Source organism: Burkholderia sp. MSMB617WGS (genome assembly GCF_001532025.2).
GTDB lineage: Bacteria > Pseudomonadota > Gammaproteobacteria > Burkholderiales > Burkholderiaceae > Burkholderia > Burkholderia savannae.
Genome location: NZ_CP013458.1, coordinates 800,313 through 913,530 on the forward strand (window position 1 = coordinate 800,313; position 113,218 = coordinate 913,530).

The window sequence follows — 113,218 nt, forward strand, 5'->3', positions numbered from 1 at the left end:
CCCGCGACGGCCGGCTGCACATCTGCACCGCGTGGCGCTGCAATCGCGCCGAGACGGGCGGCACGCTTTGCTCGAGCCAGCCGCGCAGATTGTGCCCGGCCCGGGCCTGAAGCTGCCGCTCGCGCAGATAATGGGTGCCCGTCGCGCGGGCGGCCCATTCGGGTTCTTCGGCGCGAAGCAGCGCGGCTTGCGAGTCGGTGGCCGCTCGCCGATCGAGCCAGCCTTTGACCGCCCACTCCGTCTTGCCGTCGACGAGATCGAGAACGCGGCTGATGTGCGCGTGAGCGCTTTGCATCGATGCGATGACCCGGTCGGCACTGGAAAACAGCGCGCCGAACTGGGCCGGAAAGACCGGCGAATATCGCATCGTCCACTCGATCACCGCGGCATGAATGGCCACGCGGCCGGCGATCCAGGCCGGGTCCGTCAGCCGCCGCTCGGCGTCGGCTCCGGCAAACTCGCTGCGCGACGCGTCGCAGAGCACCGCGGCCAGATCCCCGTCGCGCAGCAGTTGCAGCCGCGGCTCGCCAGGCGGCCTCGTCGCCCATGCCGGGGCGAGGCGCTCGGCGCGCGCGAAGCAAAACAGATAAAGGGCGGCGTTCATTGCGTTTGCTTGCGCCGCTGGCTTGCTTCCTGGATCGCATCGTCCAGGTCCGCGGCGCTCAGGTGCAGCCGCGCCGGATCGCGGATGTCCGCGGCGAGCGCGCGCCGCACCGCCGACAGCGCCGCGCGGCGGCATACCGACGCGATCTCGGCCGCGGAGAACCCGCTGCTCGCCTCCGCCAGCCAGTCGCCGGTCACGTCGGCGGCGAGCGGCTTGCGGCGCAGGTGCACGTCGAAAATCTCGCGGCGCGCGGCCGGGTCGGGCAGCGCGATCTCGACGATCTCGTCGAAGCGGCCGGGCCGCAGCACGGCCGGATCGAGCATATCGATGCGGTTCGTGGCGGCGAGCACCATCACGCCTTTGAGCTCCTCGATGCCGTCGAATTCGGCCAGAAACTGCGACAACAGGCGCTCCGGCACGTGCGCGCCGCTGGCGCCTTCGCCGCGTCGGGGCGCGAGCGCATCGATTTCGTCGAAAAACAGCAAGCAGGGCGCCGCGTGCCGCGCTTTGCGGAACACGTCGCGCACGCCTTTTTCCGATTCGCCGATGTATTTCGACATCAACTCCGGCCCTTTGACCGGAATGAAATTGACGCCGCACTCGTTGGCCGCGGCTTTCGCGAGCCAGGTCTTGCCGCAACCGGGCGGGCCGACGAGCAAGATGCCCTTGGAGGGCTTGGCGCCCGCGCGAGTCAGCAGCTCCGGATACCTGAGCGGCCACTCCAGCGCCTCGATCAACTGCGCCTTCGCGTTGCCGAGGCCGCCGACGTCCTCCCAGCGCACGTTGGGAACCTCGACGAAGACTTCGCGAATCGCCGACGGGTCGATCTCGGCCAGCGCGGACAGGAAATCGTCCATGTTCACGACGAGGCGATCGAGCTGCTCGTAGGAAATCGTGCGCAGGCCGAGATCGAGTGTCGACATGAGCCGGCGCAGGCAAAGCATGGCCGCCTCCTTGCACAGCGCCTCGAGATCCGCGCCGACGAAACCGTGCGTGATGTCGGCGAGACGATCCAGGTCGACGTCGGCCGCGAGCGGCATGCCGCGACTGTGGATTTCGAGCACTTCGAGACGGCCGTTGCGATCGGGAATCGGAATCGCGATCTCGCGATCGAAACGGCCCGGCCGGCGCAACGCCGGATCGAGCGCGTTCGGCAGATTGGTGGCGGCGATCACGATGACTTGCTGGCGGCCGTTCAGCCCGTCCATCAACGCCAGCAGCTGCGCGACCACGCGCTTTTCCACCTCGCCGACGACCGTTTCGCGCTTGGGCGCGATCGCGTCGATTTCGTCCAGAAAAACGATGGCGGGCGCCTTGCGCGCGGCTTCCTCGAAGATCTTGCGCAGGTGCGCCTCCGATTCGCCGTAGAACTTGTGGATGACTTCGGGGCCCGACACCGAGAAGAAGGCGGCGTCGCATTCGTGCGCGATGGCCCGTGCGATCAGCGTCTTGCCGCAGCCCGGCGGGCCGTACAGCAACACCCCTTTGGGCGCGTCGACGCCGAGCCGCTCGAAGACTTCGGGATAGCGCAGCGGCAGCTCGATCATTTCGCGGATGCGCATCAATTGCGGCTTGAGGCCGCCGACATCCTCGTACGACAGCGACGGGGCGACCACCGCGGGTTCGCCTTTCGCGGGCCGCCCGATCGACAGCTCGGTGTTCGGGCCGATCAGCACCGGTCCGCGCGGCGTGCAGCTCGTCACCTTGAAATCCGCGTTGCGGCTGCCGAACAGCGTCGCGCGGATGCGGTCGCCCTCGATCACCGGCAGGCCGTCGAGCAGGCCCGCGATGTAGTCGAGATCGCCCGGCGCGGGGGCGGCGTTGATGGGGGTCAGCTGCACCAGGTTCGCCGCACGCGCGGCCACCTTTTTCAGCGTGACGGTCTCGTCGATGGCGGCGCCCGCGTTGCCGCGCACGACGCCGTCCAACTGCACGCGCGACTGGGCGCGCAGCTCCTTGTGCGCGAGCATCGCCTTGCATACGGTGGCGCGCTTGCCGCGCACCTCGACCAGGTCGCCCACGGCCGCGTCCAGCAGGATGAGGTCCTCCGGCCCCATGCGCGCGAGCGCGCGCCCGACGTCGCGGGCGTTGCCCTCCGTCACGCGGAGCTCGAGCCCGGTCTGTTCCGCTTTGTCCATGGTCGCCTCAGTCCGTGCACCGGATTTCGAGAATCCCGTTGTTGCACCCGAACTGCATCTGGTCGCGCGTGTACGGGCGCGGCAACTGCACTTCCTTGATGTATTTTTTGGGGCGGTGCTCGGCGACGATCGTGAGCACGTCGTCCTGGACATCGAGTCTCACGTCTTCCAGGCTCACGCCCGGCATCTCGGCCACCACGAGCGTATGGTCGCTCTCCTCGAACACGTCCACGATCGGCTCGATGACTTCCTGCACCACCGCGTGGCCGGATTTGTCCTTGCGGATGTTGCCGAACGGCTCGACCGAGACTCGGTCCTTGTCCTGTCCCAAGCCGACCTTGATGTTGATGCCGTAGACACCGCGGATGCCCGCATCGGTCGCGCGCTCCTTCAGCAACTGAAGTTCATTGCCGGTCTGGGCCAGTTCGTTGAGCTTCTCCACCAGGTTCACGATGCCCGACATGATGCCTTCGAAGCCACTGGCCGATTCTTTCGCTCCGTCACGCTTGGTCTTCATCGTCGACTCCTCGGAATTCGATGCGGTATTCCTTGACCTTCGAATGGATGGTCTTGTAGTCGACTTGCAAGACTCGTGCCGCTTGGGCCTTGTTGCCGTGCGTCGCCTGCAACACCTGTTCGATGACCCGCCGCTCGATGTCGGCGATATTGCGTCGTACCACCTCCTTCAGGGACAGTCCTTCCCAGCCGAATTCCGTCAGCGGCGCCGCGTGCTTGCCGGACGATGCGATATTGAGGTGAGCCGGCTGCACGACATCGCCGGCGACGAGAACGGCTTGCCGGATCGAGTTGCGCAACTGCCGGACGTTGCCCGGCCACGGGTGATTCAGCAAGAGCTCGCAGGTGGCGTCGGCGAACGTGACGGCGGGCTTGTCCAGTTCCGCGCAGGTTTGCGCGGCGAAGTGCTGCGCGAGGTAGAGGATGTCGTCGCGCCGTTCGCGCAGCGGCGGGACGTGAATCACGAATTCGGACAGCCTGAAGAAGAGGTCGCTGCGGAAGCCGCCTTCGAGCGCCTTTTGCTCGACGTCTTCGTTGGCGGCGGCGACGATGCGCACGTCCAGCGGCAACGGCGTGTTGCCGCCCACACGATACAGCGTGCGCTCCTGGATCACGCGCAGCAGCTTCGCTTGCGACGCGAGCGGCAGGTTGGCGATCTCGTCGAGAAACAGCGTGCCGCGGTTCGCCGCCGAGAACTTGCCGGGCTTGGCGATGGCCGCGCCGGTGAACGCGCCTTTTTCGTAGCCGTAGAGTTCCGATTCGAGCAGCTGCTCCGGTATCGCGCCGCAGTCGATCGCGACGAACGGCGCCGCGCGCCGTCCGCTGCCGCGGTGGATCGCGCGTGCAACCAGTTCCTTGCCCGCGCCGCTTTCGCCGAGGATCAGCACTGAAAACGTGCTTTTCGCCACGAGCCCGATCCGTGCGATCAGGCGGGCGACGGCTTCGCTCGGCCCCATGCTCTCGCACAGGCTGGCGGCCACCGAAGGCTCGCTGCTCCGGCCGCCGCCGTTCGTGAGCGCCGTTCGGATCGCGCTCATCAGGACGTCGTCGTCGACCGACTTCGACACGCAGTCCTGGACGCCCTCGCGCATTGCGCCGATCGCGCCCTGCACGTCCGGCTGGTCGGTGAGCACCACCGCCGGCATCTGCGGCGTCTGCCGCCGGATCGCGTGCAGCAGGTCGAGCCCGCTCATGTCCAGCAGGCGGTCGTCGAGCACCACCGCATCGGAGCGCTGTTGCTCCAGGGTTCGGAGCGCCGCGTAGCCGGTTTGCGCGGACACGGCGTCGAGGCCCGCGCCGCGCAGCAGCTGCGTCAGCCGCGAGCCGAAAATCGGCTCGTTGACGATCAGCACGCGCGCCGGCAGCGCACTTGGAACCGAGTTCATGACGTTCGTCGCGTCAGATCGCCGGGCTGCCGAGCGGATAGCTCACAGCCAGATCGGGCGGCAGCAGGGGGGCCACGCGGTGCAGCGCGCCGACGAACAGCATGCCGGTGCCGCCCGCCGGCAGCGTCTCGTCGATTCGATGCGCGATGAACCGGTCGCGTCGCTGCAGCATGTCGGACGCGAGCCGGTTCTCGACGTCGGTTCGCTGCCCGTCCGCGGAAGCGGCGTTGAGCAGCCGCCATGCGAGCTCGTATTCCTCCACCAGCAATTCCGGCGCTTCGGTGCCGACGATCGTCGCGCCTTCGCGACTCAGCGTCTGCAGCAAGCGATGATTGCGGCTGCCGGCCTTCGCGAGGTCGTCGACGATCTCGAGCTCGTGGCCGCATACCGGCAAGCCGTCCTGATAGATGTGCAGGGATTTCAGATCGAGGCCGAGCCGAGGAATGGCCGCTTCGATGCCGTCCCACATGTGCTCGATATCGAGTGCGCGGCGTCGCCACGCGTTCGCGCCGAGTGTGGTTTGCGCGGCGTCGGCGAGAAGCGGTGCGGCTTGCCCCATGTCGATGCCGGTATGGAGAATCGGGATATAAATCAATGTGCGGCTGCTGTCGGACATGGCCGCTCCCCTTTGCGATTTTCCGTTTCTTTGCATGGCGTCCAACCCATGCTGCAATTGTCATCATAGGAAATAAGCCGGCCGTCTGCGGCAGCATTTGCGCGGCGCGTGGGTCTCGCTTCGAGGGCGGTATGGATAGCATTCCATGGAACGCTTTCCATACCGCGACGCCGCTTCCATATGCCGGATATGCGCGTTTGCGCAAACGGCGCTTCAATCGATTTCGATATTGATCGAAATACAAAAATGAAAAATCGCGATGCCGGCGCATTGTCTCGAACGGCGGATTTGGCGGCGATTTTTCCTGCATCGCGATTCCAGGCTGTCGGCCATTGGCGCCGCGCGCCCGGCGAAGGCTCGCGCGACGACATTCGCGCGCGAAGCGGCACGCTCCGGCATGGGGGTTGCTTTGAGGGCGTAGCCTGCTCCTGCAGCGCAAAGGTCTTTTCCTATCAACGCATCGCAAGGAGGCCATCATGGCCAAAGTGCAGAAATCGACTGACTCGTCGAGCCTGGCCGAAGTTGTCGATCGCATTCTCGACAAGGGCATCGTCATCGACGTGTGGGCGAAGGTGTCGCTCGTCGGCATCGAGCTGCTTTCGATCGAAGCCCGCGTCGTCATTGCATCGGTCGAAACCTATCTCAAGTATGCCGAAGCAATCGGTCTGACCGCGACTGCCGCAGCGCCAGCAGCGTGACCGACGTTGCCGCCGCATGGCGGGCAACTTGGTTTCCGGCCGCGGTAAAGCGGTCGGCCTCGAAAGGAACAGCCATGAACAGCTTGACGCAAGACATGGCCCGCCTGCATCAGGAAGTCACGGCGGGCCACAGGGAGCGGCAGAGACTGCTGCAGAAGCTGGCGGATTCGCGCGAGGACCTGCGAACGGAAGTCGCCCAACTGCTGCGGCAACTGCATCTGGCCAATGCCGGCATGTTCAGCCAAGCGCGCGACGCCCGAACTGCATTCGTGACGGACCTGGTCGAGCGCGTGCGTGATCTCCGACGCTCGTTCGACGCCGATCTGAGGGGAGCCCACCGCGCCTGGCGAGGCTAGGGCCGTTTGCGACCGGGCGCGGCGGCCCGCCGATACGATGCGCTTGGCCGACCGCTGCGCCTGCCGATGCTTTCCGATAACTGGAGGGAATCATGACCGATCTCGCCCCACCGCCGGAACTGGTTGCAGCGGCGCGCGGCGCGAATGGCGATGGCGGCACTCGAGACAGGGTGCGATTGGAAGCGAGTGCCGAGTTCGTGCAGACGCCCGCCGTTCGCAATCTCACCGAACGTGCGCTGACGTATCTCGGCGCGGGCTACGGAGTGCATCTCGCGGGGCCGTCGGGCACCGGCAAGACCACGCTCGCGTTCCACATCGCCGCTCAGCTCGGTCGGCAAGTCGTGCTGATGCACGGCGACGACGAACTCGGCAGTGCCGACCTCGTTGGCCGCGGCGCCGGATACCGCCGCTCGCGGGTGGTTGACAACTTCATCCATTCGGTGGTCAAGACCGAGGAGGAAATGACCACGACCTGGATCGACAATCGCCTGACGACGGCTTGCCAGCACGGCCTCACGCTCATTTACGACGAATTCAACCGATCCCGGCCGGAAGCGAACAACGCGCTGCTGCCGGTATTGTCGGAAGGCATCCTGAACTTGCCCAATCGCATGACGGGCGCCGGTTATCTGACGGTGCATCCGGGCTTTCGCGCGATCTTCACGTCGAATCCGGAAGAGTATGTGGGCGTGCACAAGACGCAGAACGCGTTGATGGGCCGGCTGATCACGATCCAGGTGGGGCACTACGACCGCGAGACGGAGGTCGAGATCGTCCGGGCCCGCTCCGAAATCGCGCGCGCGGACGCGGAGCGCATCGTCGATCTCACCCGCCGGCTGCGCGACGCCGACGAGAGCGGCCACCATCCCAGCCTCCGGGCGGCCATCGCGCTCGCACGTGCGCTCGCGTATTGCGGCGGCGAGGCGACGCGCGAGAACGCCGGCTACCTATGGGCCTGCAGGGACATCCTCGGGGTGGACCTGGAGCCCGTCCCGCAGGCCACCCGTCAAGCAGGCCGGCGCACGAAAGCGCGGAGATGAATCATGCCGATTCCGAGAAAAGGGGTGCACGACATTCGTGCTCGACATACGCCCGGCATGACGCCGATGCCGGTGCACAGCATGTACATGAGGATTTCGTGCATCGAAATGGAGAAAAGCCGGCGGAACATCGAGCGGCAAGCCGCGCTGCGGCGCATCGCCGCCGTCGATGGCCGGATCGCCGATCTGGACCGGGAAAAGGCCAGGCTGCATGCGGCGATCGAAAACGAAGCGCCTCAGACGGGCGACATCCGCGGATCGTTCCAGATCCGATATTGAGAGGGACATCATGCATATCAACTGCATTTCCTGCGGGCACCAGATTGAGGTCGACGACGATTCCTACGCCCGATACCACGGCGCGCTGCGTTGCTGGGTTTGCCATTCGCTGCTGATGGTGGACATCGTCGAAGGCTGCGTCGAGTCCGTCCGTCTCCAGGAAGCCTCCGTGATCGTGCCTCACGGCGCGCAGCCCGCCATGCGCAAGCCGGCCTCGCGCGAGGTGCAGCATGACCAGCCATAGCGGCGCCCGCTATCTGTACGGCGTCCAGCATGCGCGGGACGTGCCGCCGAGCCTTCCGCCCGGGATCGGCGGAACGGCCGTCCATGCACTGACCGACGGCGATGTCGCGGTGATCGTCAGCGATACGGGGCTCGCGAAGGTCCGTCCCGAGCGGCGCCACTTGCTCGCTCATCACACGGTGATCCAGAGCCTCGCGGCCGCCGGCACCGTGCTGCCGGTGGCGTTCGGCACGATCGCGACGAGCGAAGTCGCGCTGCGCAGGATGCTCAAGAAGCACCGGACGGCGCTCGCCCGCGAACTCGCGCGGCTCGTGGGCCACGTGGAAATGAGCGTGCGCCTGAACTGGGACGTGCCGGATCTCTTTCGCCATCTGATCGACGTTCGCCCCGATCTGAAGGCCGCGCGCGACGCCATGCTGGCGCTCGGCGGCGCGGCCACGCGCGACGACAAGATCGAGTTGGGCAGCCGCTTCGAGCGCGTGCTGAACGAAGAGCGGGCGCGCCATGCGGCACGCGTGGACGAGGCGCTCGACGCGTGCTGCAAGGAGATCCGGCGCGATCCGCTGCGGCACGAGACGGAAATCCTGCGCTTGACCTGCCTCGTGCGAAACGCCGAGCTCGGCCGGTTCGAGTCGGGCGTGGCCGCCGCGTCGCGCGTTCTCGACGATTCGCTGACGCTGAAATACAGCGGACCGTGCCCGCCTCACCATTTCGTCAATCTCAACATGAGTCTGTGAAGGGTGCCATGTTCATTCTCGATAACCTGCTCGCCGCGCCGATCAAGGGCATGTTCTGGATTTTCGAGGAGATCGCGCAGGCCGCCGAGGACGAGACGATCGCCGACATCGAGACGACCAAGGCGGCGCTCGTCGAGCTCTATCGCGAACTCGAATCCGGCCAGATCGACGAGGCCGAATTCGAGTCGCGCGAGCGGGCGTTGCTCGATCGCCTGGACAGCCTGGAAACGCCGTGACATCGCCTTGCTCGCCGCCGTTTCATGCCGTGCGCAGCGCGGACGGCGAACCCGTGCCGGCCGAGCTCGCGCAGCGGCTGTCGCTGTGCGAGTCGCTGGACCGGATTCTCAACAAGGGCGCGGTGATTTCCGCGCAGGTGGTCGTGTCGGTAGCCGACGTCGATCTGCTCTATTTGCATCTGCGCCTCCTTCTGACTTCGGTGGAAACCGCGTTGGCCGGCCGCGCGATGTCACGCGAAGAGGAATGCCGATGAATGCGCCGCACGCGGCTGCGGTATCGAACGCCGCCGCACTCGCCGCCGCGCTGGAACAAGCGCTGGCTCAGCAACAGGCGCCGCCGCCACGCGCGACGCAACGCGTCGACGTCGCGGCCGCTTCCGCGGGCAACGGCCTCGCGAAGCTCGTTCTGGCGCTGATGAAGCTCTTGCACGAACTGCTCGAACGGCAGGCGTTGCGGCGAATCGAGGCCGGCAGCCTGAACGATGACGAAATCGAGCGGTTGGGGCTCGCGCTGATGCGGCAGGCCGAGGAGATCGAGCGGCTCGCCGGGCAGTTCGGCTTCACCGATGCCGATCTGAATCTCGATCTCGGCCCGCTCGGCCGTCTTTTTTGAGAGCCCATCCAATGAGCCAGCCACGCACCGCTTCGCCGCCGCACAGCGTTTCCAGTACGACCGTGGCCGATCTGCTCGAGCGCGTGCTCGACAAGGGCGTCGTCATTACCGGAGACATCCGCATCAATCTGGTCGACGTCGAGCTTCTGACGATCCGCATCCGGCTGCTGGTCTGCTCCGTCGATAAGGCGAGGGAACTCGGCGTCGACTGGTGGAACGCCGATTCGTTCTTTCTGGGGCCGGACAGAGCGCGATCCGCGCTGCCGGGCCGGACCGCCGCCGTCGACGTTGCTGCGGGGGCCGCCGCGCACGCCGACGCAGGGCGTCGGTGACGCGTGCGCCGCGCGGCGCACGCGACATCGGAGCGGATCGAAGGGCGGGCGTGAGCGCGCCGGATTTTTCCGGCGCCGCGAGCGGACGGCGTTCGTCCGTGCGCGGCGAAGCGCTCTTCGCGCCGTTCGCGCCGCAACGCTGACGCGCCGGATGGTCGGTGGCCGGCATCGCTGCCGTGCCCGGCCGGTCGCATCGCCGGATCATGGCGCGCCGCGCGCGTCGGCCACGCGCCATGCGTCTTTCCAATGGCGCTTTCTTCGACGCCGGCCCGGTTTCGCCCGCCGCGCGCCACGTCGCACGGGCTCGCGCCGGCGCTGTCCGCTTCCCCGAAATCCTTGCTACGCCACCGCCGATATCGATATCGAAATTGCTTGGTTAGCCTTTGCGAGTCGAAACGCTAAGGTGACGGACATGGCAGCGGGATGACATCGCGACGAGCGCGCGCCGGGCGACACGGGTGCGCGTCCGAACGCGACGAACACGCCGCTGCCCTTGTTCCGCAGAACGAACGGGCGCGCCGAAGGCGGCGAGCCGTCATGCCGGCGGCGCCGGCCGCGCGCGACCGTTCGCCTCCGACGATCTCGCCATGACCGACAGCATTATCGACACCGCGCCGCACGACGCGCGCGCGAAGCCACTGATCGACGCGCTGATCGACGAATACGCGGCGCGCTACCGCGCGTATCGGCCCGACAGCCTCGCGTCCGCGGAAGCGGAGCTCGCGCGCTATCCGGCCGAGCTGTTCGCGCCGCCCGAAGGCGCGTTCATCCTGCTGATCCGCGACGGCGAGACGATCGGCGGCGGCGCCTTCAAGCGCTACGACGCGCAGACGGCGGAGCTCAAGCGGATCTGGACGCGCGCCGATCTGCGGCGCCAGGGGCTCGCGCGGCGCGTGGTTCGCGAACTCGAGCTGCGCGCGGCGCGGCAAGGCTATCGGCGCGTCTATCTGACGACGGGCTTCCGGCAGCCGGAGGCATGGGCGCTGTATCTCGACGCCGGGTACGCGGCGCTGTTCGATCGCGACGTCGACCCCGAGATCTACGTGCATCTGCCGTTCGGCAAGGATCTGATCGAGCCGCGCCGCGCCGACACGCTCGGCGACCTGCGCGCGCCCGTGCCGGCCGCGCCGGTCGAATGACGCGATGCGCGGCCCGCGGCTCACGCCGGCATGTCGCATCGAAAACGACACCACATTCGCCACCAACAGGAATCGTCGATGACATTGCAATACACGAAGCCATTCGTCCGATCCGCCGCGCGCGCGGTGGCCGCCGCCGTGCTGATCGGCGCGAGCGCGGCGGCGTTCGCCGTCACGTTCGATTTGAGCCCCGGGCAGCCGGGCCGCGTGCGCGGCGCGCGCGACGAGACCGTGATCCGCGCGCTGCCCGCAGCGTTCAAGTTCGCCGAGCCCGACGCGCTGACCATCGGCATCGCGCCGAGCCAGCCGCCCATCAGTTCGTACGCGACCGATGCGCGCACCGTCGTCGGCTTCGACGCCGATCTCGCGCAACTGCTCGCCGACAGCCTCGGCCGCAAGCTGAAGATCGTCGCGCTCGCGTGGGCCGACTGGCCGCTCGCGCTCGAATCGGGCCGCGTCGACGCGGTGCTGTCGAACGTGACCGTGACCGAGGAGCGCAAGGCGAAGTTCGATTTCTCGACGTATCGCAAGGATCAGGTCGGCTTCTACGTGAAGTCCGACAGCAAGATCGCGTCGATCAAGGAGCCGAAGGACGTCGCGGGCCTGCGCGTGATCACCGACGCCGGCACCAACCAGGAAAAGATCCTGCTCGAATGGGATCGCGAGAACGTCGCGCACGGGCTCAAGCCCGTCACGGTCCAGTATTACGACGATCACGCGGTGAAGAACGTCGCGCTGCAGGCGGGCCGCGCGGACGCGATCTTCAGCGTGAACTCGGTGCTCGCGTACCAGGCCGCGCAGCAGCACCGGACGAAGCTCGTCGGCGCCGTGAGCGGCGGCTGGCCGCGCACGGCGGACATCGCGGTCACGACGCGCAGGGGCAGCGGCCTCGCCGAGCCGTTCACGATCGCGATCAACGATTTCATCAGGAACGGCGCGTACCGCCGCGTGCTCGACCGCTGGAGTCTCGGTTCCGAGGCGATCGACGCGTCTCGGACGAATCCGCCGGGCTTGCCGAAGACGTGATGCGCGATGCCTGCGCGACGGCCATTCGCGAAGCTCGACGAACACGCGCGACGCCAGCGACACGCGCGACGCCGGCGCGACGCGAACAGAACGGCCTCCGCCACGCGAAGCCGCTTCATCGTGTCGCGCCGTGGCGTTGATTGACGAAGTCGCGCGGTGAAGCCGTCCGGCAAGGCGGTTCGGCGCAGCCGTCCATGCGAAATCCGGCGCAGCCGTCCATGCGAAACCGTTCGGCGAAGCCGTCCGATCGCGCGGGCGCGCCGGGCCGCAGAGCCGGACGCTTGCATCGCGTCACCGCATCGTCCGTTTTCCCGATTCATTTTCCATAGCCAGCATTCGCACCCGCCATGTCTTATTCGTTATCGCTGCTGGACAAGAGCCCGATCGCCGAAGGCGCGACGGCGGCCGACGCGCTGCGTTTCACGGTCGCGCTCGCGCAGCGCGCCGAGGCGCTCGGCTATCGGCGCATCTGGATCGCCGAGCACCACGGCGCGCCGGGGCTCGCGAGCTCCGCGCCCGAGATCGTCGTGTCGCACGTGCTCGCGCACACGTCGCGCATTCGCGTCGGCTCCGGCGGCGTGATGCTTCAGCACTACAGCCCGTTCAAGGTTGCCGAGACGTTCAAGCTGCTCGCGTCGCTCGCGCCGGGGCGCGTCGATCTCGGCGTCGGCAAGGCGCCGGGCGGCCTGCCGCTGACGACGCGCGCGCTGCAGTCGCTGCACGACAAGCCGCACAAGCCCGCGTTCGCCGATCAGCTCGCCGAGCTCGACGCGTTCCTGCGCTGGGGCGTCGCCGAGGATCATCCGCTGGCCGGCGCGGTCGCGCTGCCGGTGCCGCCCGTGGCGCCCGAGCGCGTGCTGCTCGGCGGCTCGCCCGAGAGCGCCGCGCTCGCCGCGCGGCTCGGCTGGCAGTTCTGCTACGCCGGGCACTTCAACGGCGACGAGGCCAACGTCGAGCGTTCGCTCGACGCGTACCGCAGCGCGAGCGGGCGCGCGCCGCTCCTCGCGCTGTACGCGGTCGCGGCGCCGACGAAGGGCGAGGCGGAGCGGCTCATCGGCGCGCTGCGGATCTTCAAGCTGAAGCTCGCGGGCGGCCAGAGCGTCAATCTCGGCAGCGCGCAGGCGGCGGCCGAGTTCGCGCGCCAGAGCGGCGCGACCGATTACCGGATCGACGAGCTGCGTCCGCACGTGATCGCGGGCGCGCCGCACGACGTGCACCGCGAGCTCGACGCGCTCGCGCGCCGCTACGGCGTCGGCGAGTTCGTCGTCGATTCGCCGGTCACGCACTATCCGGCGCGGCTCGCGTCCGTCGAGCTGCTCGCGCGCGACCGCCAGTCCGCGCGGACCTGAGCATTCGAGCGGCGCGCCGCGGCTGCGCGCCTTTGTGCGATTCCAACGACACCGATCCTCGCCATGACCCAGTCCTCGATTCCCTTCGGCATCATGCTGCAAGGCGCCGGCAGCCACATGAACGCGTGGCGGCATCCGAGCAATCCGCCCGACGCGAGCGTCAATCTCGATTTCATGCTGCGCGTCGCGCGCAAGGCGGAGGCGAACGGCATCGCGTTCGCGTTCGTGGCCGACGGCCTCTACATCAACGAGAAGTCGATCCCGCATTTCCTGAACCGCTTCGAGCCGATCTCGCTCTTGTCCGCGCTCGCGGCCGCGACGTCGAAGATCGGCCTCGCGGGCACCGTGTCGACGTCGTACAGCGAGCCGTTCACGGTCGCGCGGCAGTTCGCGTCGCTCGATCTGCTGAGCGGCGGCCGCGCCGGCTGGAATGTCGTGACGACGCCGCTCGAAGGCACCGCGAAGAACTACGGCACGAAGCATCCGGAGCACGAGCTGCGCTACGAGATCGCCGACGAATACCTGAGCGTCGCGCAGGGCCTGTGGGACAGCTGGGGCGACGACGCGTTCGTGCGCGACCGCGCGAGCGGCCGCTTCTTCGACCGGGACAAGCTGCACGCGCTCGATCACGCGGGCCGGTTCTTCCAGGTCGCCGGGCCGCTGAACATCCAGCGCTCGCCGCAGGGGCAGCCGGTGATCTTTCAGGCGGGCTCGTCGGACGCGGGGATCGCGCTCGCGGGCAAGTACGCGGACGCGGTGTTCACGCATTCGCCGTCGCTCGACGAGACGCGCGCGTTCACGCAGCGCGTGAAGGACAGCGCGCTCGCGCACGGCCGCCGTGCCGGCGACGTGAAGATCTTCCCCGGCATCGGGCCGATCGTCGGGCGCACGGCGGCCGAAGCGGAGGACAAGTACCGCGCGATCCGCGATCTGCTGACGATCGACGACGCGCTCGCGTACCTCGGCCGCTACTTCGACCATCACGATTTCACGCAGTACCCGCTCGACGCGCCGTTCCCGGCGCTCGGCGACATCGGCCGCAACAGCTTTCGCTCGACGACCGATCGCATCAAGGCCGACGCGCGCGCGAAGGGGCTCACGCTGCGCGAGACGGCGCTTGCCGTCGCGACGCCGCGTCCGCAGTTCATCGGCGCGGCGCAAGACGTCGCCGACGCGCTGATCCGCTGGATCGACGCGGGCGCGGCCGACGGCTTCATCCTCGGCTTCGCGGTGCAGGCGCAGGGGCTCGACGATTTCGTCGAGCTCGTGATTCCGGCGCTCGAGGCGCGCGGCCGCTACCGGCGCACGCTCGCCGGCAGCACGCTGCGCGATCACCTCGGCCTGCCGCGCAAGGAAAGCCGCCACGCGGCGGCGGAAGTCGCATGACGGCGGCTGTGCGGCGCGCCGCCGCGAGCCGCGCGCGTTTCTCGCCGCGTGCGCGCGGCGCCGCGCCGGGCATCCGCGCGGCACGCCATCGATTCAGCAAGGAACCACGACCATGAGCGACATCACTCACGCCGTCGGCGGCGCGCTGCCGACGCCAGGCATCCCTGCGGCGCGCGGCGCCGCGCCGCGTTTCCGGATCGTGCCGGCCCGCTATCGCGCGCGCACGGCGGGCACCGTGCTCGCCGTCGTGCTGATCGCGCTCATGCTGAATTCGGTGCTCGGCAATCCGCAATGGGGCTGGCCGGTTTTCGCCGAATGGTTCCTGTCCGAGCCGGTGCTGTCGGGGCTTGCGCGCACGCTGCTGCTGACCGCCCTCGGCGCGCTGTTCGGCTTCGCGCTCGGCGTGCCGCTCGCGCTCGCACGCGTGTCGCGCTCGCCGCTTCTCGCCGCGTGCGCGTGGGCGTTCATCTGGCTGTTCCGCTCGATTCCGCTCATCGTGCTGCTGCTGATCCTCAACAATCTCGGCTATCTGTACGACCACGTGCGGTTCGGCGTGCCGTTCACCGGAATCACGTTCGCGGACGTCGCGACCACCGACCTGATCAGCCCGTTTTGCGCGGCGGTGCTCGGCCTGACGCTCAATCACGCGGCGTTCGCGGCCGAGGGGATTCGCGGCGGCATCCTGTCGGTCGATCAGGGCCAGCTCGAGGCGGCCGCCGCGCTCGGCCTGCCGCGCGCGCGGCAGGCGACGCGCATCGTGCTGCCGCAGGCGATGCGCGCGTTCCTGCCCGTCGCGTTCAACGATCTGATCTCGCTCGCGAAGGGCACGTCGATGGTGTACGTGCTCGCGATGCCGGAGCTTTTCTACACGGTGCAGGTGATCTATCGGCGCAACCTCGACGTGATTCCGCTGCTGATGGTCGCGACGGTCTGGTATCTGATCATCCTGACCGTGTTGTCGATCGTGCAGGTGCAGGTCGAGCGTCGCTATGCGCGCGGCGCCGTGCGCAATCCGGGGCGCTCGCCGCTGGCGGCGTTCGTCGCGAGGCTGGCGGATGCGCGGCGGCGGTGGCGCGGGCGCGCGGCGGACGCGGCGGCGGCGGCAGCGGCAACGGACGGTGTGGACAGCGCGGACAGCGCGGACGGCGCGGGCGCGGCGAGAGGCGCGAGATCGGCGAAATGGGCGAAATGGGCGAGATCGGCGAGATGGGCGCGGCGCGGCGCGGAGGACGGCGCGCACTCGGCCGGCGACGCGTCGGCTTTCGGCGCGGGATTCGCGCACGGCGAAAAGGCGTCGGCCGGATCGGCGGGCGGGGCGAGGGCGGCGGCGCTCGGCGCGTCGGGCGTTTCGGAAGTTTCCGCTACGTTCGGCGGGGGGGGATCGTCCGAGTCCGCTGCTTGGCCGGCTACGAAAGCGCCGAATGCTTCAAATGTTCCGGACGCCCCGGACGCGTTGACGCTTGCCGCGCCGAACGCCTGGGCTTCGCCCGCCGCATCGCCTGCACGCGCCGAGGCAAGCTCGCCGGCCGCCGCGCGCGCATGGGCGAGCGGGCGGCGCGGCGGCGAGGTCGCCGTCCATCGCGTATCGAAGAGCTTCGGCCAGCACAAGGTGCTCGACGACGTGTCGTTCGTCGCGCCGGCGGGCAGCGTCACCGTGATCCTCGGCCAGTCCGGTTCCGGCAAATCGACGCTGCTGCGCACGATCAACCACCTGGAGCGCGTCGACGGCGGCTTCATCGACATCGACGGCGAGCTGATCGGCTATCGCCGCGACGGCGACACGCTGTACCAGCTGAAGGAGAAGGACGTGCTGCGCCGGCGCGTCGACGTCGGCATGGTGTTTCAGAACTTCAATCTGTTCCCGCACCTCACCGTGCTCGAGAACGTCGTCGAGGCGCCCGTCGCGTCGGGGCGCGCGACGCGCGCCGAAGCCGAGCGCGTCGCGCGCGAGCTGCTCGCGCGCGTCGGCCTCGCGGCGAAGGCCGACGCGTATCCGCGCCGGCTGTCGGGCGGCCAGCAGCAGCGCGTCGCGATCGCGCGGGCGCTCGCGCTGCGGCCGAAGGTGCTGCTGTTCGACGAGCCGACGTCCGCGCTCGATCCGGAGCTCGTCAACGAAGTGCTCGACGTGATCAAGGAGCTCGCGCGCTCGGGGACGACGCTCGTCATCGTCACGCACGAGATCGGCTTCGCGCGCGAGGTCGCGGACACGGTCCTGTTCATGGAGCGCGGCCGGATCATCGAAGCGGGGCCGCCCGCGCAGGTACTCGGCGCGCCGGCGCATCCGCGCACGCGCGCGTTCCTGTCGAAGGTGCTGTGATGACGGCGCGGCGGCGGGCGGGCGCGGGGCTCGGCAGCGACGGCGATTGCGCAGGCCGTCGTCGTGCCGGCGTTGCGCGAAGCGACGCCGGTGCTCCACGCCGCGTGACGCGGCGCGGCGATGCGGATCGCGGCGGCGATGGCGTTGCGGGCGGCGTTGAAGGCAGCGTTGCGGGCGGCGGCCGGCCGACCGGGCTCGCGGCGCGGTCTGCGGCGGCCGAGAATGCGGGGCCGCGTCGCGCCGAGGTCGGCGGCCGCGGTCGCGGCGACGTCGCCAAGCGCGGCCGCATCGCGTGGCCGAGCGCGCGCGCGTCGTGCCGCGCTGAGCCGAACGCATCGCAGGCGCGGGCGCGATGATCGACCGACGCACGTTCATCGGCGGCGCGGCGACGCTCGCGGCCGCCTTCGCCGCGGCGCCGTTCGGCGCGCGCGCGGCCGGCATCGCGGTCGATCTCGATCCGCGCCAGGCGGGCCGCGTGCGCACGGCGCGCGATCCGGCGGCGGCCGACGCGGCGCGACGCTACCGCTGGGTCGCCGACGGCGCGTTCACCGTCGCGATCGCGCCGCACGCGCCGCCCGTCGCGACATTTGCGACCGACGCGCGCACGGTCGTCGGCGCGGACCCGGACTACGCGCAACTGATCGCCGACGCGCTCGGCCGGCGGCTCGCGCTTCTGCCCGTCGCGTGGGCCGACTGGCCGCTCGGGCTGAGCGCCGGCAAGTACGATGCGGTGATTTCGAACGTCGGCGTCACCGAGAAGCGCAAGGAGAAGTTCGATTTCACGACCTACCGGCTCGGCCTGCACGGCTTCTATGTGAGGGCCGCGAGCCCGATCGCGCGGATCGCCGAGCCGAAGGACGTCGCGGGATTGCGGATCATCACCGGATCGGGGACGAGCCAGGAGCGCATCCTGCTCGAATGGAACCGGCGCAACGTCGCGCGGGGGCTCCGGCCGGCCGACGTGCTGTACTTCGACGACGACGGCGCGTCGCGCGTCGCGCTGCTGTCCGGGCGCGCGGACGCCGAGCTGAATCCGAACGCGACGCTCGCGTACCAGGCGGCGCGCGACGGCAAGATCCGCTGCGTCGGCAACGTGAACGCGGGCTGGCCGGTCAAGGCGGACGTCGCGATCGCGACGCGCAAGGGCAGCGGCCTCGCCGACGCGCTCACGCTCGCGACCAACGATCTGATCCGCAGCGGCAAGTACCGGCAGGCGCTCGCGCGATGGGGGCTGCTGTCGGAGGCGGTCGACGAGTCGGAAACGAATCCGCCGGGGTTGCCGTCGTTTTGAGCGCGCGCGGCGCGTGCGGCGCTGGCCTCGTGGGTTCGCCCGTCGCATAATCGTGACCCTCTTCGTCGCTCGAGCGCCGCCATGCCCCGCTTCTCCCGATCAACGATTCGCCCGGCAGCCCGGCCCGCCGCGCCTCGCCGCCCGCGCCCGTGGCCACGCTCGCCCGTTGCCGCCTTCGCCCCGGCGGCCGTCGCATGACGCTCGCGCTGCTGACGGCCGTCGCCGTCGCCGCCGCGCTGTTGCGGCTCGCGAAGCGTCGCCGTGCGAGCCGGGCGCTGTTCGCCGCGTCCGTCGCCGCGTTCTTCGCGATCGGCTGCGGCCCCGCGCCCGCGTGGTTGCTGCGCCACCTGCAAGCGCCGTACGCGGCGCGCCCGGCGATCGAATGGGGCGAGCGCAACGCGATCGTGATGCTCGGCCTCGGCACCGAGAAGATCGCCGCGACGGGCGCGGTCGAGCCCGGCACGTTTTCGTATTCGCGGGTGGTCGAGGCGGCGAGCCTTTATCGCGGCTGCCGCAAGGCGCGCGCGGGCGCCGATTGCAAGGTCGTCGTGAGCGGCGGCGACGCGCGCGGCAACGGCGTGCCGGAGGCGAGCGTCTATCGCGACGCGCTGATCGGGCTCGGCATCGATGCCGCCGACGTGCTGGCCGAGCCGCGCAGCATGAACACGTGGCAGAACGCGCAATTCACGCGCGCCGTGCTGGCCGGCTATCGCGCGGACCGCGTGCTGCTCGTGACGTCGGGCGTCCACTTGCGGCGCAGCGCGCTGTATTTCGCGCACTTCGGCGTGGCCGCGATTGGCGTGCGCGCCGAGTACCTGCAAGCGGTGTCGTTCCCGCTGCCGCTCGCCTACAACTTCTCGCTCGCCGATCTCGCGCTGCACGAATATCTCGGCATCGCGCGCTACCGGCTCTACGACGCGCTCGGCTGGAACCCCGCGAGAACGCAGCCGGGCGACGCGTGACGCGCCGCCCGTTCGCGCGCCGCCGCGACGCGGCGCGTCACTGCGGATAGGCGGGCGTGAACGTCAGCTTGATCGAGTCGATCAGCATGTCGTTGTCGCGCTGATCGGCCGTTTCGCGCCACACGTGCGTTTCTCCCGCATGCGTCGCGTTCCGGTGGTCGACGGGCTCGACGACGGTCGCCGCGCCCGGCACGCGGTCGTTTCTCGGCACGACGCCGCCGCGCGCCTCGCAATACTCGGGCACCGCGATCGCGATGTCCGAGCCCGACGGCCGCGTGACGCTCGTCGCGACGGTTTGCGACGTGCAGCGGCGGTCGGTCCTCGAGGTCGGGCCGACGTCGGCCGTCGACGACCAGCCGTGGTTGTTGGCCCGGTTGTCCGGGCCGTAGCCGATGAAGTGCGGAGCGTAGCCGGCGTAGCCCGCGCCCTGTCCGGCGACGTTTCCCCAGACGCGCACCTGTGTCGCGCCGCCCTGGGGGATGTTGTTGACGAAATTGACGCGACCGTCAATATTTCGTGCCGGATGCCGTAAACGTGCCGGAGTGGCGTGCCGAGAGGGCGCTCGCCGTGCCGGCCGAAGGCCGTAACCGGTAGCCAGGCATTCCGGCATTTCGGCAAGCCCGAGAAATCCGGCCGCGACGATCTCCCGGCACGCGGGCGCGCCGCTCGCGGCACGGCCCACGGCGCCGGCTCGAGCGGCGCGGCCGCTGTGCCGGTGCGCGCGATCCCCGCGTGACACGCCGCGGTTTCGCGTGATCTGATAACCTTGCGCCGTGTAAGAAATGGTTTTCCCTTATTGGTGACGGTTCCGCTATCCGATTCTGTCACGTTGTCATATAAAGGAAAGACGATAGATAGACAGTGCGGTCCGTCGCCGCCGCACCGCGCACCGCGCACCGCGCCGCCCGCAATCACGCATTCGTAACCCCAGCAACGCAACGACGTCCAATCAAACCGTTCCCCTTCAATACAACCCGCCCGAGACCACCATGCTCCAACTGTCCCGGCGCCAGTTCCTGAAGCTGTCCGCGACGACGCTCGCCGGCTCGAGTCTAGCCCTGATGGGCTTCTCACCGGCCGAAGCGCTCGCCGAGGTCCGCCAATACAAGCTGGCGCGCACTGTCGAAACCCGCAACACCTGCCCCTACTGCTCGGTCGGTTGCGGGATACTGATGTACAGCCTCGGCGACGGCGCGAAAAACGCCACGTCGAGCATCATCCACATCGAGGGCGATCCCGACCATCCGGTCAACCGCGGCACGCTGTGCCCGAAGGGCGCGAGCCTCATCGACTTCATCCATAGCCCGAGCCGCCTCACGCAGCCCGAGTATCGCGCGGCCGGCTCCGACAAGTGGGCGCCGATCTCGTGGAGCGACGCGCTCGACCGGATCGCGAAGCTGATGAAGGCGGACCGCGACGCGAACTTCGTCGAGACGACGGACGACGGCATGAAGGTCAACCGCTGGCTCACGACGGGCATGCTGGCCGCTTCGGCGGGCAGCAACGAGGTCGGCTATCTGACGCACAAGACCGTGCGCAGCATGGGGATGCTCGCGTTCGACAACCAGGCTCGTGTCTGACATGGCCCGACGGTGGCAGGTCTTGCCCCGACGTTTGGCCGTGGCGCGATGACGAACCATTGGGTCGACATCAAGAACGCGGACGTGATTCTCGTGATGGGCGGCAACGCCGCCGAGGCGCACCCGTGCGGATTCAAATGGGTCACGGAAGCGAAGGCGCATCGCAACGCGCGCCTCGTCGTCGTCGATCCGCGCTTCACGCGCACCGCATCGGTCGCCGACTATTACGCGCCGATTCGAACCGGCACGGACATCGCATTCCTCGGCGGGATCATCAACTACCTGCTGACGAACGACAAGATCCAGCACGAGTACGTCAAGCACTACACGGATTTCTCGTTCATCGTTCGCGAGGACTTCGCGTTCGACGACGGCATCTATTCCGGCTACGACGCGGACAAGCACGCGTACCCGGACAAGTCGACGTGGGACTACGAGCGCGGCGACGACGGCTTCGTGAAGGTCGACGACACGCTTGCGCACCCGCGCTGCGTCTACAACCTGCTCAAGCAGCACTACTCGCGCTACACGCCGGAGATGGTCGAGAAGATCTGCGGCACGCCGAAGGACAAGTTCCTCAAGGTGTGCGAGATGCTCGCGACGACGGCCGTGCCCGGCCGCGCCGGCACGATCCTGTACGCGCTCGGCTGGACGCATCACTCGGTCGGCGCGCAGATGATCCGCACGGGCGCGATGGTGCAGCTGCTGCTCGGCAACATCGGCATCGCGGGCGGCGGCATGAACGCGCTGCGCGGCCACTCGAACATCCAGGGGCTCACCGACCTCGGGCTGATGTCGAACCTGCTGCCGGGCTACATGACGCTGCCGATGCAGGCCGAGCAGGATTTCGACGCGTACATCCAGAAGCGCGCGCAGCAGCCGCTGCGGCCTAACCAGCTGAGCTACTGGAAGAACTACCGCGCGTTCCACGTGAGCTTCATGAAAGCCTGGTGGGGCGATGCGGTCGGCGCCGAGAACAACTGGGGCTACGACTATCTGCCGAAGCTCGACAAGCAGTACGACCTGCTGCAGACGATCGAGCTGATGCACGCGGGCAAGATGAACGGCTACATCTGCCAGGGCTTCAATCCGCTCGCGGCGGCGCCGTCGAAGCGCAAGACCTCCGAGGCGCTCGCGAAGCTCAAGTGGCTCGTGATCATGGACCCGCTCGCGACCGAGACGTCCGAGTTCTGGAAGAACCACGGCGATTTCAACGACGTCGATTCGTCGACGATCCAGACCGAGGTGTTCCGGCTGCCGACGTCGTGCTTCGCGGAAGAGCGCGGCTCGCTCGTCAACTCCGGCCGCGTGCTGCAGTGGCACTGGCAGGGTGCGGAGCCGCCGGGCCAGGCGAAGAGCGACCTCGAGATCATGTCGGGGATCTTCCTGCGGATGCGCGACATGTACAGGAAGGACGGCGGCAAGTACCCCGATCCGATCGTCAATCTGAGCTGGCCGTACGCGAACCCGGAAAGCCCGACGCCCGAAGAGCTCGCGATGGAGTTCAACGGCCGCGCGCTGGCGGACCTGCCCGATCCGAAGGACGCGTCGAAGACGCTCGTGAAGAAGGGCGAGCAACTCGCCGGCTTCGCGCAGCTGAAGGACGACGGCACGACGTCGAGCGGCTGCTGGATCTTCTGCGGCGCGTGGACGCAAGCGGGCAACCAGATGGCGCGGCGCGACAACGCCGATCCGACGGGCATCGGCCAGACGCTCGGCTGGGCGTGGGCGTGGCCCGCGAACCGGCGGATTCTGTACAACCGCGCGTCGTGCGACGTGAGCGGCAAGCCGTTCGACCCGACGCGCAAGCTGATCGGCTGGAACGGCCGTGCGTGGACGGGCCCGGACATTCCCGACTACAAGGCCGACGAGCCGCCCGAAACCGGCATGGGGCCGTTCATCATGAACCCGGAAGGCGTCGCACGCTTCTTCGCGCGCGCCGGGATGAACGAAGGCCCGTTCCCCGAGCACTACGAGCCGTTCGAGACGCCGCTCGCCGCGAACCCGCTGCATCCGAACAACCCGCGGGCGCTGAACAACCCGGCCGCCCGCGTGTTCCCGGACGATCGGGCGGCGTTCGGCAAGGTCGACACGTTCCCGCACGTCGCGACGACGTATCGCCTGACCGAGCACTTCCATTACTGGACGAAGCATGCGCGGCTGAACGCGATCATCCAGCCCGAGCAGTTCGTCGAGATCGGCGAGGATCTCGCGAAGGAGATCGGCGTCGCGCACGGCGAGCGCGTGAAGGTGTCGTCGAACCGCGGGCACATCGTCGCGGTCGCGCTCGTCACGAAGCGGATCAAGCCGCTGACGGTCGACGGCCGCAAGGTGCAGACGGTCGGCATTCCGTTGCATTGGGGCTTCAAGGGGTTGACGAAGCCCGGCTATCTCGCGAACACCCTGACTCCGTCCGTCGGCGACGGCAACTCGTACACACCGGAATTCAAGTCGTTCCTGGTGAAGGTCGAAAAGGCGTAAGGGGAAAGAGATGGCATTGCAATCGCTCGATATCAAGCGCGTCTCGGCCACCACGACGCCGCCGCCCACCGCGCGCGAGCCGGTGACGGGCAGCGTCGCGAAGCTGATCGACGTGTCGAAGTGCATCGGCTGCAAGGCGTGTCAGACGGCTTGCATGGAATGGAACGACCTGCGCGACGAAGTCGGCACGAACGTGGGCGTCTACGACAACCCGGCCGATCTGTCGGAGCACTCGTGGACGGTGATGCGTTTCTCCGAATACGAGAACCCGGCGGGCGACCTCGAGTGGCTGATCCGCAAGGACGGCTGCATGCACTGCGAGGACCCGGGCTGCCTGAAGGCGTGCCCGTCGCCGGGCGCGATCGTTCAGTACAACAACGGGATCGTCGATTTCCACGAGGAGAACTGCATCGGCTGCGGCTATTGCGTGACCGGCTGCCCGTTCAACATCCCGCGGATCTCGAAACAGGACAATCGCGCGTACAAGTGCACGCTGTGCTCGGACCGCGTCGCGGTCGGCCAGGAGCCCGCATGCGTGAAGACCTGCCCGACGGGCGCGATCGTGTTCGGCACGAAGGACGACATGAAGCGGCACGCGGCCGAGCGCGTCGCCGATCTGAAGGGACGCGGCTTCGAGCACGCGGGGCTGTACGATCCGGCGGGCGTCGGCGGCACGCACGTGATGTACGTGCTGCACCACGCGGACAAGCCGTCGCTGTATCACGGCCTGCCCGACAACCCGTCGATCAGCCCGATGGTGAAGCTGTGGAAGGGCATCGCGAAGCCGCTCGCGGTCGCGGGCATCGCGTTGTCCGCGCTCGCCGGCTTCTTCCACTACACGCGCGTCGGCCCGAACGAAGTGACGGACGAAGAGGAAGCCGCCGCCCGCGACGACGCGCGCCGCATCGAGGAGGACGCGAAATGAAGCATGACGACCCCAACCTGATCGTCCGCTACACGGCGAACGAGCGCTCGAACCACTGGATCACCGCGATCTCGTTCGTGCTGCTCGCGCTGTCCGGGCTCGCGCTGTTCCATCCGTCGATGTTCTGGATGACGGCGCTGTTCGGCGGCGGGCAGTGGACGCGGATTCTGCATCCGTTCGCAGGCCTCGTGATGTTCGTGTCGTTCGCGGTGATGGCCGTGCGCTACTGGCATCACAACCTGCTCGACGCGGGCGATCGCCAGTGGCTGCGGCAGATGGACGACGTGCTCGCGAACCGCGAGGAGAAGCTGCCGGAGGTGGGCCGCTATAACGCGGGGCAGAAGCTGCTATTCTTCGCGATGGTGGCGTGCCTCTTGTTGCTGCTCGTTTCCGGGATCGTGATCTGGCGGCGCTATTTCTCGTTCTACTTTCCGATCGGCGTGATTCGCGCGGCGGCTGTCGTGCATGCGGCGGCGGCGTTCGTGCTGATCGTCGGCATCGTCGTGCACGTGTACGCGGCGCTGTGGGTGAGGGGCTCGATCGGCGCGATGGTGCGCGGCACCGTGACCGTCGGCTGGGCGAGAAAGCACCATCCGAAGTGGTTTCGCGAGAGCGTGAAGTAGCGACGCATCGCACGATGCCGGCGCACGGCGCGCAAGCGGACTTTGCGCGCGCGCCGCGCGACTCGCGACGGCCGCCGGCCGCATGAGCGGCCCGGCGGGCGCGCGCACGGCAGACACAACAAGAAAGCGCCGACGATTCGGCGCTTGTTTTTTTAGGGCACTCACGTGACTGACCCAACCCAACGCATTCTCGAACCGAGCGAAATCGCATCGCTCGATCATTCGGCCATTCCGCGCGTGCGCATGCCCGAGCGCGGCGCCGTGTTCGCCGCGCGCGCCGCGCGGCTGCGCGAGCTCGCGGACCTGAACCCGATCTCAGGCTACCTGCGGCTGATGGCGGCCGTCGCCGACGCGCAGCACGAACTCGTGCAGACGTTCGAGCCGAACGCGCCCGCGCGGGACGCGATCGAGCGGGCGCAACATCATTCGATGCCGCTCGCGCCGGCGCTCGGCGGCGAGCGCGATCCGCGCTGGCGCGACGTGCTGCAAGGCCTGCTCGACCGCGTCGAGCGCGCGGGCCTCGTGAATCCGCCGCTCGCGAAGCTGATCGACGGGCTGCGGCTGCGCGCGCCCGCGGGGCTCGACGCGCAGGCCGACGCGCTCCTCGCGCAGCGCTTCGCCGAAATCGACCCGGCGTCGGCGCCGTTCCTGATGGCCGCGTTGCAGGTGGTGTGGACCGCGCTCGCGAGCCGCATCGCGCCCGCCGACGTTCCTTATCTCGAGCAGCCCGGCCTTTGCCCCGTGTGCGGCGCGCAGCCGGTGGCGAGCATCGTGCGCGTCGGCGGCCAGTATCAGGGCTACCGCTTCCTCCAGTGCGGGCTGTGCTCGAGCGAATGGCACATGGTTCGCACGAAGTGCTCGCACTGCGATTCGACGAAGGGGATCGCGTATCACGGGATCGAAGGCGGCAGCGAAGCGATCAAGGCCGAGTCGTGCGACGAGTGCCACACGTATCGGAAGATCGGCTATCAGGAGAAGGACTACGACGTCGAGCCGCTCGCGGACGATCTCGCGAGCCTCACGCTCGATCTGCTGATGGGCGAGGCGGGCTACCGGCGCGCGTCGCCGAATCCGCTGCTGTGGCCGGACCTGCCGGCCGACGCCGCGGGAGAAGAGCGGACGTGAGCGGACCGGGCGCGAACGAACTGAACGAGCTGCTCGCGCGCGTGCCGTCGGTCGAGCGCGTGCTGTCGTCGCCCGACGTGAAGCCGCTCGTCGACGAATACGGACGCACGCGCGCGCTCGCCGCGGTGCGCGCGTCGCTCGACGCGTGGCGCGACGCCGCGCGCCGCGATCCGGCCGCGGCCGGCGCGCTCGACGACGCGCGGATCGCGGCCGACGTGCGCGCGCGTCTCGCGGCGGACGCGGCGGGCGCGCTGCGCGCGGTGTTCAACCTGACGGGCACCGTGCTGCACACGAATCTCGGGCGCGCGCTGCTGCCGCACGAAGCGGTGCGCGCGGTCGTGCAGGCGCTCACGCAGCCGATGAATCTCGAATTCGATCTCGCGACCGGCCGCCGCGGCGACCGCGACGATCTGATCGACGAGCTCGTCTGCGAGCTGACGGGCGCCGAGGCCGCCACCGTCGTCAACAACAACGCGGCCGCCGTGCTGCTCGCGCTGTCCGCGCTCGCGCCGAAGAAGGAGGTGATCGTATCGCGCGGCGAGCTCGTGGAGATCGGCGGCGCGTTTCGCATTCCCGACATCATGAGCCGCGCGGGCGCGAAGCTGCGCGAGGTCGGCACGACGAATCGCACGCATCTGAGGGACTATGCGGACGCGATCGGGCCGCGCACCGCGCTCCTGATGAAAGTGCATTGCAGCAATTACGCGATCAGCGGCTTCACGAAGGAAGTGACGCTGCAGGAACTCGCGCCGCTCGCGCGCGAGCGCGGGCTGCCCGTGGCCGTCGATCTCGGCAGCGGCACGCTCGTCGACCTGACGCGCTGGGGCTTGCCGAAGGAGACGACGGTGCGCGAGACCGTCGAAGCGGGCGCCGACCTCGTCACGTTCAGCGGCGACAAGCTGCTCGGCGGCCCGCAGGCGGGCCTCGTCGTCGGGCGGCGCGATCTGATCGCGAAGATCAAGAAGCATCCGCTCAAGCGCGCGCTGCGCGTCGGCAAGCTGACGCTCGCCGCGCTCGAGCCGGTGCTGCGCCTGTACCAGGCGCCGGAATTCCTGCGCGAGCGGCTGACGACGCTGCGGCTCCTCACGCGCGCGCAGGCGGACATCGCGGCGGCGGCCGAGCGCGTGCGCCCGGTGCTGCAACAGGCGATCGGCGCGGCATTCGTCGTGAACGTCGAGCCGATGTTCAGCCAGATCGGCAGCGGCGCGCTGCCCGTCGATCAATTACCGAGCTGCGGCCTCGTCGTGCGCGCGAGCGACGGCAAGCGCAGCGGCCGCGCGCTCGCGCAGCTCGAGAAGCGCCTGCGCGGCTGGCCGCGTCCGGTGCTCGGCCGCATCGCCGACGACGCGCTGCGGCTCGACCTGCGCTGCCTCGAAGCCGACGACGAAGCCGCGCTCGTCGCGCAGTGCGCGCAAGCCTCGACGGACACGCCCGCATGATCGTCGGAACCGCAGGCCACATCGATCACGGCAAGACGACGCTCGTGCGCGCGCTCACGGGCGTCGACACCGATCGGCTGAAGGAAGAGAAGGCGCGCGGCATCTCGATCGAGCTCGGTTACGCGTACACGCCGCTGCCGAACGGCGACGTGCTCGGCTTCATCGACGTGCCCGGCCACGAGAAGCTCGTGCATACGATGGCGGCGGGCGCGTGCGGGATCGACTTCGCGCTCGTCGTGATCGCCGCCGACGACGGCGTGATGCCGCAAACGCGCGAGCATCTCGCGATTCTGCAATTGCTCGGCGTGGCGCGCGGCGCGGTCGCGCTGACCAAATGCGATCGCGCCGACGCGGCGCGCATCGCGCAGGTGCGCGACGAGATCCGCGCGTGGCTCGCGACCTCGCCGCTCGCCGGCGCGCCGATCTTCGAGACGCGCGCGATCGAGGCGGGCGACGCGGGCGTCGCCGCGCTGAACGCGCATCTGCGCGATACGGCGCTCGCATGGCGCGCGCGGCGCGACGACGGCCTGTTCAGGCTCGCGGTCGACCGCGTGTTCACGCTCGCGGGGCAGGGCACCGTCGTGACCGGGACCGCGTTCGCGGGGCGCGTGAGCACGGGCGATACGCTCGCCGTCGCGCGCACGGGCGAATCGGTGCGCGTGCGCAGCATCCATGCGCAGAACCGCGCGACCGACGTCGGCCATGCGGGCGAGCGCTGCGCGCTGAACCTCGCGGGCATCGACAAGGCGGCGCTCGCGCGCGGCGATGCGATCGTCGATCCGCGGCTCGCGGCGCTGTCGCCGCGTATCGACGTCGAGCTGACGCTGACGCCGGACGCCGACCTGACGATCTCGCACTGGACGCCGCTGCACGTGCATCTCGGCACGCTGCACCGCGTCGCGCATGTCGCGCTGCTCGACGGCGACGCACTCGGGCCCGGCCAGCGCGCGCGTGCGCAACTGAATTTCTCGGAGCCGGTGTTCGCGGTGCCGGGCGAGCGCTTCATCGTGCGCAACGCGCAGGCGACGCGCACGGTCGGCGGCGGCCGCGTGCTCGATCCGTTCGGCCCCGCGCGCAAGCGGCGCACGAGCGCGCGGCGCGCATGGCTCGACGCGCTTGCGACGTGGCTCGACGAAGGCCGCCTCGACGCGCTGCTCGACGAAGCGCCGCTCGGCATCACGCGCGCGACGCTGATGCACCTGACCGGCTTGCCGGCGCAGGCGTGGACGCTGCCCGCCGATGCGGTGAACGTCGCGTCGCCGGGCAAGCATGCGGACCAAGCGCGCGTCGTCGCGCGCCGGCATTGGGACGCGCTGCGCGCGCGCGCGCTCGACGCGCTCGCGACGTTTCACCAGCGCTCGCCGGACGAGCAGGGGCCGGACGTCGCGCGGCTGCGCCGGATCGCGGCGCCGCTCGCGGACGACGCATTGTGGCGCGCGCTGACAGACGCGCTGATCGCGGACGGCGCGGTTGCGCGCAGCGGGCCATGGCTGCATCTGCCGTCGCACGCGGTGAGCTTCGACGCGAACGAGGAAGCGTTGGCCGGGCGCTTGCTGCCGCTCGTCGCGGCGGGCCGCTACGATCCGCCGTGGGTGCGCGATCACGCGGCGGCGACGGGCGCGGCGGAGGACGCGGTGCGCGCGCTGCTGCGCAAGCTCGCGCGGCGGGGCGACGTGCAGCAGGTCGTGCGCGATCTGTTCTATCACCGCGACGTGATCGCGGAGCTCGCGCGATTGATCGCGCGGCTCGCGGACGAGCGCGGCGGCTCGCTCGACGCGGCGACGTTTCGCAATGCGACGGGCCTCGGCCGCAAGCGGGCAATTCAAATTCTCGAGTTCTTCGATCGCGTTGGGTATACTCGCTTCCACCGCGATCTTCACTGGTTGCGGGCCGACAGCCGATTGTTGATCGGTTCGCAGTAGCCCGGTTCCGGGCGTGTGTAGTTCGCAACGGATCTCGACGGGACGGCATGCTTCATGTCCGCTCCCGTTTCCGTTCTCGCAGGAAGGCATTCGTATCCGGTGGTGCGGCTGGGCTTCAAACCCAGTTGGTGCGGTCAGCCCGCGCCAGGTCGGTTCGACTCCGGCTGTCTTCCGCCATAAGGCGTTGCGGGAAATTGCGCAATCGGGATTCGAAGCAATTCAGTTCCGCAAATGTCATTCTTTTCCGCAATTCCGTCATTTCGTCGGCTTCACCTTGTCGCCGCGGCGATTGCGAACATGGTGCTCCGTCATGGTGGCCGAAGTGTGCCCGAGCTGCCTTTGTGCTTGGCGAATATCGCCCGTGCTGTCCGTCTTGTCGGTGCCAGCCTTCGCCCGCAGACCTCGAAATTGGAATTCGTTGTCGCGCACGCCGGCTTTTCTTCTGGCGTCGCGGAAGCGTCGTCGAAGAGTATCGAGCGTCATTCGTTCGCCTTTCTCGTTGACGACTAGCGCGGTGCTGACAATCTTGTATCCGGCTTTGCGGGCGCGAATGCGATTGATCACGGCCATAAGCTCGCCCGTCACCTCCATTCTGAGCTTCTTGCCGGTCTTGCCCTGATCGATGTGCAGGAAGTTGTCACGGATATCGCGCTCGTCATGCAGCAAGGTATCCTGCGGTCGCTGGCCAGTCAGGTAGGCGAGGTCCATTGCGTCGCGCGTCGGCTGATCCGCATGGTCGTAGACTTTTCGGAACAGGTCATCTTCCACGTACACATCGCGCCCCGACTCGCTGTATTTCTTGATTCCCAAGCAGGGATTCGCCGCCTTTGTCATTCCGATTTCGCGTGCGAAGTTGGCGCAGCATCAAGTACGAAGAGATTTACCTGCGGGCCTACGAGTCGGTCAGCCATGCCCGGCGCTCCATCGGCGACTACATCGAGCTGTACAACCGGAAACGGCCCCATTCGAGCCTGGCGGATCAGACGCCGGATGAGGCATACTTCGCGACGCAGCCTGCGATCAAATCGGCCGCATGATTGCCTCGGACGTTCCACTTAAAAATCTCAGAAACCTGTCCGAACGAGTGAGGCCACCTCTCCCGCGCGCACGTTGACGATCACGGGCACCCCGGCTCCTCGATGCACGGGATCGTCGGCCCGCGATTGCCCATCACCGCGATGAAGCACGTCAGCGCGAGCGTCTCACGCAGCCGCGCGGATCGGCTCGGCCTCGCGCATCGCGGCGACGCCGATCTGCAGTGCCTCGGTGCCGAGGTAGTCCTGCCGCGTGCCGCTGTCCTGCGATACGAATCCTTCCTCGATCAGGCTCGCCAGATGGCGATGCACTTTCGCGGCGCTTTCGTCGACGTGCGCCGCGAGCGCCGTCAGCGTCGCGCGCCAGCCGAGCCGCGCGAGTCCCGTGAGCACCGCCATGCCCGTGGCGGCCGCCTGCACGCGTTGCCGCCGCTCGCGCGGCGCGGGCGCGTCGACGGCCGGCTCAGGTGCGGCGCGCGCGGGAGCGGATCGTCTTCGCGGGTTTCAGGGTAGGGGTCTTTTTCGTCATCCGGCGATCGTAGTGCGTGTCGCCGGCGGCGAGCGGACGCCGCCCCGGCCGCGTGACTACCCGCGTGACTACGATAGGAATGCGATGCACGTTGATCCCGATCTATGATTGCGCAATGCGCACCAGGGTTACGCAAAACGTCATTCCTCAATTGGAGGACCGCGATGACGAATGTCGCATCCGCATCCGCATCCGCATCCGCATCCGCATCGGCTTCGCTCGCCGCGCCGTGTCCGTTTCACGCCGCGTCGCCTTCCGGCGCGCCGCGCCCGGCCGGGTGCCCGGCGAGCGCCGGGGCGGCGGCGTTCGATCCGTTCTGCGACGCCTATCAGCAGGACCCGCCCGAATACGTGCGCTGGGCGCGCGAGCAGGAGCCCGTGTTCTACAGCCCGAAGCTCGGCTACTGGGTCGTCGCGCGCTACGACGACATCAAGGCGATCTTTCGCGACAACCGGACGTTCAGCCCGTCGATCGCGCTCGAGAAGATCACGCCGACGGGAGCGGAAGCGAACGCGGTGCTCGCGTCGTACGGCTATGCGATGAACCGCACGCTCGTCAACGAGGACGAGCCCGCGCACATGGCGCGCCGGCGCCTGCTGATCGAGCCTTTCACGCCCGATACACTGCGCGCGCACGAGCCGATGGTGCGGCGGCTCGCGCGCGAATACGTCGACCGCTTCATCGACGACGGTCGCGCGGATCTCGTCGACCAGATGCTGTGGGAAGTGCCGCTCACGGTCGCGTTGCATTTCCTCGGCGTGCCCGAGGAGGACATGGACACGCTGCGCCGATACTCGATCGCGCACACGGTCAATACGTGGGGCCGTCCGCGGCCGGAGGAGCAGGTTGCGGTCGCGCAGGCGGTCGGGCAGTTCTGGCGCTACGCGGGCAAGGTGCTCGACAAGATGCGCGAAGATCCGTCGGGGCCCGGCTGGATGCAGTTCGGCATCCGTATGCAGCGCGAGCATCCGGACGTCGTCACCGATTCGTATCTGCATTCGATGATGATGGCGGGCATCGTCGCCGCGCACGAGACCACCGCGAACGCCGCCGCGAATGCGCTGAAGCTGCTGCTGCAACACCCGCACGCATGGCGCGAGCTTTGCGATGACGCGTCGCTGATCCCGAACGCGGTCGACGAATGCCTGCGCCACAACGGATCGATCGCCGCGTGGCGGCGGCTCGCGACGTGCGATGCGACGGTCGGCGGCGTCGCGATTCCGGCCGGCGCGAAACTGCTGATCGTCACGTCGTCGGCGAATCGCGACGAGCGCCACTTCGCCGATCCGGACCTGTTCGACATTCATCGCGACAATCCCGCCGATCACCTGACGTTCGGCTACGGCTCGCATCAATGCATGGGCAAGCATCTCGCGCGAATGGAGATGCAGATCTTCATCGACGAGCTGACACGCCGCCTGCCGCACATGCGGCTTGCCGAGCAACGCTTTACGTATGTGCCGAACACGTCGTTTCGTGGTCCGGAGCATCTGCGGGTCGAATGGAACCCGGCCGCGAATCCGGAGCGGCGGCGCGCGCACGCGCGACGGTCCGCGCTGGCCGTGCGGATCGGCGAATCGGGCGCGCGCGGCGCGGGGCGCGCGATGCGCGTCGACAGCGTGACGGCCGTGGCCGAGGGCATTCTGCGCGTGCGTCTCGCCGCGCCCGACGGCGCGCCGCTGCCGCGCTGGAGCGCGGGCGCGCACATCGACGTCGAGTGCGGCGACACCGGCCTTTCGCGTCAGTATTCGCTATGCGGCGATCCGGACGAGCGCGGCGCGTACGAGATCGCCGTGCTGCGCGAGCCGGCGAGCCGGGGCGGCTCCGCCTGGATGCACGAGCGGTTGCGGCCCGGCATGCGCGTGAGGATTCGCGGGCCGCGCAATCACTTTCGGCTCGACGCGCATGCGCGCCGTGCGGTCCTGATCGCGGGCGGCATCGGCATCACGCCGATCGGTGCGATCGCGCGGGAAGCGCGTGCGCGCGGCATCGACTACACGTTGCATTACAGCGGGCGCAGCCGGCGAACGATGGCGTTCGTCGGCGAGCTCGCCGCGCTGCACGGCGACCGGCTGCGCTTGCACGTATCGGACGAAGGCACGCGCCACGATTTCGCCGCGCTCGATGTCGCGCCCGGCACGCAGGTTTATGCGTGCGGGCCGGCGCGGATGCTCGACGCGCTGGCCGCATGCGCGTCGCGCTGGCCGGCGGACGCGCTGCGCGTCGAGCATTTCGCGGCCGGCGCGCCGCGCGTCGATCCGGCCGCCGAGCAGCCGTTCGAAGTCGAGCTGGCGGATTCGGGCCTCACGCTGACGGTGCCCTCGAACCGGACGCTGCTTGCGACGCTGCGCGCCGCGAACGTCGACGTGCAGAGCGATTGCGAGGAGGGGCTGTGCGGCGCGTGCGAGGTGCGCGTGCTCGCGGGCGAAGTCGATCATCGCGACAGCGTGCTGAGCGCGAGCGAGCGCGCGGCGAACACGCGGATGATGGCGTGCTGCTCGCGCGCGAAGCGCGGGCGGCTCGTGCTCGAACTGTAGCGGGGCTGGCCGCCCCGGCGCAGGACGGGCGACGACGAGGAGACGACGCGCGAGCGCGCGTGCAGGAAAGGCTCGACAACAGCCGCTTCGGCGCGCAGCGGGATGGCGAGGGCAACGGGGGGCCGCGTCGGCGGCGATGCGCTTTCGCCACGCCGCGTGCGCGGGCGTGGCGAAGCACGGCGCGCGCGGCGCGGCGAAAGCGCATGCCGGGCGTCGGCGAGGCGTGCCTTGCGCGGCGCGCGAACGCATCGCGCAAGGCACGAGGCGCGTCGAATCTGTCGGGCTGCGGCCTGGTCAAAGCGGCTTGCGCATCCTAATTTAAGAATACGCATCGCCGCGATTGGCCGTGATTCGTCGCGATTCGAACGAGACGAGGAAAGGCAAGACGAATATCGGCAAACGGCGCTGAAACCGGCCGACGGCAGCCGGTTTGGACCGGCCGGGTTTTCCGATCGCGCACCGGCGAATCACCGGCGAATCCGGCTGTCGAGCCTTCGCTGCCGACGAAGCGAAGCCGCTAATTGAGCCGGATGAAATGCCGGGCCGGATTGGCGCGGCGATGCCGACGCGCGCCGGTCGCCGGATGCGCGCCGCATCCGGCGCGAAAACGCGCTGCGGACGTCGCGTCGCCTCGCCGACGAGCGCGTCGCGGCGGCGAAGCGCGCGTTCGTCCGTTCGACGGCATCCGCGCATTCATTTCACGCGCCGAGGAGAACTGCGATGGCCTTCAAGATTCTCAGTTGCGACGGTGGCGGCATCAGGGGATTGATCACCGCCTTGCTCATTCAGGATCTCGATCGACGCAGCGGGATGCTTGCGAGGACGGACGGCTTCGCCGGCACGTCGACGGGCGGCCTGATCGCGCTCGCGCTTGCGCGCGGCGTGCCGATCTCGCAAGTCGTCGACGTCTACAGAAGGCGAGGCGCGGAGATATTCCAGGAGAACGGCGCGTGGCTCGAACAGAGGGCGGCGCTCGCAACGAACGCCGCGGCTGTCGACGCGCTGGCCGGGCCGGGGCTTCTCGCATGCAAGTACGTGAACACGGGGCTCAAACGCATCGCGCAGGAACTGCTGCGCGGCGGGGATCTGAGCGAGCTGCGCCGCCTGATCGTCGTCAATTCGGCGCGCTTGTGGGACCCGGCGATGCAGGGCTGGACCGCCTGCACGTTCTCGAACGCGAGCGGCAATGCATATCGCCACGTGAGTCTCGTCGACGCGGCGCTCGCCACGTCGGCCGCGCCTTCGTATTTTCCGCCGTACGAAGTGCCGCTGCTCGGCTATTTCGCGGACGGCGGCGTATTCGCGAACAATCCGTCGATGACCGCCGTCTCCGAGGCGCTCGCGAGCGGCCTCGGCGGCGACCTCGGCAATTTGCGCGTGCTGTCGCTCGGCACGGGCGTCAGTCGCGAGGGCGTTTGTCCGGACGCCGTCGGCGACCCGCTCGGATGGGGCGTGACGACATGGTTCTGGCCGTTTGCGAGCAACGGCGTACCGGCGGCGGCGCTGCTCGGGCTGACGTTCGATACGACGACGATGCTCGCGACGCAGCAGGCGGCGCAATTGCTCGGCGGATGCTACCGGCGCGCCAATCTCGCGTTGGGCGATGCCGTGGAACTCGACGACTGGCGCATGGCCGCTCGGCTGGAGAGCGAAACGCTCGCGTACATGGCGACGCCCGAGTGGGAGAGCGTTTGCCAGTGGGTCGACGCGAACTGGCGTTGACGGCGTTGACGGCGTTGACGGCGTTGACGGCGTTGACGGCGTGCGCGGCGCGGCGCGGCGCGGCGCGCGGCGACGCGGCCGCGCGCCGTGCGGCGGTTCGCCATGCGCTCGGCGCGACCCGAATGATTCCGCGCGCCGTCGCCGTCACGCGTTGCCGAGCAGCGCCGCGATCGTCTCCGGCGACGGCAATTCGTAAGTTCGCCAAACCAGCTCGCCGCGCCGATCGATCATCTGCACCTGCGTGGCGTGATTGTCGAGACCCGTGCGGCCGCCGCCGAAGAACGCCTGCAGCGCGTCGACATCCTTCAGCCCGGGCGCGGCGGCGATCCAGCCGGGACGCGCACCGAAGCGGGCGAGCCACGCTTGCATTCGCCGCGGCGTGTCTTCGAGCGGGCTGATGCTGAGCGACAGCAACTGGATGTCCGGCTTCGGATGCGGGCCGAGCAGCGTTTGCACGCGCCGGAACACGGCGCCCTGGATCGGGCACGTCGACGAGCAGCCCGTGTAGAACAGCTGCAGCGCGGTAACGCGGCCGGCGAGCAGCGCGCGCAGGCGGGTTGCGCGGCCGTCCGCCGTGCGCAGCGGCATGTCGGGCACCGGCACGGGCGGCGCGATCAGGCCGCCGTGATAGCCGCTTTGGCCGGCCGGCGGCCGTGCGCGTTCTGTCGCCGCGAGCGCGGGCAGCGCCGGCGCGAGCGATGCGCCGAGCGCGGCGGCGAGCAGCGCGCGCCGTTGCATCCGGATTTCATCGGCGCTCATGCGGCGCCTCGTTCAGAAAGGTCCAGAGCGCGATGCAATCGCGCTCGCCGATGCGGTAGCGCGGCATTTCGACATTGATCAATACGTAGGCCGGATCGAGCCCGGTGCGCAGCAGCGCGCAGAACGCATCGCGATCGTAGCGGCTCGGCGGGCCGCCGCGCCGGCTCTGCAAATCGCCGAGCCACATGCGCGTGAGGCGCGGTGCAATCGAATTCGGCACCGCGGCGCCCGCGCCCGCCGCGTGACAGTTCGCGCAGCGCACGAGCGGCGCGGGCAGATCGCCGGGATGCATCGGCAGTCGCCCCTGCAGCCGCGCGTCGCCTCCGAACAACGCACGGCCGCGCGCCGCGAGATCGTTCGCGTGCGCCGCGTGGCCGGGCCACGCGAGCGCAAGCACGAGCGTCAGCGCGAGCCCCGTCGATGATGCGCGGCGCGCGCGCTGTTCGCCGAGCATCGTCACGAGATCCGGATCGACGTCGACACGCTCGGCACGCCCTGCGCGTTCAGCGCGAACAGCATGTAGTAGCCGGGCAGGACGATGCCGGGATCGGCGGGAATCGCGAGCCGGTAGCTCGTTGCGCCGGAGGACGTCATCGCGAGCGGAATGCGCCGCTGGTCGTTGTTCGTCGAATGCGTGACGGACGACAGGCGCATCAGCACGAACGACGTCACCGGCCCCTGCGTCGACACGCTGATCGACGCGCCGAGGCCCGCCGACGTCGGCGCCGACACGATCGCCGGCCGCTGCGCCGGCGTGCCGTCGGCGTTGAGCAGGTACGGCGGCGTCAGGATCTCCGCGTTCAGGTGATTCATCGCGCAGCCGGCGCCGCACTGGCCGCCGCCGCCCGCGAACACGCGGCCGTCCGGCATCAGGATCGCCGTGCTGTGATAGGTGCGCGGCGTCTGCATCGGCTTGAGCAGATTGAAGCGCTGCGTCGCGGGGTCCCAGATTTCGGGAACCATGATCGCGGTCGTGTCGGTGAACGGCATCGGCACGCTCTGGCCGCCGATCATCACGATGTTGCCGTTCGGCAAGATCACGCTGTTCGCGAACGCGCGCTGGTAAGTCATGCCGTTCAGGCGCTGCACCGCCGCCGGCTGATTCGGCCCGCGCGTGATGTCGATCTGATAGACCGAATTCGACGCGTAGGTCGTGACGCTGCCGTTCTGCTGATACGATTTCGCGCCGCCCACTTTCAGGATCTTGCCGACGTCGTACAGCGACGCGGTGCCGTTGATGCTGAACGGATCGACGCCGCGCATGCCTGCCGACTGAATCGCGCCGCCGCCGTTCGTCGAGATCCAGTTCATCTGCGAGCTCGGCCCCGCATGGAACACGGTGCCGTTGCCTTGTGCGAACAGCCACAGGTGGTTGTCGCCGCGATAGATGCCCTGCGGGTCCGGGCCGACGATATTCGTCTCCGGCACGCCGGGCAGCAGCGTCCACGCGCCGCCGTTCGTCCACACCTCGGCGGTCTTGCCGCCCTGGCCGCCGCTCCACGAGCCGCCGAGCGTGAGCACCGAGCCGTTCGACAGCAGCGTGTCGCCCTGATAGCCGCGCGCGATGTTCATCGTCGCCGCCGCGCTCCACGTGTTGCTCGACCAGTCGTAGAGCGTCGTCTTCGGGCTGCTGTCGCCGCCGTTCACGAGCAGCCGGCCGTCCGGCAGCATCGCGGTGCCGGGGCAGAACATGTCCGAGCCCGCCGACGTTTCGAGATATGGCGTCGCCTGATTCGTCGCCGGATCGAACACGGCGGTTTGCGTTTGCGTCGTCTTGCCGCCGACGTCGTTCTGAAAGCTGAACTGCTGATCCGCCGACCACATCACGAGCTTGCCGTTCGGCGTGTTCGCGAGGCCGATCGGATTGACGGGCAGCGGAATCACCGGGCTCCACGCGGACGGCAGCGTGACCGGGAACGACTGCGGCAGGCTGAGCGCGAACTGATCGTTGAGCGCGTTCGCGTCCTGGCACGGATACTGGATCAGTGGCGCGCCCGACGACAGCGAGCCGCCGCTCACGTTCGCGCACATGCCGCTCGACACCGAGATCAGCCGGTACTTCGATCCGACGGGAACGACCGTCCATTGATCGTTGGTCTGCGCGTCGCCCTGACAGGGGTACTGAATGAGCGGCGTGCCGCTCGTCGTGTTTGCGCCGGACACGTTCAGGCATTGCCCGGTGCTTTGCGACACGACGTGATAGCCGCTGCCGGCCGGCAGCAGCGACCAGCTCGTGCCGCCCTGATTCGAGCATGCGCCCTGCACGACCGGCGCGGCGGCGGCCGTCGATCCGCCACTGACGCTCATGCAAAGATTGCTGCTCGCCGCCGCGACGTTGGTGAACGCGACGACGGGCAAGTACACGTTGAACTGGTCGTTGAGCGCGCCCGCGCTTTGGCACGGATACTGGATCAGCGCCGCGCCGCCCGCGCGCGATGCGCCGCTGACGTTCACGCACATGCCGCTCGACGCGGACACGATCCGGTAGCTCGAGCCGACCGCGACGATCGTCCATTGATCGTTGGTCATGCTGCTGTTCTGACATGCATACTGGATCAGTTGCGTGCCGCTCGCGAGCGAGCCGCCGGGCACGTTCAGGCACAGGCCGCTGCCTTGCAGCACGATGTGATAACGGCTGCCGACGGGGACGAACGACCACGTCGTGTTATTGAGGCCCGCGCACGACGTCTGCACGATGCCCGCGCCCGACGCGGTCGAGTTGCCGGCGGCGGACACGCACAGTCCGCTGTCCGCGCCGACGATGTCCGAATACGAGGCCGTGACGGCCGCGAGCGCGCCTTGCGGCAGCAAGAAGCCGGCGACCAATAAGCACAGCCAATATTGTGCGCGACGCCACGCGAATCGAAAGAAGTGCATCTCCGCCTCGTCATATGTTTTTCCCGCGGCGTATTAAAAGTGGCCGAATCGGATTCGACTGTTCGGCGCATGACTGAATCGCGAATGGAATCGCGCGTTCGGTTGATCGTTCGCAGGCGCGGCGGCGTTCGGCGAACGGGAGCGCGGTGCGCGCGTCGATCTCGATCGGCGGGCGACAAGGATAAAAAGGGAAAAGCAACAAGCAACGAAGCCTGTTCCGGTCATAAATGGGAAAACCCGATTTCCCATTTCCGGCGTGAAATATCCGTTTAAATAATTCAGCCGACGCTGAAAAATCCGAAATTCCGGGCCGCCGGGATTTCGCGATTTCGCGTGCCGCCATTCGTGCGTTTTCCCTAGTGCATGAGAAGACGCGTCGTGCCGTTATCCAAGGAAAAAGAAAGATCGGGGACGAGGGCACCATGAGCGAACGCTTGAAAGCAAGCAGTCCTTCGATGTCGACAGAGCGCAACGAGTCCGCCGGGGAAGACGACGCACGGCCGGCGCGCGCGGCGAGCGACGCGCCCGCCGCGCGCGCCGGTCGTGCGGCTCGTCGACGACGAGCCGAGCGTGCTGTCGTCGCTCGAGCGCGTGCTTCGGCCGAAGCGCTACCGCGTGCTCACCGCCGACAGCGGCGACGCCGCACTCTACGCGCGCTGGCCGAGCACGCGGTCGATCTGATCGTCTCCGACATGCGGATGCCGCGGATGAGCGGCGCGGCGTTTCTTGCGCGCTCGCGCGAGTGCCGGCCGGACGCGATGCGCATTCTGCTGACCGGCTATTCGGAAATCGATTCGGCGGTGCGCGCGATCAACGAGGCCGGCGTCTACCGTTATCTGACGAAGCCTTGGGACGATCACGATCTGCTGATGACCGTCGAGCAGGCGATCGAGCAGCAACGCCTGCATCGCGAAGCGGCGCGCCTCGACGCGCTCACGCGTGCGCAGAACGACGCGTTGCGCACGTTCAACGCGGGGCTCGAAGCGCAGGTGCAGGCGCGCGTCGAAGCGATCCGGCGGACGGCGCGGCGCCTCGACTGACGTGTCGCACCGAGACGCGATTCCGGTGCCACGGTTGCTCGAATCATGCGGCTCAAGCTTGTCTCGATCGCGCTCGCGCGGCTCGCTACCTTCGATGATTCTCGGCGTCCGTGATCTTGCGATAGAGCGACGGGCAGTAGATCCAGTTCGGCTCCCATTTCTCGTGGAAGCGCGACACGAACATCACGAAGAAGATGAGTATCGCGTAGAACACGTAGGTCTTGTCCCCGAGGAATGTCGAGAACACGATCGAGAGGGTGTTCTCCGGCGTCCAGCCGAGATACGCGTTCCAGCAGAGCATCGTCAGGCAATAGAAGGCGTACAGGGCGAACCGCATGGTGTTCTTTCGATCGTCGCCGAGCTTCTGCTGATGATCCTTATAGAGGTCGAGATAGTATTTGTCCTTGGTCAGATGAGCCTCGTCCCGGAGTTCGATCGGGCTCACGCAATCGTGACGCCGGCGGGCGCTGCGCTCCAGCGCGCCTGTCTTGACGTCGAGGTATGAGTGGAGGCTCGTCAGCCAGCTTCCGATCGTCGCGAGATAAATGGCGTCGACGAATGCGGCCAACAGCGGGAGGGCGATTGACGACAGGAATGAAAATCCCACGAATATGAGAATGATCTTGATCGGAAGATTGGCTCTCGACATCAATTCGGGATCGCCGGCGATCGCCATGATTCCCGGCTGGTGAGTCCAAACGAGTGCGTTGTCGGTGAGCAGCGTGAACGCCACCGATAGGAAAAAGAATCTGAGCTCCGTTGCGGCTTGCAGCGTCGAGAACAAGCCCAATCCCTTTGCCGCGCTTTCGCTGCTGTCGCTCAATTTGGATCTCCCGAGGTTGAAGGTGGGGGCCGGTGCGATGTATCGAATCTCAAGCGCTCGCGAAAACAGACTTGATCCCGCGTTGCGTATTTTCCAGTGTCGGAGACCATGGCCGCGATTCGAAAAAAAGCTTGGTTCGAGCATTGTGCCATCGCCGGCGAAAACGAAATGGAGACTCGCCGCGTGACGAACGACACGAAGGCCGAAAGCGAATCGACGATGTGCGCACCCGCACATCGATGATGCCGGAGCAAGGCGGGTCGGTTCTCGGCTTGGCCGACCTCGACGCGCGGGCGTACGCGCTCCTGGTTGCGAAAGGCACGAGCGTAGTGCGCGCGGGATCTGCGGCGTTGCGCGATGCGGCGCGCGTGACGTTCGCGATGCGTTTGCGCCGCGCTCGCGATGCATGTGCGATGCATTTTCGACACGGCAACGTCGGACGCCGACCTGCTTCGCGCGTACCCGTCACGCCGATTGTGAAAACACCGGCTGTCGTTCACAATGCCCGACAGTCGAGGCCAGCCTTCGACTCATCCGTAGGCTCGTCGATCCGGGAGGGCGCATGCGTTTCGACATCACCGATCTGCGTCTGTTCGTGGCCGTCGTCGAGGCCGGCAGCATCACGCACGGCGCGAGCCGGGTCAATCTGGCGCTGGGCTCGGCGAGCGGACGCATCAAGCAGATGGAGGAGACGGCCGGCGTGCCGCTCCTCGTGCGCGAACGGCTCGGCGTGAAGCCCACCGAAGCGGGGCACACGCTGTTGCGCCATGCGCGCGCGACGCTCGCATCGATGCAGCGCCTCACCGACGATCTCGGCGAATTCGCGAACGGCTTGCGCGGCACGGTGCGCCTTCTGACCAACACCAACGCGCTCACCGAATTCCTGCCCGGCCCCGTTGCGCGCTTTCTCGCTCAGCATCGCAACGTGAGCATCGAGCTCGAGGAAATGCTCAGCCACGAGATCGTCGAGGCGCTCGTCGAAGGCGTGGCCGACATCGGGATCGTCGCGGCGGGCGAGCACGTCGGCGGGCTGCGGAGCTTTCCGTTCGCGACCGATCGCCTGTGCGCGGTCGTGCCCGCGTCGCAGCCGGAATTCGCGGCCGCGCGCGACGTGTCGTTCGAGACGCTGCTCGATTACGATTTCGTCGGCTACGCGGCGGGCGCGGCGATCCAAACCTATCTCGAAGCGCATGCGCGCGAACGGCATCGGCGGCTCAAGCCGCGCATTCAACTGCGCAGCTTCGACGCGATCTGCCGTCTCGTCGAAAACGGCGTCGGCGTGTCGGTGGTGCCCGAATCGGCCGCACGGCGCTGCAAGCGGACGATGTCGATCAAGACGCTCGTGCTGCGCGACGATTGGGCGCTGCGCGAAATGAAAGTGTGCGTCGCGGACGTCGACGCGTTGCCGACGTATGCGCGGCAATTGCTCGGCCATCTCGTCGAAAGCGGCAGGACGTTCGCGCGGCGCCGCTAGCCTTCCGGTTTCCCGAAGGCTGCCCCCGACAATGCCGCATTGTCGCGCGCGGGCCGGGTGGCGACAATGAACTCGTCGTTTCGTTCAGCGAGGAGCCTTGACCATGCCCGTTCCACACGACGCAGCCATGCCCGCATCGCTCAGCCGGCCGTACAGTCGGCCGCGCAGCTGGCTGTTTACGCCGGCCATGCGCCCGGATCGCTTTGCGAAAGCGCGCGAATGCGGTGCGCACGTGCTGATCGTCGATCTCGAGGATTCGGTCTCGGCCGCCGACAAGCAGCGTGCGCGCGACCACGCGCGTGCGTGGCTGGCGGGCGAGCCGGCCGAAGCGCGGCCGGCGTCGGCCGTGCGCATCAACGCGCCCGATTCCGTCGCCGGCCACGCGGATATCGGCATGCTGATCGACGCGCCGCGCCTGCCCGATTTCATCGTCGTCCCGAAGGTCGAGTCGCCCGAGCGGATCGCTCGTCTCGATGCACTCTTGCGCGACGCGGGCAGGGCGCCCCGTTTCGTCGCGACGATCGAGTCCGCGGCGGGCGTCGAGCAGGCCGGCGCGATCGCGCGCGCGTCGGCGTCGATCGAAGCGCTGATGTTCGGCGCGGCCGATTACGCATCCGACGTCGCCGCGCAGCCCGACGCGCTCGCGCTGCAGATCGCGCGCGTGCGGATCGCCGCGGCCTGCGCGCCTTGCGGCGTCGCCGCGCTCGACGCGCCCTGTTTCGCGCTGCGCGACGCGGCCGCGCTCGACGCCGATCTCGCGTTCGCCGTGCACAACGGCTTTCGCGGCAAGGCGGCGATTCATCCGTTTCACGTCGCGCCGATCAACGCGGCGTTCACGCCGTCGCCGCAGCGGATCGCGTGGGCGCGCCGCGTGATCGGCGTGGCGTTGCAAGGCGCGGCCGCCGTCGACGGCCGCATGGTCGACGAAGCGATCGCGCGCGAGGCCCGGGACGTCCTGGCCGCCGCGCGCTGACGCCACCCTTTTCTTTGACGAGGAGACGAGCATGAGCACGACGATTCCCGCCTATCGGCAAATCGGCGACAAGCGGTTTCGCGAGACATCCGGCCTGTATTTCGAGGACTTCGAGCCCGGCAACGTCTACGAGCATCGCCCGGGCCGCACGATCACGGACGTCGACAACATCTGGATGACGCTGCTGACGATGAACACGCAGCAGGTGCACTTCGACGCCGAATACGCGGCGAAGACCGAGTGGCGGAAGCTGCTCGTCGACAGCACGTTCACGCTCGCGCTGCTGACCGGCATGAGCGTGCGCACCGTCAGCGCGAAGGTGGTCGCGAATCTCGGCTGGGACCAGGTGAGGGCGAGAGCCCCGGTGTTCGCGGGCGATACGCTCTACGCCGAATCGAGGGTGCTGTCGCGCCGCGAATCGAAGAGCCGGCCGACGCAGGGAATCGTGACTGTCGAGACGACGGGCGTCAATCAGCACGGTGTCATCGTGATGTCGTTCGAACGCACGATGCTGATCTACAAGCGCGGCCATTCGCCGGAAGCCGACGCCAATTACTGAACGACTTGAAACGGAACGCCGAGGAGGTTCGGGATGCAGAAGGATCGTGACGTGAAGGAAATCTATACGGGGAAGCTGACGTCGCCGGATCGCGCGGTGTCGGCGGTGCGAAGCGGCTCGTCGATCGCGCTCGGCATGGCGATGGCGCAGCCGCCGGCGCTGCTCGCCGCGCTCGCCGCCCGCGCGGAAGCGGGCGACGTCGACGAACTGCGCGTGTACTACTTTCATGCGGAAGCGTTCCTGCGCGAGACGCTGCTGCGCTATTCGCTGATGGGGCGGATTCTGCCGCACTGCATGTTCATGGGGCAGCCCGAGCGCGAGCTCGTGAAGCTCGGCGAAGCGGACGGCGGCCGCAAGGTGGTGTTCTTCGTGCCGAATTCGTTCAGCCAGTCGCCGCGGCTGTTCGCCGATCACGTCGACGTCGACGCGATGCTCGTGATGGTGTCGCCGATGGACCGCAACGGCTATTTCACGTTCGGCACGAACAACGACTACACGAGCTCGGTCGCGCGCGCCGCGCGCCGGCTGATCGTCGAAGTCAACCCGAACATGCCGCGCGTGTTCGGCGATTCGCTGCTGCACGTGTCGGAAGTGGACGCGATCGTCGAATCGAGCCATCCGCTGCCGGAACTGACTCCGAAGCCGGGCGGCGCGCTCGATCGCGTGATCGGCGAGCAGATCGCGGAGCTCGTGACGGAGGGCGCGTGCCTGCAAATGGGAATCGGCGCGCTGCCGAACGCGGTGTGCGGCGCGCTCGTCGGCCACCGGCATCTCGGCATCCACACCGAGCTGCTGACGCCGGGGCTCGTCGAGCTGATACGGCGCGGCGTCGTCGACAACAGCCGCAAGACGCTCAACCGGGGCAAGTCGGTGTTTACGTTCGCGATGGGCGACCGCGCGATGTACGATTTCATCCACGACAATCCGGCGCTCGAGAGCCATCCGGTCGATTACGTGAACGATCCCTGCAACATCGCGCGCAACGACAACATGATCTCCGTGAACTCGACGATCGAGATGGACTTGACGGGCGCGTGCAATTCCGAGCACGTCAACGGCCATCAGTACAGCGCGTCGGGCGGGCAGCTCGATTTCGTGCGCGGCGCGTACGCGTCGCGCGGCGGGAAATCGATCCTCGCGTTTCACTCGACCGCCGCGGGCGGCGCGGTCTCGAAGATCGTCGCGCGGCTGACGGGGCCCGTCACGACGCCGCGCACCGACACGCACCTCGTCGTGACCGAATACGGCGTGGCGAACCTGAAGGGCTTGTCGTCGACCGAGCGGGCGAACGCGCTGATCCGTCTCGCGCATCCCGATTTCCGCGACGAATTGGCCGCGCACGCACGCGGATTGCACTTGATTTGAACGGAGGATCGCATGGCAAGCGCGATTGCCGATTACCTCGCGCCGACGCCGACGCCGGCCGCCGCCGGCGTCACGAGGATCTGGGGCGTGACGGGCGACAGCCTGAACGGATTGTCCGACAGCCTGCGCCGAATCGGCGGCATTCGCTGGATGCACACGCGCGATGAGAAAACGGCGGCCTTCGCCGCGGGCGCCGAGGCGGCGGAAACCGGCCGGCTCGCGGTGTGCGCCGGCGGTTGCGGGCCGGGCAATCTGCATCTGATCAACGGCCTGATCGACTGTCATCGCAATCACGTGCCGGTGCCCGCGATCGCCGCGCGGATTCCTATTACGCGTCGGCGCGCGACGGGCTCGACGAGCTGGCGCGGCCGTCGCCCGCCGGACGGCCGATTCATCCGCAATATCTGACGCGCGTCGTCGACGAGCTCGCCGCCGCCGATGCGATCTTCGCGGCCGACGTCGGCACGCCGACGCTGTGGGCGGCGCGCTATCTGACGATGAGCGGCCGCAGGCGGCTGCACGGCTCGTTCAATCACGGCTCGACGGCGAACGCGCTGCCGCAGGCGCTCGGCGCGCAGGCCGCGCATCCGGGCCGGCAGGTCGTGTCGCTGTCCGGCGGCGGACTGCCGATGCTGTTCGGCGATCTGCCGAGCGCGCGCCGGCTCGATTTGCCGATCAAGGTGATCGTCTACATCAACGGCTCGCTCGGCTTCGTCGCGATGGAAATGAAGGCGGGCGGCTATCTGGACACGGGCACCGATCTGCACGAGACCGATTTCGCGGCGATCGCGACGGGCGCGGGCCTTTACCGCTTGCGCGTGACCGAATCGCGGGCGCTGCCCGACGCGCCCGGCAAGCTGCTCGCGCATCCGGGGCCGGCGCTCCTCGACGTCGTCACGGACAAGCGCGAGCTTGCGATGCCGCCGAAGATCGAATGGGCGCATGCGAAGGGATTCAGCTTGTCCATGCTGCGTGCGGTGCCGAGCGGGCGCGGCGACGAAATGCTCGAGTTCGTGCAGACGAATCCGCGGTGACGCGGCGAAGGCGGCTTCGCCGCGAAGCCGCCTCGTCGAGCGCGGACGGCGCGGGCGCGGGCGCGGTGATCGATACGATGGATCGTCCGGCGCGCCTGCCGCTGTCGGCGTCGGCCTGCTCATGATTTGGCATCCCTGGGATATCGCGAGGCGTCGACCGGAATTCGAGATCGATATCGGCTTCGATATCGGTCTCGAATTCGACGCCGATACGAATGCGAATCGCGATGAACACGTCGAGCAATTCGAATCGAATATCGCCATCGCGTGATTCGAAAATGCCGCGCCGGCATCGTCGCCATTCGTTCGACGTGCCGGACCGAGCCCGAAGACGGGCGGCGCGCGCCCCATGAGCCGAGCTTCGCCGGCGTTTTCGCGTATTTGAACAATAAGACGCGGCGGCCGATATTCCTGATCTTTCCGGGAAAAAATACCGCGCCTTCACGCAATCCGGAATATTTACATTCCTGACAAACCTGACAGTTCTATTTCGATCGAATGAATCGTTAAATTCGGTGCGCAACAAAAATTTCATTTCGATTACTTGTTAGTCAGGAGGGGATGTGAATCATCGAACCCGGTTGGGCCAGGTTTTTGCCGGCGCGATTCTGTGCGTCGCGGCGATGCAGGCGCACGCCGAAAGCGCCACGGACGTTTCGCCGATCTGTACGGCCGTCAGCACCGAACGGACGAAAGACGCATTGCTGAGCCGCGGCGCTCACTGTCAGAAGTCGTCTCCGCTCGAATACGTGGTCAAGGACGATCAGAACAGCGAGATCGGCCGCGTCGCCATCGACGCGTATGCGTATTCCGACAATCCGTCGAACCAGCTCGCGTGGACCTTGAAGTTCCGGTTCCGCGCGCGCGCGATTTCCGGCAATCCGGGCGGCGTGATGATCAAGCCGGTCGTCGAATGCGGCCCGGCATGCACGGTCGCGCCGAACGCGGGGGTGCCGCTCGCGATCGGCGGCTTGTCCAGCGAAGTGCCGGTGGCGATCACGCCGAACATGGGCGGCGACAATCCGCAGTTGATCCGTCCGACCATCGAGTACCGCGTCGCCAGATCGGGCGATTCGTTCGAGAACGGCGTGAGCGTGAGCTCGTATGCGGGAGCGGGCTACATTCCCGATATTCGATGCGACGTCGGGCTCGCGAAGAGCGGCACGCAAGGCTGCGTCTATCCGGACGCGCCCGCCGTACTGCGCACCATCACCGCCGAGAATCTCGACGTCGACGAATCCGCGATCCATATTCGCGAGGCGCAGGCGGCGGGCAGTCCGGGCAAGTTCGTGTCGCGAGGAGATGGCACAATCTTCCCGGACACTTGGGAGTCGAAGCCGCTCAAGCGCACGCGCGATGCGGACTGGCGTCGCGCCAACCGCAGCAATTCGAAGCAGCAGTGCGTCGTGAAGTACGGTTCGGTCACGGGGCAATGCACGTTCACGGGCGATCCGGAGGAAACGCCGACGGATTGCGACTGCGACGAATATCCGTTCGCCGCGACACAGGAAGGCGCACGGGACAACGAAGTGTCGGTCAAGCGTATCGACGCGAGCGACAATCGCCGCGCCGGTGCGTATCTCGGCAACTTCTATTTGAACCAGCGTGTGCTGGATAGCGAGGAGTTTTACGTCGACGTGGGTTCGCAGGCCGCGTCGAAACGCTGACTCACATAGAAAAACAGCACCGACGATGCCGTGGTTCGCCGTCTCCTTGCGCGAACCGCGGCATCGCACCTGAAGAATTCCATGAGCGAACACGCGAATTTTCCCGCCTGGCTCAATCAGGCCTATCAATGGTGCCAACGGGCAGTCCCGGGGGCAATGCAAAGCGAGACGGTGGCGATCGAGGATGCGCTGCTGCGCGTGGCCGCCGCCGACCTGATCGCCGTCGAAGACGTACCGTCCGTTGCGCTCGCCGCATCCGAAGGCTTTGCGCTGCGCGCGTCCGATACGGCGCGCGCGTCTCGTCGCGAGCCGGTCGAGCTCGACTTCGAGTTCACCCGGCGCGTGCTCGCGTCGCGCACGAGCAGCCCGGCGGCTCGCGCGATCGGCGTGCGGCGGGCGGTCGACATACCCGCCTATTTCCCGTTGCCGGAAAACGCCGACGCGATCGTGCCGAAGTCCGGGCATCAGGTGACGTATCGGGGCGAGAAGTCTTACCTGCGGTTTCAGGCTCCGGTGCCGCCCGGCCATCACGTGATCGCGCCGGGCAGCGAATACCGGAAAGGGGACGTGCTGCTGCCGAAGGGCGGGCGGATCACCGCCGAGCGGCAGGCCGCGCTGATCGCCGCGGGCGTGCGCGAGATCGCGGTGACGAAGCGCCCGCGCATCGGCGTCGTGATCGTCGGCTACGATCAGGTGCCGCCAGGCGAAGCGCGCGAAACATGGCAACGGCCGGACACGCGCGGACCGTACATCCGCGCGATGCTGCGGCGGTGGGGGTACGACGCGCCGAGCGTCGAATATCTCGCGCCGCCGGACATGACGCAGCCATCGCCCGATGTGCAGCGCGACGAGTACGCATTCAAGCGGAAGCTCGTCGAGCTCTCGCAACGCTACGATCTGATCGTCGGCGCGGGATTGCCGGCGGCGCCGCCGTTTCAGGATCTCGGGCTGAATGCGCAGATGATGTACTCGACGGAGCGCTCGTCCGTCGAGATCAAGCAAACGCCGGCTGGGCGCTTCAATTTTGGTCGCAGCGACGATCGCTCGCCGCCGAAGAGGGAGACGGTTGCGCTGACGCGGCCCGACGGCACGCCGCACGGGACGCTGGCGCTGACGTTCTACGACCAGGCGACGCTGATCAACCTGCCCGGCCATACGAGCGCGGTGGCGATGCTGATGCACGCCGTCGTGTCGCACGTGCTCGATTTGCTCGAGCACGTTGCGCGGCCAGGACCGGATTGGGAAACCGGCGCGATCGCGCACGACGTCGAGCGCCATGCCGAGCTCAATGGCATGCAATGGGGCAATCTGCGCCGCGGCGCCAACGGCGAACCGATTGTCCGGCTGCTGCCGTCTCAAGGCGACGGGCCGATCCGCGGCGTCGCTCAGGCCAGCGTGCTCGTCGCGATTCCGGCAGGGCAGGCGCCGTTGCCGGCCGGCAGCGCGGTTCAGTTTCTGCGGCTCGATCGCGCCGGGCCGGATGCGGCGCCGCTCGACGCGTTGCCGGCCGCCGCGCCGGCGGCGCAGCCGTTGCCTTGCGCCGCCGTCGCGACCGCTTCCGCCGCTTCGGATGCGGCCGCCGCGAGCGCCGATCTTCGCGTCGTCTGGAATCAGCTCGACGACTGGTTCGCCGCCGATCGCAGCCGTTTGCCGGGCGGACTCAACGGACCGGCGCCGGCCGGCGAAATCGATGCGATGCATGCGGCGCTCGGCGTGACGCTGCCGCCCGCATTCGTCGAAAGCCTGCGGATTCACGACGGCCAGGCCGATGCGGGCGCGGTGTTCGCCGAGAACGACGCGCTCCTGAGCGCGCGCGAGATCGTCGCGCAATGGTCGATCTGGAAAGGCCTCGTGGCCGGCGGCGATTTCGACGACATGACGTCCGAGCCCGACGCGGGCATCAAGGACGACTGGTACAACCTCAAGTGGATTCCGTTCACGCACGACGGCGGCGGCAATCATTTGTGTCTCGATCTCGATCCCGCCGAAGGCGGAACCGTCGGGCAGGTGATACGGGTCTGGCACGATGACGAGCGGCGCGAGCGCGTTGCGCGGGATTTTGTCGAATGGCTCGCTCACGTGGCGGACGAGCGGGGCGCGCGCTGACGTTCGCCGGCGATTCGCGGCGCGCCGGCGGTTCGTCGCGCGGCGTCGGCCTTCGTTTTTTCGGCCGCGTGCGCGTCGAATTCCGCAACGTCGCGTCGCGCCCGGCAGCGGACGGCGGGCCGGCCGGATGGCGGCGCCTTTGATTTCGTCTCTTCTCCGCTGTCGATCGTGCTGCCGATTCCCCGCTAATGACCGGCGAGCTGCCTCACCTGCTGCGCAAGCCCCGCCAGCGAAATCTGCCCGCGCATCTCGGTCACGAAATTCCCCGCCAGCACCGCGACGATCAGCACCGCGATCGCGCCCTTGAGCGGCTGGCCGACCGACATCGGATCGAGCTTCTGCGCGGATCGCGAGACGAACGCGAGGCCCAGGTCGACGAGCAGCAGCATCGCCATCATCGGCGCGGCGATCCGCGCGATCATGTTCATCAGCATGTCGAGCCGCGCCTGCGCGAACAGCGCGAGCAGCGGCGCGGGCACCGGATCGAACGAGCCGAGCGGCCACCACGCATACGATTCGTACAGCGCGCCGAGCAGGAACGTCATGCCGCCCAGCATCCAGAACGCCGCGATCGTCAGCTGCCCGAACAATGTCGCCATCAGCGAGGTCTGCGTGCCCGAGCTCGGGTTCTGCATCTGCACGTTGTTGAAGCCGGCGACGTCGTCGACGTAGGTGCCGATCGCCTCGGCGGCCCAGAACACGGTGGACGCCGCGATGCCGAGCACGAGCCCGATCACGGCCTCCTTCGCGCAGGCGAACACGAGGAACGCGCCGCGCAGCTGCGGAATCAGCGCCTGCTGGCCGCACGCGACGAACAGGCACCAGAGCGCCGCCGCGCCGCTGCGCAGCGGGCCTTTCATCACGTTGTCGGCGGTCGCGGGCAGGATCGTCATGATCACGAGCAGCCGCTCGCTCGACAGCGCGAGCAGCACGATGAAGCCGATGAATTCGTCGCCGAGGTGCTGCAACGGAAAGATGTCGTAGGTCGTCATGCCGATGTCCGGGCTCCTAGTTCGATGCCCGCGCGGCCGCGAGCCGGCGTGCGAGCGCGCCTTCCTCGATTTCCTCGTCCTGCGCGTCCTCGGCGGCCGCCTCGGCCGCGCGTGCGAGCCGCCGGATGCGCTCGCGCACGACGTCGATCTGCGCATCGTTGCGGGCGATCCGGCGCGCGGCCGCGGCGAGCGCGTCGGCCTTCGCCTGCAGCGCCGCGCGCAGGCGTGAGCATTGCGCGTGCGCGAGCGCGTGCTCGTCGAGCAGCGCGTCGCGATAGCGGCGGCACGCCGCGTAGTCGCCGATCGCGAACGGCGCGCGGCCGGCCGCCATCGCGTCGACGCGCGCCGCGTAGCGGTTCGCCGCATCGCGCTTCGCGTACGCGTGCGCTTCGCACTGCGCGAGCTCGGCCGCCGCCGCGTCGCGTTCGGTGCGCAGCGCGCCTTGCTCCGCGCGCAGCTTCGCGCCGCGCTGCTCGCGGCGCGCGAGCAGCGTCTCGAAGGCGCGCTGCTTGCGGCACGTCATTGGACGAGCGCGTGCAGCGCGGCGAGCGTCGCGTCGGTCGGCGAGTGCTCGTCGGTGCGCTGGTTGAGGAACGCGCGGACCCGGTCGATCTTCGCGACCGCTTCGTCGGCCGCTGGATCGCTGCCCGCCTGGTATTCGCCGAGCTGCAGGAGCGTCTCGATCTCGCGGTGCTTCGCGAGCAGCCGGCGCAGCCGGCCCGCCGCGCCGACGTGCTCGCGCGTCGCGACCTGCGGCATGATCCGCGACAGGCTGCCGAGCACGTCGATCGCCGGATACTGGTTGCGCGCGGCGATCTCGCGCGACAGGATGATGTGGCCGTCGAGAATGCCGCGCACTTCCTCGGCGATCGGATCGCTGCCGGAATCGTCCTCGGCGAGCACCGTGTAGAGCGCGGTGATCGAGCCGCGCTCGCCCATCCCGGTGCGCTCGAGCAGGCGCGGCAGCTCGGCGAACACGGAAGGCGGGAAGCCGCGCCGCGCGGGCGGCTCGCCGGCCGCGAGGCCGATCTCGCGGCCCGCGCGCGCGAAGCGCGTGAGCGAATCCATCATCAGCAGCACGCGCTTGCCCTGGTCGCGAAAATGCTCGGCGATCGCGGTGGCCGCGTACGCGGCCTTCGCGCGCTCGATCGACGAGCGGTCGGACGTCGCGCACACGACGACCGAGCGCGCCATGCCGTCCTCGCCCATGATCAGCTCGACGAATTCGCGCACTTCGCGGCCGCGCTCGCCGATCAGCGCGATCACGTTGACGTCGCACGATGCGCCGCGCGCGAACATGCCGAGCAGCGTGCTCTTGCCGACGCCGGCGGGCGCGAAGATGCCCATCCGCTGCCCTTCGCCGAGCGTGATCAGGCCGTCGACGATGCGCACGCCGGTCGCGAGCGACGCGTCCACCATGCGCCGCGACATCGGGTTCGGCGGCGGCGCGAGCACGGGGCGCAGCGCGTCGCAGTCGAGCGGGCCGCGCCCGTCGATCGGCTCGCCGAAGCTGTCGATCACGCGCCCGAGAACGCCGTCGCCCACCTTCACCGACAGCGGCCGGCGCAGGCCGACAACGCGCGTGCCGCGATTGATCTCGCCGAGCGCGCCGAACGGCGAGAGCAGCGCGACGTTGCGCGTGAAGCCGACGACTTCCGCATGCTGGAGCAGCGCGCCCGACGCGCTGCGCAGCTCGCACAGCTCGCCGAGCGTCGCTTCGAGGCCGACGACGCGCACGAGCGTGCCGATCACTTCGAGCACCTTGCCCGTCATGCCGACGGCGGGCTCGATCGCGAGCCGCGCGGCCATCGCGTCGGCGACGCGGGACAGATCGGTCAGCGCGTTCATGCGCGGCTCGCGTCGTCGAGCGCGCGGGCGAGCGCCGCGCGGATCGCGTTCAGTTGCGTGTCGAGGCTCGCGTCGACGGTGCCGAAATCGGATTCGCATACGCAGGTGCCGGGCGCGACGCGCGGCTCGACGACGACGTCGACGGGCACGTTGCGGCCCTGCCGGCGCCACGCGTCGGCGACGAACCCGAACTGCTCGCGCGCGGCGTCGTAATCGGTTTCGCACACGCGCACCGTCAGATAGCTGGCGCCGGCGACGACGCGCTCGACCGTCTGCGCCGCGCGCGCGAAGAGGCCGCGCGCGTCCTCCGCGCGCACCATCTGCTGGACGGCGGCGGCGACGAGCTCCGCGAGCCGCTCGCGCATCCGGTCGCGCACGCGCCGCTCCTGCTCGAACGAATCGGCCGCCTGCGCGTGCCAGTCGGCGATCGCCTGCGCGCGGCCCGCGTCGTAGCCGCGCGCATAAGCGCTGTCGTGCTCGCGCCGCGCCGCTTCGACGAGCGCGTCGGCCTGCGCGCGCGCGCGGGCGGCGATCCGTTCGGCTTCGTCGCGGGCCGCGCGCAGCACGGCGTCGCGTTGCGCCGCGAGCGCGTCGAGCGCGGCGTCGAGCGCTTGAACCGTCTCGAACGCGTCGCGGCGCAGCACGCCGTGCGGCGCGTCGATGCAGCAATCGTCGGCGAGCGGAATCTGTCGGTTCTTCAGCCAAAAAGCCATGACCACTCCGGATACAGCGACGGCAGGCGCGCGAGCAGCGTCGCGCCGTCCGCGTCCGCCGCCGCGTGTTCGATCCACGGCGCGCGCGCTCGCTCGCGCGGCAACGCGAGGCGCACGATGCGCGCCGGCCCCTTGGGCGACCAGACCCGTTCGCGCTCGAACAGGCACCAGCCTTCCCATGCGATGTCGTCGCCGGACAGTTGCGCAAGCGGCGTGATCGGCGCGCGGCGATCGAGGCCGCGCGCGCGCGGCGCGTCGGGCAGCGCCGTGAGCGCGGCGAGCGCGCGGCAGCCGTCGGCGCCGACCCAGCCGGCGAGCCGCTCGCGGCTCGCGCGGTCGATCCAGTGACGCAGCTCGGTGCGCCGCGACAGCAGCGCGCGCAGGCGCAACAGCCGCAGCGCGTCGGCCACGGGCAGCGCGGCGAGCCGGTCCGCGGGCGCATCGAAGCCGTCGAGCGGCGGCGACGAGGCCCCCACCGCGCGCAGCAGCAGCAGCGAGCACGCGGCGCGCAGCGCGGGCGCGCGCTCGAGCGTCGCGGCGACGAGCGGCGCGAGCGCGCCGTGCCAGCTCGCGTGAATCCAGTCCGCCGCGCGTCGCGCGTTCGCGTCGTAGCCGGCAAGCCATGCCGCCCTTGCCGCGACGCTCGTGACGCTTGCAACCGGCGTGCCGCCGCTCATCGCGCGCCGGCCTGCCGAGACGCGGCGGCGGCTTTCGCGCCGCTGCCACCGCTGCCGCCACGGCCACCACCGCCATTGCCACCGCCACCGCCGCCACCACCGCCACCACCGCCACCACCGCCACCGCCATTGCCATTGCCATTGCCATTGCCGCGGCCGCCGCCATTGCCGCCGCGCAGCCGCGCGGCGAGACCGCCCGCGCCAGCCCCCGCGCCGCCGTGCCTGCGCGCGCGCCACCACAGCGCGCCGCCCGCGGCCGCGAGCGCGGCGCACACGATGACGGCGGCGAGCACGCCGATGAGCGTCGCGCCGCCGGAGTCCCGCGCGCCCGGCTGCGCGGCCGGCACGAGATCGACCGGATCGGCCGCGACCGACGTGACGCTCACTTCGTCGTACGTGAGCCCTTCGACGCCATGGACGACGAGGTTCTTGATCTGCGGCGTGAGCGTCGCGAGATTCGCGTTCGGCCGGTACTTGATGAACACCGACGCCGACGACGGCTTCGCGACCTGCGCGAGCGGATCGTTGTTCGGCAACACGATGTGCACGCGCGCGACGACGACGCCGTCGATCTTCGACAGCGTGTCCGACAGCTCCTGCGACACGCCGTAGATGAAGCGCACGCGCTCCTCGGTCGGCGTCGACACGAGGCCGTCCTTCTTGAAGAGCGCGCCGAGATCGTCGTAGCGCGCCGCGGGCAGCCCGCGCGCGCGCAGCACTTCCATCGCCTTGACGATCTGCTTGTCGTCGACGGCGAGCGTCCAGGTCTTGCCGCCGTCGGGCGTCTTCTTCTGCGCGTCGACGCCGGTTTGCAGCAGCGCGGCCATCATCTCGTTGCAGTCGCGCTCGGCGAGGCCGCCGTAAAGCTCCTGCCGGCAGCCGGCGGCGAGCATCGCGCATGCGACGAGCGCGGCGAGCCGGGCGGCGCGCCGGCCGCGCGCGGCGGCGATCGGGAGATGGAGTCGTTTCATGGTTACTGGTTCTTCATCAGTGAGCCGATCGCGTCCTTCGTCGACGTGACGACGCTCATCTTCGCCTGCAGATCGATCTGCATCGCGGTGGCCTCGGCCGACGCCTGGATCGACGCCGCGAACATCTGGCTCATCGGCAGCTCGCTCGCGTGCCGGCTCAAATAGGCGGCGTTGTCGAGCACCTGCCTGATCGCGGCGTCCGACGTCTCGACGAGCTTCGCGATCGCGCTCGCGTCGTGCGCAGGCGCGACGGGCGGCGCGGGCGTCGCGTTCGACATCAGCGCCTGGAAGCGGCCGGCGACGTCGGCCGGGACGTCGTGCGCCGCCGTGCCGGCCGTGGTCGTCGCAGCCGCCGGGCCGCCGGGCGCCGCCGCGTCGGAGAACGCGGCGTCGAGCGCGCGGGTCAGGTCGGTCGGGGAAAGCGGAGCGGTCATGCGGGCCTCCTCGTCAAAGACGCAGATATTGCCGATGTGCGAACGCGGCCTGCGCGTCGAAGCCGCCCGCGGGATTCGCGGGGCTTGCGGGATTCGCGCTCGGCGCATCGGCCGCGTCGCCGCGCGCGGCCGCGCCCGATTCGGGCAACTCCCAGACGCCCGTGCGCTCCGCGCGCTCCTTCGCGAGCATCACGTCGTGCTGCCGCTCGAGCGCGCGCACGAGCGCGACGGCCTGCGCGGGGCTGCCCGCCGCGAGCACCTCGTCGGCGGCGATCCGCCATTGCGGATCGCGCTTCAGTTGCAGCGCGAACGCGAGCAGCGCCTTGCCGTAGATTGCGTTCGTCGCGCCGCTCGCGATTTCCGCGAACACGCGCACGGCGTCGTCGAAATTGCCGAGCGCGACGTGCAGCATGCCGTCGAACATGTCGGCGGCGGGCAATTGCGGCGCGAGCACGCGCAGCGCGTCGATCAGCAGGCCGATGTCGTAGGGATCGGCGGCCGGGCCGCCGAGCGCGCCGCCGAGCGCCAGGCTCGCGGCGTCGATCAGTTCGTTCAGCGCCGCTTGGCTGCATCGCAGATAGGTCGGCCGGGATTCGTCCATGGTGTGCGCTCCGTGTCGCCGCGCGAGCGGCGCATGTCGTTGATGGAAAAGCGTATGGGGCGCAAGGTAGCAGCGCGGGGCGGCCGCTCGGCCGCCGACGCGAAGCGCGCGCATGCGATGCGAAGCGCCGCGCGCGCTTCGCGTCGGGCGGCGCGGCTTCGGGCCGGCGCGCGCGCGCGGCGCGCCGCGCCATTAACGTACGCGCCGTGTCCGACTCTCGACAGGAACGGCGGCGATGGCCGAAGAGAAAACCGAAGAGCCCTCCGAGCGCAAGCTGAAGAAGGCCCGCGAGAAGGGGCAGGTCGCGAAAAGCAAGGACGTCGCGGACGCGGTGACGCTCGCGGCCGCGATCGGCGTGCTGACGGCGGGCGAATCGATGCTGACGGGCGGCCTCGTGCGCGCGATGCGCACCGCGCTCGATTTCGTGCACGGCGAGCGCACGCCGCAGGCGACGCTCGCCGCGCTGCACGACCTCGCCGCGAGCGCCGCGCTGACGATGCTGCCGTTCGCCGCCGCGGCGATCGTCGCGGGCGTCGCGTCGCAGGCGCCGCAGGCGGGTTTCATGGTCACGCTCGAGCCCGTGATGCCGAAGTTCGACGCGATCAATCCGATGGCGGGCATCAAGCGGATCTTCTCGCTGAAGTCGCTGCTCGAGCTCGTGAAGATGATCGTCAAGGCGGTGGTGCTCGCGTGCGTGATCTGGAAGATGATGACGTCGCTGTTTCCGCTCGTCGTCGCGAGCGTGTACGAAGCGACGCCGCAACTGTCGCGCGTGCTGTGGACGGTGCTGATGAAGCTGTTCGGCGTCGTCGCGCTCGTCGTCACGGTGTTCGCGGCGGCCGATTACAAGATCGCGCGCGTGATGTTCATCCGCGACAACCGGATGACGAAGGAAGAGGCGAAGCGCGAGCACAAGGAAAGCGAAGGCGATCCGCACACGAAGGGCGAGCGCCGCCGCCTCGCGCGCGAGATCGCGACGAGCGCACCCGCGCGGCAGAACGTCGGGCAGGCGAGCGTGCTCGTCGTCAACCCGACGCACTACGCGGTCGCGATCCGCTACGCGCCCGACGAGCATCCGCTGCCGCGCGTGATCGAGAAAGCCGTCGACGACGGCGCGCTCGCGCTGCGCCGTCACGCGCACGCGCTCGGCGTGCCGATCGTCGGCAATCCGCCGGTCGCGCGCGCGCTGTACCGCATCGAGCGCGACGCGGCGATTCCCGAAGAACTGTTCGAAACGGTGGCCGCGATCCTGCGCTGGGTCGAATCGGTCGCGCCCACGCGCGCCGCCGCCGTCGTTCCCTCCGCGAGGTCGTCATGACGCTGAAAACCCTCAAGCTTCCCGCCGGTGGCGAGGTCGGCATCACGGTGCTGGTCGTCGCGATCGTGTCGCTGATGATCCTGCCGCTGCCGCCCGAGGTGATCGACGTGCTGCTCGGCGTCAACATTGCGATCAGCGTCACGCTGCTGATGGTGACGATGTACGTCGGCAGCATCGTGTCGCTGTCGGTGTTTCCGTCGGTCCTGCTGTTCACGACGCTGTACCGGCTATCGCTGAACATCGCGTCGACGAAGTCGATCCTGCTGCACGCGAACGCGGGCGACATCATCGAGAGCTTCGGCGAGCTCGTCGTCGGCGGCAATCTCGTCGTCGGCCTCGTCGTGTTCCTGATCATCACGACGGTACAGTTCATCGTGATCGCGAAGGGCTCGGAGCGCGTCGCCGAAGTCGGCGCGCGCTTCACGCTCGACGCGATGCCCGGCAAGCAGATGAGCATCGACGCGGACCTGCGCGCGAACATCCTGACGCCCGACGAGGCGCGCCGCAAGCGCGCGACGCTCGCGAAGGAGAGCCAGTTGCACGGCGGGATGGACGGCGCGATGAAGTTCGTCAAGGGCGACGCGATCGCGGGGCTCATCATCACGCTCGTGAACATCGTCGCGGGCATCGCGATCGGCGTGATGTATCACGGGATGACGGCGGGGGAAGCGGCGAACCGCTTCTCGATCCTGTCGGTCGGCGACGCGATGGTGTCGCAGATTCCGTCGCTGCTGATCTCGGTCGCGGCGGGCGTGATGATCACGCGCGTCGCCGACGATCACGACGAGGGCGAAGGTGCGTCGCTCGGCTCGGAGATCGCGCGGCAGCTCGGCGGCAGCCATCGCGCGCTGTATTTCGCGGCGGTGCTGCTGATCGGCTTCGCCGCCGTGCCGGGCTTTCCGGCCGCGCTGTTCGCGCTGCTGTCGGCCACGCTCGCGTTCGCCGGCTACCGGCTGCAGAAGGGCGCGCGCCGCACGGCCGCGCGCGGCGAGCCGGTGATCGCGCTGCAGCGCGCGGGCGCGAAGAGCGGCACGCCGTCGATCCTGCCGCGCGCGCCGCTCTTCACGTGCGCGATCGGCGTGCGCGTCGCGCCGGATCTCGTCGCGCGGCTCGCGCCCGCCGCGCTCGATCGCGCGTTCGACGAGGAGCGCGCGAAGCTGCAGGAGGAGCAGGGGCTGCCGTTTCCCGGCATCACGCTGTGGACGAGCGGCGCGCTGCCCGAGGCGACGTGCGAGATCCTGATGCGCGACGTGCCGCAGGCGCGGCTCGAACTGCCGGCCGACCAGACGATGCTGCCCGACGCGGCGTCGGATGCGGCGCTCGCCGGCCGCTGCACGAAGCGCGGGCCCGCGGGCGGCCTCGCCGAGAGCTACTGGATCGACGACAAGGCGGTGCCGGCCGGCGCGCGCGCATGGCGCGCCGAGCAGGTGATCGCGCACGAGACGATCGCGCTGCTCCGGCGCAACGCGCATCTGTTCCTCGGCATTCAGGAAACCCAATGGATTCTCGATCAGCTCGGCGCCGATTATCCGGGGCTCGTCGCCGAAGTGCAGAAGGCGCTGCCGACGCAGCGGATCGCGGATGTGCTGCGCCGCCTGCTCGAAGAGCACATCCCGATCCGCAACGCGCGCGACATCATGGAGAGCCTCGTCGCGTGGGGGCCGAAGGAGAAGGACATGCTGATGCTCGCCGAATACGTGCGCGGCGACCTGTCGCGCTATCTCGCGTATCGCGCGGCGCGCGGCGCGCGACGGCTGCCGGCCGTGCTGCTCGACTTGCCGGTCGAGCAGCACATCCGGCAGTCGATCAAGCAGACGCCCGCGGGCAACTTCCTCGCGCTGCCGCCCGAGCAGGTGCGCTATCTCGTCGACAGCGTCGCGTCGTTCGTCGGCGAGACGCCGCGCGACGACGTCGCGCTCGTCACGTCGATGGACGTGCGCCGCTACACGCGGCGGATGATCGAGGCGCGGCTCGGCTGGTTGCCCGTCTATTCGTATCAGGAGCTCGGCGACCAGGTCGAATTGCAGCCGGTCGGCCGCGTGACGATGCCGACGGCGGCGCACGCATGAGCGCCGCTGATCTGAGGCCGGTGCGGATCATCGCGGGCGAGCCGGCCGCCGGGCCGGACGGCGCGTTCCCGGCACACACGGCGCGGCGGGGTTTCGACTATGCGCAATTGCTGCGGCGCGCGCGCGTCGCGCCGGCCGGCGAGCGCGCGTCGGCCGGCGACGAACGGCGGCGCGACGCATCGCCGCCATGGCGCGACGGCGCGCCGCCGCCGATCGAGCGCGATCCGGCCGCGCTGCCGGATGCGGCCGGGCGCGAGGCGATGGCGCGCGCGTGCGCGGGCTCCGGCGCGTTCGTCAATCAGGTGTTCGCGCAGCGCGAGCGGATGGTGCGCGTCGCCGAGGCGCTCGCGGCCGAGATCGCCGCGCTGTGCGGCGACGACGCGGGAAGCCAGTGGGCGATCAGCCTGCCGCTCGCGCCCGCGCTGCTGCCGGACACGGTGCTGCATCTCGTTCTTTCGCGTTTCGACTTGCGGCTTCGGTTCGAGACGCCGGACGCGGCGACGCGGCACTTACTCTGCACGCATGGCGCGACCCTGCACGCGCGACTCGACACGCTGCTCGCGCATTGCGGCGCGCCGCGCACGATCGAGATCGACGTGGGCTGAGCAAGCGCGTAGCCGGACCCGCAAGCGAACCCGTAAGCGAATCCGCAGGCGAACCCGCAAGCGAACCCGCAAGCAAACCCGCAAGCAAACCCGTAAGCAAACCCGTAAGCAAACCCGACTATCCGCGACGATGGATACCGAGCCGATCGAACTGGAACCCGACACCGCCGCGCCGCCCGGCATCGACGCCGCGCTGCCGCTGCCCGCGTGCAGCGCGTTCGACGCGGCGCTCGCGCGCCTGATCGCCGACGCGCGGCTCGCCGCGTGGCTCGCGCGCTTTCCGACGTTGTCCGGCTGGCGCGCGGCGACGCACGAGCGGCCGCGCTTCGAGCGCCCCGGCGTGCTCGATCTGCGATTGAACGGCGCGAGCGCGCGCGTCGCGATCGACCTCGCGGCGTTTCCGGCGCTCGACGTCGTCGCGGCGCCTGCGCTGGATGCGCGCGGCGACGACGCGAGCCTGTCGCTGCGCACCGCGCTCGCGTCGACGCTGCTCGCGCCGCTCGTCGCCGCGTTCGCGGCGGCGGGGCTCGCCGGCGTGACGATCGGCGGGCTGCGCGCCGCGCCTGCGGCGGCGCTCGACGCGACGCGCTGCGTGTTGACGTTCGCGCTCGACGGCATGCCGATGCGCTGCGCGCTGCTCGATGCGCAGACGCCGTGGCTCGACGCGCTCGCGGCGCGGCTGCCACGCGAGCGGCCGCGCGGCGCGGCGACGGGCGCGCTCGCGCGCGTGCGTCTGCCCGGCCGTGTGCGGCTCGGCTCGCGCGCGCTGCCGCTCGCGGTGCTGCGTAGCCTGCGGCCGGGCGACGTGCTGCTGGACATGGTGCCGTCCGCGCTCGGCGGCGCGCGCTCGGGCCCGCTGCACGCGTGGTGGGGTGCGCGCGGCGCGACGCAATGGCACGCAACCGTTCTGATCGAGGGAACCACGATGACGATGACCGAAACGCCCGACACCGCCGACGATCTCGACGAGCCGATCGTCGCGGGCGACTTGGCGGCGGATTCGCCGGCAGATTTTCCGGCCGATTCACAAGCCGCTTTACCGGCGGTTTCTCCGGCCACTTCAGCAGCCGCTTCACCAACCGCTTCGCTGACCGCTGCGCCACCCACTTCGCCACCCGCATCGCCGGGCGAAGACGCGCCGCCCGCCGCGCCCGAGGCGGCCGCCCTCGGCGACGTCGCTCTGCCCGTGCACGTCGAGATCGACACGCTGTCGCTGTCGATCGCCGAGCTGGCCGCGCTGCGCCCGGGCTACGTGCTCGAGCTGCCGCTCGCCGCGCGCGACGTGCCGGTGCGGCTCGTCGCGTACGGCCAGGCGATCGGCGGCGGCAGGCTCGTCGCGGTGGGCGCGCATCTCGGCGTGCGGATCGACCGGATGGCGGGCGACGATGGTTCAGTTTAACGACATCACCGGCCTCCTGATCGCCGTGCTCGTGATGAGCATGGTGCCGTTCATCGCGATGGTGGTCACGTCGTACGCGAAAGTCGTCGTCGTGCTCGGGCTGTTGCGCAACGCGCTCGGCGTGCAGCAGGTGCCGCCGAACATGGTGCTCAACGGCATCGCGATCCTCGTGTCGCTGTACATCATGGCGCCGATCGGATTCGCCGCGCAGCAGCAGCTGCAGGGGCAGGCGCTGTCGCCGCAGCCGACGCAGGCGATGCTGCAGGCGTTCGGCGCGGCGAAGGAGCCGTTCCGCCAGTTCCTCGCCGCGCACTCGCGCGAGCGCGAGAAGCGCTTCTTCCTGCGCTCCGCGTCGGTGGTCTGGCCGAAGGCCGCGGCCGCGCAGCTGCGCGCAGACGATCTGATCGTGCTCGCGCCCGCGTTCACGCTCGCGCAGATGACCGACGCGTTTCGCATCGGCTTCATCCTGTATATCGCGTTCATCATCGTCGATCTCGTGATCGCGAACGTGCTGATGTCGATGGGGATGAACCAGGTGCAGCCGACCAACGTCGCGATCCCGTTCAAGCTGATGCTGTTCGTCGTGATGGACGGCTGGTCGACGCTCGTGCACGGCCTCGTGCTGACCTATTCCTGATTCACGCTTACCGCTTACCGCTTACCGCTTACCGATTCCGAGGAGATTCGCCCGATGGAAATCGACGACCTGATCCGGCTCACGTCGCAAGGCATGATGCTGTGTCTCTACATCTCGCTGCCCGTCGTGCTCGTCGCGGCCGCATCCGGCCTCGCGATCTCGTTCCTGCAGGCGATCACGTCGCTGCAGGAGCAGAGCATCTCGTACGGCGTGAAGCTCGTCGCGGTGACGGTGACGGTTGCGATCGCCGGGCCGTGGGCGGCCGCCGAGATCCTGCATTTCGCGCAGCAGCTCTTGTCCGCGGCGGTGCCGTCATGAGCCGCATCACGCGCGCGATCGCGCAAGCACTCCACGCGGCGAAGCCCGATCCGAGGCGGCGCCGGCCGGCGCGCGCGCGCGTCGCGACGACCTACGGCAAGTACGGCACGCGCTTTACGTATTCGAACGGCTATCAGGCGAGCGTGATAGCCGCGCGCAGCCAGATGCTCGCGAAGCTGAAGCCGCGCGCGCGGGCGGCGGCGGCGGGTTCGCGCGGGCGTCGCCGCGCCGATAGCCGGTCGGAAGCGTTCGACGGCGGCGACGAATCGTCGGTGCCGCATGCGCACGTCGCGCCGCATGACGAGCGCGACCGGCAGTCGGGCGGCCGGGGCGGCGGAGGGCAGCAGCGCGAGCAGGAGGAGCGCGACGGCGAATCGGCGAGCGTCCTTGCGCTGCCGCGCGTGCGCGCGGCGCGCACGCGGCCGGCGCTCGCGCCCGCGCAGCGTGCGCTCGCCGACCTCGCGCGCACGCCGGCAGGTGCCGCCGAGCGCGAGCAGGCGCTGCGGCATCTGTGGGCCGATACGTTGCTTCAGCTCGGCCGGCGTGTCGACGCGGAGCCGGGCGCGCGCATCACGGCGGCGCTGCTGAGTCACAGCGCGGACCTGCTCGCCGCCCGCCTGCGCACCGGGCCGTGGACGCCGATCGGCTGGAGCGGGGTGAAGCAGCTGCTGCTCGACGCGACGCGAAGCGTGCGCGCCGCGCCGCGCGATGCGGCGGCCGAGCGCGGCGACCGCGCGAGCACGCACTACCTGCTGCTGCCGCTGATGGTGTTCAACGCGGAGCGGCCGTCGACGAATGCGCAGCTCGCTCGCGCGATCGCGAGCGTGCAGACGCTGCGCGGCGGCGTATCCGCGATTGAGCGGGTTGCACAGCGGGCGACACAGCGGGCCGCACAGCGTGGCGCGCCGCGGCCGCGATCGTGAGCGTCGCGGCGCGGGCGGCGCTTCGCAAACGCGGCGGCGAATTCGCGCGACGCACGAACCGCGGCACCGCATCGAACTATTCTGGCTACATCGACGAACGACGCGGCGCGATCGAAGCGACGCACGGATCGCGATCGATTCGATCGATGCCAATGAAACGCACGATGCAAGGACAAGGAGCAACCGATGAAGCTGCTGCGGATCTTGACCGGTTTGCACGCCGGCGCGGAAATCGCGCTCGACGCCGGCGAGCACCGGATCGGCGCGGGCGAGGACGCGGAGATTCGCATCACCGACTGGCGCGACGGCGATCTGTTGCTGTCGATCGACGCGCGCGGCGCAACGCGCGCGCGGCGGGCGGCGAGCGCGCCGCCGGAGACGGCCGCCGATCCGTTCGACGCCGACGGCTCGCCGCTCCTGATGCTCGACTTCGTGCCGGTGCCGTTCGGCGAGACGGCGCTCTGCGTTGGGCCCGCGGGCGGCGAGTGGCCGAGCGATCTCGACCTGCTCGCGACATTGTGGGCGCCGCCGCCCGGCGCCGACGCGGCAAGGCGCGGCGCGCAGCGCAAGCTCGCGGCGTGCGCGGCGGCGGGCGGCGCGCTCGTCGCCGGCCTTCTCGCGATGGGCGCGATGCTCGCGAGCGCGCATCCGGGCGCGCCGCCCGCGGTCGAGACGGCGGATGCGCTCGCGACGCGCATCGGCGGTGAGCTCGGGCGCGCGGGCTACACGGAGCTGCACGCGGCGCCGCGCGGCGCGATGGTCGCCGTCAGCGGGATGGTCGCGACGCCCGCCGACGACCTTGCCGCACGCAAGCTGCTCGACCGGCTCGCCGTGCATCGCGTCGAGCGCCGGTACGACGTCGCGCAGGACGATGCGCAGAGCATCGGCGAATCGCTCGGCGTGCCGGGCGCGACGGTCGCCTACGCGGGGCAGGGGCGCTTTCTCGTGTCGGGCGTCGTGCCGAACGTCGCGCAACTGCGCGCGGCGGTCGACCGGGTGCGCGCGGACGTCGGGCCGAACGTGCGCGCGATCGAAATCGACGCGCGGCAGTCGGGCGACGCGCCCGTGCCCGTCGCGTACTCGGGGATGCTCGAGATCGGCGACGTGCGCTACATCGAGACGCCGGACGGCGTGAAGCACGTGTTTGCGGGCGCGCCGGCCGACGGCGCGCCGAACCTCAACTGACAGGCCTCAACCAACGGGAGAAGCGGCATGTACGAAGCATTGGAACGGGCAGCGGACGATTGCGGACCGCTCGAGCAGGCGCTCGCCGCGCCCGACGCGGCCGCGCGCATCGGCGCGCTGCGCCGGGCGCTCGGCGAGACGGCCGAGCGCGTGAGCGCGGCCACCGCGCAAGCCGCGAGCGAGTTCGATCGCGATGCGATGCAGAAGATTTATCGCGGCTTGCTCGCGGCGCAGCGGATCGTCGCGACGCTGCACGAGGCGAACGCGGCGGCCGCGTAGCGGCCACGGTTTCGCCGCGCGGCGTGCGGCGGCAAGCGATGCGGCGCGAGCCGCGTCCGGCGCCGCCTCACGCTGCGCGGCAAAAAAGCGGCGGGCCGAGCGATGTGCAATAAGGATCGGCTGCGCCGGATTTCTGTCGATGCGTGTACGCACGCACTATCTATGGAGTGTTGACCATGAGCATCATTAATACGGCGTTGCAAGCGGGCGGAGCCCTGTTTAGTGCAGGCAACAGCACCGATGCGGGCATTGCGGCGATGAACAAGATGGCCGAGAACCAAATGAAGATGACGATCGCGCAATCGGAGATGGAGGTGAAGAAGGCCGCCGTGGGCCTGATTCAAAAAGGCGCGGAGAAGATTCAGTAAGTTCGCCGCCGCACGACGCGTGTTGGACAGCCGGCGCTGCGTGCGCCGGCTGTTTTTTTGCGGCGTGCCGGATGCCGGAATGGAGCAGCCATGAGCCAGGAACACTACGAGGGAATCATCGCCGAGGTTTGCGCGATCGTCGATTTGCCGGATGTCGACCATGTGCTCGAAACGCGCTCGATCGAAGTCGAGGGTTTCGACGTGCGGCTCGAATATTTCGAAGACGATCCGGAATCGATGTACGTGAACTTTCATTACGGGATCGTCAGCGCGGGGCGCACGCTCGCGGTGTACCGGCTGCTGCTCGAGGCGAACCTGCTGATCTATGCGCAGGACCAGGCGCAGCTCGGAATCGACGCGGACACGGGCGGCATCGTGCTGCTGATGCGGCTGCCGCTCACGCCGGACGTGACGGGCGAGACGCTCGCCGATCTGTTCGCGCACTACGCGGAGCACGGCCGCTACTGGCGGCAGAACATCATCGAGTCGGGCGACGAGATGTTCGGCGGGATCGCGTCCGGCGAATATTTCTGGCTGCGGGTGTAGCGGGGCGCGGCGCCGGGCGGCAAGCGCGGTAATCGCAGCTATTCCGGCAATTCCGACGATCCCGGCGATCCCGGCGATCCGGGCGATCCGGGCGATCCGGGCGACCCGGGCGACCCCGGCAATCCGGGCAATCCGGCAATCCGGCAATCCGGGCAATCGTAACGGAACGTCACAAACTGCTGCGCGGATTCGGCCCGGACGAGACGATAGCGGCACGCATCCACGCGCTGCGCCCCGCGACGAGCGGCGGCGCGGCGCGCGGATCGAGCCTGACATCTTCGTATTCGAAACCGCCTGCCGGGAGGACCCGCCATGTTTTCCACACTCCATTTCGCCGCCGCCGCCGCGCTCGCCAATCCTTCGTCCAACGGCGCGTATGCGGCGCGCGTGCTCGACGGCCGCTTCGCCGAAGCGGCCGCGTTCGTCGCCGCGCGCTGCGACGCCGAGCCGGGCGGCCTCGCCGTCGACGTGCGCGACGTCCACGCGTATGCGGACATCCAGCTCGTGCTTGGCCGCTTCGAGGAAGCCGAGGACACGTTCCGCCGCGCGCAGAAGCTGCTGCGCGAATCGCGCGACCAGACGCGCGTGATGACCTGCCGCAACGCGAGCTGGCAGGCGTTTTTCCAGAACCGCTTCGGCATCGCGCAGGCGGGCTTCCAGCGGATCGCGGACGATCGCGCGGCGAGCGTCGAGCAGAAGCTCGAGAGCCTCGTCGGCACGTGCGTCGTCATGCATCATCTCGGCCGCGCCGAGGACGCGATGGCGACGCTCGACGTGCTCGACGCGGCCGCCCGCGACGCCGATCCGCGCTGGCTTCAGCTCGCGGGCGCGCTGCGCGCGGATTTGTTGCTGCAATACCAGATCGGCCGCGCCGACGCGCTCGGCGATCACGTCTACTGGCGCTCGACGCTCGCCGATCTGCCGCCGTCCGCGTTCGCGCAGGCGGGCGCGTCGGCGGCAGCCGACGCCGCGCCGCCGCTGCTGCGGAGGCGCGTCGACTACATGCGGCAGGCGCGCGCGCTCGCGGCCGGCGACCACGCGGCGCTCGCGCGCATCGACGCGCACGTGAGCTGGTGCGCGAAGGCGGGCCTCGCCGACTATCAGCGCAGCGTGCGCCTCGAAGTCGCGCTCGCCGCGCTCGCCGGCCACGCGCCGAACGTCGCCGACGCGATGATCGCGCCGTATCGCGACGCGGCCGGGCGCTGCGGGTCGCACGTGCGCTGGACGCTCGATTATCTGTACTGCGCGGCGAAGGTGCGCGAGCAGCAGGGGCGGATTCGCGAATCGTCGTCGCTGTACGCGCGCTATGCGCTCGCGTCCGTTCGGCACGTGCGCTCCGACGGCGCGGCGCTCGCCCCGGCGCTCGCGATCGCACGCTGCGGCACGCACGCGGCCGCACCGAGCGACGACGTCAGCGCGCGGCTGCCCGGCAAGTACCGGCGCGCGTATCGCTATCTGATGGAGCGGCTCGACCAGCGCGACCTGTCGGTGCGGGAGATCGCCGCGCACATCGACGTGACCGAGCGCGCATTGCAGGCGGCGTTCAAGACGTATCTCGGGCTGTCGCCGAGCGAGCTGATCAGGCGGCAGCGGATGGAGCGGATTCGCGGCGAGCTGCTGTCCGACGCGCCGCGCGCCGCGAGCGTGCTCGAGATCGCAAGCCGCTGGGGCATCCGGCATCGGTCGACGCTCGTGAACGGCTATCGGCGGATGTTCGACGAGGCGCCGTCGCAGACGATCGATCGGTGAAGTCGCGCGGCGGGCGGCGGCGCTCGCCGCGTCGCGCCGGCCGATCGTCGTGCATGGGGCGGGCCTGCGCAGCGAGCGAGGCCGATGGGGCCGGGGCGCTGGTCGTGTGGCGTCCATCGGCCGTTTCTCCGTGCGGGAAGTCTGGCGCGACGGCCGGTGCGATGCCGCCGGCGATGCCGCGCGCGCAACGCGTTCGCCGCGCGCGCGCCGCCCTCGACGGGCCGGGCCGCGTCACGCATGCCGCGGACGGGCTTCGTTTGCGCGGGCGTCGTGCGAAGCCGGATGCGATGTCTTCCTGCGCTATGCGTGCTTTCCGTGCTTTCCGTGCTTTCCGCGACATCCGCGAAATCCGCGAAATCCGCGAAATCCGCGAAATCCGCGAAATCCGCATTTGCGCGGATGTTTGCGCCGCGTGCCGATCACCGACGTTTGCTTCGGCTTAACGCGCGTTGCGGATTTCGGGCGAACCCGCTTGTTTCGACATGTTCGATCATGGGCGCGGAAGTCGCGGCCGAGCGACGAATTCGTGACGGCGATCGTCGCGTGCACTCGCGAAAATCGCATTCGAGTGCGCGATGCGCGTCGATCGCGGACGCGAGGCTTGCCATGATGCGCGTTGCCGATTTCGAGCGATCTCGTTTGCTGCGGCGTATGGGAAATCTGTCGCGAACCGCGAACCTCGAACCTCGAACCTCGAACCGCGAACCGCGAACCGCGAACCGCGAACCGCAAACTGCAAACTGCAAACTGCAAGCCGAAACAGGCAAACGAGAAGCGTAGAACGAAAAACGCAGAACAACGAACCCAACCGCCCGTCACCCCATCCCGCTCGCATGCACGTGCCGCGCCCATTGATACCGATCGAGCCGCAGCAACTGCGAGACGCGCGCGGCGACATCGTCGTCGTGTTCGCCCCGGTCGCTCGCCGCGAGCTCGTTCACCTTCAGGAATCGCCCGACGAGCGCCGTCGACGCCCGATCCCCCGACAGCAGCACGGTCTGCGCATAGCGCCGCCAGTCGTCGTCCCGCAGCGCGAACAGGCACCAGCTCTGCAACGCCGAGCACAGCGGCGTGCCGCGTTCCTGCTCCTCGAGCGTGCGCAGGATGTGCAGCGCGCCGATCCAGTCGCGCCGGCTGATCCGCAGCCGCACGTCGCACAGGTCGACCGCGGCGTTCCGCGGCTGCAACGCGCGCAGCGCAAGCAGCAGTTCGTCGAGGTCCGCGTGCGCGTTCGCGCGCAGCCCGGCCGAGAAGGCCGAGAGCAGCGCGCGCAACGCGGCCTTGTTGCACGGTTTGATCGCCATGTCGGTGGGATGCGTCGAGTAGAGATGACCCGGCGACGATGATCGCCGTTGCGCGCGAACGAGCGGGCGGTGCGCGCGAAGCGCCGTCGCGCGCGGCGAACCGCGCCGTGTCGCGCGGCGGCGGCGCGCGGCGCGCGACCCGTCGTTTCGTCCGCCGCGACGCCGCTTCGCCCGCTTCGCGGCGCATGAGGGCGCGCCGCCTAAGCTTGTCGACGAACCGCGGGCGCAGCAAGGCCGCGCGCGTTCTTTTCCCTTTCCCTCAGTCGATTCACATTCATAGCGAGACGATCATGAGCGTTAACGGCATTTCGTTGCAGACTCTCCATCCGTCGCAGTTCCACACTTCGTCGACTTCGCCGAGCAGCCGCGATCGGAAGATCGAGGAACTGCTCCACGAAATCGAGGAACTGCTGATGCAGGGCGATTCGGGCGGCGGCGACGACACGAACATCGGCGGCGATTCGAACGACGACACGCCGGCCGGCAACAACGGCCCGACGAACCACGCGACGCCACCGGCGGGCGGCAAGCCCGGCGAGGACCTGCGCGACGTGAAGCTGAACACGAAGGCGGGCGGCGAGGCGTTGCACCTGAAGATGGACTCGCAGGGCAACCTGTACAACGGCAGCAATAATTCGGTCGGCGTCGTCGACAAGGACGGCAATGTGAAGCTGAACGCCGGCGCGACGAAGGAGCTGGAGCGTCTCGAGTCGGGCGGCAATCCGTTCGTGAACGCGCATGTGGGCAAGCGCGGCGCGGGCGGCAACATGGAGTTCACGCCGGACGAAGTGACGGTGAGCGCGGGCGACCTCAAGCAGAAGGCCGACTTCTGAGCGCGCGGGCGGCGCGGCGCGGCGGCACTGGACAAGCGCTTTCGAATCGGTACACACTGCGCGCTCGCGCCGCCGCGTCGCGGCCCGTCCAAACATTCGCGGAACCGAACGTCCGCCGGAGTCGAACTTGAGCGCGCCGCACGGGGCCGATGCCCGAATCTTCCAGATGATGCAGGACCGGCAGGCGTGGGGCACGCTCGCGCTCGACCGCGACGGCGCGATCGTCGCGGCCACCGCGCGCGCGCGCGCGCTGTTCGGCCGCGCGCTGCCCGCCGGATTGCCGCTGCGCGCGGTGCTCGGCGACGCGGCGGGCGCGGACGCCGCCGCGCTCTTCGAGGCGCTCGCACAAGGACTCGAATTCGAGACCGACGACGCGATCCTGTGGCTCACGCTGCAACCGGTCGAGCGCGATCCGGCGATCGCGGCGACGGTCACGGTCGCCGACGTCACGCCGCTGCGCCGCGCGCTCGACGAGCGCGTCGCGTCGCTGCGTTTTCTCGCGCACGACCTGCGTTCGCCGCAGAATTCGATCCTCGCGCTGACCCAGCTGCACGACGCCGATCCCGACGCGTTCGCCGCGTGCGGCGGCCTCGAACGGATCGCGCAGCTCGCGCGGCATGCGCTGCTGCTCGGTCAGGACTATCTTGTCGCGTCGGCGGCGGACGATTTGCGGCAACGCCATTTCGTGCGCTTCGATCTGCGCGGGATGCTGCGCGAGCTCGTGCCGAAGCTCGAAGTGGCGGCCGTCTATCGCGGCGTCGCGTTGCAGCTCTGGCTCGACGACGCCGCGCCGCTGTGGTTGCGCGGCGCGCGCGTATTTGTTGCCCGCGCGCTGCAGAATCTGATCGACAATGCGGTGCAGGCGTCGCGGCAGGGCGCGCGCGTCGAGATCCGGCTGCACGTGCGCGACGCGCACGCGGAAGTGACGATCCGCGATTGGGCGGGCGGCCTGCCGGGCCTCGCGCCGGACGCTCGGATGACGGATTTCGCGCCGCTCGCGAAGCGCGGCTCGATGGGCTTCGGCCTCGGCCTGCAGCTCGCCGCGCAGGTGGTCGCCGCGCATGCGGGCACGCTGCACGCGGAATCGAATCGGGGCGCGGGCACGTCGTTCGTGATGCGCCTGCCGACGCTCGCGCCGGCGCTCGGCGCGGCGCCCGTCGTGCCCGAGGGCATCGCGCGCTGGCGCGCGAGCGTCGCGCCGGACGGCTGAGCGGCGGCGCGCGTTTTCTCGTTTTTTCGCTTGACGACCCATAATTTCGCGATGTCCGAACCGAACATGCAGCGCACCGTGCAGCAGCCCAAGCAGATCGTCGTCGTCGAGGACGATCCGGTGCAGCGCACGCTGCTCGTCACGTGGCTCAAGGCCGAGGGCTACCGCGTCGAGGCGTTCGAGGACGGGCTCGCCGCGCGGCGCTTTCTCGGCGACAGCTGGGCCGATCTGCTGCTTCTCGACTGGGATCTTCCCGGGATGACGGGCGAGCGGCTGCTCGCATGGGTGCGCGGCCGCGCGCGCTCGATCGTGCCGGTGATCTTCCAGACCGTGCATTCGGACGAAGAGGACATCGTCAAGATTCTCGACGCCGGCGCGGACGACTTCCTCGTCAAGCCGCTCGAAAAGCAGACGCTGCTCGCGCGCGTGCGCGCGCTGCTGCGGCGCTTCGCGGCGCTGTCGGCCGATAGCGCTCGCATGCCGCTCGGCCGCTACGTGCTGTCGCGCGCGACGCTGACGGTGTCCGACGGCGGCGCGTCGCACGCGTTCAGCGCGAAGGAATTCGACATTCTCTGGCATCTGGCCGAGCATCCGGGCGCGGTCGTGCAGCGGCAGGACCTGCTGCGGCTCGTGTGGGGCGCGGACGCGTGCGCGCAAACCCGCTCGGTCGACATGTACGTGAGCCGGCTGCGCAGCCGGCTGAAGGCGGCGGGCATCGGCTGGACCGTGCACGCGGCGTATGCGACCGGCTATCGCCTCAACCTGGGCGCGGACGCGGAATCGACGGATCGCGCATCGTGACGCGGCGCGCGGCCGCATCGGCTGTCGCCGTGGCGCTCGCGCTCGCGGGCCATGCGCCGGCGCTGCGCGCGGTGCCGCTCGCGTGGCCGCTCGCGCGCTTCGACTATCGCGTCGGGGCGGTGAGCGCCGTCGACGCGTTGAGCGAGCTGAGCCGCCGTTCGGGTGTCGCAATCGACGTCGACGCGCGCACGCCGTGCCGGCTCGACGTGCGCGACGCGCTGCCCGCGCAGCGTTTCGTCGACTGGGTCGCGCGCACATGCGGGCTTGCGTGGTATTACGATGGCGCGGTGCTGCAACTCGTCGCGCCCGATGCGTTCGGGCGCGCGGCGGTGCGGCTCAATTACGCGACGCCCGCCGAGCTGCGCGCGACGCTCGCTCGGCAGCGGATCGTCGACGGGCGCTGGCGGCCCGCTTATGACGACGCGGCGCGGATCGTGCGGGCCGCCGGCCCGCCGCGCTACGTCGCGCTCGTGCTGGCCGCCGCGCGTGCGCTCGACGTGGCCGCGCAGGCGCGCGTGCGAACCGAGACGCGCGCGTTCCGGCTGCGCGCGCGCGCGGCGGCCGATCGCGACGTGCGCGTCGAGGTGGGCGATGGGGGCGACGCGTCGCTGCCGGGGCTCGCGACGCGGCTGCGCCGGCGGCTCGAAGCGGAGGGCGCGGCACCGCGCGCGGTGCCGGGCGTGCGCGAATTCACCGCGTCGCTGCCGATCGTCGGCGCGGACGCGCGCTCGAACACCGTGTTGATCCGCGACGTGCCCGCGCGCCTCGCGCACGACGCGCGGCTCGTCGCGCAGCTCGACACGCTGCCCGCGCCGATACGGATCGACGCGTTCGGCGCGACGCTCGCGCCCGCGCAGCTCGATGCGCTGGGGTTGCGGTGGCGCGACGACGTGCGGGCCTCCGCGGCATCGCGCGCGGCGGGCGATGCGCGCGATGCTTCGCGTTCGCCGGGGCGAGCGGAATCGTCGGGTGCGGCGGGTGCGGCGGATTCGCGTCGCGCATCCGCCGTAACCGGCATGTTCGGCATGTCCAGCGCGTCCGGCACATCTAGCACGTCCGGCATGTCCAGTACGTCCAGCACGTCCAGCACGTCCAGTACGTCCAGTACGTCCAGTACATCCAGCACATCCAGCACATCCAGCACATCCAGCACATCCAGCACATCCAGCACATCCAGCACATCCAGCACATCCAGCACGTCCAGCACATCCGGCGCGTCTCGCGCAACCGCCGCAGCCGCCGTAAATGGGACGCCGGCCGCATCCGGCGCGTCCAACGCCGCCGGCGCACCCGGATCGTCCAAACCCGCCAGCGCATCCGCGCCGCGCATCGCGATCGCGACGGACGGCTGCGCGCAGGCGCGTGTACGCGTCGCCGAACTCGCCGCGCGCGGTGCGGCATCGATCGACGTCGACGGCTCGACATTGACGCTTCCCGACGGCAACGCGGATTTCGGCCGTCTGCGGCAGGCGTTCGTCCCGTCGAATGACGGCGACGTGCGAACGCTCGACTCGCGGAGAAGCGGTTTCGCGATGCGCGTCACGCCGCGCGAGACCGCGCAGGCGGGCCGCTACGCGCTCGACATGCGGATCGTCGAGCGCCGCGAGGATGGCGGCGGCCGCTCGGCCGGCGCGCTTTCGCCGGGCGAAGCGACATCGGTCGATACGACGTCGGGCGAAGCAACGCTGGGCGAAGCCACGTCGAGCGTGACGCTCGCGGCAGGGGAGTGCGCGGCGGTGGCGCTGCCGCTTGCCTCCGGGCGCGGCGCGCGGCGGCTCGTGCTGGTGACGCCGCGCGTGATGACGACGGATTCGGCGCTCGTGTCGCGGCCGGCGTCGTCGGGCGCGCCGGCATCGGCGCGAGACGCGCCGGCCATGGCACACGTGAGCGCACCTGCACCCGCACGCGCAACGGCACCCGAAGCCGCAATCGAAGCCGCACCCGCACCTGCATCCGCAACCACAGCCACAGCCACAGCCACAGCCACAGCCACAGCCACAGCCACAGCCACAGCCAAGGCGGCGCTCGCCGCCACGAAGCCGTCGGCGCGGGCGCATCCGTCTTCACGCCCGCCCACGCCCACGCCGCTTTCGTCGCTGCCGGACGGCCTCGGCCTCGGCCTCAGGAGTCAGACGCGCCTGCTCGGCAATTGATGCAAATTCCGCACATTATCAAGCGACGATCGCGCACGATTCGGGCTCGCCGCCGCAATCGTCTTTTGAAATTAATACGACCAGTCGATTAACGCGGGATCGGGCTTGTTTATATGATTTTTTTTCGATTTTAGATCGGCATATAAAAATGCCGGATCGGATGCGCATGCATCTAACGATTAACAATGGACTGCATCATTTCATGCAGTTCGAGCCGATTGTAAGTTGCCCGTAACGCGTCTTTCGTCGTGATCCGGTTGCGCGCCGCGAGCGAGGCGAGATCGTCGTTCAGCGAGCGCGACATGTTGTCCTCCCGGCGCCGCAGGAATTCGTTGACGAGGTGCAGCTTCGCCGGGTCCGCGATCAGCTTGGCGACCTGGTTGTTGTTGTTGAACAGCAGCTCGCTCGCGAGCACGAGACTCTCGCCGTCCGCGCTCGGCACGAGGCTCTGGCAGACGATGCCGATCAGCGATTCGGCGAGCGCGACCGCGTGCCGGTCGCGCTCGCCTGCCGGAAAGAACGACAGCAGCTTGTTGAGCGCGCTGACCGCGCTGCCCGTGTGCATCGTCGCGAGCACGAGGTGCCCGGATTCGCCCGCCTGCAGCAGCGTGTCGGCCGTCTGCGCGTCGCGCACCTCGCCCACCATCACGACGTCCGGCTTCTGCCGCAGCGCCTCGCGCAGCCCGTGCGGAAAATTCGGCGTGTCGGTCGGCACTTCGCGCTGCGAGATGATCGACTGGCGGCGCTCCAGATAGTATTCGATCGGCTCCTCGATCGTGACGATATGCGTGTTGCGCGTCGCGTTGACGTGCTCGAGCAGCGACGCGATCGTCGTCGTCTTGCCCGAGCCCGTCGGGCCGGTGACGAGGATGATGCCCTTCGTGTTGTCGAGCATCGAGCGCACGTACACGGGCAGGCCGAGCTCCTCGAGCGGCAGCGGCGCGAGCGGCAGGCGGCGCATCGAGATCACGATCTTGCGGCCGCCGCCCGCGCGATACACGTGGCAGCGCAGCCGGCAGCGCGTGAGGACGAACGGGCGATCGAGCGTGCCCTGGCGCAGCGCGTTCTCCCAATGCTCGTCGATCGCGTCGAGCAGCGGCCGCATGTCGTCGAGGAGCACCGGTTCGTCGCTCGTCTCGATCCAGCCGCGCGGCGTCTTGATCGTGACGGGGCGGTCTTGCTCGATGTGGATGTCGGTGAACATCTGCTTCAGGTCGATCAGGCCGAGCACTTCGCCCGCGAGATCGCGCAGCGGGGCGGCGGCGGGATGCTGGTTCATCTTGGCGATTCGAATGAATGGAATGGGCGGCGCATTGCGCGCGGCGAGTGGGAAATTGAATGATCTATTGAATTTTGCATGCCAACTAGCTTTTGTCAAACTATTCGGGGTATATTTGCCGCGCAATAATCAATTCAATAATGCGACTGCGTGCGCAGACCTATTATGTAAAGCCGAGGTAATCCCGGGTCCGGAAAGCCATTTCCGGTCGCGAAGGCAGCCCGATGCGTCGGGCGCGGCATCCGGGATCGTCGAGCGGCAAAGCGCGGGGGCCAGCGGCGCACGACGGCAGTCGAGTAACGAGGAAAAACATGATGCACGGCGCTACGGTCGCCGCGGCCGCGTCCATCGCGATCGCGCTCTTTGCAACCGATTGCGCGGCGAGCGGTCCGCCCGCCGGCACCGATCCGGCATCGGGCGATGCATCCGCCGGGCGCTTCGATCACGCGCCGCTGACGGCGCAGCGAGCCGATGTCTTTCGCGCGCCGCCGCAGCCGGCGTCCGCCGTGTCCGCGCCGGGCGCGGACGCGTCGCCCGAGACGGCGGTGCCGGCCGCCGCGACCACGCCCGCGCTCGCGCCTGCGACCGCCGCGCAGCCCACGGCGCGCTCCGTCCCGGACGGGCATGTCCCGGACGGGCATGTCCCGAACGGGCATGTCCCGAACGGGCACGTCCCGAACGGGCACGTCCCAAACGGGCACGTCCTGAACGAGTATCTCTGGGACGTACGCACGTCCGACGGCACGATTCGCGGCGTCTTGTCGCGATGGGCGCGCACGGCGGGCTGGCAGCTCGTCTGGGATGCGCCCGTCGATTTCAGCATCGATGCGCAGGCGACGCTGCGCGGCTCGTTCGAGGATGCGCTGCAAGCGCTCGTCGCGAGTCTCGGCCGCACGTCGACGCCGATCCAGGCGATTCTCTATCAAGGCAATCACGTGTTGCGCGTCGTCGCGCAAGGAGCGGGCTGATGCGCGTCTATTTCGCCATTTCGTTTCTGGCCGCCGTGCTGCTCGCCGGCTGCACCGGGCTGCGCGGCGGCATCGAGCGGGACGCGCACCGCGATTCGAGCGCGTCGGACACACTCCTCAAGCGCGCGTCCGAAGGCGAAAACACCGTGCATGCGCTCGCGCCCGTCGTCGTCGACAACGGGCTATGGGTGTCGGCGGGCGCCGTCAAGCTGCGAAGCAGCGAACAGCTGCCCGCGCTCTTCGACGAGCCGGCTTCGTTCGATCGCTCGGTCTCTTCGTTATCCGAATTCGCCGAGCAGATCACGCGGCTCACGCAGGTGCCGACGCAGGTCGCCGCGAGCGCGCAGCAGGCGGCCGCGCGTTCGCAGCACGGTGGCGGCGCGGACGGCGCGGCGCGCGGCGCGAGCGTGTTTCTCAACGCGGCGGGCGAGCGCTCGATGCCGCCGCTGCCGCCCGGGATGCCGGGCGGCGCGTCGTCGGGCGTCGGCAAGGCGGGCGGCGGCGCGGGCGCGGACGGCGGCGGCACGTCGTTCGCGGCGGTGCGCATCCTGTACGCGGGCGGCACGCTGAGCGGCCTGCTCGACGCGGCGTGCGCGCGCTTCGGCGTGTTCTGGAAATTCGAGCAGGGGACGATCCGCTTCTTCTTCACCGATACGCGCACGTTCCAGGTCAACGCGATTCCCGGCGACTCGTCGCTGAACGCGTCGGTGGTGAGCGGGGCGACGAGCGACGGCGCGTCGGGCGGCTCGCAGGCGGGCGGCTCGGGCGGCGGCGCGAACGGCGCCGGCTCCGGCACGACGGGCCTCACCGCGAACAACACGGCGAACACCGCGGTGAATTCGCAGCTGTCGGTGTTCAACGGGCTGCAAAGCGCGATCCAGTCGATGCTTTCGCGCTACGGCAGCTCGGTTTCGTCGCCCGCGACCGGCTCGATCTCGGTGACCGACACGCCCGACGTGCTCGAGCGCGTCGCCGCGTTCATGGCGCAGCAGAACCGGTCGCTGTCGCGGCAGGTGCTGCTCAACGTGACCGTGCTCAGCGTGTCGCTGAATGCGGGCGACGCCTACGGCATCGACTGGTCCCTCGTCTACAAGACGGTGTCGGCGGGATTCGACATCGCCAATCCATTCAAGCCGGTGTCGCTCGCGCCGGCCGATCTGTCCGCGACGGTGCTCAGCCCGACGAGCCGCTTCAACGGCACGAAGCTGCTGATTCGCGCGCTGTCGCAGCAGGGCACGGTGCGGCGCAAGACGTCGGCGTCGGTCACGACGCTCAACAACCAGCCGGTGCCCGTGCAGGTCGCGACGCAGACGGGCTATCTCGCGTCGGTGTCGACGACGAACACCGCGAACGTCGGCTCGTCGACGGCGCTCACGCCGGGCACCGTGACGACCGGCTTCAACATGACGCTGCTGCCGCACGTGCTCGACGACGGCACCGTGATGCTGCAGTTCTCGACGAACATCTCGTCGCTGCTCGAGCTGAAGGAAGTGTCGAGCAGCGCGGGCCGCGACGCGACGCGCATCCAGACGCCCGACGTCGACATGCGCAACTTCCTGCAGCGCGTCGCGATGAAGTCCGGCGAGACGCTCGTCATCAGCGGCTACGAAGGCGCGAACGATTCGCTCGACGAGCGCGGCGTCGGCGTGCCGAAGATGATCGCGCTCGGCGGCGGCTACGAGGCGCAGCGCTCGCGCGAGGTGATCGTGATCCTGATCACGCCCGTCACGCAGCGCGGCGGCGCGTGACGGAGCCGGCGATGAGCGCGCAAGTGATTCAAATCGGCCGCCAGCGCTTCGTCGGCGGGCTGTTCTGGCAATCGCTGTCGAGGCGCAACGAGCTGCGCGCCGAAGCGGTCGAGCTCGCGAAGAAGCTGAAGTTCGACCTGATGGTGCTGCGGATCGATCGCGGCGTCGCGGCGGCCGGCTACGCGAACACGCGCGACGGCTTCGCGCCCGGGCATCTGTCGCTCGGCGCGATGGTGTCGCGCGCGATCGCGCTCGAAGGCGCGTTCTACAACGGGCGGCGCCAGCCCGCGCCGAACTGGCTCGGCGCGTTCGCGCTGCCCGACGGGCGCTGGGCGTATTTCGCGGTGCGCGACCACGCGTTCATGCCGAACGGCGACTGGGTCGGCAGCCGCGAGGAAGCGCTCGAGCGGCTGCATACCGATTACGCGTGGGGCGGCTGGAACGTCGTGATCGGCGAGCCGGAGCTCGAGAGGCAGGGCTTCCAGAATTTTCAGCCGAAGCGGCTCGACGAGCTGCTGCCGCGCCGCGGCGGCCGGCCGCGCACCGAGCGCTGGTGGGCGCTGCGGCCGGTCGAGCGGCGCTTGCCGCCGCGCACCGCGCTGATCGCGGCGGCCGCCGTGTGCGTCGCGGGCGGCGGCCTGCTCGCGTATTGGCATCATCGCGCGAAGGTCGAGGCCGAGGAGCGCGAGGCGGCGCTCGCGCGCGTGCGCGCGGAGCTCGCCGCGCGGCAGGCGAAGAGCGAGCCCGTCGCGCATCCGTGGGCGACGCTGCCCGATGCGATCGCGTTCTCACGCGCGTGCGCGACGCGTTTCGGGCGGCTCGCGCCGGGCGGCTGGCGGCTCGAGCGCTACGAATGCACGCCGGGCACAGCGCGCTACGCGTGGGCGCGCAACGGCTCGAACGTGCGCTACCTGCTCGCCGAGCAGCCCGCCGCCATCGTCGCCACCGACGGCGAGCGTGCGACGCTCGACGTGCCGCTCACCGCACCGACGGCGGACGACACGCCGCTCGTCGACGATTCGGCTGTCAGGACACAGCTTCTGTCGCGTCTCCAAATGCTGGATGCGGCCGCTAAACTGGACCGGCTGCTTCCCGATCGATCGTCGCACGCGCCGCTCGCGAATCTCGCGCAGCAGGCGGCCGCCGCGCCCGCGTGGCGCGCGTACCGGTTCAACGCGAGCCTGGGCGGCCTCGCGCCGCCCGAGTTCATGCGCGCGATCGACGTGCCGGGGTTGCGCGTGCAGCGCATCGCTTATCAGAACAATCAGTGGACTCTCGAAGGAGTGCTCTATGCGAAATAGTCGCGTCCGATCGATGTGCGCGCTTGGCGCCGCGCTGCTCGCCGGCGCCGCGCGCGCGGCGGGGGGCCTGCCGTCCGACGACGGCGGCGCGACCGCCGCGCGGCTCACGCAACTGCAAAGCGAGACGGTGCTGCTGCAGGCGCAGTTGAAGAAGCTCGAGACCGAGCAGCAGGTGGCCGAGCGGGCCGCGCAGCTCGCACGCGTGCGCGGCGGCGCGCCGGCCGGGCAGTTCGAGGTGACGGCGATCGAGGGCGTCGGCAAGCGCGCGTTCGCGACGCTGCGGATGAACGGCGGCGCCGAATTCGAAGTACAGCGCGGCGACGCGCTGCCGGATGGCGGGCGCGTCGTCGCGATCGGGCCGCGCGCGGTCGTCGTGTCGAATCGCGGGCGCACGGTCCGGCTGTCGACGGCGTCGCCGTCGCCTTCTTACGCGGGCAATCCGTCGCTGCCGGCCGACGCGGCCGCGCCGCTGCCGACGCTGCCCTCGCTGCCTTCCCTGCCCGCGAGCGGATCATGAGCCAGGACGCGCAACGACCCGACGCGTCGGCCGTGCGCGCGACGCCGCCCGCCGTTGCCGACGCCGCGCCGCCGCGCGGCCCGCGCGCCGTCAGCGAAGCGGGCGACTTCGCCGCGAGCGTCGAGGAGCGCAAGTTCGTCTGCCTGTTCGACGACGGGCGGCTGCTCATCGCCGAAGGCCACGAGATGAATCCGTTCGTGCTGTCGTATCGCGCGCGGCTCGACCGGATGGGCCGGCCGTACCGGCCGACGCCCGCGACGCTGATGCAGGTGCGCGAGGCGTACCGGCAAAACGCCGCGGGCGGCGGCGAGCGGCTCGATCACACGGTGATGCAGGTGCTCGCGAAGGAGCTGATCGGCCGCGCGTGCCGCGAGCGCGCATCCGACATCCACATTCGCGTGCGCCGCTTCAGCACCGAGGTCTACTTCCGCGTGCACAACGAGCTCGCGCGTGTGAACGAGCACACGCGCGAGCACGGCGAGCGGCTGCTCGCGACGCTGTACGGCGCGATGACGACCGTGTCGGACAACAGCTACCGGCCGAGCGAGCGGCAGGACGCGAGCATCGGCGACCGCGACAAGCTGCCGGACGACCTGTACGGCGTGCGGATCGCGACGACGCCGACGAGCGAAGGCAGCCTGATGGTGCTGCGGCTGCTCTACAACGACGCGGGCGACGCGACCGATCTCGCGGCGCTCGGCTTCGCGCCCGGGCACGTCGCGGCGTTCCGCGCGCTGCGCGCGCAGCCGCACGGGATGAACATCATCAGCGGGCCGACGGGCTCCGGCAAATCGACGACGCTGCAGCGCACGCTCGCCGCGCAGATCGACGAATCGCGCGGCAGCCTGCACGTGATCACCGTCGAGGACCCGATCGAATACCCGATCGACGGCGCGGTGCAGACGCCGGTCGCGAACGCGCCGACCGAGGAGGCCCGCGCGCTCGCGTTCGCGGCGGCGATCACGAACGCGATGCGGCTCGACCCGGACACGATCATGATCGGCGAGATCCGCGATCGCGCATCTGGGCAGACGGCGCTGCGCGCGTCGATGACGGGCCATCAGGTGTGGACGACCGTGCACGCGAACAGCGCGCTCGCGATCGCCGACCGCCTGATCGATCTCGGCCTGCACGCACGGATGGTTACCGATCACACGGTGATTTCCGGCCTCGTCAGCCAGCGTCTCGTGAAGCTGCTGTGCCCGCATTGCAAGCTGCGGCTCGTCGATCATCCCGACCGCATCGAGCCGGGCCTCTTCGCGCGGCTGCGCGGCGCGCTCGACGGCCGGATGCAGGACGCGTGCATCGCGGGCGACGGCTGCGCGCATTGCGGCTCGGTCGGCACGATCGGCCGCACGGTCGTCGCCGAAGTGATCCTGCCGGATGCGCGGCTGTTCGAGTTCCTGCGCGAAGGCGACAAGGCCGGCGCGCTCGAATACTGGACCCGCACGCTCGGCGGGGTGACGCTCGCCGAGCACGCGCTGCACAAGATCGCGGCGGGGCTCGTCGATCCGCGCGGCGTCGAGCGGGTCGTCGGCACGCTCGCGCCGGCGGCGGGCGAAGCGCGGCAGCAGCTGTCGCTGGTCGGATTCAGCTATGGCACTTGAGCTGAATCGCCGCTGGGCGAAGCTCTGCCTGAACGCCGACGAGCGGCTGCGCGTGTATCGGAAGATCGCGAAGATGCTCGGCAACGGGCTGCCGCTCCTCAAGGTGCTCGAGGAGCTCGAATGGCGCGCGTCGCGCGAGGGCCGCAAGCCGCGCGAGCCGCTCGCGATCGTGCTGTCCGACTGGCGGCTCGCGGTGCAGAACGGCGGGATGCTGTCTGAGGCGATGGGCGCGTGGGTGCCCGCCACCGAGCAGATGATCGTCGCGGCGGGCGAGCAGGCGGGGCGCATCGAGGACGCGCTCGCGTCGGTCGCCGACATCGTGCAGTCGAGCCGCAAGATCCGCCGCGCGGTCACGGGCGGGCTCGCGTATCCGGTCGGGCTCGTCGTGATGGTGATCGGCTATCTGTACCTGTTCGGCACGCACGTCATCCCGAAATTCGCGCTGATCGCCGATCCGTCGCACTGGCGCGGCGCCGCGCGCTCGCTCTATCTGATGTCGCTGTTCGTGCAGGGCTGGATGCTCGCCGTCGTCGCGGCGCTCGCCGCGGCGCTCGTCGCGCTCGCGTGGTCGCTGCCGCGCTGGCGCGGCCCGCTGCGCATCTACGCGGACCGCGTGCCGCCTTATTCGATCTACCGGCTCGTCGCGGGCAGCGGCTTCCTGATCGCGTTCTCGGCGCTGCAGGCGTCGGGCGTCACCGTCGAGAAGGCGCTGCTCAAGATCGGCGTGGTCGCGGGGCCGTGGCTGCGCGAGCGGATCGACGACACGCTCGTCGGCGTGAAGTCGGGCCTCAACGCCGGCGAGGCGCTGCTCAACGCCGGCTATCAGTTTCCGTCGCGCGAGATCGTCGAGGATCTGTGCATCTACGCCGAATACGGCGGCTTCGACGCGGCGCTCAAGATGCTCGCCGACGAGTGGCTCGAAGAGGGCGTCGCGCGGATCGCCGCGCAGATGCGCGTGCTGAACGGCGCCGCGATCGTCGTGCTCGCGATGCTGATCGGCTGGCTCGTGACGGGCTTCTTCGGCATCCAGCAGGAAATCGCCGCGATGACGCGCGCGATGCATTGACGCCGCGCATTTTCAATCCAGGAGAAACCAACATGAAACCACTCGCTGCCCACCCCGCCTATCGACGCGAACCGGCGTTCTGCCGACGCCACCGCAAGGAGCGCGGCGCGTCGCTGCTCGAGAGCATCGCGTATCTCGGCGTCGCGGCGATCGTGATCGTCGGCGCGATCGCGCTGCTCGGGTCGGCGTTTTCGAGCGCGAATACGAACCGGCTCGCCGAGGAGCTGAATGCGATTCAGACGGGGACCAAGAAGCTTTATATGGGGCAGGTGAACAACTACGGGAGTGAGTCGCTGAATGCGAATCTCATCGCCGCGAAGGTGTTTCCGAACACGCTGCCCACCGGCGACAACGATGCCGTCTCGAATACGTGGGGCGGCACCGTCACGGTGACGGGGGCGGGACAGACTTTCACCGTCGAGTACACGAACGTTCCGCGCGACGTCTGCATCAATACGCTGACCGCCGGCGGAAACTGGTTGTCGGCCAAAGTCGGCGAGAAAGCCGTGAGCTATCCGGTTGCGCCGACCGAGGCGACGGGCGCTTGCACCGGCACCGTCACGATCGTCTGGATGTCGAACTGACGCCGCCCGAGTTTTTTTCCACCGTCCACGCCGCCGCTCATGTACGCCTTAGCCGCCGCGCTCGCCTTCGCAGCGCTCGCCGCCGTCTACGCGACGCTGCAGGGCCCGTTCGCCGTTGCCGCGCTGCAACCGTCGCGCACCGCGCAAGCGCTCGCCGACAACCTCGCCGTCTACCGCCAGGCCGCGCTCGATTACGCGCGCACGCATCCGGGCACGCGCGGCGCGGTGCCGAACGCGCAACTCGCGTTTCCGGCGTGGTATCCGGGCGCGAACCCGCTGTGGCGCAACTATGTCGAGAACGGAACCGTCGTCGCGTACGCGGCGTCGGCGCCGCCCGTGAACATCGCGGGCGAGATCGCGACGCTCGCGGGCGGCTCGCTGTTCGCGGGCGTCGCGTATCGCAACGCGGTCGTGCGTCCCGGCTACGCGAATCCGAACGTGCCGGCGAACGGCGTGCCGTTGCCCGCCGGGCTGACGATCGCGAACGGCTTGCCGGTGTGGATGGGGCAGGCGTACTGATGCGCTTCGCGTCTTCCCGCCGCCGCGCGCGCGGCTTCGCGCTGATCGAGATGCTCGGCGCGCTCGCGATCGCTGCGCTGATGCTCGCCGGCATCGCGATGTTGGTGGATACGTCGCTCGACGACGTGCGCGCGCAGCAGGCCGCGCAATACCAGGCGCAGGTGACCGCCGCGGCCACGCGCGCGCTCAAGCGCGACTACGACGCATGGCTGCAGCGCGCGAACACGCAGGCGCCCGTCGTGATGACGCTCGCCGATTTGCAGGCGACGAACGATCTGCCCGCCGCGCTGCGACCGGCGAACGCGTACGGCCAGCATACGTGCGTGCTCGTCAAGCGGACCGCGAGCGGCGCCGGGCTCGACGCGCTCGTCGTGACGACGGGCGGCGAGACGATCGGCGACAAGGAGCTCGGGCTCGTCGCCGCGAGCGCGGGGCCGGGCGGCGGCTCGATCGGCGCGCGCGTGCCGGCGGAGGCGCGCGGCGCGTTCGACGCGTGGCGCATGCCGCTCGGCGCGTACCTCGGCGGCAGCTCGCCCACGTGCGATCCGGCCGACGCCGCGCCGCCGAACGCCGGCCATCTCGCGAGCGAAATCTTCTTCAACGGCCCGGGCCAGCAGATCAACAGCGATTATCTGTATCGCGTCGGCGTCGGCGGCCATCCGGAGGCGAACGCGATGCAGGTGCCGATCTGGCTCACGCACACGTTCGTGGAAGGCAGCGCGGATGCGGCGAACTGCGGAACGGCCGGCGGCTTCGCGAACGGCAAGCTCGGCGCCGACGCGGCCGGCAATCTGCTGAGCTGCAGCAACGGCGTGTGGCGCGGCGCGGGCGGGCACTGGAAGAGTCCCGTCGCCACGGCCGGCACCCTGCCCGACGACGCATCGAACGAAGCCGGCGACGTGCGCCTCACGCTCGACACGTTCCGCGCGTACGCGTGGACAGGCGGCGGCTGGCAGGCGCTCGCGGTGGACCGCGACGGCAACATGATCGTGCCCGGCATCGTCGCGGCGAATCGGCTCGAGATCACGGGCAGCGTCGTCGTCAACACGCCGTGCTCGCCCGATCCTATGCGGCAGAACGCGGGGCTCGTGTCGATGGGCCAGGACGGGCAGGTGCTGTCGTGCCAGAACGGCATATGGCTGCCGCAATCGGGAATCAAGATCGGCGGCACCGACATGGACTGCCAGATCCTGATGGCGACGCCCGGCGCGACCGATTTCCCGCAATGCTCGAGCACCTACGCCGGTCCCTATCCGAACGGATCGCTCATCACGTACGAAGCGGACGGCACGTACACGTACACGATCGACCGGCGCGTGAAGCTCGACAACAACGGGCTCATTTCGGTGAGCGCGTACATGCACATGAGCTATGCGACGTGCGACCTGAAGGGGCGCGAAGGGCAGATGCGGCTCGTCGTCGAAATCATCGACGTGCAGGGCAACAAGGTGATCGCGCACGGCGAGGCGCAGTCGACGAAGCTGATCGAGGACGCCGCGACGATCAACGTCACGCTGAACCAGGCCGCCGAGCCGCGCGGCGGATACGTGGTCAGGCTCGCGAGCAAATGGGCGACGTACGACAGCTACGCGAAGACGCCGTGGCAGTCCACCTATTGCAGCGGCGGTCATACATTCCTCCAGACGCCGCTCGTCACGGGCTGGACCGTCAATTCGTTCTATTGAACGGGCCTTCGCCGCGCGCAGCATTCGCCGCGCGCGGCTGCGGTTAACTGCGGGGGTCTCCCATTCGCGGCGCGCGATCCGTCCGATCGACCGACGGTGCGCGCCCCCTCCGGACGGACCCATGAAGGCCAAGATTTCCGTTTTGCTGCCCCTGCTGTGCTCGCTCGCGAGCCTTTCCGCCCACGCCGCGCCGGTTCGCTGGCGCAGCGCCGAAATTCAGTACGCGGCGCAAGGCAAGGACGTGAAGGACGTGCTGCGCGATCTCGCCGCGAGCCAGAACGTCGCGGCGAACGTCGCGCCGGGCGTGAGCGGCGCCGTCAGCGGCAAGATGAAGATGTCGCCGCAGCGCTTCCTCGACACGCTCGCCGCATCGTTCGGCTTCGTCTGGTACTACGACGGCACCGTGCTGTACGTGACGCCCGCGAGCGACATGAAGAGCACGCTCGTGAAGCTCGATCACGCGAACACGGGCGACCTGCGCGACCTGCTCGAGCAGATGAAGGTTGCCGACGCGCGCTATCCGGTCACCTACAACGCGCAGCAGCGCACCGCGCTCGTCGCGGGGCCGTCGCGCTACGTCGAGCTCGTGACGAGCGTCGCCGCGCGGCTCGACGAGAATTCCGCGCGCACGGGCGGCACGACGATCCGCGTGTTCACGCTCAAGCACGCATGGGCCGCCGATCGCGACGTGAACGTCGACGGCACGACCGTGACGATGCCGGGCGTCGCATCGCTGCTGAACCGGATGTATCACCCGGGCGAAGGCAGGCATGCGTCGCAGACGACGGTCGGCAAGCCGATCGGCCGCGCCGCGCCGATGACGGATCTCGGCGGCGGACGCAGCGGCGTGCCGCCTTTGCCGCCGCTGCCGCCGTACATGCAGGCCGCGCAGGCGGGCGACGGCGCGGGCATGCCGGCGGGCGGCCTCGGCGGCCAGGGGAGCGATCCGCGTCCTGGCGGGATGATCGCCGCGGCGATCGCGAATCCGGGCGCGGCGCGCGCGCCCGACGCGCTCGGCGGCGCGCGCGCCGTGCCCGCGGGCGCGAGCGACGCGGCCGACCTGCCGGTGATCCAGCCCGATCCGCGCACGAACTCGATTCTCGTGCGCGACGCGCCCGAGCACATGGCGCAGTACCCGGACCTGATCGCGCTGCTCGACGTGAAGCCGCGCCTCATCGAGATCGAGGCGCGCATCATCGAGATCGACGAAGGCGCGCTCAGGCAGCTCGGCGTCGACTGGCGCGCGCACAACAGCCACGTCGATTTGCAGACGGGCACGGGGCTCACGTCGCAGAACGCGTATGCGAGTGGCTCGCTGAATCCGACGTTCGGCTCGATCACGCTGCCCGGCAACGATTCGGCCGGCGTGCCGGCGAGCCCGCTCGGCCTGTCGCTGACGGCCGTGCTCGGCGACGCGGGCCGCTATCTGCTCGCGCGGATCAACGCGCTCGAATCGTCGAACCAGGCGCGCACCGACGCGAGCCCGAAAGTCACGACGCTCGACAACGTCGAGGCGGTGATGGACAACAAGAAGCAGTTCTTCGTGCGCGTCGCGGGCTACACGTCGGCCGACCTGTACAGCATCTCGACGGGCGTGTCGCTGCGCGTGCTGCCGATGGTCGTCGAGGAGGGCGGACGCACGCAGATCAAGCTCGACGTGCGGATCGTCGACGGCGAGCTGTCGCAGCAGACGGTCGACAACATTCCGGTGATCGTGTCGAACGAGATCAACACGCAGGCGTTCATCGAGCAGGGGCAGGCGCTGCTGATCGCGGGCTACAAGGTGGATGCGCGCTCGAGCACGCTGTCGGGCGTGCCGGTGCTCTCGAAGCTGCCGCTCGTCGGCGCGCTGTTCCGCTCGACCGACAAGCAGGACAGCCATAGCGAGCGGCTCTTTCTCGTCACGCCGCGCGTGATCGAGCCTTGAGCAGGCGCGGCGTGGCGCGGGCGCTTCGCGCCGGCTGGCGGCCGCCGCGCGATTCACGCCGGGCGCGGCGCGGCATCGAGCATGGCCGACGCCGGCGACGCGAAGACTAATTGCGCTTGCGCGCCCGCAAGCGCACCGCCGAATCGAACAGCGCCTGAGCCCGGGCGAGCTCGTCGAGCGCGCGATCGAGGCGCGACACGGCGGCCGCGTATTCGATGCTCGAGGTCGTATCGTCCGCGTCGCCGCGAACGGCGCGAAAGGCGAGGTCGACGTTGCGCGTCGCCTCGAAGAAACGTTGTGCGGCCTGGGCTTCCCGTGAATGCGGGATGGTCGACATGGACGCTGCTCCTCTGTTGCCAAACATGACAAGCCGACGGCAAGCGCTCGCATCGCGCGACGCGCATCGGCGCGAGCCACCGAATGCAACCGCATCGTCGGCCGCCGCGAGCGGGCCCGCGTGCCGGATCGCTGCGCGTTCCGATCGGGCCGTCATGGTCGAATGGCGACCAACCGCCGACGCACGCCAACGACGTCACCTTTCATGAGTCGCCGCGCGCCGCGCGTCCGGCGCGCTCAGGCGCCCGTTGCGTCACCACGCATGGCTTGCCTGCGCGTGGGCCGCGCCGCCGAACGGCGCGACGGCCTCGACGGGCGGCAAATCGAACAGATCCCGCGTGAACCCGCGCGCCTGCTCGGCGGCGGGCCGGCTGCGCAGACGCGTGATCTGCTCGACGAACGTGCCGAAATCGCCGTCGCGCGCCGCCTTCGTGATGTCCGCGAGATCGCGCGCCTTCAGCATGCTCGGCTGCGTGAGCCGCACGAAGTACGGCGCCTCGAGCTCGACCGACAGCGCGAGCGGATAGCGCTTGCCCGTTTGCTCGGCTTCGCGGCCGACGCAATCGACGACCGCCGCGCTTTGCGCGGCGCCGAGCACCTTGCCGGTGCTCACGCTGCGCAGGTGATCGGGATGCACGCGCAGGCGCGTGCCGATGCTGAGCTCGGTCGGCGATGCGCACACGAGCGCGTAGTAATGCTCGCGGCGGCGCCCCGAAGGCAGCGTCGCGCGGCTCGTGATGAACGTGTGCGGCGGCAACTGACGCACCTGGCCGCCCGCATCGATCCACGCGTTCCATAGCAGCACGTCTTCCGGTTTTCTTTCCGCCGGCCGCGCCTTGCTCGACGCCGGCGAGAACAGCGCGATCAGCGAGCCCGTTCGATGCGCGGCGATCTGCGCGCTGTTGCCGAGCGGCTGGCCGATGCCCCACAGAAACCGCCCGCCTCCCAACCGGCGCTCCCATTCCTTTCTCAGCACGATGGTCGGGAGTTCCTCGCCGGACTCGTTACCGATCTTGGTCCAGCAAAACGTCGGGGGCAGGTGTTTCAGTGTCATCAACTCTTTCTCGGAATGCGGCCGACCGCCAGCTTCGACGATCAATTCATTAGGCGTTAATGTATATGTATAATGCATGCTATGGAAGCCCCTAAGAGACATTTTTCTGTTCAGGACCTATTGAGCCGGCTGCTGGCCGATACCCGCTCGTCCAGCGAAATAGCTAGGCTTTCGGGCGTCAGTCAGCCCACCGTCTCGCGACTCAGGTCGTCGAGCGGGCGTCGGCTGCGCAGGAGCGGGTCATTCAATAAGCTATGCAGTTTCTACGGCGTCGAGGCGCGTCAGTCGGGCCGGCTTTCGGCCCCGTACAACGATTTGCTGCGCGAGGCGATCGTCGAGGCGTGGGACGGCTCGGAAGAGCACGGCCGCGCGCTGCTCGGCGTGATCAAGGGATTGAAGGAACTGAGCGGCAAGCCGGGATGACGGCCGCTTGCGGCGCCGATGTTCGATGGCGTGCGGATTCGCGGCGCACCGTGCGGGGCGTCGCGAATCCGCACGTTCGGCGTTTGTGCGTGCAGGCTATCCGTCGTCCGCGGTGCGAGTGAACGGCGCGGCCGAACGGTTCGACGCGGATGTGCGGCTTCGTTCGGTGACGCCAGTCGCGGGAAGGCGTGGGCGTTTGCGCGTATGCGTTTGCGCGATCACGAATGGGCGATCACGAATGCATGGTCGCGAATGCATGGTCGCGATCGCGCGATCGCGAATGCGAAATCGGCGTGCGCGATCGCCAACAGGCGATCGACGCCCGCCGTGCGGATCGTGAATGGGGGCGAGGAAGAGGGCGCGTGTCGCGCGGCATGTGCAACGGCGTGGCGATTCGCGACGGAGCCGCGCCGTTGCGCGTCATGACGAGGTGTGCGGCGCGATGCGCAAGCCCGATGTGCAAGTCAATGGATTGGCCATCGATCATCGGCTCGAGCGGCACGCTCGGCGCATGTAAGCGCCTTCGACGCGTTCGGCGATCGCATGAAATCGTCGACCGAGCGCCGATCGAACGTCGATCGAACGCCGATCGATGCCGGTGAGCGCAGCGCTCGCATTCGGTCTCGCGCGGAGCATGCGCTGGCCGGTTCGACGGCGCCCGTCGCAGGGACGGTGTCGAGCGGCCGACCGGCGCGGGGTGCGCCGACCGGCCTCATGCGTCATGTCAGGCGGTTCGGCGAGTGCGAACCGCCTTTTTCACGTTTACTTGCGGCCGAGATATAGTTCGGTGCAGATGTGCGTGAAGTGCATTTGCGACGAGCTTTTGGGCGTTTGACCGTTGTCGAGAGAAGCCACGGCGACCGCATACGGGTTGTAGGTGATTCGCCAACGATCGGATGGCACCGACATCGTATGGAAGTCGCCGGTCATGCTGCCGAGGCCCTGACACTGGCCGACGTTCAGGTCGATCAGCAGGTTGCCGTTCGCATCGGTGTAGCCCGACGTTTCCGTCAACAGCGTGTAGGGGCCGTTCTGGCTCTCGCCGTCGTATGCGCGCACCCAGACGCGCTCGCCCGGCGGCAGGCGCACGTTGCCCGTCGAGTCCCACGCGATGACGCCCGCCGACACCACCCGCGCGACGTTCTCGGTGCCGCGCACGAGATGCGTGATGTTCTCGTTGTCGAGGAAGCGATAGAAGCCCGCGGTGCCCGCGCCGTCCGACACGCGCAGCGTGTAGGCTTGCGCGGCGGGTGCCGTCGCGCCCTTGTCGTAGACGCGGAACATCAGCGTCGCGCCCGCCGGCGACGTGATGTTGTACGGCGTGCCCGACGCGAGCGTGGCCCACGTGTTCGGCGCGGTTTCGAGCTCGGCCGTTTGCGTGCCCGCGCCCTTGAACGTCACGTAATTCGTCGTTTGCGTCGAAGGCACTTGCACCGCGTAGTAGTCGAAGTCCGCGACCGTGTCGAGGTTCGCGTTGATCTGCTGGTTGCCGGTCAGCCGCGTCGGATGCAGGATCGAATCGTTCGGCTCGTAGCTGTCGTAGCCCGTCGTGCCGTACACCTGGAACTGGAACGTCGCGTTGCCCGCGCCCTGCTGCGCGCTCACGAGCAGCAAGAGGCGCACCGGGCCGTTCGGGATCGCCTCGACGACCTTGTTCGGCGACAGGTCGGCCTGGCTGTCGAGCACGGTCCACGAGCCGTCTTCGTTGACCTGCACGAGATGCGCGTCGTGTTGTTCGTTTGCCGGCAGGTTCACGACGTACGCGACGATCTTCGTCGCGCTCGGCGCGACGAACTGGAAGCAGTCGGACTGGCCGGCGGGCGCGGTGGGCGCGTTGTACGCGGCGCCGATCGTCACGTCGGTGCAGCCCGCGACGGGCGGCGCGACGGTGGCGGCGGTCGCGGCGGCCGGCGCGCCGAGCGTCGATTGCCGCGTCGCGAGCGACGCGCGCGAGCCGGCCTGCCGGATCGTGCTGGCGGACAGCGTCGGCAACGGCCGCGGCAGGTTCGGCAGCGACGCGCGGCGCGCGGCGAGCTGCTCGCCGATTTTCGTCGGCTCCGCCTTGCTGATGCCGGAAACGTGCGATTGCGCGGCGATGGTCGGCGGTTGCGACCACGACGGGCTCATTGCCGCCGCGGTCAATAGTGCTGCAGCGTATTTCAGTCTTTTCATAGGGTCTCCTAGCGTGTGAGCGCGCTTGACGCGCGGCAATCATCATACGTTTGCCGGAGAAAAAAGGGGCGGGAAAGTTTCGGATTCGGGTTGGCAGGTGGAATCGGTGCCGCCGGCGGATGCATGGCGATGGGATCGGGGTGTTGCGGGCGGCTCGGAAAGCTCGCCTGGGGGCGGCGCGCGGGCGGCGTGGTCGATGCGGGATGCCGGGAGCGTGGCGGCGCGCGGGGGCGTGGGCTGTCGCGGCCGGGGTGAGGCCGCGAGATCGACCCCGCGCACCCGCATCCTGGTGACTCTGTGACTCTGTGACTCCGTGACTCCGTGACTCCGTGACTCCGTGACCTCGCGACCCCGTGACCTCGTGACCTCGTGACCCCGTGACCCCGTGACCCCGTGACCCCATGACCTCGCGACCTCGCGACCTCGCGACTTCGTGCCTCCGGCCGGACGTCGTGCGCGATGCGGGCGTTCGATGCGCGATTCGGCAAGCCAATAAGGGAGAGCGGCGCGCTCGTTCGCCCGCGCCTTGGCGAATGCGAACGCGATCTTCATCCGGTCGAGGCGACGCAGGCCGCGCTGCCGGTTCTCACGATCCTTGATCGCATGCGCGGCGATCGCGCCGGCTGCATTGCCTCAACTTATCGGCGCGTCGATGCATTGACGACGGCCGATGCGTGTTCGCGAACGGGCCGCCGAACGCCAATCGCCGCACGCCAATCGCCGAAGGCGGGCGGCGAAGTCTCGCGTTCAAGGCGAGCGCCTTCGCATGCCGTGCCGCGGCGATGCCATGCTTCGAGCCGGGTGCCCGGCGTGCGCGGTCCGCGGGCCGGAAGCTTCGTCTCTCGGCTACGAAGCGCGCCGCTTCACGCCGGGCAGCACGCAGAGCATCTCGTAAGCGAGATTCGCGCCGAGCAGCGCAGTGGTGCCGAACGGATCGTACGGCGGCGCGACCTCGACGAGATCGGCGCCGACGATGTCGAGCCCCCACGCGCCGCGCACGATCTCGAGGCCCTGCGGCACCGTGAGGCCGGCGATTTCCGGCGTGCCCGTGCCCGGCGCGTACGCGGGATCGATACCGTCGATGTCGAAGCTCAGATAGACGGGGCCGCCTTGCACGCGCGAGCGCACTTCGTCCATCAGCGGCGCGAGCGACCGGTTCCAGCATGCCTCGGCCTGGACGACGCGAAAGCCCTGGTCGCGGCACCAGTCGAAATCCTCGGCCGCGTAGCCGGTGCCGCGCAGGCCGATCTGCACGACGCGCCCGCAGTCGAGCAGGCCTTCCTCGACCGCGCGGCGAAACGGCGTGCCGTGCGCGATCTTCTCGCCGAACATCGTATCGTTGACGTCCGCGTGCGCGTCGACGTGGATGAGGCCGACGCGCCCATGCCTGCGATGCATCGCGCGCAGGATCGGCAGCGTGATCGTGTGGTCGCCGCCGAGCGTGACCGGGCGGCAGCCGTGCGCGAGGATCTCGTCGTACGCCGCTTCGATCCGCGCGATCGAATCGGCGAGGTTGTACGGGTTCGTCGCGACGTCGCCGACGTCGGCGATGCGCAGCGAATCGAACGGCGCCGCGCGCGTGGCCATGTTGTACGGGCGCAGCAGCACCGATTCGCAGCGGATCTGGCGCGGGCCGAACCGCGCGCCCGTGCGGTTCGACGTGCCGAGATCGAACGGCACGCCGACGAAGCATGCGTCGAGCTCCGCGGCATTCGGCGCTTGCGGCAGCCGCATCATCGTCGCGATGCCGCCGAAGCGGGGCATCGCGTTGCCGCTTTGCGGCTGGAAGTCGCGATTCGACATCGTCTTGCTCCTCTCGTATTGGTGGCGTCGTATCATCCATATGTGACGACAGGTAGCGTTGTACGTCGCCAAAATGGCAATTTGAATCACGACGATTCAACGTTTACATCGATGAACTTCTATGTATCGGCGGCGTGCGCCGTGGAGAAAACATGCTCGGCACCCTGACGGACCTGGACCTCCGGCTGATCCGCGTGTTCGTCGCGGTGGCCGACGCAGGCGGCGTGAGCGTCGCGCAATCGGCGCTGAACGTCAGCCAGCCGACGATCAGCTCGCAGTTGGCGACGCTCGAGACGCGCCTCGGCTTCCGGCTGTGCGAGCGCGGGCGTAGCGGCTTTCGGCTGACGACGAAGGGCGAGCGTTTCTATGCGCTCGCGAAGAAGCTGTATGCGGCCGTCGATGCGTTCAGCAGCGAAGCGCGGCACATGGACAAGACGCTCGTCGGCACGCTCGCGATCGGCCTCATCGGCCACACGCCGATCAGCGCGAATGCGCGCATCAGCGGCGCGATCGCGCGCTTCAGGCAGCGCGACGAGGCGGTGCGCTTCGTGATCTCGGTGCGGCCGCCGGGCGAGCTCGAAGAGCGGCTCTTGAGCGGCGACGTTCAGGTTGCGATCGGCTATTTCTGGCACCGCGTGCCGACGCTCGAGTACGCGCCGCTCTTCGTCGAGCGTCAGCTCGCGTATTGCGGGCGCGGCCATCCGCTCTTCGGGCGGGCGGGGCGGCTTTCGGCGGCGCGCGTCGCGGACGCCGAGTGGGCGTGGCGAACCTATCCGTCGCCGGAAGCCGAGCTGTCGACGACGCTCGCGAACGTCACCGCGCACGCCGACAACATGGAGGCCGTCGCGCTGCTGATCCTGTCCGGCCATCATCTCGGCTATCTGCCGCAGCATTTCGCCGCGCCCTACGTGAAGCAGGGGCTGCTCAAGGCGCTGAACCCCGGCGCGCTGCGCTACGACGTGACGTTCCACGTGGTCACGCAGCGGCGCGGCCGGGGCGATCCGATCGTGCAGGCGTTTCTCGACGATCTGATGGACGCGCACCGGGGCGACGCGGCGCACACGTGAGCGACGCTCGCGCGAACGGCGCGCGGCGCGCGGCGCGCGACGGCGTTCGTCGACGGCCGCGCGATTGCCGCGACGTCGAACGGGATTCGATCGCGCGAATGCATCGATGCGGCCCAACGGTGCGCGATCCGGTTTCTTTTCGCGACTGCGCGCGCGGGTGGACCCGTTCCATTTGAGCCATATCAAACCGATTTGCTGCGGCCGCACGCAGTATGCGTTCGGGCGAATGGAGTCCCGACGGCGCCGCGCTTTTGCGTGCCGGGCGGGATCGCAACGGAGCAATGCGATGGAACACAGGTACGAGCGTCGTCGAAGTCGACGGCTGGCCGCGTGGATTCATGCGGTAGGCCTGAGCGCGCTGTTCGCGGTCGCGGTGACGTGGATCGGCGCGATCGTCGATCATCCGGTCCAGCAGGCGATCGTAGACGGGATGGCGGCGCCGGAATGCGAGACGGTGCGCGCGATGCCGGCGGGCTCGCTGCTGTCTGCGACACAGCCGGACAGCGCGGTCTGCCGGTCGTTCTTTCTGTACCGCGCCGCGTACGTCGACGCGGCGAGCAGCGCGGACGGCTATTCCGCGGCCGTGATGCATGCGCGCGCCGACGAGTTCTGGCAGCTCGTCGGCTACGTGCTCGCGCTGTGGTTCGTGTTCGTCTGCATAGTCGGCGGCATCGTGCTGATCGTGCGCAGGCTGTTCGAGCAGCATGCCGGGCAGCGCAAATCCACTTGAGTCGAGACTTCGGGCCGTCGCGCCGCGCCGGCGCGGTGATCGACGCGCGGCGCGCGTTCGCGCAGCCGCATCGGACGGGCGGGCGGCACCGCCGGCGGCCGGGGGCGACGGCCGCGTGCGCGTCGTCGCGACGAAGGCGGCGCGCAATGAATGAGCGGGCGAGTTTTCCGGCGTTTCTTCCGGCCGGCGAGGGTCCGACGTTCTCGACGACGTCGATCGTCGCCGTCGTCGAGAACGCCTGCGGCCGGTACGCGGGGCCGGGCGCGCGCGGCCTCGGCCTCATCGCAGCGCTTCATCGAATCACTTTGTCGAGCCGCTTCGTCGAATCACCTCGTCGAATCACCTCATCGCGCCGTCTCATCGCGAGGCCCGCGCCGCCGTTTCGGCCGCGAGCTTCGCATTCAGGCGCAGCATCCCGCTGAAGGTCGCATCGGCGACGTCCATCGGAAAATCGCGCGGCAGCCGGGCCGACACTTCGTCGATGACGCCTGCGGTGCGCGCGGTCAACGCGTCGATCATGTCGTCGACCTCGGCGGGCGCGAAGCCGACGCGCTGGCCCTGCGCGATCCAGTGCCGCCGCTGGATCTGATGGATCAGGTAATGGACGTGCTTGCCGCGCACGCCCATCGCGAGCCGCACGCGCTGCGCCGGCAAGCGGTTCGCCCCCCGGCCGATCACCGGATGCGCGGACAGCACGTCGTATAACGGCGTCGATCGATAGCGGTTGCCGGGCAGATGCGCGATGCTGAAATTCTTCGCGTGGCCGTCGGTCGCGGCGAGCAGCCAGAACACGATCTGCGACGCGAAGAACGCGTGGCGGTCGCCCGCGTGCTCGGAGCCGGCGAGCACGTCCATGATCGCCTCGATGCCGGGCCCGCCGTCGGCCTGATATTTGTCGAGCGCGGACGTGCCCGTCGCCTGGCACATGTCTTCCTGCGGCAGGCGCAGAATCCAGCGCGCGTCGCTCGACGGCCTGCGGTCGAAGCGCTCGACGACGAGCGCCTTCTGCTCGTCGAAGTGCGCGATGTCGCAATGCGCGACCGGCAATCCGTACGCGGCGACGATCTTCGAGCACAGCCATTCGTTTTCGACCGACGTGCGCATGTCGGCGCGCCGGTTGCCGACGAGCCCGAGCGGCAGCTTCAGGATATGCGTGGTCGGCGTGCTGCCGTCGGGCAGCAGCCAGCGGCCGCGATGGCGCAGCAGCGCGGTCTTTTCCTGCGCACCCGCGATCGACAGGCGCAGATCGTCGAGCGGCTCGTGCTGCCCGGCTTGCGGCGCGGATGTGATATCGCGCAGCAGCCGCGCGATGTCCGCATCGGCGAGCGCGCGGCCGCGGATGCGTTCGAGATCGTCCGGCGCTTCGTCGGGCGGCAGCATCTGCAGCGCGCCGACGCAATCGCGGCCGAGCGTCGCGAGCAGCTCGAACGGCGACGTGCCGCCCGTCCTGTAGCGCATCGCGATGCGGCGCCGGATCGGTTCGCTGTCGGGCAGCAGGTTGTCGAAGTAGTCGCTGACGAGCCGGCCGCGATACGGCTGGTTGCCCGGCGTGAACGGCAATGACAGCGATAGCGGGCGGCCCTGCGGATCGGCGATCCATTCGTCGAAGTAGACGAGGCGCTCGCCGTCGCGCGCATGCTCCCAGTAGCCGACGGGCAGGCCGTTCATCCACAGATGCAGGCGCGTGGCGCGCGCGCGGCGGGCGCTCACCAGTCCTCCCGCTTCTTCGGGGCGGCGCGCTTGCGCGCGGGGCGGGGCTGGCGCTCGGCGGCGCGCGGGGCGGGCATCGATTGGCTCGCGGGCGGCGCCGGGCGCTTGGCGGCGGCGCGCCCGCTTCCGGAAGCCTGCGCGGCCTTGCGCGCGGGCAAGGCGATGGCTTGCTTCGCGGCGGGCCTGGCGGAAGCGGTGTGGATGTAGGTGAGCGTGAGCTCGACGTTGAGAACGCGCAGCACCTTGAACAGCCGCTCGACGCTCGCCGACGCCGGATTCGCCTCGAATTGCGCATACGTCTGCTGCGTGACGCCGAGGCGGCTCGCGACCATCGCCTGCGTCAACCCGGCCACCTTGCGGAAGCCGCGCAGGATGGGCCGCAGTTGGTCGAGCGTCTTGATCTCGTGTTCGATGGTGATGGCCATGCGCGCACCTGATTGAAATACAAGGGATTCGCTGTAATCTTAAAAAACAGTTTATATGCTGTGAATCGAATTTACAAGGTTTGAGTTGTATTTCGAGAAAACAGATTATCGTCTGTTTTTTTGGATGCCGGATGCCGGATGCCGGATGATGAGTGTTGATTGTGTGGGCGTGTAGCAAGTCGCGCGACGGCGCGGGAGAGTCGATTTGTCGCGGTGCGCCGCGCGTGCCGATGCGCCGTCCGCGCGGCAACGTTTGCGTGCATGCGGTTTTTCGTTTGCGTCCGACGATTCACGCGTCGCCCCCGTTTTCAAGCGATTTCGGGCTGCATCGAGGCCGTCGGTTTTGCGCCGAGAATTGCGATGGACCATGCGCTTCCAAGCGGCTACGTCCCGTATAATCCGCAGCTTTTTGACAGTCTGACGATCGGTTTCATTCGCGCTTTCGCATCGACGCCGGGCACGGCCGGAGGCGAACGCGCAGCACGAGCGGGATCGAACGAGATCGAGCGGCGGCGCAACGGGGCGCCCGTCTGGTCGAAGTGCGAATCGCACGAATCGCACGAATTGAACGAATCGCACACCGGCGTGTGCCGCCGCCCGGCGCGATTCGCGATCGAAATCGTCAGATCGAAAAAAACGGCAAGCCGGCGATGCCGTTGCGGCGCTCGCGCGCGCCGCGCGTTTTTCACGTCAATACGGCCTGTCGCCGACGATCGTCGCGCGATGCATCACCCGATGCGCGCTGCCGTAGTCGTTCACCGCGTAGTGAATCGTCGAGCGGTTGTCCCAAAATGCGACGTCGCCCGCCTGCCAGCGCCAGCGCAGCGTGAACTCGGGCCGCGACTGGTGGGCGAACAGGAAGCGCAGCAGCGCCGCGCTTTCTTCTTCCGGCAGCTCGTTGATCTCGGTCGTGAAGCCTTCGTTGACGAACAGCGCCTTGCGGCCGTTCTCCGGATGCGTGCGCACGACGGGATGGGTGACGGGCGGATTCTTCATGCGCGTGTCCTCCCAGCGCGCGCGATCGTCGGCGGTGAGCCCGAAGCGCTTCAACGGAAACGACTTCGTGAAGTCGTGCTGCGCGGTGAGGCCGTCGAGCTGCATCTTCACGCGATCGGACAGCGCGCCGTACGCGGCGAAGCCGCTGCCCCACAGCGTGTCGCCGCCCGTCTCGGGCAGCGTGCGCGCGGCGAGGATCGACGCGCTCGGCGGCGTCTCGACGAACGTCACGTCCGTATGCCAGATCGCGTTGTCCTTCAGGTCGAAGACGGCGTTGTCGAGCACCATGATCTCGCGCGCCTGCGGATGCGACGGATAGATCGGGTGAACGTGCAGATCGCCGAAGCCGGCCGCGAAGTCGCGATGCCGAGCGGCGCTCAGGCGCTGATCGCGGAAGAACAGCACCTGATGGTGCGCGAGCGCGTCGCGAATGTCGCGGCGCAAGTCGCCGTCGGCCGCGTTCGCAAGGTCCACGTTGTCGACGATCGCGCCGATCGCGGGCGTCAGTCGGGTCAGTTTCAGTCGAGTCATCGTCGATCCGGGTTCGATGCGGCTTTGAAGCCGCTATCAAGCGCTATGAAGCCGCTATAAAGCCGCTTTGAAACGCTTTGAAATCGCCGCGAAGCGGCGGCTTGCGCAGCCAGCCGCCCGCGCGCCGCGTGCGGCATGTCGCGTGTTGCGCAAAGCCGACAAGTCTCGCAAAACGCATTCGTACGGTGAACCAACGAATTGCGCATTGCTTATCCGCCCGCCGGGATTGCAGCGGGCCCGGCGCGGCCGCGGCATGCGCCGTCTCATATCCTTCGCAGATTTCGTTGTTTAACAGACGACGGGCATCCCGGTAATCTCGACGGCCATCCGAATTCAACGCATCCAGAAGAAGGGAAGGCCTCATGATTCTCAAGCGCATCCTCGCCGCCACGACTTTCGCCGTCGCCGCTTTCGCCGCGGTTCACGCGCAGTTCGCCCATGCGGACACGGTGAACGTCGCGTATCAGTACGGCGCCGATCCGGCGAAGCTCGCGCAGGCGGGCGCCGCGTACGAGAAGGCCACCGGCTGGAAGATCAACTGGCGCCGCTTCGATTCGGGCGCGGACGTCGTCGCGGCGCTCGCGTCCGGCGACGTGCAGATCGGCGACGTCGGGCAGAGCCCGTTTACCGCCGCCGTGTCGCGCGGCGTGCCGATCCAGGCGGTCGTGCTGAACGCGATCACCGGCGTGTCCGAGGCGCTCGTCGTGCGCAGCGGCGCGCACATCGACAAGCCGGCCGATCTCGTCGGCAAGACGATCGCAACGCCTTACGCGTCGAACTGCCACTACGCGCTGCTCGCGGCGCTCAAGCATTGGGGCATCGATGCGCAGCGCGTGAAGATCGTGAATCTCGGGCCGACCGAGATCGTCGCCGCGTGGGAGCGGGGCGTGATCGACGCCGCCTACACGTGGGACCCGGCGCTCGGCCGCGCGAAGGCGAGCGGCGGCAAGGTGCTCGTCGATTCGGCGCAAGTCGGCAAGTGGGGCGCGCCGACGTTCGATCTGTGGGCGGTGCGCAGCGATTTCGCGCGCGCGCATCCGGATTTCGTATCGAAGTTCGTCAACGTGACGACGCAGGCGATCGCCGACTATCGCGCGAACGCAAAGGCGTGGACGAGCGCGTCGCCGCAAGTCGCCGCGATCTCGCGGCTGAGCGGCGCGACGACGGGCGACATTCCGCAGCTGCTCGCCGGCAATCTCTATCCGACCGCGTCCGAGCAGGCGTCGCCCGAACTGCTCGGCGGAGGGACGGCCGCCGCGATCGCATCGACCGCGCGTTTCCTGAAGGAGCAGCGCAAGATCGACCGCGTGCTGCCCGACTATCGACCGACGGTGACGGACCAGTTCGTCCGCGCATCGGTCGCGGCGCGCTGATTCGACGCGGCGGCATCGGCATGGCGAAGCTCTGCGCGCAACAGGTGTCCGTCGTCTACGAATCGCGCCGCGGCGCGTTGACGGCGCTCGATAACGTATCGATGTCGGTCGGCAGCGGCGAGATCGCCGTCGCGCTCGGCGCGTCCGGCTGCGGCAAGAGCACGCTGCTGTCGCTCCTTGCCGGCTTTCAGCGGCCGACGTCGGGCCGCGTCACCGCCGACGGCGCGCCCGTCGCGGGGCCGGGCGCCGATCGCGGCGTCGTGTTTCAGGACGACGCGCTGATGCCGTGGCTGAACGTGATCGACAACGTCGCGTTCGGTCTGCGGATGCAGGGCGTCGGCCGCGATGCGCGAAACGCGCGTGCGCGCGACGTGCTGCGGCTCGTGAAGCTCGCGGGCTTCGAGCAGCATCGCATCGACGAGATCTCGGGCGGAATGCGTCAGCGCGTCGGGCTCGCGCGCGCGCTGGCAGCGGACCCGTCGTTCCTGCTGATGGACGAGCCGCTCGGCGCGCTCGATGCGCTCACGCGCGAGCACATGCAGACACTGCTGCTCGACGTGTGGCGCGCGACCGGCAAGGGGATTTTTCTGATCACGCACAGCGTCGAGGAGGCGGTGCTGCTCGCGACCGAGCTGCTGATCCTGTCGCCGCGGCCCGGGCGCATCGTCGCGCGCCATTCGCTCGACTTCGCGCGGCGTTACGCGAACGGCGAATCGATGCGCTCGATCAAGAGCGATCCGCGCTTCACCGAAATCCATCTCGCGCTCGTCGAGCAATTGATGCGAGAAACCGAGGAGGTCTGACTTTGGCCGCGACCGAACAGCATCGGGATTTTCCTGTGCCGCTTGCTTCGACGGGCGTGCCCGCGGCATCGCGAGCGCGTCGCAGGCCGCGCATGCACGCGGGCCACGCGGCCGCGTTCGCGACATGGGCCGCGCTCGTTCTCGGCTGGTGGCTCGCGGCGCGCTTCGAATGGGTGTCGGCCGCGTTGCTGCCGGGCCCCGAGGCGGTGCTGCGCAAGCTCGTCGCGCTGAGCACCGAGGGCTTCGACGACGCGACGCTCGGCCAGCACGTGTTCGCGAGCCTGTCGCGGATCGCGACGGCGTTCGCGCTTGCGGTCGTCACCGCGATTCCGGCCGGCATCCTGATCGCGACGAACCGGATCGTGCGCGGCGTCGTCGATCCGATCGTCGAGTTCTACCGGCCGATTCCGCCGCTCGCGTATTTGCCGTTGATGGTCGTCTGGTTCGGAATCGGCGATGCGTCGAAGATCCTGCTGATCTTTCTGACGATGTTCGCGCCGCTGACGATCGCGACCGCCGCAGGCGCGAGCGGCGTATCGGAGAGCCGCCTGCGCGCGGCCGCGTCGCTTGGCGCGACGCGCGTGAAGCTGCTGCGCCACGTCGTGCTGCCGAGCGCGCTGCCGGACATCCTGACGGGCGTGCGCATCGCGCTCGGCGCGGGCTGGTCGACGCTCGTCGCGGCGGAGCTGATCGCGGCCACGCGCGGGTTGGGCTTCATGGTGTACTCGGCGTCGCGATTCCTCGTGACGGACGTCGTGATCGCGGGGATTCTCGTGATCGGTGCGATCGCGCTCGCGCTGGAAATCGGCTTGCGCGCGCTGCAGCGGCGCTTGACGCCGTGGCGGGCGGAATAGCTCGGTTCGTGCGGGCGTGGCGGCGCGGCGCGTTCGTTCCGGCGATACGGGGCGATATGGGGCGATGCCGCGCGGTGATCGCCGCTCGCGAGGCGCCGTTCTCGAGCGTCGAGCGACACTGATGTGAAGACCCGTTTGCGCGCGTGATCGCGATGTCTGACGCGCAAGCGCTGCGGCCAGCGCCGCGCGTCATCGTCATCTCATCGCAATTGTCATCGGCATCGTCAATCGGTATCGTCATCGCGCCGACCGGCGACGCCGCGCGACGCGACTCGCCCCGCTCAATGCGCGTCGTACAGCTCAATGCGCGTCGTGCCGCTGACCGCCGACGACCGACGTCCCCGAGCGGTGCGCCGCCGACGCTTCGGATGACGAAGCACGCAGGCGGCGCGCCTTGAAGATCGCACAGCCCTTCGACGACAGATCGAACAGGAACGACTTCAGCGCGTTCTCGTCGGGAATCGGATTGCGGCCCTTGCCGATCCGGTGGAGCTGTCGCGTGTACCACGTCACCTCGAGCGAGCCGAGGCTGTCGAAGTACTTGACGCCCGTGCTGAGCGGCTTCACGCGGTGCAGCGTTTCCTCGCCGCGCAGCAGGCGCGCGGGCGCGTCGGGCTCGATCGCGAGGATGCGCCCGAGGCCGATCAGGTCGAGCGCGCCGCCGCGCAGCGGCGCTTCCATGCCGGCGAGGCTGCGGAAGCCGCCCGTCACCATCAGCGGCACCTTCACTTGCGCGCGCACCTTTTCGGCGAAAGCGAGGAAATACGCCTCGCGCGCGATCGTCGACGCCTTGCGGTCGCCGAGCTGCATCACGGGCACCTCGTAGGTTCCGCCGGAGATCTCGATCAGATCGATGCCCGCCTGCGCGAGCGCGCGGATCACGTCGAGCGATTCGTCCTCGGTGAAGCCGCCGTGCTGGAAGTCGGCGGAATTGAGCTTGATGCCGACCGGAAAGTCGGGGCCGACTCGGCGCCGCACCTCCGCGTACACCGCGAGCACGAAGCGGCGGCGGTTCTCCGCGCTGCCGCCCCATTCGTCGGTGCGCTGGTTGTGCTTCGGCGACAGGAACTGGTTGATCAGGTAGCCATGCGCGCCGTGCAACTGAACGCCGGTGAAGCCGGCCTTTTGCGCGACGGCGGCCGCCGTCCCGTAGCGCCGGATCAGATCGTCGATCTCGGCGCTCGTCAGCGCGCGCGGCACCGCGAAATACCGAGCCAGCTTCGGGCCGAAGCCGATCGCCGACGGCGCGACGGTCTGCTCGTTGAGCCCGCGCATCGCCTGCTTGCCCGGGTGATTGATCTGCATCCAGATCTCGCTGCCGTGCGCCTTCGCGGCCGTGGCCCACTCGCGCAGCCGCGGCAGGTCGCGTTCGTCCTCGATCACGACGTTGCCGGGCTCGCCGAGCGCCTTGCTGTCGATCATCACGTTGCCGGTGACGAGGAGCCCCGCGCCCGAACTCGACCAGCGCCGGTAAAGCGCGATCAGCTGGGGCGTCACGCGGCCGTCGTGGCCGCAAAGCGCTTCGCTCAGCGCCGATTTCGCGACGCGATTCTTCAGCACGGTGCCGTTCGGCAACGTGAGCGGCTCGGCGAGCAACGCGCCCGCAGCGGGATTCGGATGGGACATGTCGTGACGCTCCGGTTGGGTCGACGGTCAGTTATCCATCGACGAATGTTACATCGCGTGATGTATTGATTGGATCGTAGGTTCAAAATCGGAACCGAGTCAAGACGGAGTGACGCGGACGTCGATGGGGTGCTGGATCGCCAGCGGAGCGGAACCTGGGCGCGAGGCGTCGCCCGCGCGGTGCGCAGTGCGATAACGCGCGGTTGCGCGCAACGCGCGAACTCGCGCCGGAGGCGGCGCGGCAGCGGCGCATGGGCGCGCGGCTCGCTGGAAGACGAGCGCCGCGCATTCATGGAGCGCGCGGCGGGTTCGCGGTCGCCGGCCGCGACTGGCGGCCGGCGAAGTTAGAGGCGTTCATCGAATTCGACGGCGCGTGGTGTCGCGACGCGTCGAAGCGGCATCGAACGGCGAGCCGTGGCGCAAACGCGCGTATTGGGCGTCGAGCGCGCAGAAATCGGCAAAAACGACAAGACGCGCGTCTCGCCGCGACGCGCTCGCGTCGACGTCAATGCATCGACAGACACGACGCGCACTGCGACCGGCCGAACGGCGCGAACGCGAGGCGCGGCAAATCGACCGAGCATGCGGAAACGCCGCCGTCGGCGGACGGCGCAGCGTTGCCGAGGCGCTGCAGCGCGATGCCCGAGCGCCGGTAAAGGCGCTCGATCGACAGCGACATCACGCCGACCACGCGCGTCGCGCCGAGCGACGCGGCCACGGCGAGCACCGACGGAAAGAAGTCCATCCCGAGCGGCTGGCGCTCCGTCGTGCGGCGGCGCCGGCGCGATGCGGCGAAGCGCGACATCTCCCAGACCGCGGGCGATTGCGGCGCGGGCGCCGAGCCGAGCAGATGCGGAAATACGTCGCGCAGCAGATACGGGCCCGTCGTCGGGAGCAAGCGCGCATAACCGCAGATCCCGCGCGCATCGTCGAGCGCGACGACGTGGATCGTCGAAGGACCGTCGAATTCGTCCCATTCCGCACGATCGTCGTGCGCGTGGCCGGCGATCGTCCAGCCGAGCCGACGGACGAACACGTCGTAGCGATACGCGCCGAGATCGGTCTGGACGTGGGGCGGCAGTTCGTCCAATCGGCCCGCGATGATGTATGACATGGCGCTTGGTTCTCCGATGAATCGATCGCCGGGGTGAAGGGAGGGCCCGTGCGATCGCGTATGAACGGTGGCGGTTGCGAGGAACGCGCGTGCGTCGGCCGCGGCCGTTCCGCGGCGCCGCGATTCGCCGCGCTCGTCTTGCAGGCGACGAATGCGGGCCGGCCTCGCCGCTGCACGGCGGCGGCGATGGCGACGGCGACGGCGATGGCGTTCGGAAAGACGGCGGCCGCGGCTCGATCAGGAATGCGATGCAATTGATCGATTGCATCGCGTCGGCACGCGGCGGCGCATGATGCGGGCGGCGCTAACGCATCGGGGCGAGGCGCGCGTTCATGGAAAAATGAGCCCTTGCCGCGTCGCCTTCACGGCGGCGAACGTGCGGCTGCGCGTGTTGAGCTTGTCCATCGCATTCTCGATGTGGAAGTCGACCGTGTACTTGGAGATGTCGAGCATGTTCGCGATGACCCACGACGATTTGCCGCGCGCGACCCAAGTAAGGCATATCTGCTCGCGATCCGTCAGGTGAACGGATGGCGGAATGGGACGGGACGTCCGCATGCTCTGGAACTGCAGATTGAACTGCATGCCGAGCAGATAGGCGTTGCGCCACTTCGCCTCGGCGTCGTGCGTGGGCGCGGTGCCGGACAGACTGACCAGCAGCACGCGCCCGAGCGGCTGGTGCAGCGGGATGCTGATGCCGTGGTCGAGGCCCGCGTCCTCCGCTTCCGTCAGCAGATGCCGCTCGCGCAGATTCGACGTCGCGATGTCGCTCCACGAGAACGGCGTGCTGTACCGGAACGCCGCGCGATGCACCGGATCGATGTTGAAGTAGTCGTTGCGGGTATAGTGCTCGACCCACTCGGACGGATAGTGCAGCGAGATGACGTTGATCGACGCGGGATGCGACGCGCCCGTCAGCTCGACGATTGCATGATGCTGATAGCCGATCTGCAGCGCCGCCTGCCTGAAAGTCTCGATCAGCGTGCGGACGTCGCGCGATTCCGGCAAGGTGGCGGAGAACGTGGGTGTCGAAGCGCTTTCTCCGGACGACGACCCCGCACCGTCGTCTCCACCTGTTCGATATTCGCGTTGAAGCAGCCTGCTCAATTTGCATGCCCCCGTTATTGAAAATCAAGACTTTCGGAAGTGCCGTGTACCGGGTTGGGGACGCGTCGCCAATGAAAATCGGATAACGCAATGACGTAGAAATTGTCCGGAAATAATATCAAATGCAATAACGATTGCAAGAGCGGCGTTCGGATTATCTGAGATTTATTCCGGCATGACGTTCGATATTTTTATCTCAACGGCTCGGATATTTTTCGCTGCCTGCAACGATCCGGCAGGAGAGGCCGCGGGGCGTGACGCGTCCAGTTCGGCGGCCGGAAATTTAAACCGTTGGTGCGATGCAATAGACGAGTTCATTTCATTTTCGCATGAACAAGTCTTTGTGCATGCGTCAGTAAGTGCCGTATCGTTTCGGCAACTCGCCGTCAGTGAAGGATGGTGTCGAGTGGATATTCGAGTGGAATCAGGATTTTAGATGCGCGGTGAATTCTTGTTTTCCGCCGGAATATGGTGGAGCGAATATATTCGTGGCGGAACGCAAGCCGGCGCCGGGAAATGGCGGGACCCGAAGCGATCGGGATGCGACCACGCCACCGCTGCCGAGCGCGCGCTTGCGGGCCGTGATTGCGCTGCAGCACGCCGGGCGGGCGGAATGCGGCGGCGGGCAACGGTCGTGCCCCGCGCATCGTGCATCGAACCGCGCGGCGCGGCGAGGCGTGGTCGGCGCGGCGCGACCGCCCGAAGCGCCGCGCGTCGACGGTCGCTCGGCGCGGCCGGCCGTCAGAGCGATTCGACGAGATTTGCGGCATCCGCGCGCAGCGCGACGCGATCGAATTTTCCGTTCGGATTGCGCAGCAGCGACGCGCGCGCCGCGATCGTGTGCGGCACCATGTATGGCGGCAGTTGCTTCGCGCACCACGTGCGCAGCGCGTCGGGCGTGAACGATTCGGCGCACAGCGGCACGACGACGAGCGTGATCGCCTCGCCGAGCTCGTCGTGCGGCACGCCGAGCGCGACGGCTTCGGCGACGAGACCGCTCGCGTGCGCGACGTCCTCGATCTCCTCCGGGCTGATCCGGTAGCCGGAACTCTTGATCTGCGCATCGTTACGGGAGACGAAATAGAGGAAGCCGTCGTCGTCGCGGCGCACGAGATCGCCCGACCAGACGGCCGTCTCACGCCGTGCGCCGCCCGGCTTCGTCTCGGGCGACGGCCGATAGCGAAACGCGGTGCGCTCGGAATCGTTCCAATAGCCGAGCGTCACGCACGCGCCGACATGAACCAGCTCGCCGACCTCGTTCGGCGCGCACGGCGAGCCGTCGTCGCGCACGACGAGGACCCGCGCGTTCGGCACCGCCTTGCCGATCGAATCGGGGCGGCGATCGACTTCGGCGGGATCGAGGTAGGTCGAGCGGAACGCTTCGGTGAGCCCGTACATCAGATACGGCGACGCATTCGGGAAGAGCGCGCGCAGTGCGCGCAGCACCGGTTGCGGCATGCGGCCGCCGGTGTTCGCGAAATAGCGCAGTCGCGCGCGCGCGTCGTCGGGCCATGCGGCGCGCGAGAGCTGGGCCCACAGCGGCGGCACGCCCGCGAAGCCGGTGATGCGTTCGCGCACGCAGGCGTCGACGACGTCCGCCGGCATCAGATAGTCGACCAGCACGGCGGTCGCGCTCGCGGCCCACGCGGTCGTGAGTTGGCTGAGGCCGGCATCGAAGCTGAGCGGCAGCGCCGCGAGAATGCGATCCTCCGCCGTGTGGCGCAGGTATTGCGCGACGCTCCATGCGCCTTCGAGCAGATTGCGATGGCTCAGCATCACGCCCTTCGGGCGGCCGGTCGAGCCCGACGTGTAGAGGAGCGCGGCGAGATCGGTATCGATCGTGTCAGCTTGCAGCGAGGTTTGCGCGTTGGCGCGCGCGAGCGCCGCGGATTCGGGCGGCGCGTCGGCCTGTATCCATCGCAGATACGTCGTGCGCGACGGCGGCGCGGGCGCTTGCGTTTTTGCGTCGGTCAGGATCACGTACGGCATGTTCGCGGGCACGCCGTCGCCGAGAATCCGCGCGCGCAGCGACGACGTGACGAGGCAGCGCGCGCCGCTGTCGACGAGGATGTGATTGACCTGCTCGGGCTTGAGAGCCGGATTGATCGGCACGAACACCACGCCCGCGGCGGCCGCGCCGAGCATCGCGACGACCGCCTCGACGCGCTTGTCGAGAAAGATCGCGAGCCGCTCGCCCGGCGCGATATCGAGCGCCCGCAATCGCTCGGCGAATGACAGGCCGAGCGCGGCGAGCGCCAGATAGGTCAGCCGAGCGTCGCGCGCGACGAGTGCCTCGGCGTCGGGCGTGCGGCACGGCGCTTGTCCGACCAGATCGAAGAAATTTCGCATGGTTCCACCTTCGTTCAGAAACACGGGCGGCGCACGTCGAGCGATGCTGCGAGGCTTTCGGTGGCTAACGATCGTCGCGCGAACGCGGCCGATCCTGGCTGCCCGAAAGAGTAGCGAATAGGTGCCGCGAGCGGCGGCAGCGAATGGAGGCAAATTGCCGAACGGGGTGATGCCGAACACTGACGGGCGCGTTTGCTTCGTTTCTCGACGGCGCGTTAGCACATTCGAAATGCGTGTGCGCCTTCGTGGAGGAGATCGTCCGCTCGACGCTATCGTCAATTGTCCTGATGAATCTCGCTTGTCGAATTTCGCTTGTCGGCGGTTGCAGTCTTTCGAATCTGTTGCGCGTTTCTTACGGGCGGGCATGCCGCGCGATCGCGTGGCGCATGTCGGCGCGATGGCGAAATCGTGTGCGGGCGACGCGGTTGCGCCGTCGCATCGAATGTTCGTGCGATGCGCATGCGTCCCGGTAAATGGATGCGTGCGCAACCAATTCATTCGAGTCGGCTGCTTTGCGTTTGCAGATCGGAAAGGTCGAGGGGCATGCGCATCGATGCGCATGCATGGCCCGATACGGCGTGCTTTCCCGCGGCGGGTGTCACAACGCGTCGTGAAAGATGATCCCGAGCGTGTGCCGCTGCCCGGCGCGCAAGCGGCTCACGCCATGCCGAAGATTCACCCGGTACGGGCCGCGCGCGCCTTGCACCGGACGATGGTGCACGGCGAAGATGACCGCGTCGCCTTGCTCGAGCGGCACGACGTCGACGCGCGATTGCATGCGCGGCCGTTGCTCGGTGATCACGAATTCGCCGCCCGTGAAATCGGCGCCGGGTTCCGACAGCAAGATCGCCGCCTGCAGCGGAAACACGTGCTCGCCGTACAGATCCTGATGCAGGCAGTTGTAATCGTCTTCGCGGTAGCGCAATAGCAGCGGCGTCGGGCGCAACTGTCCGGCGGCGTGACAGCGCTTGATGAATCGTTCGTGCTCGAGAGGAAAGCGTGCATCGATGCGCATCTGCGCGTGCCAGCGATTCGCGATCGGCGCGAGGTGCGCATAGAGCGCCGTGCGCAGCGCCTGAATCAAGCGCGGCAGCGGATAGCCGAAGTACTTGTATTCGCCGCGCCCGAATCCGTGCCGCGCCATCGTCACGCGGCTGCGGAACAGCGCGTCGCGCGCATAGAGCGCGGCGAGCGCTTCGCACGTGCGGCGCGCGAGCAGGCCGCGGACGATCGCGTGGCCGTCGCGATCGAGGGCCTGTTCGATCGGCCGCCACGAGAGCGCGTCGATTCGCTGCGCGAGCGCGGCCTCGCGCGATGCGACGGGTAAAACCGGGGCGTGCGCCGAGTCGTGTGCGCGGGCGGGCGTCGCGGGTGGTTCGAACGTCGCATTCATCGGCGTTTCCTCGCTGCATCGTGGATGGATCGATGCGGCCAGTCTAGCGAAACGGTCGATGCGTCGCGCTCCGAATCTTGCGCCGCAATCCATGCGGAGCGCTCGCGCGGCGAGCCGTCATCCGGCGTCACACCAGCGCGTGGAAGCCCCAGTAGAGCGCGCCCGCGAGGACGATCGAGGCGGGCAGCGTCAGCACCCAGGCGAGCACGAGGCTGCGCACGGTGCTCCATTGCAGCCCCGAGCCGTTCGCGGCCATCGTGCCGGCGACGCCCGACGAGAGCACGTGCGTCGTCGATACCGGCAGCCCGTACGCGTCCGCCGCGCCGATCGTCAGCATCGCGACGACTTCCGCCGAGGCGCCTTGCCCGTAGGTCAGATGCTGCTTGCCGATCTTCTCGCCGACGGTCACGACGATGCGCCGCCACCCGACCATCGTGCCGAGACCGAGCGCGATCGCGACCGCGACCTTGACCCAGGTCGGAATGAACTTCGTCGCGTGATCGAGCTGCTTGCGATAGTCGTCGAGCGCGCGGCGGTCCTGCGGCGCGAACGCCGGCTGTCCGGTCTTCTCCATCAGGCGCACGGCTTCGGACACCAGATACATCGTGTTGCGCACGTTGTCCGCCTGGCCCTCGGGGACTGTCGCGATCGAGCCCGTCGCGCCGACCTCGGCCGCGAGCGCGTCCGACAACTGCCGGACCGCCGGCAGCGTCGTGCCGCTCAGGCGGCGCGACTGCACGTATGCCTCGACGTCGGCGCGCGGGTTCGGCGACGGCGGCGCGTCGCCCGCGTAGCGCGCAAGCGCTTCGGAGGCCCGATGCGCGACGGCGATGAACGTCTGCGTCTCGCCGGGCGTGACCGCCTTGTTGAGCGCATACGCGGTCGGCACGGTGCCGATCAGGATCAGCATGATGAGCCCCATGCCTTTCTGTCCGTCGTTCGAGCCGTGCGCGAACGACACGCCCGTGCAGGTCAGGATCAGCAGGCCGCGAACCCAGAGCGGCGGCGGCTCGTTCGTCCGCGGCTCGCGATAGAGCGCGGGCACGCGCACGAGCGCCTTCAGCACGGCGAGCAGCAGGCCCGCGCACAGGAAGCCGACGATCGGCGAGAACAGCAGCGATTTGCCGACGCCCGCCGCCTGCGCCCAGTCGACGCCGCTCGTGCCGGACGAGCCGTGCATCAACTGGTTCGCGAGTCCGACGCCGATGATCGAGCCGATCAGCGTGTGCGAGCTCGACGAAGGCAGGCCGAAATACCAGGTTGCGAGATTCCACGCGATCGCCGCGATCAGCAGCGCGAACACCATCGCGAAGCCCGCGCCGTGGCCGACTTGCAGGATCAGTTCGACGGGCAGCAACTGCAGGATGCCGAACGCGACTGCGCCAGTCGACGCCATCACGCCGAGAAAATTCCAGATGCCCGACCAGATGACGGCGACGTTCGGCGTCAGCGAATGCGTGTAGATGACGGTCGCAACCGCGTTCGCGGTGTCGTGAAAGCCGTTGACGAACTCGAAGCCGAGCGCGATCGCGAGCGCGACGCCGAGCAGCAGGTAGGGGAGAGCCGTGTGCTCGCCGACGGGCGCGAGATCCGCGAACAGGTGGACGAGCACGTAGGCGGCGCCGGCCGCGACGAGGGTGACGAGAAGCGCGATGCCCAGATGCCGGGTGCGGCCGAGCTCTTCGCTCGTCGCGGCGGACAGAGGGTGGTTCATGACGGCCCTTGATATGACTGACCGTTCGATCCTAGCGCCCGCGATCAGGCAGTTTGATGACAGCGCTCAAAGGGGGCGCGATTCTTCGGCGGCGCGACGGGCGGACGCAGGGCGGCGCGAGGTCAGCCTCCGATCGCCTGTTCGATCCGCGCGAGCACGGACGGCCAGCCGCGCGCCATGCCTTCGTACGCGATCCGCGCCTGCGGCGCGTCCAGATCGAAGCCCGCATGCTCGAAGAACACGCGCGTGCCGCCGTCCTCGGGCGCGAGCCGCCAGGTGATCGTCGTGTCGAGCGTGCCCTGCGCGAACAGGATCGCGAACCGGCGCTCCGGCTCGACCGTGGTCACTTCGCATGGCTGCTTGCCCCACGGGCCCATGTCGAGCGTGAACCGGTGGCCGTGCGCGGGGCTCACGTCGCCCGCCGCCCACCAGCGCGCGAGCGCCGCGGGCTCGGTGAGCGCCGCCCAGACTTGCGCAGGCGGGCGGGCGACGAATCGTTCGAGGCGGATCGGGGCGGCTTCGTTCATTGGGGCGGGTTCGGCGGCGTTTCGGGGAATACGCATGATAGTGGATGCCGCGCCCGCGGCGTCATAGCCGGCATGCGCGCCGCTCGGCCGCGCGCGTTGGCGCCGTGCCGCGCCCGGCGGCGGCCGCGCGCTTCGCCGGCGCTCATGGAATCGGCAGTTCGGCCTCGCGCTTCACCTCGCGCAGCGACAGCGCCGACTCGATCGACGTGACGCCCGGCAGCACGCGCAGCGTCTCGCGCAGGAACGTCCCGTAATCGTCGAGATCGTGCGCGACGACTTGCAGCAGATAGTCGGCGGAGCCCGACACGTTGTGGCACGACAGGATGCGCGGAATGCCGAGCACCTCGCGCTCGAAGCGGTTGGCGACGCCGCGATCGTGAACCGCGCAGCGCAGCAGCACGAACGCGATGACGCCGAAGCCGAGCGCGTTGCGCGAGATCTGCGCGCGATAGCGCTCGATGTAGCCGTCGCTTTCGAGGCGCTTCAGGCGGCGCGCGCACGGCGTTTCGCTCAGCCCCACCGAGTCGGCGAGGCGGGCGACCGGAATGCGTCCGTCGAGCTGCACTGCGGCGAGGATGGCGCGGTCGGTTTTGTCGAGATCGATCATGGTGTGGGGATGCTCTAAAAAATCGGTTTCTAGTAGTGTATTCCAATAATTCCGTCGTGCTGGAAGGCTAAATTAGCCAAATAACCCTCGTTGAGCAGGGGCAACATGGAACCCTTTCCGAATCCGGGCTTGACCATGTTTTCCGCTCATTTGCTGCTCGTCTACATCGCCGCCGTCGTCGCCGTCTACGCGGTGCCCGGGCCGGACATGGCGTTCGTGCTGCAAACGGGCATCGGCCGCGGCGCGCGGCACGGCGCGGCCGCTGCCGCGGGGCTCGGGCTCGCGCGCGCCGTGCACGTGACGCTGTCCGCGTGCGGCGTCGCCGCGCTCCTCAAGAGCGCGCCGTGGCTCTACGAAACCGTGCGCTACGGCGGCGCGCTGTACCTCGCGTACGTCGCGGTGCAGATCTTCCGCTCGCCGGCGTTCGCGCTGTCCGACGACGGCGCGGCCGAGCCCGCCGCGCGGCTGCGCCATACGTTCGTCAAAGGCCTGCTCACCAACCTGCTGAACCCGAAGGCGCTGCTGTTCTGCTCGGTGCTGCTGCCGCAGTTCGTCCAACGGGGCGGCGCGCCGGTGATCGTGCAAATGGCGATGCTCGGTGCCGTGCTCGTGCTCGCGGGCCTGTGCTTCGATCTCGCGTGCGTCGCCGGCGCGGCGCGCATCGCGGGATGGTTGCGCGCGCATCCGCTTGCGCAGACCGCGCAGCGCTGGACGTTTTCGGCCGTGCTGCTCGGTTTTGCGCTGCGACTGTCGATCGACTGACCTGCCGCGCGCGAGCGCCGGCATCGGCTCCGGCGGCGACGCGCGAAGCCGCCCGCGCGTGCGAAGCAACTAACCGCGAAATGCCGGCATCCGCGCGCCGCGCGCGCGTTGCGCCACACGCGCGCGCCGCACGCACACGCACACGCACACGCACACACGCACACGCACACGCACACGCACACGCACGCCGCGCCGCGCCGCGCCGAACTTCGCGAATGCGCAGGCGCACGCCTTCGCGAACGCTCGAGAGGCCGATACAGGATCGCCGCGCGTGCTTTACACTTGCTCTGCCGTACTGTCGCACGGTCCTGTCGACGGCGTGTGTGCGCCGTCCGACATACCGCCCGGAACTGCGATCGCGCGACCGTGTCCGAATCCTGGCAACCCGTTATCACGGCTTCTGGAGGACTCGAATATGGCAAGGCATCTTCACGCCGGCAACGAACCGCCGATCGTCGCCGAATCCACGTGCATCGGTCCGTGCGATCCGGCCGAGACGATCCGTGTGGTGGTGATGTTGCGGCGGCAGGAAGAGCAGCACCTCGATTCGCTGTTGCAAGGCCTCGCGAGCGGCGATCCCGACGCGAAGCCGGTTTCGCGCGAAGCGTTCGCGCAGCGTTTCTGCGCGCACCCCGACGATGTCGGCAAAGTCGAGGCGTTCGCGAAGCAGCACGGCCTGACGGTCGCGCGCGTCGATCCGGTCGAGAGCCTCGTCGTGCTGTCGGGCACGATCGCGCAGTTCGAGGCGGCG

At 69.0% G+C, this 113,218-nt stretch carries 104 protein-coding genes, 1 tRNA gene and 6 pseudogenes (2 of these 111 only partly in view); 71 read left to right on the forward strand and 40 right to left on the reverse strand.

What is annotated here, in order from left to right; all coding sequences use genetic code 11:
• The 6 genes from WT60_RS23860 to WT60_RS33930 all read right to left on the reverse strand — a co-directional run.
• Positions 1-604, reverse strand: the 5' portion of a protein-coding gene (locus WT60_RS23860) for a GvpL/GvpF family gas vesicle protein (protein ID WP_059576215.1). 197 nt of this gene lie to the left of the window's left edge; 604 of the gene's 801 nt are visible here — the first part of the coding sequence; it begins with the start codon at positions 602-604; its stop codon lies beyond the left edge, outside the window.
• Positions 601-2,742, reverse strand: coding sequence for a CDC48 family AAA ATPase (locus WT60_RS23865; protein WP_038743599.1), 2,142 nt, complete (start codon positions 2,740-2,742; stop codon positions 601-603). The genes WT60_RS23860 and WT60_RS23865 overlap by 4 nt, the downstream gene beginning before the upstream one ends.
• Positions 2,743-2,749: 7 nt before the next feature.
• A complete protein-coding gene (locus tag WT60_RS23870) occupies positions 2,750-3,259 on the reverse strand; it encodes an Hsp20/alpha crystallin family protein (RefSeq protein ID WP_038743601.1) in 510 nt (169 codons plus the stop codon).
• The gene (locus WT60_RS23875; protein ID WP_038743603.1) at positions 3,243-4,643 is read right to left on the reverse strand and encodes a sigma-54 dependent transcriptional regulator; all 1,401 of its coding nucleotides are present in this window, start codon (positions 4,641-4,643) and stop codon (positions 3,243-3,245) included. Before WT60_RS23875 ends, WT60_RS23870 begins: the two co-directional genes overlap by 17 nt.
• 13 nt (positions 4,644-4,656) lie before the next feature.
• Positions 4,657-5,259, reverse strand: coding sequence for a hypothetical protein (locus WT60_RS23880; protein WP_038743605.1), 603 nt, complete (start codon positions 5,257-5,259; stop codon positions 4,657-4,659).
• A 213-nt stretch (positions 5,260-5,472) separates the two neighbouring features.
• The gene (locus WT60_RS33930; RefSeq protein WP_145986863.1) at positions 5,473-5,658 is read right to left on the reverse strand and encodes a hypothetical protein; all 186 of its coding nucleotides are present in this window, start codon (positions 5,656-5,658) and stop codon (positions 5,473-5,475) included.
• Between the two features lie 77 nt (positions 5,659-5,735).
• Between WT60_RS33930 and gvpA the strand changes: the two genes are divergently transcribed.
• The 17 genes from gvpA (at position 5,736) to WT60_RS23980 (ending at position 19,263) form a co-directional block, all read left to right on the forward strand.
• Complete coding sequence (gene gvpA, locus WT60_RS23885) at positions 5,736-5,957, forward strand: gas vesicle structural protein GvpA (protein ID WP_010109838.1); 222 nt, start codon at positions 5,736-5,738, stop codon at positions 5,955-5,957.
• 74 nt (positions 5,958-6,031) lie between these two features.
• The gene (locus WT60_RS23890; protein ID WP_038743608.1) at positions 6,032-6,313 is read left to right on the forward strand and encodes a hypothetical protein; all 282 of its coding nucleotides are present in this window, start codon (positions 6,032-6,034) and stop codon (positions 6,311-6,313) included.
• A gap of 92 nt (positions 6,314-6,405) precedes the next feature.
• Entirely contained in the window at positions 6,406-7,353 is a 948-nt protein-coding gene (gene gvpN, locus WT60_RS23895; protein ID WP_226377277.1) for a gas vesicle protein GvpN, read from the forward strand.
• Positions 7,354-7,410: 57 nt separating this feature from the next.
• Positions 7,411-7,632, forward strand: a complete 222-nt coding sequence (locus tag WT60_RS23900) for a hypothetical protein (protein ID WP_231752735.1) — start codon at positions 7,411-7,413, stop codon at positions 7,630-7,632.
• A gap of 10 nt (positions 7,633-7,642) precedes the next feature.
• On the forward strand, positions 7,643-7,876 hold the full coding sequence (locus WT60_RS23905; protein ID WP_038743616.1) for a hypothetical protein: 234 nt from the start codon (positions 7,643-7,645) through the stop codon (positions 7,874-7,876).
• Positions 7,863-8,612 carry a GvpL/GvpF family gas vesicle protein gene (locus WT60_RS23910; protein ID WP_038743619.1) on the forward strand — a complete coding sequence of 250 codons (750 nt, stop codon included), beginning with the start codon at positions 7,863-7,865 and terminating at the stop codon, positions 8,610-8,612. Before WT60_RS23905 ends, WT60_RS23910 begins: the two co-directional genes overlap by 14 nt.
• A gap of 8 nt (positions 8,613-8,620) precedes the next feature.
• Complete coding sequence (locus WT60_RS23915; RefSeq protein WP_038743621.1) at positions 8,621-8,848, forward strand: gas vesicle protein GvpG; 228 nt, start codon at positions 8,621-8,623, stop codon at positions 8,846-8,848.
• Positions 8,845-9,102, forward strand: a complete 258-nt coding sequence (locus tag WT60_RS23920; RefSeq protein WP_226377278.1) for a gas vesicle protein — start codon at positions 8,845-8,847, stop codon at positions 9,100-9,102. Before WT60_RS23915 ends, WT60_RS23920 begins: the two co-directional genes overlap by 4 nt.
• A complete protein-coding gene (locus tag WT60_RS23925) occupies positions 9,099-9,461 on the forward strand; it encodes a gas vesicle protein K (RefSeq protein ID WP_038743874.1) in 363 nt (120 codons plus the stop codon). Before WT60_RS23920 ends, WT60_RS23925 begins: the two co-directional genes overlap by 4 nt.
• 11 nt (positions 9,462-9,472) lie before the next feature.
• Positions 9,473-9,793 (forward strand): gas vesicle protein, encoded by a 321-nt coding sequence (locus WT60_RS23930; protein ID WP_038743625.1) that lies wholly within the window; start codon positions 9,473-9,475, stop codon positions 9,791-9,793.
• A 587-nt stretch (positions 9,794-10,380) separates the two neighbouring features.
• Positions 10,381-10,932, forward strand: a complete 552-nt coding sequence (locus WT60_RS23940) for a GNAT family N-acetyltransferase (RefSeq protein ID WP_038743627.1) — start codon at positions 10,381-10,383, stop codon at positions 10,930-10,932.
• Between the two features lie 78 nt (positions 10,933-11,010).
• On the forward strand, positions 11,011-11,958 hold the full coding sequence (locus WT60_RS23945) for an ABC transporter substrate-binding protein (RefSeq protein WP_052144977.1): 948 nt from the start codon (positions 11,011-11,013) through the stop codon (positions 11,956-11,958).
• Positions 11,959-12,305: 347 nt separating this feature from the next.
• Entirely contained in the window at positions 12,306-13,307 is a 1,002-nt protein-coding gene (locus tag WT60_RS23950) for an LLM class flavin-dependent oxidoreductase (protein ID WP_059670459.1), read from the forward strand.
• Between the two features lie 63 nt (positions 13,308-13,370).
• Positions 13,371-14,693, forward strand: a complete 1,323-nt coding sequence (locus tag WT60_RS23955) for an LLM class flavin-dependent oxidoreductase (RefSeq protein WP_038743631.1) — start codon at positions 13,371-13,373, stop codon at positions 14,691-14,693.
• A 112-nt stretch (positions 14,694-14,805) separates the two neighbouring features.
• Positions 14,806-17,010, forward strand: a complete 2,205-nt coding sequence (locus tag WT60_RS35610; RefSeq protein WP_269467182.1) for an amino acid ABC transporter permease/ATP-binding protein — start codon at positions 14,806-14,808, stop codon at positions 17,008-17,010.
• A gap of 352 nt (positions 17,011-17,362) precedes the next feature.
• Positions 17,363-18,301: an ABC transporter substrate-binding protein gene (locus tag WT60_RS23975; RefSeq protein ID WP_038743882.1), complete on the forward strand. Its 939-nt coding sequence runs from the start codon at positions 17,363-17,365 to the stop codon at positions 18,299-18,301.
• Between the two features lie 194 nt (positions 18,302-18,495).
• Positions 18,496-19,263 (forward strand): YdcF family protein, encoded by a 768-nt coding sequence (locus WT60_RS23980; protein WP_060356727.1) that lies wholly within the window; start codon positions 18,496-18,498, stop codon positions 19,261-19,263.
• Between the two features lie 37 nt (positions 19,264-19,300).
• On the opposite strand, the gene WT60_RS35330 is transcribed toward WT60_RS23980, so the two are convergent.
• Positions 19,301-19,720: a hypothetical protein gene (locus WT60_RS35330; RefSeq protein ID WP_236860914.1), complete on the reverse strand. Its 420-nt coding sequence runs from the start codon at positions 19,718-19,720 to the stop codon at positions 19,301-19,303.
• A gap of 532 nt (positions 19,721-20,252) precedes the next feature.
• On the opposite strand from WT60_RS35330, the gene fdnG reads away from it, so the two are divergent.
• The 7 genes from fdnG to WT60_RS34710 all read left to right on the forward strand — a co-directional run bounded on the left by fdnG (position 20,253) and on the right by WT60_RS34710 (position 29,535).
• Positions 20,253-23,324: a formate dehydrogenase-N subunit alpha gene (gene fdnG, locus WT60_RS24000; protein WP_082717702.1), complete on the forward strand. Its 3,072-nt coding sequence runs from the start codon at positions 20,253-20,255 to the stop codon at positions 23,322-23,324.
• A 10-nt stretch (positions 23,325-23,334) separates the two neighbouring features.
• Positions 23,335-24,249, forward strand: coding sequence for a formate dehydrogenase subunit beta (fdxH, locus tag WT60_RS24005; RefSeq protein WP_038743641.1), 915 nt, complete (start codon positions 23,335-23,337; stop codon positions 24,247-24,249).
• Entirely contained in the window at positions 24,246-24,872 is a 627-nt protein-coding gene (locus WT60_RS24010) for a formate dehydrogenase subunit gamma (protein ID WP_060356728.1), read from the forward strand. Before fdxH ends, WT60_RS24010 begins: the two co-directional genes overlap by 4 nt.
• Positions 24,873-25,037: 165 nt before the next feature.
• Positions 25,038-25,997: a formate dehydrogenase accessory protein FdhE gene (gene fdhE / locus WT60_RS24015; RefSeq protein ID WP_038743646.1), complete on the forward strand. Its 960-nt coding sequence runs from the start codon at positions 25,038-25,040 to the stop codon at positions 25,995-25,997.
• A complete protein-coding gene (gene selA, locus WT60_RS24020) occupies positions 25,994-27,436 on the forward strand; it encodes an L-seryl-tRNA(Sec) selenium transferase (protein WP_038743647.1) in 1,443 nt (480 codons plus the stop codon). Before fdhE ends, selA begins: the two co-directional genes overlap by 4 nt.
• Positions 27,433-29,358 carry a selenocysteine-specific translation elongation factor gene (gene selB, locus WT60_RS24025; RefSeq protein ID WP_038743649.1) on the forward strand — a complete coding sequence of 642 codons (1,926 nt, stop codon included), beginning with the start codon at positions 27,433-27,435 and terminating at the stop codon, positions 29,356-29,358. The genes selA and selB overlap by 4 nt, the downstream gene beginning before the upstream one ends.
• A gap of 81 nt (positions 29,359-29,439) precedes the next feature.
• Positions 29,440-29,535, forward strand: a tRNA-Sec gene (locus WT60_RS34710).
• A gap of 78 nt (positions 29,536-29,613) precedes the next feature.
• On the opposite strand, the gene WT60_RS24030 is transcribed toward WT60_RS34710, so the two are convergent.
• Positions 29,614-30,168: a tyrosine-type recombinase/integrase gene (locus WT60_RS24030; protein WP_236860915.1), complete on the reverse strand. Its 555-nt coding sequence runs from the start codon at positions 30,166-30,168 to the stop codon at positions 29,614-29,616.
• Positions 30,169-30,206: 38 nt separating this feature from the next.
• Between WT60_RS24030 and WT60_RS24035 the strand changes: the two are divergent.
• Positions 30,207-30,395, forward strand: a pseudogene (locus tag WT60_RS24035) (integrase core domain-containing protein); the annotation flags it as partial.
• Between the two features lie 42 nt (positions 30,396-30,437).
• Here the strand turns inward: WT60_RS24035 and WT60_RS24040 are convergent.
• Positions 30,438-30,921, reverse strand: a pseudogene (locus WT60_RS24040) (helix-turn-helix domain-containing protein); the annotation flags it as partial.
• Positions 30,922-31,085: 164 nt separating this feature from the next.
• Between WT60_RS24040 and WT60_RS24045 the strand changes: the two are divergent.
• Both WT60_RS24045 and WT60_RS24060 read left to right on the forward strand, forming a co-directional pair.
• On the forward strand, positions 31,086-33,458 hold the full coding sequence (locus WT60_RS24045) for a cytochrome P450/oxidoreductase (RefSeq protein WP_060356730.1): 2,373 nt from the start codon (positions 31,086-31,088) through the stop codon (positions 33,456-33,458).
• A 720-nt stretch (positions 33,459-34,178) separates the two neighbouring features.
• Complete coding sequence (locus tag WT60_RS24060; RefSeq protein ID WP_038743658.1) at positions 34,179-35,180, forward strand: patatin-like phospholipase family protein; 1,002 nt, start codon at positions 34,179-34,181, stop codon at positions 35,178-35,180.
• 144 nt (positions 35,181-35,324) lie between these two features.
• On the opposite strand, the gene WT60_RS24065 is transcribed toward WT60_RS24060, so the two are convergent.
• The 3 genes from WT60_RS24065 to WT60_RS24075 are packed head-to-tail and all read right to left on the reverse strand — an operon-like array spanning position 35,325 to position 38,816.
• Positions 35,325-35,939 (reverse strand): SCO family protein, encoded by a 615-nt coding sequence (locus WT60_RS24065; protein ID WP_059647573.1) that lies wholly within the window; start codon positions 35,937-35,939, stop codon positions 35,325-35,327.
• A complete protein-coding gene (locus tag WT60_RS24070; RefSeq protein ID WP_060356733.1) occupies positions 35,926-36,399 on the reverse strand; it encodes a hypothetical protein in 474 nt (157 codons plus the stop codon). Before WT60_RS24070 ends, WT60_RS24065 begins: the two co-directional genes overlap by 14 nt.
• The gene (locus WT60_RS24075) at positions 36,396-38,816 is read right to left on the reverse strand and encodes an RICIN domain-containing protein (RefSeq protein ID WP_060356734.1); all 2,421 of its coding nucleotides are present in this window, start codon (positions 38,814-38,816) and stop codon (positions 36,396-36,398) included. The genes WT60_RS24070 and WT60_RS24075 overlap by 4 nt, the downstream gene beginning before the upstream one ends.
• Before the next feature lie 422 nt (positions 38,817-39,238).
• Between WT60_RS24075 and WT60_RS24080 the strand changes: the two are divergent.
• Positions 39,239-39,838: pseudogene (locus WT60_RS24080) on the forward strand (response regulator); the annotation flags it as partial.
• A gap of 103 nt (positions 39,839-39,941) precedes the next feature.
• Here the strand turns inward: WT60_RS24080 and WT60_RS24085 are convergent.
• Complete coding sequence (locus WT60_RS24085; RefSeq protein ID WP_145986864.1) at positions 39,942-40,679, reverse strand: hypothetical protein; 738 nt, start codon at positions 40,677-40,679, stop codon at positions 39,942-39,944.
• Positions 40,680-41,241: 562 nt separating this feature from the next.
• Here WT60_RS24085 and WT60_RS24095 point away from each other — a divergent pair.
• The 5 genes and pseudogenes from WT60_RS24095 to WT60_RS24115 all read left to right on the forward strand — a co-directional run bounded on the left by WT60_RS24095 (position 41,242) and on the right by WT60_RS24115 (position 46,084).
• The gene (locus WT60_RS24095) at positions 41,242-42,153 is read left to right on the forward strand and encodes a LysR family transcriptional regulator (RefSeq protein ID WP_059647567.1); all 912 of its coding nucleotides are present in this window, start codon (positions 41,242-41,244) and stop codon (positions 42,151-42,153) included.
• 97 nt (positions 42,154-42,250) lie between these two features.
• Positions 42,251-43,126, forward strand: coding sequence for an aldolase/citrate lyase family protein (locus WT60_RS24100; RefSeq protein WP_038743673.1), 876 nt, complete (start codon positions 42,251-42,253; stop codon positions 43,124-43,126).
• 31 nt (positions 43,127-43,157) lie between these two features.
• Complete coding sequence (gene ripB, locus WT60_RS24105; protein WP_059576151.1) at positions 43,158-43,685, forward strand: (R)-specific enoyl-CoA hydratase RipB/Ich; 528 nt, start codon at positions 43,158-43,160, stop codon at positions 43,683-43,685.
• Positions 43,686-43,718: 33 nt separating this feature from the next.
• Complete coding sequence (locus WT60_RS24110; protein WP_059576149.1) at positions 43,719-45,050, forward strand: acetyl-CoA hydrolase/transferase C-terminal domain-containing protein; 1,332 nt, start codon at positions 43,719-43,721, stop codon at positions 45,048-45,050.
• Positions 45,051-45,062: 12 nt separating this feature from the next.
• Positions 45,063-46,084, forward strand: a pseudogene (locus WT60_RS24115) (thiamine pyrophosphate-dependent enzyme).
• Here the strand turns inward: WT60_RS24115 and WT60_RS33935 are convergent.
• Positions 46,005-46,619, reverse strand: a complete 615-nt coding sequence (locus WT60_RS33935) for a hypothetical protein (RefSeq protein WP_145986865.1) — start codon at positions 46,617-46,619, stop codon at positions 46,005-46,007. The pseudogene WT60_RS24115 and the gene WT60_RS33935 sit on opposite strands and share 80 nt — an antisense overlap.
• A 28-nt stretch (positions 46,620-46,647) precedes the next feature.
• Here WT60_RS33935 and WT60_RS24120 point away from each other — a divergent pair, with 28 nt between their 5' ends.
• Both WT60_RS24120 and WT60_RS24125 read left to right on the forward strand, forming a co-directional pair.
• Positions 46,648-47,751, forward strand: coding sequence for a NucA/NucB deoxyribonuclease domain-containing protein (locus WT60_RS24120; RefSeq protein WP_236860916.1), 1,104 nt, complete (start codon positions 46,648-46,650; stop codon positions 47,749-47,751).
• Between the two features lie 81 nt (positions 47,752-47,832).
• A complete protein-coding gene (locus WT60_RS24125; protein WP_060356737.1) occupies positions 47,833-49,857 on the forward strand; it encodes an SMI1/KNR4 family protein in 2,025 nt (674 codons plus the stop codon).
• A 185-nt stretch (positions 49,858-50,042) separates the two neighbouring features.
• On the opposite strand, the gene sctT is transcribed toward WT60_RS24125, so the two are convergent.
• From sctT to WT60_RS24170, 8 genes and pseudogenes are all read right to left on the reverse strand, one after another.
• Entirely contained in the window at positions 50,043-50,849 is an 807-nt protein-coding gene (gene sctT / locus WT60_RS24135) for a type III secretion system export apparatus subunit SctT (protein WP_038743681.1), read from the reverse strand.
• Positions 50,850-50,865: 16 nt separating this feature from the next.
• Positions 50,866-51,372: a type III secretion protein HrpB7 gene (locus tag WT60_RS24140; RefSeq protein WP_060356739.1), complete on the reverse strand. Its 507-nt coding sequence runs from the start codon at positions 51,370-51,372 to the stop codon at positions 50,866-50,868.
• A complete protein-coding gene (gene sctN / locus WT60_RS24145) occupies positions 51,369-52,697 on the reverse strand; it encodes a type III secretion system ATPase SctN (RefSeq protein ID WP_060356740.1) in 1,329 nt (442 codons plus the stop codon). The genes WT60_RS24140 and sctN overlap by 4 nt, the downstream gene beginning before the upstream one ends.
• Complete coding sequence (gene sctL, locus WT60_RS24150; RefSeq protein ID WP_059670474.1) at positions 52,694-53,410, reverse strand: type III secretion system stator protein SctL; 717 nt, start codon at positions 53,408-53,410, stop codon at positions 52,694-52,696. Before sctL ends, sctN begins: the two co-directional genes overlap by 4 nt.
• Positions 53,395-54,087: a type III secretion protein HrpB4 gene (locus WT60_RS24155; protein ID WP_060356741.1), complete on the reverse strand. Its 693-nt coding sequence runs from the start codon at positions 54,085-54,087 to the stop codon at positions 53,395-53,397. The genes sctL and WT60_RS24155 overlap by 16 nt, the downstream gene beginning before the upstream one ends.
• Before the next feature lie 167 nt (positions 54,088-54,254).
• Positions 54,255-55,058, reverse strand: a pseudogene (sctJ, locus tag WT60_RS24160) (type III secretion inner membrane ring lipoprotein SctJ); the annotation flags it as partial.
• A gap of 2 nt (positions 55,059-55,060) precedes the next feature.
• A complete protein-coding gene (locus WT60_RS24165; RefSeq protein WP_038743692.1) occupies positions 55,061-55,492 on the reverse strand; it encodes a type III secretion protein HrpB2 in 432 nt (143 codons plus the stop codon).
• Between the two features lie 13 nt (positions 55,493-55,505).
• Positions 55,506-56,093 (reverse strand): HrpB1 family type III secretion system apparatus protein, encoded by a 588-nt coding sequence (locus WT60_RS24170; RefSeq protein WP_059670476.1) that lies wholly within the window; start codon positions 56,091-56,093, stop codon positions 55,506-55,508.
• Between the two features lie 235 nt (positions 56,094-56,328).
• Here WT60_RS24170 and sctU point away from each other — a divergent pair, with 235 nt between their 5' ends.
• The 13 genes from sctU to WT60_RS33940 all read left to right on the forward strand — a co-directional run bounded on the left by sctU (position 56,329) and on the right by WT60_RS33940 (position 67,932).
• Positions 56,329-57,411, forward strand: coding sequence for a type III secretion system export apparatus subunit SctU (gene sctU, locus WT60_RS24180; RefSeq protein WP_059576118.1), 1,083 nt, complete (start codon positions 56,329-56,331; stop codon positions 57,409-57,411).
• Positions 57,408-59,480, forward strand: coding sequence for a type III secretion system export apparatus subunit SctV (gene sctV / locus WT60_RS24185; RefSeq protein ID WP_038743699.1), 2,073 nt, complete (start codon positions 57,408-57,410; stop codon positions 59,478-59,480). Before sctU ends, sctV begins: the two co-directional genes overlap by 4 nt.
• Entirely contained in the window at positions 59,477-60,085 is a 609-nt protein-coding gene (gene sctP / locus WT60_RS24190) for a type III secretion system protein SctP (RefSeq protein WP_059576116.1), read from the forward strand. The genes sctV and sctP overlap by 4 nt, the downstream gene beginning before the upstream one ends.
• A 130-nt stretch (positions 60,086-60,215) precedes the next feature.
• On the forward strand, positions 60,216-61,484 hold the full coding sequence (gene sctQ / locus WT60_RS24195) for a type III secretion system cytoplasmic ring protein SctQ (protein ID WP_059647548.1): 1,269 nt from the start codon (positions 60,216-60,218) through the stop codon (positions 61,482-61,484).
• A complete protein-coding gene (gene sctR, locus WT60_RS24200; RefSeq protein WP_038743706.1) occupies positions 61,471-62,121 on the forward strand; it encodes a type III secretion system export apparatus subunit SctR in 651 nt (216 codons plus the stop codon). Before sctQ ends, sctR begins: the two co-directional genes overlap by 14 nt.
• A 54-nt stretch (positions 62,122-62,175) precedes the next feature.
• Positions 62,176-62,439 (forward strand): type III secretion system export apparatus subunit SctS, encoded by a 264-nt coding sequence (gene sctS / locus WT60_RS24205; RefSeq protein ID WP_038743708.1) that lies wholly within the window; start codon positions 62,176-62,178, stop codon positions 62,437-62,439.
• Complete coding sequence (locus tag WT60_RS24210) at positions 62,436-63,362, forward strand: hypothetical protein (protein WP_059670478.1); 927 nt, start codon at positions 62,436-62,438, stop codon at positions 63,360-63,362. Before sctS ends, WT60_RS24210 begins: the two co-directional genes overlap by 4 nt.
• Positions 63,363-63,548: 186 nt before the next feature.
• On the forward strand, positions 63,549-64,547 hold the full coding sequence (gene hrpD5, locus WT60_RS24220; RefSeq protein ID WP_038743710.1) for an HrpD5 family protein: 999 nt from the start codon (positions 63,549-63,551) through the stop codon (positions 64,545-64,547).
• 27 nt (positions 64,548-64,574) lie between these two features.
• Complete coding sequence (locus WT60_RS24225) at positions 64,575-64,826, forward strand: hypothetical protein (protein ID WP_059670480.1); 252 nt, start codon at positions 64,575-64,577, stop codon at positions 64,824-64,826.
• A 176-nt stretch (positions 64,827-65,002) separates the two neighbouring features.
• Complete coding sequence (locus tag WT60_RS24230; RefSeq protein ID WP_038743714.1) at positions 65,003-65,194, forward strand: hypothetical protein; 192 nt, start codon at positions 65,003-65,005, stop codon at positions 65,192-65,194.
• A 90-nt stretch (positions 65,195-65,284) separates the two neighbouring features.
• The gene (locus WT60_RS24235) at positions 65,285-65,740 is read left to right on the forward strand and encodes a CesT family type III secretion system chaperone (protein ID WP_038743717.1); all 456 of its coding nucleotides are present in this window, start codon (positions 65,285-65,287) and stop codon (positions 65,738-65,740) included.
• Between the two features lie 312 nt (positions 65,741-66,052).
• Positions 66,053-67,489, forward strand: a complete 1,437-nt coding sequence (locus WT60_RS24245) for a helix-turn-helix transcriptional regulator (protein WP_059576104.1) — start codon at positions 66,053-66,055, stop codon at positions 67,487-67,489.
• 161 nt (positions 67,490-67,650) lie between these two features.
• Positions 67,651-67,932 carry a hypothetical protein gene (locus WT60_RS33940; protein ID WP_145986866.1) on the forward strand — a complete coding sequence of 94 codons (282 nt, stop codon included), beginning with the start codon at positions 67,651-67,653 and terminating at the stop codon, positions 67,930-67,932.
• Between the two features lie 372 nt (positions 67,933-68,304).
• Here the strand turns inward: WT60_RS33940 and WT60_RS24255 are convergent, their stop codons facing one another.
• A complete protein-coding gene (locus WT60_RS24255; RefSeq protein WP_038743725.1) occupies positions 68,305-68,793 on the reverse strand; it encodes an HrpB1 family type III secretion system apparatus protein in 489 nt (162 codons plus the stop codon).
• A 290-nt stretch (positions 68,794-69,083) separates the two neighbouring features.
• Here WT60_RS24255 and WT60_RS24260 point away from each other — a divergent pair, with 290 nt between their 5' ends.
• The 4 genes from WT60_RS24260 to WT60_RS35335 all read left to right on the forward strand — a co-directional run bounded on the left by WT60_RS24260 (position 69,084) and on the right by WT60_RS35335 (position 73,790).
• A complete protein-coding gene (locus WT60_RS24260) occupies positions 69,084-69,626 on the forward strand; it encodes a hypothetical protein (protein WP_226377283.1) in 543 nt (180 codons plus the stop codon).
• 169 nt (positions 69,627-69,795) lie between these two features.
• The gene (locus WT60_RS24265) at positions 69,796-70,836 is read left to right on the forward strand and encodes a HAMP domain-containing sensor histidine kinase (protein WP_060356758.1); all 1,041 of its coding nucleotides are present in this window, start codon (positions 69,796-69,798) and stop codon (positions 70,834-70,836) included.
• A gap of 51 nt (positions 70,837-70,887) precedes the next feature.
• Positions 70,888-71,637, forward strand: coding sequence for a response regulator transcription factor (locus tag WT60_RS24270; RefSeq protein WP_038743729.1), 750 nt, complete (start codon positions 70,888-70,890; stop codon positions 71,635-71,637).
• The gene (locus tag WT60_RS35335; RefSeq protein WP_060356742.1) at positions 71,634-73,790 is read left to right on the forward strand and encodes a secretion protein; all 2,157 of its coding nucleotides are present in this window, start codon (positions 71,634-71,636) and stop codon (positions 73,788-73,790) included. Before WT60_RS24270 ends, WT60_RS35335 begins: the two co-directional genes overlap by 4 nt.
• A gap of 172 nt (positions 73,791-73,962) precedes the next feature.
• Here WT60_RS35335 and WT60_RS24285 read toward each other — a convergent pair whose 3' ends face one another.
• Positions 73,963-75,069 carry an ATPase, T2SS/T4P/T4SS family gene (locus WT60_RS24285; RefSeq protein WP_038743733.1) on the reverse strand — a complete coding sequence of 369 codons (1,107 nt, stop codon included), beginning with the start codon at positions 75,067-75,069 and terminating at the stop codon, positions 73,963-73,965.
• A 33-nt stretch (positions 75,070-75,102) separates the two neighbouring features.
• Here WT60_RS24285 and WT60_RS35745 point away from each other — a divergent pair.
• From WT60_RS35745 to sctC, 11 genes and pseudogenes are all read left to right on the forward strand, one after another.
• Positions 75,103-75,198: pseudogene (locus WT60_RS35745) on the forward strand (helicase).
• A gap of 182 nt (positions 75,199-75,380) precedes the next feature.
• The gene (locus tag WT60_RS24295) at positions 75,381-76,037 is read left to right on the forward strand and encodes a toxin co-regulated pilus biosynthesis Q family protein (RefSeq protein ID WP_060356743.1); all 657 of its coding nucleotides are present in this window, start codon (positions 75,381-75,383) and stop codon (positions 76,035-76,037) included.
• Positions 76,037-77,785, forward strand: coding sequence for a PilN family type IVB pilus formation outer membrane protein (locus WT60_RS24300; protein WP_038743738.1), 1,749 nt, complete (start codon positions 76,037-76,039; stop codon positions 77,783-77,785). Before WT60_RS24295 ends, WT60_RS24300 begins: the two co-directional genes overlap by 1 nt.
• Before the next feature lie 11 nt (positions 77,786-77,796).
• On the forward strand, positions 77,797-79,086 hold the full coding sequence (gene pilO2 / locus WT60_RS24305; protein ID WP_059647611.1) for a type 4b pilus protein PilO2: 1,290 nt from the start codon (positions 77,797-77,799) through the stop codon (positions 79,084-79,086).
• A 13-nt stretch (positions 79,087-79,099) separates the two neighbouring features.
• On the forward strand, positions 79,100-79,603 hold the full coding sequence (gene pilP, locus WT60_RS24310; protein ID WP_059670484.1) for a type IV pilus biogenesis protein PilP: 504 nt from the start codon (positions 79,100-79,102) through the stop codon (positions 79,601-79,603).
• Positions 79,600-81,210 (forward strand): ATPase, T2SS/T4P/T4SS family, encoded by a 1,611-nt coding sequence (locus tag WT60_RS24315; protein WP_038743744.1) that lies wholly within the window; start codon positions 79,600-79,602, stop codon positions 81,208-81,210. The genes pilP and WT60_RS24315 overlap by 4 nt, the downstream gene beginning before the upstream one ends.
• Positions 81,200-82,276, forward strand: coding sequence for a type II secretion system F family protein (locus tag WT60_RS24320; RefSeq protein WP_038743747.1), 1,077 nt, complete (start codon positions 81,200-81,202; stop codon positions 82,274-82,276). The genes WT60_RS24315 and WT60_RS24320 overlap by 11 nt, the downstream gene beginning before the upstream one ends.
• 32 nt (positions 82,277-82,308) lie before the next feature.
• Entirely contained in the window at positions 82,309-82,860 is a 552-nt protein-coding gene (locus WT60_RS24325) for a type 4 pilus major pilin (RefSeq protein WP_059576079.1), read from the forward strand.
• A gap of 39 nt (positions 82,861-82,899) precedes the next feature.
• Positions 82,900-83,379: a type IV pilus biogenesis protein PilM gene (gene pilM, locus WT60_RS24330; RefSeq protein ID WP_038743752.1), complete on the forward strand. Its 480-nt coding sequence runs from the start codon at positions 82,900-82,902 to the stop codon at positions 83,377-83,379.
• Positions 83,379-85,064, forward strand: a complete 1,686-nt coding sequence (gene pilV, locus WT60_RS24335; protein WP_060356744.1) for a shufflon system plasmid conjugative transfer pilus tip adhesin PilV — start codon at positions 83,379-83,381, stop codon at positions 85,062-85,064. The genes pilM and pilV overlap by 1 nt, the downstream gene beginning before the upstream one ends.
• 121 nt (positions 85,065-85,185) lie before the next feature.
• A complete protein-coding gene (gene sctC, locus WT60_RS24340; protein WP_060356745.1) occupies positions 85,186-86,991 on the forward strand; it encodes a type III secretion system outer membrane ring subunit SctC in 1,806 nt (601 codons plus the stop codon).
• A 106-nt stretch (positions 86,992-87,097) separates the two neighbouring features.
• On the opposite strand, the gene WT60_RS24345 is transcribed toward sctC, so the two are convergent.
• Together WT60_RS24345 and WT60_RS24350 are read right to left on the reverse strand one after the other, a co-directional pair.
• Positions 87,098-87,328 carry a hypothetical protein gene (locus WT60_RS24345; RefSeq protein ID WP_038743759.1) on the reverse strand — a complete coding sequence of 77 codons (231 nt, stop codon included), beginning with the start codon at positions 87,326-87,328 and terminating at the stop codon, positions 87,098-87,100.
• A gap of 252 nt (positions 87,329-87,580) precedes the next feature.
• On the reverse strand, positions 87,581-88,381 hold the full coding sequence (locus WT60_RS24350; protein ID WP_060356759.1) for a hypothetical protein: 801 nt from the start codon (positions 88,379-88,381) through the stop codon (positions 87,581-87,583).
• Positions 88,382-88,462: 81 nt separating this feature from the next.
• Here WT60_RS24350 and WT60_RS34715 point away from each other — a divergent pair, with 81 nt between their 5' ends.
• Complete coding sequence (locus tag WT60_RS34715) at positions 88,463-88,804, forward strand: hypothetical protein (protein WP_059576478.1); 342 nt, start codon at positions 88,463-88,465, stop codon at positions 88,802-88,804.
• A gap of 762 nt (positions 88,805-89,566) precedes the next feature.
• On the opposite strand, the gene WT60_RS24360 is transcribed toward WT60_RS34715, so the two are convergent.
• Both WT60_RS24360 and speB read right to left on the reverse strand, forming a co-directional pair.
• Positions 89,567-90,976 (reverse strand): hypothetical protein, encoded by a 1,410-nt coding sequence (locus tag WT60_RS24360; protein ID WP_059576065.1) that lies wholly within the window; start codon positions 90,974-90,976, stop codon positions 89,567-89,569.
• An 846-nt stretch (positions 90,977-91,822) separates the two neighbouring features.
• Complete coding sequence (gene speB, locus WT60_RS24365) at positions 91,823-92,779, reverse strand: agmatinase (RefSeq protein ID WP_038743765.1); 957 nt, start codon at positions 92,777-92,779, stop codon at positions 91,823-91,825.
• 152 nt (positions 92,780-92,931) lie between these two features.
• On the opposite strand from speB, the gene WT60_RS24370 reads away from it, so the two are divergent.
• Together WT60_RS24370 and WT60_RS24380 are read left to right on the forward strand one after the other, a co-directional pair.
• Entirely contained in the window at positions 92,932-93,846 is a 915-nt protein-coding gene (locus WT60_RS24370; RefSeq protein ID WP_060356746.1) for a LysR family transcriptional regulator, read from the forward strand.
• 286 nt (positions 93,847-94,132) lie between these two features.
• The gene (locus WT60_RS24380) at positions 94,133-94,576 is read left to right on the forward strand and encodes a hypothetical protein (protein ID WP_059576055.1); all 444 of its coding nucleotides are present in this window, start codon (positions 94,133-94,135) and stop codon (positions 94,574-94,576) included.
• Positions 94,577-94,933: 357 nt separating this feature from the next.
• Here WT60_RS24380 and WT60_RS24390 read toward each other — a convergent pair whose 3' ends face one another.
• The 4 genes from WT60_RS24390 to WT60_RS24410 all read right to left on the reverse strand — a co-directional run bounded on the left by WT60_RS24390 (position 94,934) and on the right by WT60_RS24410 (position 98,602).
• On the reverse strand, positions 94,934-96,286 hold the full coding sequence (locus WT60_RS24390; protein ID WP_059670530.1) for a type II toxin-antitoxin system HipA family toxin: 1,353 nt from the start codon (positions 96,284-96,286) through the stop codon (positions 94,934-94,936).
• Positions 96,283-96,711, reverse strand: a complete 429-nt coding sequence (locus tag WT60_RS24395; protein WP_059670531.1) for a helix-turn-helix transcriptional regulator — start codon at positions 96,709-96,711, stop codon at positions 96,283-96,285. Before WT60_RS24395 ends, WT60_RS24390 begins: the two co-directional genes overlap by 4 nt.
• A gap of 690 nt (positions 96,712-97,401) precedes the next feature.
• Complete coding sequence (tauD, locus tag WT60_RS24405; protein WP_060356748.1) at positions 97,402-98,238, reverse strand: taurine dioxygenase; 837 nt, start codon at positions 98,236-98,238, stop codon at positions 97,402-97,404.
• A 43-nt stretch (positions 98,239-98,281) separates the two neighbouring features.
• The gene (locus WT60_RS24410; RefSeq protein WP_236860917.1) at positions 98,282-98,602 is read right to left on the reverse strand and encodes a hypothetical protein; all 321 of its coding nucleotides are present in this window, start codon (positions 98,600-98,602) and stop codon (positions 98,282-98,284) included.
• Here WT60_RS24410 and tauA point away from each other — a divergent pair.
• The 3 genes from tauA to WT60_RS24425 are packed head-to-tail and all read left to right on the forward strand — an operon-like array spanning position 98,601 to position 101,268.
• The gene (gene tauA, locus WT60_RS24415) at positions 98,601-99,611 is read left to right on the forward strand and encodes a taurine ABC transporter substrate-binding protein (protein WP_038743780.1); all 1,011 of its coding nucleotides are present in this window, start codon (positions 98,601-98,603) and stop codon (positions 99,609-99,611) included. The two genes, WT60_RS24410 and tauA, sit on opposite strands and share 2 nt — an antisense overlap.
• A 20-nt stretch (positions 99,612-99,631) precedes the next feature.
• On the forward strand, positions 99,632-100,414 hold the full coding sequence (locus tag WT60_RS24420) for an ATP-binding cassette domain-containing protein (protein ID WP_059576046.1): 783 nt from the start codon (positions 99,632-99,634) through the stop codon (positions 100,412-100,414).
• A 2-nt stretch (positions 100,415-100,416) separates the two neighbouring features.
• Positions 100,417-101,268 carry an ABC transporter permease subunit gene (locus WT60_RS24425; RefSeq protein ID WP_060356749.1) on the forward strand — a complete coding sequence of 284 codons (852 nt, stop codon included), beginning with the start codon at positions 100,417-100,419 and terminating at the stop codon, positions 101,266-101,268.
• 300 nt (positions 101,269-101,568) lie between these two features.
• Here the strand turns inward: WT60_RS24425 and WT60_RS24430 are convergent, their stop codons facing one another.
• From WT60_RS24430 to WT60_RS24480, 8 genes are all read right to left on the reverse strand, one after another.
• Positions 101,569-102,894 carry an NADH:flavin oxidoreductase/NADH oxidase family protein gene (locus WT60_RS24430; RefSeq protein ID WP_060356750.1) on the reverse strand — a complete coding sequence of 442 codons (1,326 nt, stop codon included), beginning with the start codon at positions 102,892-102,894 and terminating at the stop codon, positions 101,569-101,571.
• Between the two features lie 505 nt (positions 102,895-103,399).
• On the reverse strand, positions 103,400-104,008 hold the full coding sequence (locus WT60_RS24435; RefSeq protein ID WP_038743790.1) for an acyl-homoserine-lactone synthase: 609 nt from the start codon (positions 104,006-104,008) through the stop codon (positions 103,400-103,402).
• Between the two features lie 330 nt (positions 104,009-104,338).
• A complete protein-coding gene (locus WT60_RS24445) occupies positions 104,339-105,016 on the reverse strand; it encodes a LuxR family transcriptional regulator (protein ID WP_038743794.1) in 678 nt (225 codons plus the stop codon).
• An 840-nt stretch (positions 105,017-105,856) separates the two neighbouring features.
• Positions 105,857-107,464, reverse strand: a complete 1,608-nt coding sequence (locus WT60_RS24455; RefSeq protein ID WP_060356752.1) for an acyl-CoA ligase (AMP-forming), exosortase A system-associated — start codon at positions 107,462-107,464, stop codon at positions 105,857-105,859.
• A 598-nt stretch (positions 107,465-108,062) separates the two neighbouring features.
• Positions 108,063-108,857, reverse strand: a complete 795-nt coding sequence (locus WT60_RS24465; RefSeq protein ID WP_060356753.1) for a 2OG-Fe(II) oxygenase — start codon at positions 108,855-108,857, stop codon at positions 108,063-108,065.
• A gap of 127 nt (positions 108,858-108,984) precedes the next feature.
• Positions 108,985-110,571, reverse strand: coding sequence for an inorganic phosphate transporter (locus tag WT60_RS24470; protein ID WP_059647511.1), 1,587 nt, complete (start codon positions 110,569-110,571; stop codon positions 108,985-108,987).
• A gap of 122 nt (positions 110,572-110,693) precedes the next feature.
• Entirely contained in the window at positions 110,694-111,098 is a 405-nt protein-coding gene (locus tag WT60_RS24475) for an SRPBCC domain-containing protein (RefSeq protein WP_038743802.1), read from the reverse strand.
• Positions 111,099-111,240: 142 nt separating this feature from the next.
• Positions 111,241-111,705, reverse strand: a complete 465-nt coding sequence (locus tag WT60_RS24480) for an Lrp/AsnC family transcriptional regulator (RefSeq protein WP_038743804.1) — start codon at positions 111,703-111,705, stop codon at positions 111,241-111,243.
• A 135-nt stretch (positions 111,706-111,840) separates the two neighbouring features.
• Between WT60_RS24480 and WT60_RS24485 the strand changes: the two genes are divergently transcribed.
• Both WT60_RS24485 and WT60_RS24490 read left to right on the forward strand, forming a co-directional pair.
• Positions 111,841-112,467 carry a LysE family translocator gene (locus tag WT60_RS24485; protein ID WP_060356760.1) on the forward strand — a complete coding sequence of 209 codons (627 nt, stop codon included), beginning with the start codon at positions 111,841-111,843 and terminating at the stop codon, positions 112,465-112,467.
• Between the two features lie 415 nt (positions 112,468-112,882).
• A protein-coding gene (locus tag WT60_RS24490; protein ID WP_060356754.1) for a S53 family peptidase crosses the window boundary here: on the forward strand, positions 112,883-113,218 show its beginning. 1,257 nt of this gene lie beyond the right edge of the window; only the first 336 of its 1,593 coding nucleotides appear in the window; its start codon is at positions 112,883-112,885; its stop codon lies off the right edge, out of view.

What these genes read in the sequence shown, in the direction of transcription:
- WT60_RS24470 (WP_059647511.1), bottom strand. Translation starts at nt 110,571, where the DNA reads ATGAACCACCCTCTGTCCGCCGCGACGAGCGAAGAGCTCGGCCGCACC.
- speB (WP_038743765.1), bottom strand. Translation starts at nt 92,779, where the DNA reads ATGTCGAATCGCGACTTCCAGCCGCAAAGCGGCAACGCGATGCCCCGC.
- WT60_RS24170 (WP_059670476.1), bottom strand. Translation starts at nt 56,093, where the DNA reads ATGGACGAATCCCGGCCGACCTATCTGCGATGCAGCCAAGCGGCGCTG.
- WT60_RS23930 (WP_038743625.1), top strand. Translation starts at nt 9,473, where the DNA reads ATGAGCCAGCCACGCACCGCTTCGCCGCCGCACAGCGTTTCCAGTACG.
- WT60_RS24320 (WP_038743747.1), top strand. Translation starts at nt 81,200, where the DNA reads ATGGCACTTGAGCTGAATCGCCGCTGGGCGAAGCTCTGCCTGAACGCC.
- WT60_RS24140 (WP_060356739.1), bottom strand. Translation starts at nt 51,372, where the DNA reads ATGACGTGCCGCAAGCAGCGCGCCTTCGAGACGCTGCTCGCGCGCCGC.
- WT60_RS24285 (WP_038743733.1), bottom strand. Translation starts at nt 75,069, where the DNA reads ATGAACCAGCATCCCGCCGCCGCCCCGCTGCGCGATCTCGCGGGCGAA.
- WT60_RS24395 (WP_059670531.1), bottom strand. Translation starts at nt 96,711, where the DNA reads ATGGCCATCACCATCGAACACGAGATCAAGACGCTCGACCAACTGCGG.
- pilP (WP_059670484.1), top strand. Translation starts at nt 79,100, where the DNA reads ATGTGCGCGCTTGGCGCCGCGCTGCTCGCCGGCGCCGCGCGCGCGGCG.
- WT60_RS23955 (WP_038743631.1), top strand. Translation starts at nt 13,371, where the DNA reads ATGACCCAGTCCTCGATTCCCTTCGGCATCATGCTGCAAGGCGCCGGC.
- WT60_RS24360 (WP_059576065.1), bottom strand. Translation starts at nt 90,976, where the DNA reads ATGAAAAGACTGAAATACGCTGCAGCACTATTGACCGCGGCGGCAATG.
- WT60_RS24065 (WP_059647573.1), bottom strand. Translation starts at nt 35,939, where the DNA reads ATGAGCGCCGATGAAATCCGGATGCAACGGCGCGCGCTGCTCGCCGCC.
- WT60_RS23945 (WP_052144977.1), top strand. Translation starts at nt 11,011, where the DNA reads ATGACATTGCAATACACGAAGCCATTCGTCCGATCCGCCGCGCGCGCG.
- WT60_RS23905 (WP_038743616.1), top strand. Translation starts at nt 7,643, where the DNA reads ATGCATATCAACTGCATTTCCTGCGGGCACCAGATTGAGGTCGACGAC.
- sctR (WP_038743706.1), top strand. Translation starts at nt 61,471, where the DNA reads ATGGTTCAGTTTAACGACATCACCGGCCTCCTGATCGCCGTGCTCGTG.
- sctL (WP_059670474.1), bottom strand. Translation starts at nt 53,410, where the DNA reads ATGGCTTTTTGGCTGAAGAACCGACAGATTCCGCTCGCCGACGATTGC.
- WT60_RS23900 (WP_231752735.1), top strand. Translation starts at nt 7,411, where the DNA reads ATGACGCCGATGCCGGTGCACAGCATGTACATGAGGATTTCGTGCATC.
- WT60_RS23870 (WP_038743601.1), bottom strand. Translation starts at nt 3,259, where the DNA reads ATGAAGACCAAGCGTGACGGAGCGAAAGAATCGGCCAGTGGCTTCGAA.
- WT60_RS24255 (WP_038743725.1), bottom strand. Translation starts at nt 68,793, where the DNA reads ATGGCGATCAAACCGTGCAACAAGGCCGCGTTGCGCGCGCTGCTCTCG.
- WT60_RS24245 (WP_059576104.1), top strand. Translation starts at nt 66,053, where the DNA reads ATGTTTTCCACACTCCATTTCGCCGCCGCCGCCGCGCTCGCCAATCCT.
- WT60_RS24270 (WP_038743729.1), top strand. Translation starts at nt 70,888, where the DNA reads ATGTCCGAACCGAACATGCAGCGCACCGTGCAGCAGCCCAAGCAGATC.
- sctN (WP_060356740.1), bottom strand. Translation starts at nt 52,697, where the DNA reads ATGAACGCGCTGACCGATCTGTCCCGCGTCGCCGACGCGATGGCCGCG.
- WT60_RS24485 (WP_060356760.1), top strand. Translation starts at nt 111,841, where the DNA reads ATGTTTTCCGCTCATTTGCTGCTCGTCTACATCGCCGCCGTCGTCGCC.
- WT60_RS23915 (WP_038743621.1), top strand. Translation starts at nt 8,621, where the DNA reads ATGTTCATTCTCGATAACCTGCTCGCCGCGCCGATCAAGGGCATGTTC.
- WT60_RS33935 (WP_145986865.1), bottom strand. Translation starts at nt 46,619, where the DNA reads ATGAAATTTTTGTTGCGCACCGAATTTAACGATTCATTCGATCGAAAT.
- WT60_RS24165 (WP_038743692.1), bottom strand. Translation starts at nt 55,492, where the DNA reads ATGACCGCTCCGCTTTCCCCGACCGACCTGACCCGCGCGCTCGACGCC.
- WT60_RS24125 (WP_060356737.1), top strand. Translation starts at nt 47,833, where the DNA reads ATGAGCGAACACGCGAATTTTCCCGCCTGGCTCAATCAGGCCTATCAA.
- WT60_RS23910 (WP_038743619.1), top strand. Translation starts at nt 7,863, where the DNA reads ATGACCAGCCATAGCGGCGCCCGCTATCTGTACGGCGTCCAGCATGCG.
- fdxH (WP_038743641.1), top strand. Translation starts at nt 23,335, where the DNA reads ATGGCATTGCAATCGCTCGATATCAAGCGCGTCTCGGCCACCACGACG.
- WT60_RS34715 (WP_059576478.1), top strand. Translation starts at nt 88,463, where the DNA reads ATGGAAGCCCCTAAGAGACATTTTTCTGTTCAGGACCTATTGAGCCGG.
- WT60_RS24010 (WP_060356728.1), top strand. Translation starts at nt 24,246, where the DNA reads ATGAAGCATGACGACCCCAACCTGATCGTCCGCTACACGGCGAACGAG.
- WT60_RS24380 (WP_059576055.1), top strand. Translation starts at nt 94,133, where the DNA reads ATGGAACACAGGTACGAGCGTCGTCGAAGTCGACGGCTGGCCGCGTGG.
- hrpD5 (WP_038743710.1), top strand. Translation starts at nt 63,549, where the DNA reads ATGAAGCTGCTGCGGATCTTGACCGGTTTGCACGCCGGCGCGGAAATC.
- WT60_RS23865 (WP_038743599.1), bottom strand. Translation starts at nt 2,742, where the DNA reads ATGGACAAAGCGGAACAGACCGGGCTCGAGCTCCGCGTGACGGAGGGC.
- sctT (WP_038743681.1), bottom strand. Translation starts at nt 50,849, where the DNA reads ATGACGACCTACGACATCTTTCCGTTGCAGCACCTCGGCGACGAATTC.
- WT60_RS24295 (WP_060356743.1), top strand. Translation starts at nt 75,381, where the DNA reads ATGATGCACGGCGCTACGGTCGCCGCGGCCGCGTCCATCGCGATCGCG.
- gvpN (WP_226377277.1), top strand. Translation starts at nt 6,406, where the DNA reads ATGACCGATCTCGCCCCACCGCCGGAACTGGTTGCAGCGGCGCGCGGC.
- WT60_RS24260 (WP_226377283.1), top strand. Translation starts at nt 69,084, where the DNA reads ATGAGCGTTAACGGCATTTCGTTGCAGACTCTCCATCCGTCGCAGTTC.
- WT60_RS24480 (WP_038743804.1), bottom strand. Translation starts at nt 111,705, where the DNA reads ATGATCGATCTCGACAAAACCGACCGCGCCATCCTCGCCGCAGTGCAG.
- tauD (WP_060356748.1), bottom strand. Translation starts at nt 98,238, where the DNA reads ATGACTCGACTGAAACTGACCCGACTGACGCCCGCGATCGGCGCGATC.
- pilO2 (WP_059647611.1), top strand. Translation starts at nt 77,797, where the DNA reads ATGAGCGCGCAAGTGATTCAAATCGGCCGCCAGCGCTTCGTCGGCGGG.
- WT60_RS24300 (WP_038743738.1), top strand. Translation starts at nt 76,037, where the DNA reads ATGCGCGTCTATTTCGCCATTTCGTTTCTGGCCGCCGTGCTGCTCGCC.
- WT60_RS24045 (WP_060356730.1), top strand. Translation starts at nt 31,086, where the DNA reads ATGACGAATGTCGCATCCGCATCCGCATCCGCATCCGCATCCGCATCG.
- WT60_RS24345 (WP_038743759.1), bottom strand. Translation starts at nt 87,328, where the DNA reads ATGTCGACCATCCCGCATTCACGGGAAGCCCAGGCCGCACAACGTTTC.
- pilM (WP_038743752.1), top strand. Translation starts at nt 82,900, where the DNA reads ATGTACGCCTTAGCCGCCGCGCTCGCCTTCGCAGCGCTCGCCGCCGTC.
- WT60_RS23880 (WP_038743605.1), bottom strand. Translation starts at nt 5,259, where the DNA reads ATGTCCGACAGCAGCCGCACATTGATTTATATCCCGATTCTCCATACC.
- WT60_RS23875 (WP_038743603.1), bottom strand. Translation starts at nt 4,643, where the DNA reads ATGAACTCGGTTCCAAGTGCGCTGCCGGCGCGCGTGCTGATCGTCAAC.
- WT60_RS24325 (WP_059576079.1), top strand. Translation starts at nt 82,309, where the DNA reads ATGAAACCACTCGCTGCCCACCCCGCCTATCGACGCGAACCGGCGTTC.
- WT60_RS24315 (WP_038743744.1), top strand. Translation starts at nt 79,600, where the DNA reads ATGAGCCAGGACGCGCAACGACCCGACGCGTCGGCCGTGCGCGCGACG.
- WT60_RS24225 (WP_059670480.1), top strand. Translation starts at nt 64,575, where the DNA reads ATGTACGAAGCATTGGAACGGGCAGCGGACGATTGCGGACCGCTCGAG.
- sctS (WP_038743708.1), top strand. Translation starts at nt 62,176, where the DNA reads ATGGAAATCGACGACCTGATCCGGCTCACGTCGCAAGGCATGATGCTG.
- WT60_RS24350 (WP_060356759.1), bottom strand. Translation starts at nt 88,381, where the DNA reads ATGACACTGAAACACCTGCCCCCGACGTTTTGCTGGACCAAGATCGGT.
- sctC (WP_060356745.1), top strand. Translation starts at nt 85,186, where the DNA reads ATGAAGGCCAAGATTTCCGTTTTGCTGCCCCTGCTGTGCTCGCTCGCG.
- WT60_RS24075 (WP_060356734.1), bottom strand. Translation starts at nt 38,816, where the DNA reads ATGCACTTCTTTCGATTCGCGTGGCGTCGCGCACAATATTGGCTGTGC.
- WT60_RS23975 (WP_038743882.1), top strand. Translation starts at nt 17,363, where the DNA reads ATGATCGACCGACGCACGTTCATCGGCGGCGCGGCGACGCTCGCGGCC.
- pilV (WP_060356744.1), top strand. Translation starts at nt 83,379, where the DNA reads ATGCGCTTCGCGTCTTCCCGCCGCCGCGCGCGCGGCTTCGCGCTGATC.
- WT60_RS24230 (WP_038743714.1), top strand. Translation starts at nt 65,003, where the DNA reads ATGAGCATCATTAATACGGCGTTGCAAGCGGGCGGAGCCCTGTTTAGT.
- sctV (WP_038743699.1), top strand. Translation starts at nt 57,408, where the DNA reads ATGACGCTGAAAACCCTCAAGCTTCCCGCCGGTGGCGAGGTCGGCATC.
- tauA (WP_038743780.1), top strand. Translation starts at nt 98,601, where the DNA reads ATGATTCTCAAGCGCATCCTCGCCGCCACGACTTTCGCCGTCGCCGCT.
- WT60_RS23890 (WP_038743608.1), top strand. Translation starts at nt 6,032, where the DNA reads ATGAACAGCTTGACGCAAGACATGGCCCGCCTGCATCAGGAAGTCACG.
- WT60_RS33930 (WP_145986863.1), bottom strand. Translation starts at nt 5,658, where the DNA reads ATGCCGGAGCGTGCCGCTTCGCGCGCGAATGTCGTCGCGCGAGCCTTC.
- WT60_RS24430 (WP_060356750.1), bottom strand. Translation starts at nt 102,894, where the DNA reads ATGTCCCATCCGAATCCCGCTGCGGGCGCGTTGCTCGCCGAGCCGCTC.
- sctP (WP_059576116.1), top strand. Translation starts at nt 59,477, where the DNA reads ATGAGCGCCGCTGATCTGAGGCCGGTGCGGATCATCGCGGGCGAGCCG.
- WT60_RS24420 (WP_059576046.1), top strand. Translation starts at nt 99,632, where the DNA reads ATGGCGAAGCTCTGCGCGCAACAGGTGTCCGTCGTCTACGAATCGCGC.
- WT60_RS23940 (WP_038743627.1), top strand. Translation starts at nt 10,381, where the DNA reads ATGACCGACAGCATTATCGACACCGCGCCGCACGACGCGCGCGCGAAG.
- WT60_RS23980 (WP_060356727.1), top strand. Translation starts at nt 18,496, where the DNA reads ATGACGCTCGCGCTGCTGACGGCCGTCGCCGTCGCCGCCGCGCTGTTG.
- gvpA (WP_010109838.1), top strand. Translation starts at nt 5,736, where the DNA reads ATGGCCAAAGTGCAGAAATCGACTGACTCGTCGAGCCTGGCCGAAGTT.
- WT60_RS24095 (WP_059647567.1), top strand. Translation starts at nt 41,242, where the DNA reads ATGCGTTTCGACATCACCGATCTGCGTCTGTTCGTGGCCGTCGTCGAG.
- selB (WP_038743649.1), top strand. Translation starts at nt 27,433, where the DNA reads ATGATCGTCGGAACCGCAGGCCACATCGATCACGGCAAGACGACGCTC.
- WT60_RS24370 (WP_060356746.1), top strand. Translation starts at nt 92,932, where the DNA reads ATGCTCGGCACCCTGACGGACCTGGACCTCCGGCTGATCCGCGTGTTC.
- WT60_RS23950 (WP_059670459.1), top strand. Translation starts at nt 12,306, where the DNA reads ATGTCTTATTCGTTATCGCTGCTGGACAAGAGCCCGATCGCCGAAGGC.
- ripB (WP_059576151.1), top strand. Translation starts at nt 43,158, where the DNA reads ATGAGCACGACGATTCCCGCCTATCGGCAAATCGGCGACAAGCGGTTT.
- WT60_RS24465 (WP_060356753.1), bottom strand. Translation starts at nt 108,857, where the DNA reads ATGAATGCGACGTTCGAACCACCCGCGACGCCCGCCCGCGCACACGAC.
- sctQ (WP_059647548.1), top strand. Translation starts at nt 60,216, where the DNA reads ATGGATACCGAGCCGATCGAACTGGAACCCGACACCGCCGCGCCGCCC.
- WT60_RS24435 (WP_038743790.1), bottom strand. Translation starts at nt 104,008, where the DNA reads ATGTCATACATCATCGCGGGCCGATTGGACGAACTGCCGCCCCACGTC.
- WT60_RS24060 (WP_038743658.1), top strand. Translation starts at nt 34,179, where the DNA reads ATGGCCTTCAAGATTCTCAGTTGCGACGGTGGCGGCATCAGGGGATTG.
- WT60_RS24475 (WP_038743802.1), bottom strand. Translation starts at nt 111,098, where the DNA reads ATGAACGAAGCCGCCCCGATCCGCCTCGAACGATTCGTCGCCCGCCCG.
- WT60_RS23925 (WP_038743874.1), top strand. Translation starts at nt 9,099, where the DNA reads ATGAATGCGCCGCACGCGGCTGCGGTATCGAACGCCGCCGCACTCGCC.
- WT60_RS24210 (WP_059670478.1), top strand. Translation starts at nt 62,436, where the DNA reads ATGAGCCGCATCACGCGCGCGATCGCGCAAGCACTCCACGCGGCGAAG.
- WT60_RS24155 (WP_060356741.1), bottom strand. Translation starts at nt 54,087, where the DNA reads ATGAGCGGCGGCACGCCGGTTGCAAGCGTCACGAGCGTCGCGGCAAGG.
- WT60_RS24235 (WP_038743717.1), top strand. Translation starts at nt 65,285, where the DNA reads ATGAGCCAGGAACACTACGAGGGAATCATCGCCGAGGTTTGCGCGATC.
- WT60_RS24110 (WP_059576149.1), top strand. Translation starts at nt 43,719, where the DNA reads ATGCAGAAGGATCGTGACGTGAAGGAAATCTATACGGGGAAGCTGACG.
- WT60_RS24455 (WP_060356752.1), bottom strand. Translation starts at nt 107,464, where the DNA reads ATGCGAAATTTCTTCGATCTGGTCGGACAAGCGCCGTGCCGCACGCCC.
- WT60_RS24265 (WP_060356758.1), top strand. Translation starts at nt 69,796, where the DNA reads ATGCAGGACCGGCAGGCGTGGGGCACGCTCGCGCTCGACCGCGACGGC.
- WT60_RS35610 (WP_269467182.1), top strand. Translation starts at nt 14,806, where the DNA reads ATGAGCGACATCACTCACGCCGTCGGCGGCGCGCTGCCGACGCCAGGC.
- sctU (WP_059576118.1), top strand. Translation starts at nt 56,329, where the DNA reads ATGGCCGAAGAGAAAACCGAAGAGCCCTCCGAGCGCAAGCTGAAGAAG.
- WT60_RS33940 (WP_145986866.1), top strand. Translation starts at nt 67,651, where the DNA reads ATGCCGCCGGCGATGCCGCGCGCGCAACGCGTTCGCCGCGCGCGCGCC.
- WT60_RS24410 (WP_236860917.1), bottom strand. Translation starts at nt 98,602, where the DNA reads ATGAGGCCTTCCCTTCTTCTGGATGCGTTGAATTCGGATGGCCGTCGA.